Genomic DNA, 115343 nt, shown 5'->3' with positions numbered 1-115343 from the left:
TACTTTGATAAAGTCACCACGATTATCCAGGGCGGGGCTTCCTCGGTCACGGCGTTGACCGGTTCGACGGAAGAAGAGCAGTTCTGATTGCCGCCCGGTGGCGCTGCGCTTACCGGGCCTACGAAAGCGGTAGGCCGGATAAGCGAACGCGCCATCCGGCATGAGCGGATGCCGGATGGGGAAAAGCGATGACGCGTGGCCTGGAATTATTGATTGCACAAACGATTTTACAGGGCTTCGACGCGCAGTACGGGCGTTTTCTGGAAGTCACTTCAGGCGCGCAGCAGCGTTTTGAACATGCCGACTGGCATGCGGTTCAGCAGGCCATGAAGCAGCGAATTCACCTTTATGATCATCACGTCGGGCTGGTGGTGGAACAGCTGCGCTGTATTACCGAAGGCAAAAGCACCGACGTGGATTTTTTACTGCGGGTGAAAGAGCAGTACACGCACCTGCTGCCGGATTACCCTCGCTTTGAGATTGCGGAGAGCTTTTTTAATTCTGTCTATTGCCGGTTGTTTGACCACCGCTCGCTGACACCCGAGCGGCTTTTTATTTTCACTTCTCAGCCGGAACGCAGCTTTCGTTCCCTGCCACGGCCACTGGCAAAAAACTTCTTTCCCGATCGCGGCTGGGAGGTGCTGTTAAGCAAAGTTCTCACCGACTTACCCCTGCGCCTGCCGTGGCAAAACAAGGCGCGCGACATCGGCTACATTAGCGCCAGCCTGCAGGAGGCGCTGGGAAGCGAGATGTTATCCCGCTCCCACCTGCAGATCGCGAACGAACTCTTTTACCGCAATAAAGCCGCCTGGCTGGTGGGTAAACTGGTTACGCCGGTGGCAACCCTGCCGTTTTTGCTGCCACTCCATCGCAGCGAGGAGGGCGAACTGTTTATTGATACCTGTCTGACGACTCATGCCGAAGCGAGCATCGTGTTTGGCTTCGCCCGCTCCTATTTTATGGTCTACGCGCCGCTGCCCGGTGCGCTGGTTGAATGGCTGCGCGATATTCTGCCGGGTAAAACCACCGCCGAACTGTATATGGCGATTGGCTGCCAGAAGCATGCGAAGACGGAAAGCTATCGCGAATACCTGCAGTATATTGCCCGCAGCGATGAGCAGTTTATTGAGGCGCCGGGCATCCGCGGCATGGTGATGCTGGTCTTTACTCTGCCGGGATTTGACCGGGTATTTAAGGTGATCAAAGACCGCTTTGCGCCGCAAAAGGAGATGACCGCCGCCCACGTTCGCGCCTGCTATCAGCTGGTAAAAGAACATGACCGCGTCGGGAGAATGGCCGATACCCAGGAGTTTGAAAACTTCGTGCTGGAAAAACGGCAGATTGCCCCGGCGCTGATGGCGTTACTGCAGACGGAAGCCGGCGCAAAAATCACCGATCTAGGCGATCGCATTGCCATCAGCCATCTCTATATCGAACGCCGGATGGTCCCGCTGAATATCTGGCTGGAGCAGGTGAATGGCCAGGCGCTGCGCGATGCGGTGGAGGAGTATGGCAACGCGATTCGCCAGCTTGCCGCCGCCAATATTTTCCCCGGCGATATGCTGTTTAAAAATTTCGGCGTGACCCGTCATGGCCGGGTGGTGTTCTATGATTACGATGAAATTTGCTACATGACCGAAGTGAATTTCCGCGATATTCCGCCGCCGCGCTACCCGGAAGATGAGCTGGCGAGCGAACCGTGGTACAGCGTGTCGCCGGGCGATGTTTTCCCGGAAGAGTTTCGACACTGGCTGTGCGCTGACCCGCGCATCGGGCCGCTGTTTGAAGAGATGCATGCCGATCTGCTGCGGGCGGACTACTGGCGAGCGCTGCAGACGCGCATTCGTCACGGCCATGTGGAGGATGTCTATGCCTACCGTCGCCGTCAGCGTTTTTGCGTTCGCTACGCCGCGTTGCAGCAGGCGGGGTAGGCGTGCTTCTCAGGCCACCTCGATCACGGCGAACTCTTCAAAGACCAGCTCCATATCGGGCGACCAGCTGCCTTCCCGGGCAAAAAATGCCTGATGAGCCTGCTGCCAGTACGCCAGACTGAGATCGCCTTCCCCTTCCAGCGCGGCCAGTTCCGCGCTCATTTCATTAAAGCGGATGAGGCGTAGCGACAGCGTGCGTATGACGCAGACTGCTTCGCCCGCGCCGTTAAGCACAATATGTACCGCACCAGGCGTCACCGGGCGCTCCTCAGCCTGATAGCTGGCGAAAGAGCCGCAGGTGGCACGTTTTTTCCCGGCAATGACCAGAGAGGCCAGTTCATCGGCCATTTCTGGTGAATCGCCAAAAGACCAGCAGAAGGCCTGCGGGTACTTTTCCTGCCAGAACGCGAGCGGCTTGCTCATCATAGGGTCCTTTTATTGCTTTATTGCCGGAGGTTAGCGCATACCGCCGTAGGCCTGGGTTACCTCTTTCGCCGCTTTAATAACCAGCGCCCCCAGTTCGGTGACGCGATCGTCGGTCATCCGGGAAATCGGCCCGGAAATAGAGATTGCGGCAAACGGTTCGCGGTGTTCGTCATAAATACAGGAGGCGACGCAGCGTAAACCAAGGGCATGTTCTTCATCGTCAAATGAATAGCCGCGCTTGCGCGTCTGGGCTAAATCCTCTTTCAGATGGACCGGAGAGACCAGCGTGGCATGAGTATAAGCATGCAGTCCTTTGCGATGCAGCAGACCGGTGACCTGCTCTTCGCTGAGCTGTGACAGGAACGCTTTACCCGCGCCGGAGGCGTGCATCGGGAGCTTACCGCCGATCGGCGCCGACATGCGCATCAGCTGCGTACACTGCACCTGATCAATAATAATTGCCTGGTGATCGCTTTGATCGAGCACCGCCAGATTGACGGTTTCACCGGAATCTTCCATCAGCTGGCGCAGGATCGGGTGGACGATCGCCAGCAGATTGCGGCTTTGCAGAAAGCTGCTGCCGACCACAAAGGCATGTGCGCCCACGGACCAGTGGCCCAGCTCACCAACCTGGCGGACAAAGCCCAGCTGCTGCATGGTCGTCAGCAGACGATGGGTGGTGGAGTTCGGCAGTCCGGCCTGCTGGGCCAGTTCGGTCAGTGCCACGCTGCTGTGAGACTCAGCAATCCATTCAAGCAATTTTAATCCACGGGTGAGCGACTGAACCTGGCCGCCAGCCTGAGGGGCGGCGGGCGTCGCGGGTTTTCTGCCGCGCTTAGCGGGAACGGGAGTAGCCATCGCAGATTCCTTTTTTCTGTATCGTGGAAATAGTTTTCATTTTATTTGCCGGATTTGCAATCACAACCGGACTGATCGGAGGAGTGAAGCTGAACATGTCTCATATTGCCCGTCGTTCTCTTTTCCGCTCTGGTGCTTTATGCCAGTATGGTCCGTTGAGTTTTTTCGGTCTGGTTGAGCGTTGTCGGGAGCGAGTGTGAGCAGCAAAGTTGAACAACTGCATCAGCAGTTAAAAAAACGTATTCTGGTTCTGGATGGGGGCATGGGCACCATGATCCAGGGCTATCGTCTGAGTGAAGAGGACTTCCGCGGCGAACGCTTTGCCGACTGGCCGTGCGATCTGAAAGGCAATAACGATCTGCTGGTGCTCAGTAAGCCGGAGGTGATAACCGCTATCCATGACGCCTACTTTGAGGCGGGGGCGGATATCATTGAAACCAACACCTTTAACTCGACGACTATCGCGATGGCGGATTACCAGATGGAATCCCTGTCGGCGGAAATCAACTTTGTCGCGGCAAAGCTGGCGCGCGCCTGCGCCGATGAGTGGACTTCCCGCACGCCGGAAAAACCGCGCTACGTCGCGGGCGTGCTCGGCCCGACCAACCGCACCGCTTCTATTTCCCCTGATGTTAACGACCCGGCCTACCGCAATATTACCTTTGATGGGCTGGTGGAGGCTTACCGCGAGTCCACCAAAGCGCTGGTGGAAGGGGGCGTTGACCTGATTCTGATCGAGACCGTGTTCGATACCCTGAACGCCAAAGCGGCAATCTTCGCCGTGAAAGAGGAGTTTGAGGCGCTGGGCGTTGAACTGCCGATCATGATCTCCGGTACCATCACCGACGCCTCCGGGCGTACGCTCTCCGGGCAAACGACCGAAGCCTTTTACAACTCGCTGCGCCACGCCGATGCGCTCACCTTCGGCCTGAACTGCGCGCTGGGGCCAGATGAGCTGCGCCAGTACGTGCAGGAGCTGTCGCGCATTGCCGAATGCTATGTCACTGCACACCCCAATGCCGGGCTGCCGAACGCCTTTGGGGAATACGATCTGGACGCTGACACCATGGCGGCGCAGATTCGCGAATGGGCGGAATCGGGCTTCCTGAACATCGTCGGCGGCTGCTGCGGCACCACGCCGGAACATATCGCCGCCATGACGCGCGCCGTTACGGGCCTCGCGCCGCGCGTGCTGCCGGAGATCCCGGTCGCCTGCCGTCTGGCCGGCCTGGAACCGCTGAATATCGGCGACGACAGCCTGTTTGTTAACGTCGGCGAGCGGACCAACGTGACCGGCTCAGCTAAATTCAAGCGCCTGATTAAAGAAGAAAAATATAACGAAGCGCTGGACGTTGCCCGTCAACAGGTGGAAAGCGGCGCGCAGATTATCGATATCAACATGGATGAGGGGATGCTCGACGCCGAAGCGGCGATGGTGCGTTTCCTTAATCTGATCGCCGGCGAGCCTGATATCGCCCGGGTACCGATTATGATCGACTCCTCGAAATGGGAGGTCATCGAAAAGGGTCTGAAATGTATTCAGGGCAAAGGTATCGTCAACTCCATCTCGATGAAAGAGGGCGTAGAGGCCTTCGTTGAGCATGCGAAGAAGGTACGTCGCTACGGCGCTGCCGTGGTGGTGATGGCCTTTGATGAAATTGGCCAGGCCGATACCCGCGCGCGGAAAATCGAAATTTGCCGCCGGGCGTACAAGATTCTGACCGAAGAGGTGGGCTTCCCGCCGGAAGATATTATTTTTGACCCCAATATCTTCGCCGTCGCCACCGGCATTGAAGAGCACAACAACTACGCGCAGGACTTTATCGGCGCCTGTGAAGACATTAAACGCGAGCTGCCTCACGCGCTGATTTCCGGCGGCGTCTCGAACGTCTCCTTCTCATTCCGCGGCAACGATCCGGTTCGCGAAGCGATTCACGCCGTCTTCCTGTACTACGCCATCCGTAACGGCATGGATATGGGGATCGTTAACGCCGGCCAGCTGGCGATTTATGACGATCTGCCGGTGGAACTGCGCGATGCCGTTGAAGACGTGATCCTCAACCGTCATGCTGACGGCACCGAGCGTCTGCTGGAGCTGGCGGAAAAATACCGCGGTAGCAAAACGGACGACTCCGCCAACGCCCAGCAGGCGGAATGGCGTAGCTGGGACGTGAAAAAACGGCTTGAATACTCGCTGGTAAAAGGCATTACCGAGTTTATCGAGCTGGATACCGAAGAGGCGCGCCAGCAGGCCGCTCGTCCGATAGAAGTGATTGAAGGCCCGCTGATGGACGGCATGAACGTGGTCGGCGATCTGTTCGGCGAAGGCAAAATGTTCCTGCCGCAGGTGGTAAAGTCGGCCCGCGTGATGAAACAGGCGGTCGCCTATCTGGAACCGTATATTGAAGCCAGCAAGGAAAAGGGCTCCAGCAACGGCAAGATGGTCATTGCGACCGTGAAAGGCGACGTCCACGACATCGGTAAAAATATCGTTGGCGTGGTGCTGCAGTGCAATAACTACGAAATTATCGATCTTGGCGTGATGGTGCCGGCGGACAAAATCCTCAAAACCGCCCGCGAAGTGAATGCCGACCTGATTGGCCTCTCCGGGCTGATTACCCCGTCGCTGGACGAAATGGTCAATGTGGCGAAAGAGATGGAACGCCAGGGCTTTACGATTCCTCTGCTGATTGGCGGAGCCACGACGTCGAAGGCCCATACGGCGGTCAAAATCGAGCAGAACTACAGCGGCCCGACGGTCTACGTTCAGAATGCCTCGCGCACCGTGGGCGTGGTCTCGGCTCTGCTCTCCGACACGCAGCACGATGATTTTGTTGCGCGCACGCGTCGCGAGTACGAAACCGTGCGTATCCAGCACGCTCGCAAGAAACCGCGCACGCCGCCGGTGACCCTGGCTGCCGCTCGTGATAACGATCTGGCCTTTGACTGGGCCAGCTACACGCCGCCGGTTGCCCATCGTCTGGGCGTGCAGAGCGTGGAAGCGAGCATCGAAACCCTGCGTAACTACATCGACTGGACGCCATTCTTTATGACCTGGTCGCTGGCCGGCAAATACCCGCGTATCCTCGAAGACGAGGTGGTGGGCGAAGAAGCGAAGCGGTTGTTCCACGATGCGAACGAGATGCTGGATAAACTGAGCGCAGAGAAGACGCTGAATCCGCGCGGCGTGGTGGGGTTATTCCCGGCCAACCGGGTGGGGGATGATATTGAAATCTACCGCGATGAAACCCGCACCCATGTGCTGACGGTCAGCCACCATCTGCGTCAGCAGACGGAGAAAGTCGGCTTTGCCAACTACTGCCTTGCCGATTTTGTGGCGCCGAAGCTCAGCGGCAAAGCTGACTACCTCGGCGCGTTTGCGGTGACCGGCGGGCTGGAAGAGGACGCGCTGGCGGAAGCGTTTGATGCGCAGCACGATGATTACAACAAGATCATGGTCAAAGCCATCGCCGACCGTCTGGCGGAAGCGTTTGCCGAATACCTGCATGAACGTGTGCGTAAGGTCTACTGGGGCTACGCGGCGAATGAGAACCTCAGTAACGAGGAGCTGATCCGCGAAAACTACCAGGGAATTCGCCCTGCGCCGGGCTACCCGGCCTGTCCGGAGCACACCGAAAAAGCGGTGATCTGGGAACTGCTGGATGTCGAGGCGCATACCGGCATGAAGCTGACCGAGTCGTTCGCCATGTGGCCGGGCGCATCGGTTTCCGGCTGGTACTTCAGCCATCCTGACAGTAAGTATTACGCGGTGGCGCAAATTCAGCGCGATCAGGTGGAAGATTATGCCCGGCGTAAAGGGATGACGCCTGCGGAAGTTGAACGCTGGCTGGCGCCAAACCTGGGATATGACGCGGACTAGAAGGCGAGCAGTCACCAACCCGTCATCTTAGCTGACAACTTAGCTGACAACTTAGCTGACAATTTAGCTTACAACTTACAGGGCGCCATTATGGCGCCCTGTCTCTTTATTGTGGTTAAACCCTTATACTGGTGTATTGATCCACAACGGCCGGCATCGACTGATATCGCCCCGGACGATATCTCCCGGATAAGCCCGGTGCGTTCAGGACGGGTTATCGGTATCTGTCCGTCGGGTAATAAGGAGAATAAGAATCCGTGTTAACTCTGCTGCATCTGCTGTCTGCTGTTGCCCTGCTGGTCTGGGGCACCCACATTGTTCGTACCGGCGTGATGCGCGTATTTGGCGCGCGCCTGCGTTCTGTCCTCAGTAGTAGCGTTGAGAAAAAACCGCTCGCCTTCTGCGCGGGGATTGGCGTCACGGCTCTGGTCCAGAGCAGCAATGCCACCACCATGTTGGTGACCTCATTCGTCGCTCAGGATCTGGTCGCGCTGACGCCTGCGCTGGTGATTGTGCTGGGGGCCGATGTGGGGACCGCATTGATGGCGAGGGTGCTGACCTTCGATCTGTCGTGGCTGTCGCCGCTGCTGATTTTTATCGGCGTGATTTTTTTCCTCGGGCGCAAACAAACGCGTGCCGGCCAGCTCGGACGGGTGGGGATCGGCCTGGGGCTGATTCTGTTAGCGCTGGAACTGATTGTGCAGGCGGTTCATCCCATCACCCAGGCAAATGGCGTGCAGGTGATTTTCGCCTCGCTGACCGGCGACATTATGCTCGACGCGCTGATTGGTGCCATGTTTGCCATTATCAGCTACTCCAGCCTGGCGGCCGTGCTGCTAACGGCAACGCTGACTTCAACCGGGGTGATTTCATTTCCGGTTGCGCTGTGCCTGGTGATTGGCGCCAACCTCGGCTCGGGGATTCTGGCGATGATCAACAACAGCGCCGCCAACGCTTCTGCGCGCCGCGTGGCGCTCGGCAGTCTGTTGTTCAAGCTGGTGGGCAGCCTGATTATTCTGCCGTTTGTGCATGTGCTGGCCGATGCGATGCATCGTATGCTGCTGCCGGAATCGGAACTGGTTATCTACTTCCACGTCTTCTACAACCTGATTCGCTGCGTGGCGATGGTGCCCTTTGCCGAGCCCATGGCCAGACTCTGCAAACGGATGATTCATGAAGATCCCGAGCAGGACCTCCATCTCAAACCAAAACATCTGGATACTACGGCGCTGGATACGCCGGCGCTGGCGTTGGCCAATGCCGCGCGCGAAACGTTGCGCATTGGCGACGCGATGGAGCAGATGCTCGAGGGGCTACACAAGGTGATGCACGGCGAGCCGCGGGAGGAGAAAGAGCTGCGCAGGCTGGCGGACGATATCAACGTGCTCTACACCGCGATCAAGCTCTATCTGGCCCGCATGCCGAAAGACGAGCTGGCCGAAGAAGAGTCCCGCCGCTGGGCGGAGATCATCGAAATGGCGCTCAATCTCGAGCAGGCTTCCGATATCGTTGAGAGAATGGGCAGCGAAATCGCCGATAAATCGCTGGCGGCGCGCCGCGCCTTTTCAGTGGAAGGGCTGAAGGAGCTGGACGGGCTGTACGAGCAGCTGCTCAGCAACCTACAGCTGGCGATGTCGGTCTTTTTCTCCAGCGATGTCCCGAGCGCCCGACGCCTGCGCCGCAACAAGCATCGTTTCCGCATCCTGAACCGCCGCTACTCGCACGCGCACGTCGACCGTCTGCACCAGCAGAACGTGCAGAGTATCGAGACCAGCTCGCTGCATCTGGGGTTACTGGGGGATATGAAACGCCTGAACTCGTTGTTCTGCTCGGTGGCTTATAGCGTGATGGAGCAGCCGGATGAAGATGACGATCGGGATGAATACTAAGTCGTTTCCCCCGTCGGCGGATTAACTGGTCACGGGGGCGATATCCCGGCGGCGACGCTGACGCCGCAAGCCGGGAACCGTCATTTTAAAAGCGGTGACCGGCCTGCAGAGGCAGCGCTTCCTCACCGGTTTTAAACAGCAGCGTCGGATTCGGGCCGCCGAGGGTGGCCTGCCCCTGTGTCACCTGAATCCAGTTGCCCTCCGGCAGGCCGATGATCGTCAGCTCCGGGGCCACGACCAGCAGTTCGCGAATACGTTGCTCACGGGTTTCGCCCTGATGTCCTGCCGGCAGCGCGTTGGTAAAGTGCGGGTTAATCTGCAGCGGGAACAGCCCCAGCGCGTCAAACCCCTGCGGATCGACAATCGGCATATCGTTGGTGGTGCGGATGGTCGGGCAGGCGAGGTTTGCGCCCGCGCTCCAGCCAATGTACAACGCGCCACGCTGCACAACGTCCACAATGGGCGCCAGAAGCCCGCGTCCGCGGCACTCTTTCAGCAGCTGAAAAGTATTGCCGCCGCCGACAATCACCACTTCAGCGGCTGCAATCGCCGCCACGGGGTCGGCGACGCTGTGAATACCGGTGACGGAAACGCCGAGCGGGGCGAGCACCGCGGCGGCTTTGGCCGTGTAGTCATCCCAGGTTTGCGTCACTCCGGCAAAGGGGATAAACACCGCGGAACGGCGTCCGTTTAGCTGTCCGGCAATTAGCGGCAGCGCATGTTCCAGCCATGCTTTGCCAGGCAGCGACGAGTTACTCAATAACAGCAGTTCCATCTTTTCTCCATTTAGCCAGGTTACAGAGTCGCAGAGGATCCTACCACCGCTTGCCCGCAGGCTCACTGATATGGCTCACGATGTTGCAAGGTGGCGGCGCGTCATCGGGCCTCTTGCTGCGGTGACGCGTGAGAAGAGGGGGACGGTTAACGGAAGGCAAAGCGTATGGAACCGGAGTAGGACACCGGGGAAAGAGCGCCCTCCCTGGCGCTCAGGCTTACCCCGCCCGCGCAAATGCCGCCGCCTCGTTGACGAGAGCGGCATCCGGACGGACGCCGGTATAAAGCACGAATTGTTCCACCGCCTGCAGCGCAATCACCTCTGCGCCGCTGATAATCTGCTTATCCAGCTTCTGCGCCAGACGAATCAGCGGTGTTTCCGACGGCAGCGCCACCACGTCGAACACCACTTGAGCCTGCCCAACCATCGACTGGCTGAACGCCAGAGTGTCGCTATGCGTACCGCCGGCCATGCCGAGCGGCGTGACGTTGACCAGAATATCGACCCTGATCCCTTCAGGCTGCGGCTGCCACTGAAAACCGTACTGTTTCGCCAGCGCCAGGCCGCTATCGCGATTGCGGGCGGCGATAACCACATCGCGGAAGCCGGCGTCGCGAAAGGCGGCGATAACCGCTTTCCCCATGCCGCCGCTGCCCTGAATCATCACGCTGGCACGGGTATCCAGCTGGTGGCTGTCGATCAGGCTCTTCACCGCGATATAGTCGGTGTTGAGCCCGGTCAATCTGCCGTTGTCGTTCACGATGGTATTGACGGAATCAATCACCCTGGCCGAAGGGTCGATGGCGTCAAGGAAAGGCATACAGCTCTCTTTAAACGGCATCGAGACCGCGCAACCGCGAATCCCCAGCGCCCGTACTCCTCCCACCGCCGCGGCGATATCCTGCGTGGTAAAGGCTTTATAGATAAAATTTAGCCCCAGCTTCTCATACAGATAGTTATGAAAGCGGGTGCCGAAGTTGCCTGGCCGGCCGGCCAGCGACATGCAGAGCTGTGTTTCGCGATTAATCATGAGCAATGTCCGGTGCGTGGGCCAGCAGGTACCGTTCCGCTTCGGCGGACCAGATCCCGTGATTACGCGCCATAATGGCCGCCAGCTCAGGGTCAGCAATAGCGCCAAGAGGGGTCAGGGGAAGCGATTTTTCGGTATACACCAGCTTTTTACCACCGCCGACGGCCGGCAAATCGAGGGTTGTTTCACCCGCCGCATTCAGTCCGAGAATATGGGTCACCACTTTCGCCGCCTGGACTTTTTTCGCCTGCATCAGCGCCACGGCGGCCCGCATATCGTCAGTATTGCCGCCGGAAGTCCCGACGTAATGCGTAAAGGCATAATGCACGTCGTAAAAGTTTATCGGGGCGCTGAACTGCTTATCCTGCGGACCGGCAAAGAAGTTCAGGCAGCCGTCCGGGGCCAGCAGCGAAGACGCCATGGTAATCAGCTGCTCATTCGGCACGAACACAAAAATATCATCGAAGCCGTGGCCGCCGGTCAGCGCCATCAGCGTTTCGCGTCCGGCATCGTGGCCGTCGAGGTAATGGATCAACGTTTGCGGCTCTGACGGATAATGCTGGCGGGCGTAGCTCAGCTTCGGCTTATTGGTGTCGGTCACGACCAGCAGGGCAGGGTTCACCGGTCCATGCAGCGCATAGTCGATCGCCAGCAGCCCCATTGGGCCGGTACCGCCGAGGATCAGCGTGCGGCCCTGAGGCCGGATGCCCATCACATGGTTATAGCTCCCTTCCTGCAGATGATAGTTGGCGTTGAATGCACCGATCACGCAGGAGAGCGGTTCGACCAGCGAGCCTTCAAACCAGGTATCGCCTTCCCAGGTGAGCAGACAATCTTGCGTCATGACCTCATCCGGGATCACCACGTGAGTCGCTTCGCCACCGATCCATGGGAAGGAGTAGCCGGGGCAATCGGGGCGATCCGGCAGCTGCAGGTTGGCCTGAATCACATAGCGCTGGCCGGCCTGGAATTTATGCTGCCACTTTTTCCCGACCGCGAGGATTTCGCCACAGAATTCATGGCCGATGATAATCGGATTCACCGCCACGTCGTCCGGCACCTTTTTATGGTTTTCCCCCTGGTTGGCCTCCTTCCAGGAAGAGAGGCACAGGCTGTCGGTGACCACGCGGGCGAGGATCTCGTCCTCCTGCATTTCCGGGAGTGCAAAGGTTTCCAGACGCAGGTCGCGTTTACCGTAAAGGCGTAGAGCTGTCGTTTTCATGTTTACCACCTCATCCCCTTTTACTACGGGGTTAGCTTATTGAAGTGGCCCCGGCGCGACCGGGGCCGAATAATCAGGACAAGAAGCCCAGTGCGTTACCGATAATCCCCAGACCAAACAGGGCAAAGATCAGCCATACCGGGTTAACTTTTTTATTGAGCAGGCGCACCATCAACAGCGTCAGGCCCAGCGCCAGCAGGCCGGGACAAAGCTGGTCGAGGATGTTTTGTACGGTCATGGTGACGGTGGTGCCGTCGGCCCCTGGCGTTTGCGACACTACCAACGGCACGTGGATGGAGGTCCACTTGGTGACCAGCACGCCCATCACGAACAGACCTAAAATAGAGGCCCCTTCGGTCAGTTTTTGCAGCAGGTTACCGCCCATATCGCTGACGATATTGACCCCCTTACGGAAACCAAGCTGCAGGCCGTACCATTTCATTGCCAGGCGTACTGCATTGAAAATAAAGAAAAAGAGTAATGGGCCTAGTATGTTTCCCGAGAGTGCCAGCGACGCGCCGAGTGCCGCGGTAATCGGGCGTAACGTGCCCCAGACCAGCGGATCGCCGACCCCGGCCAGCGGCCCCATCAGGCCAACTTTGATGCCGTTGATCGCCCCATCGTCGATGGCCGCGCCGTTGGCGCGCGCTTCTTCCATCGCCGCGGTGACGCCCAGCACCGGGCCGCAGACGGCGGGAGTGGTGTTGAAGAACACCAGATGGCGTTTTAGCGCCGCCACCTGATCCTCTTTTAGCGGATAGAGACGCTTGATCGCCGGGATCATGTCGTAGCAAAAGCCGAGGCCATGAATGCGTTCAAAGTTGAAGGAGGCCTGCTGCAGGTTGGAGCGCAGAAAGATGTTAACCAGGTCGCCTTGGGTGAGTTTTTTCGGTTCCATAACGGGCTCCATCAGTCGTCAAGTTGGTCAAGGGCGGCGGAAGAGGCGGAGGCCTGCGGGGCCTCAGCCTTACGCCATTGCGGGTTCAGCTGGATATAAATCAGCGCGATAATGACGCCCACGCCGCCGAAGGCCAGCAGGCTGAAATCGAGATAGCCTCCCGCCAGAAAACCGAGGAAAAAGAACGGCATCAGGTATTTGACGCCCATCATGCGCAGCACCATGGCGTAGCCCACCACCACAATAAAACCACCGGCGATTTGCAGGCCGCGGGTAACAAATTCCGGAATGGCGTTCAGCATGTTGCTGACCATGTCGGCGCTGACAAACAGCGAGACCACCAGTGCCGGAATCGCGACGCGGAGCGCCTGTACGCCCAGCGCCGAGATATGCAGCATGTCAATAGTGCGAAAACGCGCGTCCTCCGCCGCCTTGTCCGCTGCGTGTTGAAAGACCACCGTGATGGTGCGGGCGAAAACGGTGAGCACCTGGCCTGCTGCGGCCACCGGCAGCGCGATGGCGATCCCGGTGGCGATACTTTGATGGCCGACGATAACCAGAATCGCGGAGATAATGCTGGCCAGCGCCGAATCCGGCGATTGCGCGGCGCCGACGTTCATCCAGCCGAGTGCGATCAGTTCCAGCGTGCCGCCGAGCATAATCCCGGTTTTTAAATCACCGAGAATTAAGCCAATGACCGTGCAGGCAATTAACGGGCGATGCGTCTGAAATTCATCCAGTACGCTGCCCATTCCGGCAATACAGGAAAAAAGAAATATGGCGATTATTTGTAGGGTACTGATTTCCATAATATGTCACCTTGAGGGTATGCAAATCCCTGCCTGTTACGGCATTAACACGGTATTACTCTGACGGTCACGGTATGGCTTTTATATTTTTAAACCTGTCACCAAAGATTGTGCTAAGTCTATTTCCAGGGTGTGCCATGCAGAATAACGATGTGCAAAATACAGGCGCTGTTTTATTCTGTGGCAGTGTGCTCGGCTATTTTGTCGAGGATATTAATGGACGGATCTGATGCCACCACACGCAAATCCAGTTTTACGCCCAGTTTATCCAGTTGACGAAATGCATGAATATCCTCGTCGTCTAAAGAGACTGCCTTGGTTAATTGTTTTTTACCCGGTCGCCAGGCCATTCCGCCAATATTTAAGGTGGCAATATTGACCCCCTGTTTGATCATCGTTAAAACATCCTGAGGGTTGGTAAATAAATAAAAAACGGTCTCGTTCTGATATTGCGGGTTGTGATAAACGGCGACTGCTTTTTCGAGGTTAACGACATTGACCTTCATGCCCGGAGGCGCGGCCTGGCGGAGTAAGGTCCGACGTACCTCATCGTTATAGACCTCGTCGTTGCAGATAATAATGCGCCGGGCGTTGGCGACTTTTGACCACACGGTGGTCACCTGGCCATGGATCAGGCGGTCATCAATACGGGCAAGCGTAATGTTCATCAAAAATCCTCCTCAATGGTTTCCGGCTGTCGCCAGACCACGCAGCACTGGCTGGCAATGGTCGTCAGATGTGCACACAGGGCGTCTGCGGTCAGGGTCTGCTGGTTATCCACCAGTTCCAGCGCCAGCGGTAATGAGAGGCCGCTGATGACCCGCAGCCGCGGGTTTTTCATCGCCAGCCCGGCAGCGGCATTCCACGGGCTGCCGCACTGTAAATCGACGGCGATCAGCCACTCACTGTCATTGTGAGTGCTTACTAACTCATCCAGCCTGGTGGCGATGTCGCTGGCGTTTTCGCCGGGCATAAATGCCACGGCGCTGGCCTGCACGTCACCATAGACCATGCGCACCGAATCCAGCATGGCGCAGGCCAGCTGACCGTGGGCGCAGAAAATCACATTCACCATATCGACTCCTTATCCGCGGGTTTTTCCGCCGGCGATGTTAGTGGTTACTCCGGTTATATAGCTTGCCCGCTCTGACAGCAGGTAGCAGACATAGTCGGCTACTTCGCTCAGACGACCGGAGCGACCAATCGGTATCGCGTTTTTGCTATAGCCCGCGCGCAGCTGCTCGACGGTGATATTGCGCGTCCAGGCCAGCGCTTCTTCGTATTCCGGCGTGCGCAACCCGGTTTTTTCGAGGATGCCAGGCGCCACGCCCACAACGCGGATACCGTGTTTCCCCAGCTCTTTGGACCATGAACGCGTGAAGCTATTCAGCGCGGCTTTGGTCGCGGCATAGCAGCTCTGACCTTCAGAGCCTTCCAGCCCGCTTTCTGACGAGACGTTAACAATGACGCCTGCGTGCTGTTTCACCATCTGCCGGGCCACCGCCTGCGACATCAGAAAGACCCCTTTTTGGTTGATGTTCACCATCTTTTCAAAGGCGGCCTCATTGAGTTCATAGCGTCCTGCCGGGGCTTTCTCATCGACGAGGAGACGCGGAAAATTCACTCCGGCATTATTCACCAGACCATCGATACGACCGTATTGTTGAATAATCTGTTCGACGGTGTGATTCACCTCGCTGGCGCTGGAAATATCCGTAGGCCAGAACCTGTAATGGTCATGGTGGTGATGCTTGTCACCGCCGTGAATATCGATCATCTGGACATTTGCACCGAGACTTAATAACTCGTCAACAATTGCCAGACCAATTCCCGACGCGCCGCCGGTAACAATAATTGTTTTATCTTGCAGATTTAGCCATGTTTGCATAATCGTCATCTCATTTTCAGGTAAAGGGATCCCACGCAGCGCGAGCTGCGTCAAAAGAAAACGTCTTTTATTTCAGTAACCGTTCTGCGGTCTCTCGATTCGTCACCAGACAGTTAATATAACCCCCGCGCAATGCGCCAATAATTCCGGTATATTTTTCTTCGCCGATGGCGATACCCACGGAATAACGCACCTGTTTTAATCTGGCAATATCGATGGAGAGCGTTTTTTCATTCATATTGGTTTCAACGGCGATACCGTTGATATCATAAAAGCGTGAACAAATATCGCCGGCGACGTGTCGCGCGTTAAGATCATCGCTCTCTTCGCTACCATAAAACGCATGCCAGTTGGCGCCATCGCGAATCGCCGGGGAACCGATACCCACCAGCGCCACATCGAGATTCTCCCAGTAGGATGAAATCGTTTTAAAATGCTGAGACTGCATAATACCGTTGCGAATCAATGTGTTTTCCAGCAGCGCCGGGAAGTCGGCAAGATGCGATTCGGCTTTCAGCCTGGCGGCGGCGCCGTAGGTCAGCGTGTTCACATGATACCGGCTCTCCAGCTTGCCCGAGGGGCCGCCGATAATCGGTACGCAAATCACCTGCCGCGACTGACTGGCCTGCGGTAGCGTTTCGACCAGCGCACGAACCGCCCGCCCCCAGGAAAAGCCGATAATATCGCCAGGTTCAAGCAGGCGGTCGACCAGCTGAGCGCCATGCTGCCCGATGGTGCTCAGCTGGTCCTCTTCCTGTGATGACTCGCAGGAGGCGACCACCGCCTCTTTGAGAGCGAACTTTTGCTTCAGCTGCTGTTCCAGCCACAGATTTTCGTTGTAGTCGTAGTTGATGGCGATGGTGACAATACCCTGCTCACGACCGCGTTTTAGCAGGCGGCTGATCGTGGTGCGGTAAATACCCAGCTCACGGGCAATCTGCGCCTGGGTCATCTCCTGCTCATAATAGAGCTGGGCAACTTTAACGATTAAGCGGATATCATCGCTATTTTCGATCGCCATCTTTGGGCTCCTGCACATTTGTGCAAACGGTATTCTTGCTCTCTTGATCTGATATAACCCCAACTATCGCCGGCGACAAAGCAATTTTCCGCTATATCATCACCATAAGGTGGCGGTTTGTTTTGCACATTTGATTGCTGACCTGCCTGGAGATGGCACGTTTGTGCGTGATGAGCTAATGGTTTGATTCTGCTTATTTTCGCCGGGCAGAATTGCACGGCACGGGGTGGAACACTTTTGTGTAGAAAGGTGTGACGGATCACATTTAGCGGCGAGTCGTGGAGACGCGATTATTTTTGATTGTCCGCGGCCTGAGGTATATTTCGCTTTTACAGGAGAATTTATGCTGCCCGACTCATCAACCCGACTCAATAAATACATCAGTGAAAGCGGAATTTGCTCGCGTCGCGAAGCCGATCGCTACATTGAACAAGGCAATGTTTTTATCAATGGCAAGCGTGCGACCATTGGCGATCAGGTTAATCCTGGCGATGTCGTGAAGGTCAACGGTCAATTGATCGAGCCGCGCGAGGCCGAAGATCTGGTCTTCATCGCCCTGAATAAACCGGTCGGTATTGTCAGCACAACGGAAGACAGCGAGCGCGATAACATTGTGGACTTTGTTAACCACAGCAAGCGTGTCTTCCCGATTGGTCGACTGGACAAAGACTCTCAGGGGCTGATCTTTCTGACCAACCACGGCGATCTGGTGAATAAGATCCTGCGTGCCGGCAACGATCACGAGAAAGAGTATCTGGTGACGGTGGACAAGCCGGTGACCGACGAGTTTATTCGCGGTATGGGCGCTGGCGTCCCGATTCTTGGCACGGTGACGAAGAAGTGTAAAGTCAGGAAGGAAGCGCCGTTCGTGTTTCGTATTACCCTGGTTCAGGGCCTGAACCGGCAGATTCGCCGGATGTGCGAGCACTTTGGCTATGAGGTCACGAAGCTGGAACGGACGCGGATCATGAACGTCGGGCTGTCGGGACTGCCGCTTGGTGAGTGGCGCGACCTGACGGATGATGAGCTGGTGGCGCTGTTTAAGCTGATTGAGAATTCATCCTCTGAGGCCAAACCGAAGGCGAAAGCCAAACCGAAAACCGCCGGGATCAAACGTCCGGTGGTGAAGATTGAAAAGAGCAGTGAGAAAAACGAGAAAGGGCGCCCGGCGTCTAACGGAAAACGTTTTACTCAGCCGGGGCGTAAAAAGAAAGGGCGTTAACGCCTGCCGCGCGTTGGCGTGCTCGCCGACCACGAAAATGATGCTTCGCTATCGGGTTTGTAGGCCTGCTTTTTCTTTAACTGGCGGGCCTTTTTCGCTTCGGCTTCTCGCAGCACCATCAGCTTGTCGATGTACTCTTTCTTGACGGCGTTGGTCTCCGCGTTGGTCAGCGGACGGCCGTGCGCAATTCGGGCCCGGTCAAGCAGCGTTTTGAGTTCGCGTTGCTCGCGCTCTGTCATCTCTTTTTGCGTAATGCGGGGAAGTGCCATAGTGGTGCCCTCAGTCTGCCGGATAACCCAGTGTACGGTAATCGCGGGCCGACGGACAGCGCGTTAGTCCCGTTGAGGAACGCGTAAACGGGGAAATTACCCGGGCCGTTGGCCCGGGTGAGTGAATATTAGCGTTTGTTCACGTTTTTGGCGGTAGGTTTCCCGGACCAGTAGCCCGCCAGCAGCGAACCGGACAGGTTGTGCCAGACTGAAAACAGCGCACCGGGCAGCGCGGCGAGCGGGCCGAAGTAGATTTTCCCCAGCGCGGCAGCCAGACCAGAGTTTTGCATCCCTACTTCAATCGCCAGCGTCCGGCAGGTTGACTCGTCAAAGCCAAACAGCCGTCCGCCCCAGTAGCCGCCGAGCAGACCGATGGCGTTATGCAGGATCACCGCGACAATCACCACCAGGCCCACCGAAGCGATATGGGAGGCGGAGCCGGCGACGACGGCGCTGATAATCGCCAGGATGCAGATCATCGAGAAGGCAGGCAGAAAAGGTTCAACCGCTTTCACCACTTTGGGCAGCGTATGGTGAATCACCAGGCCCAGCGCAATCGGGATCACGACGATCTGCAGGATACTGAGCAGCATCCCCATTACGTCGACCTGAATGTGCGCATCCACATACAGCCGCGTCAGCAGCGGCGTGGCAACCACGCCGACCAGCGTAGAAACAGATGAGATGGTGACAGACAGCGCCACATCGCCTTTCGCGAGATAGATCATCACGTTCGATGCTGTCCCGCTGGCGACGCTCCCGACCAGTACCATGCCGGCTGACAGCTCAGGCGGCATATGGAACAGCAGCGCCAGCGCCCAGGCGGCGAGAGGCATCACCAGATAGTGAAGAAAAATACCTGCAGCAACCGGCGCCGGGCGCGACAGCACGCGCTTAAAGTCATCCAGTTTCAGATGCACCCCCATTCCGAACATGATGAGCATCAGCAGCGTGGTGACCCACGGCCCGACGGGCGTAAAGGTCGACGGGGTATAATAAGCCAGAACAGAGAGCAGCAGCGCCCATAACGGGAACAGCCTCGTCAGAGTAGCGAGCATGTTGTTTTCCTTGCGATTAACGCCTCATCCTTCGGGCAACGCGTGCGCAGGCGGTGTCTGTTTCCCCGGGCACGTTGTCTGCTGTGCATCAGGGATCGTCGCACCGGCCCGTCGCCCGAACGATTGAGGGGATGTTGTGTTGATATAGTTATAAAAAAGCCGGGTTCGAGCCCGGCTATAGGTAATTTTTATCGCGTGAAGAAATATTATTCAAACAAATTATGATGCAATTTCTGCACGACTTTCTCGGCATCCGCCCCAGGCACCAGGAAGCAGAGGTTATGGCTGGATGCGCCGTAGCAAATCATACGAATATTGAACGGCTCCAGGACGCCGAAAACTTCTTTGCCCACGCCACAGGCGCGCGACAACTCGTTACCGATTAACGCCACCAGCGCCAGATCCTGCTCCACTTCTACGCGGCACAGGGAGGAGAGTTCGGTCAGCAGCGCCTGCGTCAGCAGAGTATCGGTGGCGGAGGTTGAACCGGTGGTATCCATAGTCAACGCGATGCTGACTTCGGACGTGGTGATCAGATCCACGGAAATATTGTGGCGCGCGAGGATCCCGAATACTTCCGCCAGGAAGCCGCGAGAGTGCAGCATATTCAGGCTATGCAGCGTCAGCAGCGTCTGGCGGCGGCGCAGGGCCAGCGCGCGGAACAGCGGCGGATTTTCGGTTTTATTACATACCAGCGTTCCGCCGGCGGTGGGTTCTTTGCTGGAGCCCACGAACACCGGAATATCGCTACGCACGGCGGGCAGCAGGGTGGCCGGATGAAGCACTTTGGCGCCAAAGGTGGCCATTTCTGCCGCTTCGGCAAATGCGATGACATCAATGCGTTTTGCCGCCGGCGCGACGCGCGGGTCGGTGGTGTAGATACCCGGGACATCGGTCCAGATATCGACACGGCTGGCGTTCAGCGCTTCGCCCAGCAGAGCGGCGGTATAGTCGCTGCCGCCGCGGCCCAGCGTTGTGGTACGGCCTTTGGCTTCGCTGCCGATAAAGCCCTGGGTGACCACCAGACCTTCAGCCAGCCGCGGAGTCAGCTGCAGCTGCGTCAGCTCGGCGAGTGCGGCAATGTCTGGCTCGGCGCGGCCGAAGCGATCGTTGGTGCGCATAATCTTACGTACATCGAACCACTGTGACGCAATACCGCGCTCGCGGAGAATTTCGACAAACAGCAGGGTGGACATCAGTTCGCCATGGCTGACCAGCTCGTCGGTCAGCGCAGCGGAACTTGCCAGCGCAGCGGCTTCTGCCAGGGTGGTGATATTTTCCAGCAGACGCTCGATCTCTTCGCGAATCACGTTGGGATAGCGCAGACGCTCCAGGATATTGAATTGAATCTGGCGCAGCGATTCGAGCTTTTCAAAACGCTCAGCGGGTTCCAGCCCTTCAGCCAAAGCAACCAGAAGATTGGTCACACCCGCAGAGGCCGATAACACCACGACGCGCGTGTTCTCATCAAGTCGCGCAACATCAACGCTGCGATTCATGGCATCGAAATCGGCAACGCTGGTGCCGCCGAATTTGGCTACAACTAAATCTGTCATAACAACCTCGTGTCAGGGGGGGCCTGACTTATTAAAACGATTCCTGAGTGGGGCTGGGCTGGACACCAACTTACAGTAATAAAATGTCTTAATAAGCCAGGCCAAATTATTCAGCCATGGCACAAGGGAAGAGCGAAAAACAGGGTGGGCGCAGAGCAATAAACAGCTACGATGTCACCCAGAAGTGCTCCACCTTGTAGACCCGCTCCCCAACGCCTTGCGTCAGTTCCTGGGTATGAAACGCCCGACTGCGAACGTTTCTGGTGACAACCCAGGGGATTCAGCCCCTGTGGCCGGTGATGTGCGTACCAGACGCTTTATCACCTCGGCGTTGCTCCCCCTCACGTATTTTCGCCGGACTGGTTCCTCCAATACGGTTACCTGGGCAACGCACCTCTTCTGGCAATTACCGACGTCTTTCACTTTGCCTGGGGGCGCTGGTGATGATCCCCCTGCAATACCCTTTCGCTGTAGCGTGAAATGCGCGAGCAATACAAACCTGCATAAATGCAGGCAGTGCAGTTATATAAAGGCTTCGGAGTAGGTATGTCAACGTTGCGGTTATGCGGATTTTTCATGCGGGGGTGATTAACAGAAAAAAGCCTTATGATGGCTATACTAGTAGAGGCTTTTTGCCCCGAACTGACCCTATTCCTGACACGTGTCATAGGCATAACATAAAAATCATCACAATTTTTTGCCGCCGGCGCTACAATCGACCGCAGTCACAATTCTCAAATCAGAAGAGTATTGCTAATGAAAAACATCAACCCAACGCAGACCTCTGCCTGGCAGGCATTACAGAAACACTTTGATGAAATGAAAGATGTCACTATCAGCGAGCTTTTCGCGCAAGATAGCGACCGTTTTTCTAAGTTTTCCGCAACGTTCGACGATCTGATGCTGGTGGATTTCTCCAAAAACCGCATCACTGAAGAGACGCTGACCAAACTGCAGGATCTGGCGAAAGAGACCGATCTGGCAGGGGCGATCAAGTCCATGTTCTCCGGTGAGAAGATCAACCGCACTGAAGATCGCGCTGTTCTGCACGTTGCTCTGCGCAACCGTAGCAATACCCCGATTATTGTTGATGGCAAAGATGTGATGCCGGAAGTGAATGCTGTTCTCGAAAAGATGAAGCATTTCTCTGAAGCGATCATCTCCGGCAGCTGGAAAGGCTATACCGGTAAAGCGATTACCGATGTAGTGAATATCGGTATCGGTGGCTCTGATCTCGGCCCGTTCATGGTGACCGAAGCGCTGCGCCCGTATAAAAACCATCTCAATATGCACTTTGTATCTAACGTCGATGGCACCCACATCGCCGAAGTGCTGAAAACGGTGAACCCGGAAACCACCCTGTTCCTGGTTGCGTCGAAAACCTTCACCACCCAGGAAACCATGACCAACGCCCACAGCGCGCGCGACTGGTTCCTGGCGACCGCGGGCGATGAGAAGCACGTGGCGAAACACTTCGCCGCACTCTCCACCAATGGCAAAGCGGTGGGCGAGTTCGGGATTGATACTGCCAATATGTTTGAGTTCTGGGACTGGGTTGGCGGCCGTTACTCCCTGTGGTCAGCCATCGGCCTGTCCATTATCCTGTCCGTGGGCTTCGACAACTTTGTTGAGCTGCTCTCCGGCGCGCATGCGATGGACAAACACTTCTCCACCGCCGCGCCAGAAAAAAACCTGCCGGTGCTGCTGGCGCTGATCGGCATCTGGTACAACAACTTCTTCGGTGCTGAAACCGAAGCCATTCTGCCGTACGACCAGTACATGCACCGCTTCCCGGCGTATTTCCAGCAGGGCAACATGGAATCTAACGGCAAATACGTTGACCGTAACGGCAACGCCGTAGATTACCAGACCGGCCCGATCATCTGGGGTGAGCCGGGCACCAACGGTCAGCACGCGTTCTATCAGCTGATTCACCAGGGGACCAAAATGGTACCGTGCGATTTTATCGCCCCGGCCATTACCCATAACCCGCTCTCCGATCACCATCCGAAGCTGCTGTCTAACTTCTTTGCGCAGACCGAAGCGCTGGCGTTCGGTAAATCCCGTGAAGTGGTTGAGCAGGAGTATCGTGACCAGGGTAAAGATCCGGCAACCCTGGATCACGTGGTGCCGTTCAAAGTGTTCGAAGGCAACCGCCCGACCAACTCCATCCTGCTGCGTGAAATCACCCCGTTCAGCCTCGGCGCGCTGATTGCCCTGTATGAACATAAGATCTTCACCCAGGGCGCGATCCTCAACATCTTCACCTTCGACCAGTGGGGCGTTGAGTTAGGTAAACAGCTGGCAAACCGCATTCTGCCAGAGCTGAAAGATGGCGAAGAAATCAGCAGCCACGACAGCTCGACGAACGGCCTGATTAACCGTTACAAAGCCTGGCGCGCATAAGGCGCCGGTGCCTGAATACCGGTCAGGGCGATCGGTATTCAGGCTATGTGCTTTCTGCATTCACCCGGCGGCGCGTTGTTTGCGCGGGCCGACGACTGTGTTTTGTAGGCCGTGCAAGGCGTCAGCCGCCGCCCGGCAGACGTCCAGCGAACCGATCTCAATGCCGACCTTCCGGGGCGGCATTTTTGTTTATAGCCGCCGCAGCAGTTTCGCCGGGTTACCCGCCCAGATGCCTTTTTCTGTTATCGATTTCGTGACCACGCTCCCGGCGCCAATCACCGCGCCATCGCAGATGCTGACCGCCAGAATGGCCGCGCCGCTGCCGATAGAAACATCGTTGCCAAGCGTAATTCGCCCCCAGTTTTCCCGGTTGGCATTGGGACGGCCCTCGCGAAACATATCGTTGGCAAACATCACGCCGTGGCCGATAAAGCAACGCTCGCCGATCGTGACATACTCGCAGATAAAGGTATGGGACTGGATTTTACTGTCGGCACCGATGCGCGTATGGCCCTGAATTTCGACGAATGGCCCGACAAAGACGTTATCGCCAAGCGTGCAGTCATAGAGATTGGCAGGTTGATAAATCACCACGTTCTCGCCGCTGGTGACGTTGCGGATGCCGGTTTCACGAAGAGTGTGCATAGCGCCTCTCAGATAGGTTTGGCCAGAATATGTAGCGTGCTCGTCTGGGTTGCGGAGCGGAATACGCTGTCTTTCACATATTGCATACCTGAACGCTCATAAAAACGCCTGGCGCCGGGGTTGCTGGCGAGGACTTCCAGCCACAGCCAGTCGTCACCCGCCGCCTTTGCCCGCGCTTCAACGGCGCTAAAAATCTGCTCACCGTAGCCATGCCCTGTTTCAGTCGGCAGTAAATAGAGCTTATGCAGTAACGTGCCGCGCGGACCATCGGACGCTATCGGCTGATGGCAGCTGTATTTCGCGAAGCCGACAGGATGCCGGGCTTCGGCAATCAGCCAGCAGCTGCGCTCATCGGCGAGGCTGCGGTGAAGGGCGGGCAGGGAGTACTCCTGCTGGAGGAAGTGCGCCAGCTCGCTGGCGCTGTGCCAGAGGTGGGCGAAGTGGTGGCGATAGCTGGCGTTCCCCATTTCACTCAGCAGGGGAGCGTCTTCCCGGTGCGCCGTACGTATTGTCAGCATTGCTGTATCCTTTTTAACCCGCCAGTCTGGCAAGTGATTGTTACATTTGACGCAACAGACGCAAAAAGTTAACGAATAATATCGATCTGGATCACGTTTTTGCGTTATACAGATCGGCAGGAATAACGAATATAAGAGGTACGCATATGCCGTCGGTCTATCGTCCGTTGGTCAATTTTGTGGCGACCGCCATGCAGGCAGTTTTGAATCTGGCGCTGCTGTGTCTGGGGGTCATCCTGGTGGTTTTTCTGGGGAAAGAGACGTTCCATCTGGCGCATGTCCTGTTTACTCCGGAGCCGGTGAGTAAGTACAAGCTGGTCGAAGGGCTGGTGGTTTATTTTCTCTATTTCGAGTTTATCGCGCTGATTGTGAAGTACTTTGAGTCGGGCTTTCACTTTCCGCTGCGCTATTTTGTCTATATCGGCATTACGGCGATTGTGCGTCTGATTATTGTCGATCACGAATCGCCGATGGCGGTGCTTATCTATTCGGCAGCGATCCTGATTCTGGTGATTACGCTGTGGCTGTGTAACTCCAACCGCCTGAAACGCGAATAAAAAAAAGCGGCCTCCAGAGGCCGCTGACCAACAGTCACAAAACTTAATTTATGTAGGGTCCAGTTGAGGATAGCAGTGGCATTTGCCTTACTTTTTCAGCTGAGGGCGGTAGTTGCCGTACCCGGTTGGGGTTCGTGTACAGCAACTAAGTCACCGTCCCTCCTCTGAAATTTGGGGCGGGTATAACGATGAAACTTAACCTTTCACCCCGCCTGCCGTCAGGCCGTTAACCAGCCAGCGCTGGGCCAGCAGGAAGACAACCGTAATCGGAATGGCGGAGAGCACCGCCGCAGCGGCAAAGTCACCCCACAGGTAGTTCTGCGGGTTGAGATACTGTTGCATACCTACGGCCAGGGTATAGCTGTTCACATCGCGCAGCAGCAGCGAGGCTACCGGGACTTCGGTAATCGCAGCAATGAACGACAGAATAAATACGACGGCCAGAATCGGTACCGACAGCGGCAACAGGACCAGACGGAAGGCCTGCCACGGCGTCGCGCCATCCAGCGCCGCCGCTTCTTCCAGCGAGCCGTCGATGGTTTCGAAGTAGCCCTTAATCGTCCAGACGTGCAGCGCGATGCCGCCCATATAGGCGAAGATGACGCCGCCGTGGGTGTTCAGGCCGACGAACGGTAAATACTGGCCGAGGCGGTCAAACAAGGCGTATAGCGCCACCAGCGACAGCACCGCCGGGAACATCTGGAAAATCAGCATCCCTTTCAGCAGGGTCGCTTTGCCCGGGAAGCGCATACGGGCAAAGGCGTAGGCGCAGGTCGTGGACAGCGCCACGATACCGATGGCGGTGATCCCGGCCACTTTCACCGAGTTCCACAACCATAGCAGAACCGGGAAAGGTGGCGGGGTGACGCGGCCGTCAGCGTGTTCGACGCTGAAGCCCAGCGCCAGCCGCCAGTGCTCCCAGGAGATTTGGTCCGGGATCAGGCTGCCGGTGGCGAAGTTACCCTCGCGCAGAGAGATAGCAATAACCATCAGCAGCGGGAACATAATCGCCGCGATGAAAACCAGCAGCAGGAGGTGCGTGGTGAGCAGACGCAGCTTCTGAGATTTGGGTTGTACCATAGCCATAATATTTTTATTCCCCTTGATACCGCTCCAGGCTATCTCACTTGCCATTTTGAACCCGGGCAGTGCTCATCATCCTCACGTACTACGTGTACGCTCCGGTTCTTGCGCGCTGGCCGGGCCCAAACTGGCTGCGTCAATGACGCCTGGTTATTCCAGTTAGTCGAATTTCATTCGTGTGGCTTTCAGGTTAACAATCGCCAGTACGCCCACCAGCAGGAAGATCAGGGTGGCAATCGCTGCCGCCAGACCGAAGTCCTGACCGCCGCCGCCTTCGAAGGCGATACGGTAGGTGTAGCTGACCAGCAGGTCGGTATAACCGGCCGGCGTGGTGGTGCCGAGACGGTCCGGACCACCGTTGGTTAACAGCTGAATCAACACGAAGTTGTTAAAGTTAAAGGCGAAGCTGGCGATCATCAGCGGCGTCAGCGGCTTAATCAGCAGCGGCAGCGTAATCTTAAAGAAGTTCTGGAACGGACCGGCGCCGTCCATTGCCGATGCTTCGTACAGGTCGTCAGGAATCGCTTTCAGCAGGCCCATGCACAGAATCATCATGTACGGGTAGCCCAGCCAGGTGTTGACGATGACGATCATCGAACGCGCGGTGGTCGGGTCGCTGAACCAGGCCGGTTTGATGCCGAACAGCGCGCTGAGCATCATGTTGATTTCACCAAAGCTCTGGTTGAACAGCCCTTTGAAAATCAGAATCGAGATAAACGACGGTACGGCGTAAGGCAGAATCAGCAGAACACGGTAAATCGCTTTACCTTTCAAGGATTCCCACTGTACGAGGCAGGCGAGGATCATGCCCACGGCCACGGTCAGAATCACGGTCAGGACTGAGAAGACCACCGTCCAGACGAAGATAGCGAAGAACGGTTTCTGAATCCCTTCGTCGGTAAAGACGCGGGTGAAGTTATCCCAGCCGATCCCGACGGTGTAGCCCGGGCTCAGCTTCTCAGCGCCCCAGCTACCGTCGGCGTTGATGGACTGGTAGAAACCGACGTCATTGTTCGGACGATATTTTACGCCGCTCTGGTTGTTGGCCAGCGTGCCATCATTGGCCAGCGTATACAGCGGCTGGGTACCGGAGAACTGGCGCAGTGAGCTCATGATCACTTTGCTGTCGTCAGGCAGGATGGCGGTCAGCTGGTTCAGCGCGGTGCGGTTTTGGGTGATGATCCGCAGGTTTGCGCGTTCACCTTCCGGCAGCGCTTCAGCTTCTTTTAAGGCCAGTTTCTGCTCGCCGCCGAGTTTAAAGGCATCGGAGACGTAATTTTTGCCGCTGTCGCCATCGGTCAGCGCCAGTTTCCACTCATCTCCCGCCGGGAACAGCGAGAAGTTGTAGGATTTACCGGCCTGGAACGAGCGATCCATCAGCACTTCCTGAGCGCGCTCAAAGGTTAGCTGGTTGGTGCTGCTGTAGTTGGTGAAGGCGATGGCGATGGTACAGACCAGCGGGAACAGGACGAACAGCCCCATCCCGGCGAGCCCCGGGTAGACATAGCGCCAGGCATAGGCCTTGCGGTTGGTAAAGATATACAGGCCAGCTGAGCTTAAAATCAGCGTCAGGATGGCAAACAGGTACTCCCCCTGGGCGTACATCAAAACGACAAGGTAACCCACCAGCAGGCACAGCAAGCCAATCACAGACCATGTCAGCTGCGGGCTTTGCCACCAGTGTTTCTTTTTAACGACATCCATGGGGATCATCCTCTACAGCGGTGAAAACTTATTTGTCAGGCCGCGCTTATGCTCGCCTGACCTACGGCCCAGGCCGTAGTTGTAAGGCGGGTAAGCGTAAGCGCCACCCGCCATTTTCTTATTTAGTGATACGAGACTGTGCGTCTTTCAGCGCGGCATCGACGGTCTGACGACCGCTAGCTGCGTTGATAACCGCGGTACGTACGGCATACCAGAAGGCGGACATCTGCGGGATGTTCGGCATAATTTCGCCTTTCTGGGCGTTCGCCATGGTTGCAGCGATACGCGGATCTTTCTCCAGTTTTTCCTGGAAGGATTTCAGCGCAACGGCGCCCAGCGGTTTGTCCTTGTTCACTTCGTCCAGACCCTGGTCGGTCAGCAGATAGTTTTCGAGGAACTCTTTCGCCAGTTCTTTGTTCGGGCTGGCGGCGTTGATACCGGCGCTCAGTACGCCGACAAACGGTTTAGACGCTTTGCCTTTGAAGGTTGGCAGCAGCGCGACGCCATAGTTGACCTTGCTCTTATCGATATTCGACCATGCCCACGGACCGTTGATGGTCATCGCGGTTTCGCCTTTGTTGAAGGCGGCTTCAGCGATGGAGTAATCGGTATCGGCATTCATGTGTTTATTCTTGATGAGGTCAACCAGGAAGGTCAGACCGGCTTTCGCGCCAGCGCTGTCCACGCCTACGTTTTTGACGTCATACTTGCCGTTTTCAAATTTGAATGCATATCCGCCGTCAGCGGCAATCAGCGGCCAGGTGAAGTACGGTTCTTGCAGGTTGAACATCAGCGCGCTCTTACCTTTCGCTTTCAGTTCTTTATCCAGCGCCGGGATCTCTTCCCAGGTTTTCGGCGGATTCGGGACCAGGTCTTTGTTGTAAATCAGCGACAGCGCTTCAACCGCGATAGGGTAGGCGATCAGTTTGCCGTTATAGCGTACGGCGTCCCAGGTAAACGGATAGAGTTTGTCCTGGAAAGCTTTGTCCGGGGAGATTTCAGCCAGCAGGCCAGATTGCGCATAGCCACCGAAACGGTCATGAGCCCAGAAGATGATGTCCGGGCCGTCGCCAGTCGCCGCGACCTGCGGGAATTTCTCTTCCAGCTTATCCGGGTGTTCGATGGAAACTTTAATGCCGGTATCTTTTTCAAACTTCTTACCCACTTCGGCGAGACCGTTATAGCCTTTGTCGCCGTTAATCCAGATAACCAGCTTACCTTCTTCAATTTTGGCGAGGGCAGAGGCGGAAAACATCATCGTGGTCAATGCAGACAACGCGAGGATGCGAGCGCCGGTTTTGATTTTCATATACCAGTCCTTTTTGGTGATGTGCTCGTGGATACACTTAGGTGGCTTAACGGTGATGAGTTTCCTTTTTTAACAACCCCTTTCCATCCTCCCTATGTCTACGCCCCACCCGTGGTTTGTGTGATCTGCATTGCAGAAATGCCCGTATTGGGGTCTGGAGCACATAAAAACGGGGCCATTTTTGCTACTTGCATCACGAAAATGGCTTTGCCACGCCATCCCCCGCAGCGAGGGGCAATCTCTCATCCTCCCGTCTCCTCCCCCATAAAAAAGGCGGGGGTGGAGGATTCACCAGGTGAATGAATGCCGCATAGTCAGCCCATCTTGAATGTGTCTTTTAGTGACAGGTTGTAACGAAGGGAGATGGGGATGGCGAGCGTACAGCTGCGAAATATAACGAAAGCCTGGGGTGACGTGGTGGTGTCGAAAGATATCAATCTCGACATCCAGGAAGGGGAGTTCGTGGTGTTTGTCGGGCCATCGGGCTGCGGCAAATCAACCCTGCTGCGTATGATTGCCGGGCTGGAAACCATAACCAGTGGTGATTTATTTATTGGTGATGCGCGAATGAACGATATCCCTCCTGCCGAACGCGGTATCGGGATGGTGTTCCAGTCGTATGCGCTTTACCCTCATCTTTCCGTTGCGGAAAACATGTCCTTCGGCCTCAAGCTGGCCGGTGCTAAAAAAGAGTTAATTAACCAGCGCGTCACCCAGGTAGCGGAAGTGCTGCAGCTGGCGCATTTGCTGGAGCGTAAGCCGAAGGCATTATCCGGTGGACAGCGTCAGCGTGTGGCGATTGGCCGTACCCTGGTTGCTGAACCCCGCGTGTTCCTGCTCGACGAACCACTTTCTAACCTCGACGCCGCGCTGCGTGTGCAGATGCGTATCGAAATCTCCCGTCTGCATAAGCGCCTTGGGCGCACGATGATCTACGTTACCCACGATCAGGTCGAAGCGATGACGCTGGCCGACAAAATTGTGGTGCTGGACGCCGGCCGCGTGGCGCAGGTCGGGAAACCGCTGGAACTGTATCACTACCCGGCCGATCGCTTTGTTGCGGGCTTTATTGGTTCGCCAAAGATGAACTTCCTGCCGGTAAAAGTCACCGCAACCGCCATTGAGCAGGTTCAGGTCGAACTGCCGAACCGCCAGCACGTCTGGCTGCCGGTGGACAGCGCCCGCGTTCAGGTTGGCGCCAACATGTCCTTAGGTATCCGTCCGGAACACCTGCTGCCCAGCGATATCGCCGACGTCACCCTTGAAGGGGTCGTTCAGGTGGTTGAGCAGCTTGGTCACGAAACACAAATTCATATCCAGATCCCCGCCATCCGTCAAAACCTGGTTTACCGCCAGAACGACGTGGTGTTGGTAGAAGAGGGAGCCACATTCGCTATCGGTTTGCCACCAGAGCGCTGCCATTTATTCCGTGAGGATGGTACGGCGTGTCGTCGGTTGCATAAAGAGCCGGGCGTGTAAGGCTTCCCATTAAAAAAAAACACGAACCCCATAGGGCGCTGCAACCAGGCATAACGACGGGCGAAGTGTTCAAAGAAAAGCAATGATCTCAGGAGATAGAATGATGATTACTCTGCGCAAACTTCCACTGGCGGTCGCCGTCGCGGCAGGCGTTATGTCTGCTCAGGCGCTGGCCGTTGATTTCCACGGTTATGCTCGTTCCGGTATCGGCTGGACCGGTAGCGGCGGTGAACAACAGTGCTTCCAGGCAACCGGTGCTCAAAGTAAATACCGTCTTGGTAACGAATGTGAAACCTATGCGGAATTAAAACTGGGCCAGGAAGTATGGAAAGAAGGTGATAAGAGCTTCTACTTCGATACTAACGTTGCCTACTCCGTATCGCAGCAAAATGACTGGGAATCCACCAGCCCGGCATTCCGTGAAGCCAACGTGCAGGGTAAAAACCTGATCGACTGGCTGCCAGGCTCCACCATCTGGGCCGGTAAGCGCTTCTACCAGCGTCATGACGTCCACATGATCGACTTCTACTACTGGGATATCTCCGGTCCTGGTGCGGGTCTTGAAAACATCGATGTTGGCTTTGGTAAACTCTCTCTGGCAGCGACCCGTTCTTCTGAATCCGGCGGCTCTGCGACCTTCGCCGATCGTGATGCGCTGGGTAACCGCGTATATGACAACATCGTTCCGAACGACGTCTTCGACGTGCGTTTAGCACAGATGGAAATCAACCCGGGCGGTACTCTGGAGCTGGGTGTTGACTACGGTCATACCAACGTTCCGGATAATTACTACCTGCAGCCAGACGCGTCTAAAGATGGCTGGATGTTCACCGCTGAGCACACCCAGAGCATCCTGAAAGGCTACAACAAGTTTGTTCTGCAGTACGCCACCGACGCGATGACCTCTAACGGTAAAGGCGTTCCGCAGGGCGGCAGCATCAACAACGACGGTTCCATGTGGCGCGTGCTTGACCACGGTGCAGTCTCTCTGGCTGACGATTGGGACATGATGTACGTGGCGATGTACCAGGATATCAACCTCGACAACAACAACGGCACCAAATGGTGGACCGTCGGCGTACGTCCTATGTACAAATGGACGCCGATTATGAGCACCCTGCTGGAAGTCGGCTACGACAACGTGAAGTCGCAGAAAACTGGCGACAGCAACAACCAGTACAAAATTACCCTGGCGCAACAGTGGCAGGCGGGCGACAGCATCTGGTCCCGTCCGGCAATTCGTCTGTTCGCAACCTACGCCAAGTGGGATGAGAAATGGGGCTACGCGAACGGTGATTCCGGTGCGGGCTACACCTCCGGCGTGGCGTACAACGACACTTCTGCGAAGACCTTCAGCCGTGGCGATAGCGACGAGTGGACCTTCGGTGCCCAGATGGAAATCTGGTGGTAATCCAACCTGACGTGTGATGACCAAAAGAGGGGCGCAAGCCCCTCTATCTTCGGCTCAGCGGGCTATTGCCTGGCTACCGCTTGGCCATCGGAATTGAGGTGATAACAATGAAAATGAAGAAAAGTCTCGTTGCCCTCTGCCTGTCCGCCGGCCTGCTGGCCAGCGTACCCGCAGTCAGTTTTGCTGATGTGAATTTTGTGCCGCAGAATACCTCTGCCGCACCGACCATCCCTGCTTCCGCGTTACAACAGCTAACCTGGACGCCGGTCGACCAATCGAAAACGCAAACCACGAAGTTAGCGACGGCAGGCCAGTCGCTGAACATCCCCGGCATCGTCGGCCCCGTGGCGGCCTACAGCGTCCCGGCAAATATCGGTGAGCTGACCCTGACTCTGACCAGTGAAGTCAATAAGCAAACTAGCGTTTATGCGCCAAATGTGCTGATTCTTGACCAGAATATGACGCCATCGGCGTTTTTCCCAAGCAGCTACTTCACCTATCTGGAGCCGGGCGTGATGAGCTCGGATCGCCTGGAAGGGGTGATGCGCCTGACGCCGGCTTTAGGTCAGCAAAAAATCTATGTGCTGGTCTTTACTACCCCGCAGGATTTGCAGCAGACCACCAAATTAATCGATCCGGCGAAGGCCTACGCCAAAGGTACCGGTAATGCGGTGCCGGATATTCCGGATCCGATCGCCAAACATACCACCGAAGGTACCCTGGGTCTGAAGGTGAAAACCTCTTCCGGTTCCAGCGTGCTGGTTGGGCCGCTGTTTGGCTCCTCCGGTCCAGGGACAGTGACCGTCGGCAATACGGCGGCACCGGTCTACAACGCGCCAGCCGCCGCGCCGGTTGTTGCTCCAGTTGCGGCGCCAGCGCCGGCTGCGAAGAGCGAACCGATGCTTGACGATACGGAAACCTACTTTAACAACGGCATCAAACAGGCGGTTGCGAAAGGTGATATCGATAAAGCCCTCAAATTGATGAACGAAGCCGAACGCCTCGGTTCGAAATCTGCTCGTTCCACCTTTATCAGCAGTGTAAAAGGCAAGGGGTGATCGTCTCCCCACAATGCTGATGTTTAGGCACAGCCTTTAGGTGCGTCCGCCTGGACGCACCTTTTTTTATCGCGTGGCGGCTGCTGTTGCATGGCTGTTACGCCGATGATCGTATCTTGACGCTTTGCCCGCCCTGACTGGCTTATTCTGCGATACAATGCTGCTACGTTATGTAACGGAGAACCAGGCATGTCACATCCTGCGCTTACGCAACTGCGTGCGCTGCGCTATTTTGCCGCGATACCCCCGCTGGAACCGCACCTGCGCGACTGGCTGTTGCTGGAAGACTCAATGACTCAACGCTTTGAGCAACAAGGGAAAAAGGTCAGTGTTAATCGAGTCAACGAAGGTTTCGTCGGCCGGGAAGCGCTGGTGGGTGAAGAGGCGTTGCTGCCGGATGAAGCGCGTTACTGGCTGCGGGAAATCATCCTTTGCGCCAATGGTGAACCCTGGCTCGCTGGCCGAACGGTGGTGCCTGAGTCGACGCTGTGCGGCCCGGAGCTGGCTCTGCAGCAGCTGGGGCAGACGCCGCTGGGGCGTTATTTGTTCACGTCATCCACATTAACCCGCGATTTTATTGAAATTGGGCGCACGGCAGAGCTGTGGGGGCGTCGTTCTCGCCTTCGGCTGAGCGGCAAACCGCTGCTGCTGACAGAACTTTTTCTGCCTGCGTCGCCGCTGTATTAAGAGGAAAAGAAAATGGAGAGGAGTCTGGCGCAGAATAAGCTGTTGGCGTTTCATCGCCTGATGCGTACTGACAAACCCATTGGCGCGCTGCTGCTGCTGTGGCCGACGCTGTGGGCACTGTGGGTGGCGACGCCGGGGATTCCACCGCTGTGGATTCTGGCCGTTTTTGTCGCCGGTGTCTGGCTGATGCGCGCCGCCGGCTGCGTGGTGAATGATTACGCCGACCGAAAGTTTGACGGCCATGTCAAACGCACCGCCCGCCGTCCGTTACCCAGCGGCGATGTCTCGGAGAAAGAGGCCCGGATTCTGTTTGCCGTGCTGGTTTTGCTTTCGTTCCTGCTGGTGCTGACCTTAAACACCATGACTATCCTGCTTTCGGTTGCCGGGCTGGCGCTGGCGTGGGTGTATCCGTTTATGAAGCGCTACACTCATCTGCCGCAGGTGGTGCTGGGCGCAGCGTTCGGCTGGTCGATTCCGATGGCCTTCTCGGCGGTGAGCGAAGCGTTGCCGCTGAGCTGCTGGCTGATGTTCCTCGCCAATATTCTGTGGGCGGTGGCTTACGATACCCAGTACGCGATGGTCGACAGGGACGATGACGTCAAAATTGGGATTAAATCAACGGCGATCTTGTTCGGCGAACATGACCGTACCATTATCGGTATGTTGCAGATTGGGGTGCTGATACTATTGGCTGCCATCGGCTGGCTGAACGGGCTGCACTGGGAATATTACTGGTCGCTGTTTATCGCCGCAGGGCTGTTTTTCTGGCAGCAGAAGCTGATTTTCCGGCGCGAACGGGACGACTGCTTTAAAGCGTTTTTAAATAATAACTACGTCGGACTGGTGGTGTTTCTCGGTCTGGCAATGAGCTATCTGCAGTAGTCTCTTCCTTCCCCCGGCGTGCGGCGCGAACGCCATGGCCGGGGGAGAGGAAGGCCCGCCTCAGCCGTTACGCTTCATCCTGCGTGACGCTTTCAATCGTCAAGCGCACATCCGACGTAATCAGATCGGCCAGCATCTGGTAGACCTTCAGCGTCTCTGCCGGCTCAGCATCGCCGGTATCGCTGATATAGCCCTCATCGCGCAGCGTCAGCACTAACGTACTGAATACCGCTTTATCGAAGAACTCCGGCGCGTTGATACCGTGCAGCACCGACAGACGCTGCGCCACCGTGCGGCTCTCTTTCTCCAGCGAACTGCGGTTGATAGACGGGTTCGCGCTCAGCAGCCAGAAGGTAATGGCGTAGCGCTGGAGCGTTTCACGCGCGCCTGCGGCCAGCAGTTGCAAGGAACGGGAGTGGGACGGATTGATGCTGATGGCATCATCGCTCAGGACAATCAGTCCCTGACGCTGCATTTCCGCCGCCAGGGCATCGATGACGCCAGCCAGCTCTGCTTTTTCCCAGCGCAGGAACAGCTCGGCCTTCAGCAGCGGATAGAACATCTCAACGTGACGCAGCACTTCCGCGCGGGTGATACGACGATGCTGGGTAATGATCGCCGCCAGCAGCGACGGCAGCATCAACATATGGGCGATGTTGTTGCGATAGTAGGTCATCAGCACCGCCTGCTCGCGCGGCAGAATGATGATATCGCCGATGGTATCTTTCTCGACCTCGAACTTATTCATCTTCAGCGCGTGGTCAATCAGCTCGCTGGCCGAGGCCGCCGGCGTGGTCGCATCCGGGGAGTATGGTACGTTGCGCAGCAGATCGAGGTAGCACTCCAGCTGTTGCGTCAGCTGTTCGCGGGTCAACGAGCGTTGACGAGAGGCCAGCAGCGCGGTGCAGCACAGGTTCATGGCGTTGGCCGCGCCGGCGTTGTTGATGCGCACCATCAGATCGGAAGCAATGTTGTTGACCGTCGGTGTCAGCCACGATGGGCGCACCGCTTCGATCGGATCGATTGACTCACGCCATTCCGGAACATGCTGGTTCAGGTAAGTCATCAGCGGCAGTGGTTCGCCAAAGTTAACATAGCCCTGACCGAGGTTACGCAGCTTGCTCAGGCCGCGCAGCATCTGCGGCAGACTCTCTTTTTCTTTCGTCGCACCGCGCAGCTCTTTGGCGTAGGTGCCCACTTCCATCACGTGCTCGTAACCGATGTAGATAGGCACCAGCGTGATCGGTCGGGTCCCGCCGCGCAGCATGGCCTGGATGGTCATCGACAGGGTGCCGGTTTTCGGATCCAGCAGACGGCCGGTACGCGAGCGGCCCCCTTCAACGAAGTACTCCACGGAGTAACCCCGGCTGAACAACTCGCCGAGATATTCGCGGAACACCGTGGAATAGAGCTTATTGCCCTTAAAGGTACGGCGAATAAAGAATGCGCCACCGCGGCGGAAAATGGGGCCTGCTGGCCAGAAGTTCAGGTTGATACCGGCGGCAATATGCGGCGGCACCAGCCCTTGGTGATACAGCACGTAGGAGAGCAGCAGATAGTCCATATGGCTACGATGGCACGGTACGTACACAATCTCGTGCCCTTCATGGGCCAGCTGACGTACGCGCTCGGCGTTGTGGACGTTGATCCCCTGATAGAGACGGTTCCAGGTAAAACCGAGAACGCGGTCGGTCAGGCGAATCATCTCATAAGAGAAATTCGCGGCGATCTCTTCCATCAGCGCGATGGCGTTTTGCTGCGCCTTCTCATGGGAAATTTTCTTGCTGCGCGCTTCATCTTCCACCGCGCGGGCGATGGCTTTGGAGGCCAGCAGCTTATTGAACAGATCCTGACGTGCCGGCAGACGTGGGCCGACGGCGGCCAGACGTTGGCGGGCGAAGTGCATACGCGCGACGCGGGCCAGCTTCTGGGCGATAATTTTATCGGTGCCGTGTTCGGTGGCCATTCTGCGCAGAGAAACCGGCGGCGAGAAACGGACAAAGCTGTCGCGGCCCAGCCACAGAACGGCGAAGAACTTCTGAATGCCATTCAGCATGCGCAGCGGCGGGTTTACTTCGCCTTTTTCGCGCCCTGGCGCACGACCAAACATCACCGAGACTGGCACCATTTGCACGTCCAGGTCAGGATGGTTGCGGTGCAGATCCAGGTAGTCGTGGAACAGCTTAATCGACTCTTCTTTCGGCGCGTAGTAGGTAAAGACGCGCGGGCCACCGTGGATAAATACGTAGCGCGGCAGCAGCGCGCCATCGATTTCCAGCGGTTCAAGCGGATCGGGTAAATCGTGCTCCAGGCACTGGGCGCGCAGGGTCAGCAGGTCCGCCTTGGAATTATAAGGCAGGACGTACATGATCGGACGCGAGGTATCCAGCCCTAATTCCTGAGCAGGTTCTGCGGGAATAGACTTGCTTTTTACCAGCACCCGTAATGGTAAATTCAGTAATTTATAGTAAATTCGTTGCCAGCCGGACATAAACGATGTGAAGCCTCTGGTTAATCATGCAAATGCGCGGCAAGAATAACAGAAAGCGCGCAAAATTTCCGTTGCCACGCGGCAAACGCGTACACTCATTGACGTCATTTACATAAAAAGGTTCTTTTGATGGCCAATAATACCACTGGGTTAACCCGAATCATTAAAGCGGCAGGTTATTCCTGGAAAGGGTTCCGTGCGGCATGGATAAATGAGGCCGCATTTCGTCAAGAAGGCATCGCCGCCATTGTTGCTGTCGCGATCGCCTGCTGGCTGGACGTTGACGCCATCACGCGTGTGCTGCTGATAGGCTCGGTCCTGATAGTGATGATAGTCGAAATTCTTAATAGCGCGATTGAGGCGGTGGTGGACCGTATTGGCCCGGAACATCATGAGCTGTCCGGTCGGGCGAAAGATATGGGTTCTGCGGCGGTGCTGCTGGCCATTGTGATCGCGCTGATCACCTGGGGCCTCTTGCTGTGGGCCCGCTATCACTGAGCGACCACTTTGTGAGATGCCCCCGCCTGGCGATGTCCTCCCGGCGATCGGCCGACCCCCGATGGGTTTTGCCCGGCTGGCGACAATCACCCCTGGCGCAATGGGCTATCGGGGACGCAAAATGGAAAGAATCTCCTGATTTTTGTGTGAAATTTGATTCCAAAATCACCGTTAGCTGTATATACTCACAGCATAACTGTATATACACCCAGGGGGCGGGATGAAAGCGTTAACGACCAGGCAGCAAGAGGTGTTTGATCTCATTCGGGATCACATCAGCCAGACGGGCATGCCGCCGACGCGTGCGGAAATTGCTCAGCGCTTGGGGTTCCGTTCCCCAAACGCGGCGGAAGAACACCTGAAAGCGCTGGCGCGTAAGGGCGCGATCGAGATTATCTCCGGCGCCTCCCGGGGGATTCGCCTGCTTACGGAAGAAGAACCGGGTTTACCGTTGATTGGCCGCGTGGCGGCCGGTGAGCCGCTGCTGGCTCAGCAGCATATCGAAGGCCACTTCCAGGTCGATCCGGCGATGTTCAAGCCGAACGCCGACTTTTTGCTGCGGGTAAGCGGCATGTCAATGAAAGATATCGGTATTCTCGATGGCGATCTGCTGGCGGTCCATAAAACGCAGGATGTACGCAACGGCCAGGTTGTCGTGGCGCGTATTGACGAAGAGGTCACCGTTAAGCGTCTTAAAAAACAGGGCAATATCGTCGAACTTCTGCCAGAAAACAGCGAGTTTTCCCCTATCGTGGTGAATCTACGCGAACAAAATTTCACTATCGAAGGGCTGGCCGTTGGCGTGATTCGCAACGGCGAGTGGCTGTAACACCTTCCCCACGCAGCATCGTCTGATGCATGATGCTGCGCTGTCTCCTCCCGGTCAGGCTCTTTCTCATGTTCTTTAACGCCGCTGATAAGGCCCTGTGGCGCCTGGCGCTACCCATGATTTTCTCCAATATCACCGTTCCGCTGCTGGGACTGGTGGATACCGCCGTGATTGGCCATCTCGACAGCCCGGTTTACCTCGGCGGTGTCGCGGTCGGCGCGACGGCCACCAGTTTTCTCTTCATGCTGCTGCTTTTCCTGCGGATGAGCACCACCGGACTGACGGCGCAGGCCTTTGGCGCCAAAGATCCTCTCCGCCTGGCGCGGGCACTGGTGCAGCCGCTGGGGCTGGCAACAGGCGCCGGCCTGCTGATTGTGATTTTCCGAACCCCGCTTATCGATCTGGCGTTGCATATTGTTGGCGGCAATGACGCGGTGCTGGAGCAGGCGCGGCGCTTTCTCGACATCCGCTGGCTGAGTGCGCCGGCATCGCTGGCAAACCTGGTGCTGCTCGGTTGGCTGTTGGGCGTACAGTACGCCCGGGCGCCGGTGATTTTGCTGATCGTCGGCAACCTGCTGAATATTGTGCTCGATCTGTGGCTGGTGATGGGCCTGCACCTGAACGTGCAGGGGGCCGCGCTGGCGACGGTCACCGCCGAATATGTCACCTTTATCATCGGGCTGCTGATGGCAAGGCGCGTGCTGGCGCTACGCGGTGTGTCATTTGCCCTGCTCAAGCGCGCGTGGCGCGGAGATGTGCGCCGCTTGCTGGCGCTCAATCGCGATATCATGCTGCGCTCTCTGCTGCTTCAGTTGTGCTTTGGTGCGGTGACCGTTTTCGGCGCTCGTCTTGGCGGTGAGATCGTTGCCGTCAACGCGCTCCTGATGACCATGTTGACCTTCACCGCCTATGCCCTGGATGGTTTTGCTTATGCCGTGGAAGCGCACTCCGGGCAGGCGTACGGCGCGCGTGACGGTAGCCAGTTGCTTGATGTCTGGCGGGCGGCCTGCCGCCAGTCGGGAATGGTGGCGCTGGCCTTTGCGGCAACCTATGCCGTAGCCGGGCAGCAGATTATCGCCCTGTTGACTTCGCTACCCTCGCTTCAGCTGCTTGCCGATCGCTATCTGATCTGGCAGATCGTTTTGCCGGTGATTGGCGTGTGGTGTTATTTGCTGGATGGCATGTTCATCGGCGCGACGCGCGGGGCTGAGATGCGCAACAGCATGGCGGTGGCGGCGGCGGGGTTTGCCCTGACGCTGCTGACGCTGCCGGTCCTTGGCAACCACGCGCTATGGCTGGCGCTGGCGGTCTTCCTCGCGCTGCGCGGTCTGTCGCTGGCGGTCATCTGGCGGCGACACTGGCGGCGTGGCACCTGGTTTTCGTAGCGATTTTTGATATGTAATTGGTTAAAGATTCCGAATAATAAATTCAACTCAGAATTCTTATCTATAGTTAATACTATGTCCGGCACACAGCGGGCTGTTAACTCACCGAACGATGAGGATTGAATTATGAACAAAGACGAAATCGGCGGTAACTGGAAACAGTTGAAAGGTAAAGCGAAAGAAAAATGGGGCAAGCTGACCGATGACGATATGACCGTCATTGAAGGTAAGCGTGACCAGCTGGTCGGGAAAATCCAGGAGCGTTATGGATACGCTAAAGATCAGGCGGAGAAAGAAGTGTCTGACTGGGAACGAAAAAACGATCACCGCTGGTAGCGGTGAGTGTTAACGAATTAACCCTTTGTTATTGCCTGCCCGATGGTACATGGAGGTACCGGCAACCTGGATTCCCGCTGCGGCGATAGCCTCAGCGGGCTTTCTTTTTAATCTGAATGGTATGGTCGTGATGGCAGTGTCCCGGGGTGCTACAGGCTTCGACCTCGACACAACCCGCGCACAGGCCGTGTGCTTCAATCACATTGTGGCGTAGCGCAAAACCCATTCTGGCCGCCAGCGTATGCATAATGTCTTCAACGCCTTCGGCACACTCTTCTTTGACCACGCCGCAGCGGTCGCAGATAAACATGGCTGAGCTATGGGTCGGCTGATCGAAAAGATGGCACAGCACGTAGCTGTTGGTCGATTCCACCTTGTGCACGAATCCCTGTTCCAGCAGAAACTCCAGCGCCCGGTAGACCGTCGGCGGTTTCGCCTGCGGCTCTTTCTCGCGCAGCAGGTCGAGCAGGTCATACGCGCTAATCGCCCCTTGCTGGAGGCTCATCAAACGCAACACTTCCAGGCGCTGCGGAGTCAGGCGCACGCCGCGCTGTGCGCAGAGCTTTTCAGCATGCGCTAACATTTCTTGCGAAGTGGTCTTATTCATGAGCATCCTCTGGTTGCGTGAGTCTGAAGTTGTTACTTTATCACGATCCAGGCAAAACGCCGAGAACCGGCGGCTTGTGCTATACCTGATGCATCTCATTTTCGGGAGAAAACGATGAAAAGACCTGATTGCATTCGACATTGGCGCGAACTGGAAGGCCCAGATGATGCCACTTATCCCAATAACCCGGAGCGTTTTTCCATCGGCGCGCCGCTGGCGCGGGGATTAAGGCTCAACCGGCTGGGTATTCATCATGAACGTTTGCCTCCGGGCCGTCGAACCTCTTATCCCCATGCTGAAAGTGATGAGGAGGAGTTTATCTATGTGCTGGATGGCTACCCCGAAGTCTGGATTAACGGCTATCTGTGGAAGCTTGAGCCGGGCGACAGCGTCGGTTTTCCGGCCGGAACCGGAGTGTGTCACACCTTTTTGAATAATACCGACCAGGAAGTTCGCTTGTTAGTGGTGGGGGAGTCGAACAAGAAATTTAACCGCATCTACTATCCGCTGAACCCGGAATATGCCGCTACGCGTCAGGATCGCTGGGTCGATCATCCGCCGCAATTTTTCGGCCCGCACGATGGTAAACCGCGCAGGCGCTAGCCCGTCCAGCAGATGCACAGCACCCGTCGCGGTGCTATGCCTCTGTGATTTATCTTTGTGCTATAGTAGCGCCCCTTTTTACCCGGATGCCTGTTTATCGCCATGATGCCAGAATCAACATCTCACGCTTTTGCCGCCCATCGTTTTTCCATCGCGCCGATGCTCGACTGGACAGACAGGCACTGTCGCTATTTCCTGCGCCTGCTGTCGCGCCATACGCTGCTGTATACCGAAATGGTGACGACCGGGGCGATTATTCATGGCAAAGGCGACTATCTGGCCTATAGCGAAGAAGAGCATCCGCTGGCCCTGCAGCTGGGCGGCAGCGATCCTGCTGCACTCGCGCAGTGTGCGAAACTGGCGGAAGCGCGCGGCTACGATGAGATCAACCTCAACGTCGGCTGTCCGTCCGACCGCGTGCAAAACGGGATGTTCGGCGCCTGCCTGATGGGCAATGCGCAGCTGGTAGCGGACTGTATCAAAGCGATGCGCGACGTGGTGTCCATCCCGGTCACGGTAAAAACCCGTATCGGCATCGATGACCAGGATAGCTATGAATTCCTGTGTGATTTCATCAATACCGTCTCCGGAAACGGTGAGTGCGAGATGTTTATCATCCACGCCCGCAAAGCCTGGCTCTCCGGCCTGAGTCCAAAAGAGAATCGTGAAATTCCACCGCTGGATTATCCGCGCGTTTATCAGCTGAAACGCGACTTCCCGCACCTGACGATGGCGATCAACGGCGGGATTAAGTCGCTGGAAGAGGCGAAATTGCATCTGCAGCATATGGACGGCGTGATGGTGGGGCGCGAGGCCTATCAGAATCCGGGGATCCTGACCGCGGTCGACCGGGAGATCTTTGCGGTGGATGGTGCCGACAGCGACCCGGTCGCCGTGGTGCGCGCGATGTACCCGTATATCGAGCGTGAGCTGTCCAACGGCACCTATCTGGGCCATATCACGCGTCATATGCTGGGCCTGTTCCAGGGTATCCCAGGCGCACGGCAGTGGCGTCGCTACCTGAGTGAAAATGCGCACAAGGCGGGGGCGGATATTAACGTGCTGGAACATGCGCTGAAGCTGGTTGCCGATAAGCGTTAATCTTGCGCTAAAATTTAGTCAAATACGCCACGCACTGATTTAATCGTCAGGGCGTTTTCCTTTAAATTCAATGTGTTAATTTTGGCACGTTTCTTGTAATACCCGGAGAGTCATTCGGTTATTTCTTTGGGGAGAAGACGATGCTGGAACTCTTATTTGTCATTGGATTTTTTGTCATGTTGCTGGTCACCGGCGTGTCGATTCTGGGGATTCTTGCCGCGATTGTCGTTGCGACGGTGCTGATGTTTGTCGGCGGGCTGTTTGCGATGATGATTAAGCTGCTGCCGTGGCTGCTGTTAGCCATTGCGGTCGTGTGGGTGATTCGGTCGATAAATACGCCAAAAACGACAGGCTACCGTAGTAACAACCGCTGGCGTTATTAAGGGAGTGAGCGGTCTGTCACAACCTGAAGAATTTTGCATAGAACAGCGTAGGTTTTGCTTATTAAATCTGTCACTATTAGCGCGTTAACGAATTCATCGCGCTGTACCCTACATACAGCCGAACTAAAAAAAGTCAGGGCTTCCTTATGGAAGCCCTAAACTTTTCTGCTCTCCCGTCTCTCCCGTCATACTTCAGACTACAGGGGCGTTGGCTACGTTAGCTCACCCCGGTCACTTACTGGAGTAAGCTCCCGAGGATTCGCTCTCTTGCCGCCTTCCTGTCGCCCGAATTATTTAGGGAGGGCTTCCCGTCATACTTCAGACTACAGGGGCGTTGGCTACGTTAGCTCACCCCGGTCACTTACTGGAGTAAGCTCCCGAGGATTCGCTCTCTTGCCGCCTTCCTGTCGCCCGAATTATTTAGGGAGGGCTTCCCGTCATACTTCGAACTACAGAAGCGTTGGCTACGTTAGCTCACCCCGGTCACTTACTGGAGTAAGCTCCCGAGGATTCGCTCTCTTGCCGCCTTCCTGTAGCCCGAATTATTTAGGCAGAGCCTCCATAAATACGCGATTAAGAGACCGAAACGTTGGCAGCGTTAACCTTGCTCGATTTACTCGTTACGGCAGCAGCAGGCTTGAGCCTTCGGTGGCGCGGCTCTCCAGCACTTCATGCGCGCGCCGGGCATCGGTCAGGGCATATTTCTGGCTGTCCGCCACGTCAACGTTAATCGCGCCGCTGGCAATCAACGAAAACAGTTCGCTGCTGGCTTCCGCCAGCTCTTGACGGTTGGTGATATAGCCCTGCAGTGAAGGGCGGGTGACGTACAGCGATCCTTTCTGGTTGAGGATCCCCAGGTTGACGCCGGTTACCGGGCCGGAAGAGTTCCCGAAGCTGACCATCAGCCCCCGGCGCTGCAGGCAATCCAGCGATGCTTCCCAGGTATCTTTGCCCACGGAATCATAGACCACATGGACTTTTTTCCCTTCGGTTATCTCTTTCAGGCGTTCAACGATATTCTCTTCGCGATAGTTGATGACCTGCCAGGCGCCGGCCTGTTTTGCCCGCTGCGCTTTTTGCGCGCTGCCGACGGTACCGATCAGTTTAGCGCCCAGCGCCTTCGCCCACTGGCAGGCAATCAGCCCGACGCCACCGGCCGCCGCATGAAACAGGAACGGTTCACCGGGCTTGATTTCGTAGGTTTTCCGCAGCAGGTAATAGACCGTCAGCCCTTTCAGGAACGATGCGGCAGCCTGTTCAAAGGAGATACCGTCCGGCAAAAGAGCGGCCTTATCGGCAATCACGTTATGGACTGAGCTGTAGGCGCCCAGCGCTGACTGAGCGTAGACGACGCGGTCGCCAGCTTTAATGTGCTGCACGCTGCGTCCGACTTTCGTCACCACGCCCGCGGCTTCGGTACCCAGGCCGCTTGGCAGAGAGGGCGGCGGGTAGAGGCCGCTGCGGATGTAGGTGTCGATATAGTTAATGCCGATGGCCTTGTTCTCTACCTGGATCTCGTTTTCTTGCGGTTCCGCAGGGGTAAATTCTACGGCCTTGAGTACATCCGGCCCACCGTGTTGATGAAATTCTATTCGTGTTGCCATGATTATCTCCAGTTTCATTTGGGTGGGTCAAAACAGAGACCTGTGCTAATATTTCGACCCCATCTCTATCCCGGTATCTGTATTCAATATGGCAGGAAATAAACCCTTCAACAAACCGCAGACTGAACCCCGTGAGCGCGATCCGCAGGTCGCCGGGCTAAAAGTCCCGCCGCACTCGATTGAAGCGGAACAGTCGGTGTTGGGCGGTTTAATGCTGGACAACGAACGCTGGGACGACGTCGCCGAGCGCGTTGTGGCGGAAGATTTTTATACGCGTCCGCACCGCCATATCTTTGTGGAAATGGCGCGTCTGCAGGAGACGGGTAGCCCGATCGACCTGATTACGCTGGCGGAATCACTGGAGCGACAGGGGCAGCTGGACAGCGTTGGCGGATTCGCGTATCTGGCTGAGCTGTCAAAAAACACGCCAAGTGCGGCGAACATCAGCGCCTATGCGGACATCGTACGTGAACGCGCCGTTGTCCGTGAGATGATTTCGGTGGCGAATGAAATCGCCGAGGCGGGCTTCGACCCGCAGGGGCGTACCAGCGAAGACCTGCTCGACCTGGCCGAATCCCGGGTGTTCAAGATTGCGGAAAGCCGTGCCAACAAAGATGAAGGCCCGAAAAATATCGCCGACGTCCTCGATGCGACCGTTGCGCGTATCGAGCAGCTGTTCCAGCAGCCGCATGACGGCGTCACCGGGGTCAATACCGGCTATGACGATCTGAACAAAAAGACCGCCGGCCTGCAGCCGTCGGATCTGATTATTGTCGCCGCGCGTCCATCGATGGGTAAGACAACATTTGCGATGAACCTCGTCGAGAATGCGGCGATGTTGCAGGATAAGCCGGTACTTATCTTCAGCCTTGAGATGCCATCAGAACAGATTATGATGCGTTCCCTTGCATCGCTGTCACGGGTCGATCAGACCCGTATCCGTACCGGCCAGCTGGACGATGAAGACTGGGCGCGCATTTCCGGCACCATGGGTATCCTGCTGGAAAAACGCAATATCTACATCGATGACTCCTCCGGCCTGACGCCGACGGAAGTTCGTTCCCGCGCACGACGTATTGCCCGTGAACACGGCGGCATCGGTCTTATCATGATCGACTACCTGCAGCTGATGCGCGTACCGTCGCTCTCCGATAACCGTACGTTGGAAATTGCGGAAATTTCCCGTTCGTTAAAAGCGCTGGCGAAAGAGCTTCAGGTGCCGGTGGTTGCGCTGTCGCAGCTTAACCGCTCGCTGGAACAACGTGCCGATAAGCGCCCGGTGAACTCCGACTTGCGTGAATCAGGCTCCATTGAGCAGGACGCCGACTTAATCATGTTTATCTATCGTGACGAGGTCTATCACGAGAACAGTGATTTAAAAGGCATCGCGGAAATTATTATTGGTAAACAGCGTAACGGGCCCATCGGGACGGTACGTCTGACCTTTAACGGGCAGTGGTCGCGCTTTGATAATTATGCGGGACCACAGTACGACGACGAATAAATCGCCGTCATCCTTCGCGCCGCCGGTGCGTTGACAGCACCGGCTCGCTCCGGTCAGTTAGTGTACTAAGCTCCCGGAGACTCTCAGGTTTGTTGCGTGACCCGGACTGCGTCCTCGCCCCTTCGGGCCAGCGCAGGCGCTGTTCAGAAACGCCTGCGCGAACACGCATGATTTAGGCGATCTTTTTATCAAGGAATTTAAATGCAAGCGGCAACTGTTGTCATTAACCGCCGCGCTCTGCGACACAACCTGCAACGTCTGCGTGAACTGGCGCCTGCCAGTAAACTGGTTGCAGTGGTGAAAGCGAACGCTTACGGACACGGTCTTCTCGAGACCGCGCGAACGCTCCCTGATGCCGATGCCTTTGGCGTCGCCCGTCTCGAAGAAGCCCTGCGCCTGCGCGCTGGCGGTATCACGAAACCGGTCCTGCTGCTGGAAGGTTTCTTTGATGCGGCCGATCTGCCGGTTATTTCCGCGCAGCAACTGCATACGGCGGTACACAGCCCGGAGCAGCTGGAAGCGCTGGAGCAGGCTGAGCTGCCTGAGCCCGTCACCGTCTGGATGAAACTGGACACCGGGATGCATCGTCTGGGCGTCCTGCCGGAGCAGGCGGATGCCTTCTGGCAGCGTTTAAGCCAGTGTAAAAACGTGCGCCAGCCGGTCAATATCGTCAGCCACTTCGCGCGGGCGGATGAGCCCGAATGCGGCGCCACCGAACGCCAGCTGGATATTTTCACCACCTTCAGTGAAGGCAAGCCTGGCCTGCGTTCCATCGCGGCATCGGGCGGAATTTTGCTGTGGCCGCAGTCGCATTTTGACTGGGTCCGCCCGGGCATCATCCTGTACGGCGTATCGCCGCTGGATAGCCCTTCCACCGGCGCAGATTTTGGTTGTCAGCCGGTGATGTCGCTGACGTCGAGCCTGATTGCCGTACGCGAACATAAAGCGGGTGAACCGGTAGGCTATGGCGGTACCTGGGTGAGCGAACGAGATACCCGGCTAGGCGTGGTGGCGATGGGCTACGGCGACGGCTACCCGCGCGCGGCGCCCACCGGTACACCGGTGCTGGTTAACGGCCGGGAAGTGCCGATTGTTGGTCGTGTGGCGATGGATATGATTTGCGTCGATCTTGGGCCTGAGGCGCAGGATAGGTCCGGCGACCCGGTGGTGCTCTGGGGGGAAGGCCTGCCCGTCGAGCGTATTGCCGCACTGACGAATGTGAGTGCTTACGAACTTATTACCCGCCTGACTTCCAGAGTCTCGATGAAGTACGTGGATTAAGCGTACGTCGGGTCGATACATCGCGGTTGTGACATCTCCGGCAGCGCTGCGCTGACCGGGGGTGTCGTCAGGAACCGACGCAGGCTTTACGCTGCGAGTCGGGAGATTCCCCTGAGGGCGAGCGAGATGCGTGCGATCTTCGCCGACTTTCCGCCAACTATCCGCCAACATCCTCTCGATCTTCTTCTGCTTCCGGTTTATTGTGTTATGACCTGCCTCTCGTAAACCCGGAGAAACATCACGTGTTTCAAAAAGTTGACGCCTACGCTGGCGATCCCATTCTCTCCTTGATGGAGCGTTTCAAAGAAGATCCGCGTAGTGACAAAGTAAACCTTAGCATCGGCCTCTATTACAACGAAGACGGGATTATCCCGCAGCTACAGGCGGTTGCTGAAGCGGAAGCGCGTCTTAACGCTCAGCCGCACGGCGCCTCGTTGTATCTACCGATGGAAGGGCTGAACGCTTATCGCAACGCGATTGCCCCGCTGTTGTTCGGTGCAGAACACCCGGTGCTGGTGCAAAAGCGCGTCGCCTCTATTCAGACGCTGGGCGGTTCCGGCGCATTGAAAGTGGGTGCCGATTTTCTAAAACGCTACTTCCCGGGTTCTCGCGTTTGGGTCAGCGACCCGACCTGGGAGAACCATATCGCCATATTCGAAGGGGCTGGCTTCGAAGTAAGCACTTACCCTTGGTTTGATAACGAGACCAACGGCGTGCGTTTTGATGCGCTGCTGGCGAAACTGCAGACCCTGCCTGAGCGTGATATTGTGCTGCTACATCCGTGCTGCCATAACCCGACGGGCGCCGATCTGAATCATGCCCAGTGGGATCAAATCGCCGAGGTGCTGAAAGCGCGCAACCTGATTCCTTTCCTCGATATCGCCTATCAGGGCTTTGGGGCGGGAATGGATGATGATGCTTACGCGATTCGCGCGATCGCCCACGCCGGCATACCGATGCTGGTCAGCAACTCCTTCTCGAAAATTTTCTCGCTGTACGGTGAGCGCGTGGGCGGCCTGTCGATCGTTTGCGAAGACACAGAAACCGCAAACCGCGTGCTGGGGCAACTGAAGGCGACCGTCCGTCGCAATTACTCCAGCCCGCCGAACTTTGGCGCTCAGGTTGTCGCGACCGTATTGAATGATGCGGAGCTGAAAGCCTGCTGGCTGGCGGAAGTCGAAGAGATGCGTTCGCGTATTCTGGCGATGCGTCAGGAGCTGGTGAATGTCCTGAAAGAAGCGCTACCGGGCGTCAATTTTGACTACCTGCTCAAACAACGTGGGATGTTCAGCTACACCGGCCTGAGTGCGGCACAGGTTGATCGTCTGCGTGAAGAGTTTGGCGTGTATCTGATTTCCAGCGGCCGGATGTGCGTGGCGGGTCTCAATTCACGTAACGTCCAGCGCGTCGCGCAGGCATTTTCCGCCGTTATCTAATTTTCCGCGAATATCATGTCCTTTCCCGTCTGCGGGAAAGGACTACTCCCTTCCGAAGTGTGATCATTCTCTTTTTCTATGACATCTGAGCAGAAAATTCTTTTCATCGGCGAAGGCCGGGGTTAAGGTCAGGGTCCAGTAATAAGCAGCCACATTATTGAAAATTATAACGATTCGACGACTCATACGCACCGTCATCCGCGCTGTATCGCGACGGCTGCCTCAGGCGCCTTGCGGCCAGCAAAGCGGCAGTTGGCAGGATGACGCTTAAAAGGGATAACTATGCGCAAGATAACTTTGGCCTTTAGCGCCTTCTGTTTACTTTTCACGTTAAATCACTCGGCAATCGCCCTGGAGTCTTCTCCGTCACAATTAAATCCAGGTACCAACGTCGCCAGACTGGCTGAGCAGGCGCCTGTTCACTGGGTTTCCGTCGCACAGATTGAAAACAGCCTGTTGGGTCGTCAGCCGTTTGCCGTGGGTTTTGATATCGATGACACCGTTCTGTTTTCCAGCCCAGGTTTCTGGCGCGGCCAAAAAACTTTCTCTCCCGGCAGCGATGCTTACCTGAAAAACCCGGAATTCTGGGAAAAAATGAATAACGGCTGGGATGAATTCAGCATGCCAAAAGAGGTGGCGCGCCATCTGATTGCGATGCATGTGAAGCGCGGCGATAGCATTTATTTCGTTACCGGGCGCAGTCAGACCAAAACTGAAACGGTCTCGAAAACGCTGCAGGATGATTTCCTGATCCCGGCGGCAAACATGAATCCGGTTATTTTTGCCGGTGACAAGCCGGGGCAGAATACGAAAGTCCAATGGCTGAAAGAGAAGAATATTAAGGTCTTCTACGGGGATTCCGATAACGACATCTCTGCCGCGCGTGATGCCGGGGCTCGCGGCATTCGCGTACTGCGCGCGTCAAACTCGTCATATAAACCTCTGCCGATGGCCGGAGCGCAGGGTGAAGAAGTGATCGTCAATTCAGAATACTAATTTCACCTTCTGCGCAAATGTGTCAGAAGCGAAAGCGGCAGCCTCCGGGCTGCCGCTTTTTTGTACGAAAAAGCGCGTGGGGAGGTTTTACCTTTTCGCTTATTGCTGCACACTTAGAGAGATTCATTCGCAACAGGGGTCGTTTATGTGGCATCAACAAACTTTGACGTTAGGTGCAAAATCTCGCGGTTTTCATCTGGTAACTGACGAGATCCTCGGCCAGCTCCACGCGCTGTCGCGCGTCAAAGTCGGTATGTTGCATCTGCTGCTCCAGCACACTTCCGCTTCCCTGACGCTTAACGAAAACTGCGATCCGACCGTCCGCTACGACATGGAGCAGTATTTTCTCAACGCGGTGCCGGATAATGCGCCGTACGAACATGATTATGAAGGTCCTGATGATATGCCGTCGCATATCAAGTCGTCGATGCTTGGCGTCTCCCTGTTGCTGCCGGTGCAGGACGGGCGCGTCAGTCTGGGGACCTGGCAAGGGATCTGGTTAGGGGAACATCGTATTCACGGCGGTTCGCGGCATATCGTTGCGACGCTCACGGGGGAATAACAGATGACAATTTCGGAGTTATTGCTGTACTGCATGGCAAAACCGGGCGCAGAGCAAAGCGTGCACAGCGACTGGAAGGCCACGCAGATTAAAGTGTCGGACGTGCTCTTTGCATTAGTGAAAGAAGTGGAAGATAAGCGGCCAGCCGTGTCGCTGAAAGCCAGTCCGGAGCTTGCCGAACTGCTGCGGGAACAGCATGTGGATATCCGCCCCAGCAGACATCTGAATAAAGCCCACTGGAGTACGGTCTTTCTTGATGGGTCTTTGCCGGATTCGCAGATTTACTACCTGGTGGATGCCTCCTACCAGCAGGCGGTACGGCTGCTGTCGGAACCAACCCGACAGCAGCTTTCACGGTGATTAGCTCAGCAAGGGTTTGAGGAAGCGCGCGGTGTGCGAGGCTTCGCACTCTGCAACGGTCTCTGGCGTACCGGAGACGAGGATTTCACCGCCGCCGCTGCCGCCTTCCGGCCCAAGATCAACGATCCAGTCCGCCGTTTTGATGACATCCAGGTTGTGCTCAATGACCACGATGGTGTTGCCCTGATCGCGCAGCTGGTGCAGAACGTCCAGCAGCTGCTGGATATCGGCAAAGTGCAGCCCCGTCGTCGGCTCATCGAGAATATACAGCGTCTGGCCGGTACCGCGTTTTGACAGCTCGCGCGCCAGCTTCACGCGCTGGGCCTCGCCGCCGGACAGCGTCGTAGCGGACTGGCCGAGACGAATATAGGTCAGGCCGACGTCCATCAGCGTTTGCAGCTTACGCGCCAGCGCCGGAACGGCATCAAAGAACTCACGCGCTTCTTCAATGGTCATATCCAGCACTTCATGAATGGTCTTGCCTTTGTACTTAATCTCCAGCGTTTCGCGGTTATAGCGCTTGCCTTTGCACTGGTCACACGGCACATAAATATCCGGCAGGAAGTGCATTTCGACTTTAATCACGCCATCACCCTGGCAGGCTTCACAGCGCCCGCCGCGGACGTTAAAACTGAAGCGCCCAGGCGTATAGCCGCGTGAGCGCGATTCCGGCACGCCGGCAAACAGTTCACGTACCGGCGTGAAGACGCCGGTATAGGTTGCCGGGTTTGAGCGCGGCGTACGGCCGATCGGGCTCTGGTCGATATCGATGACCTTATCGAAGTGTTCCAGCCCCTGCACATCGCGATATGGCGCAGGTTCGACGATGGTGGCGCCGTTGAGCTGACGCTGGGCAATCGGGAACAGCGTATCGTTAATCAGCGTTGATTTACCTGAACCGGAGACCCCGGTGATACAGGTAAACAGGCCGACCGGCAGCGTCAGCGTCACATCCTTCAGGTTGTTACCGCGCGCACCGGTGAGCCTGAGCACTTTTTCCGCGTCGGCAGGCACGCGCTGCTTCGGTACTTCAATCTTGCGTTTGCCGCTCATGTACTGCCCGGTCAGGGATTCAGGCACCGCCATGATCGCGTCCAGCGTTCCTTCAGCCACGACCTGGCCGCCGTGTACCCCGGCCCCTGGGCCGATATCGATGACGTGGTCGGCGGCGCGGATGGCGTCTTCATCATGCTCGACGACAATCACCGTATTGCCCAGATTACGCAGATGAACCAGCGTGCCGAGCAGACGTTCGTTATCGCGCTGATGCAGGCCGATGGACGGCTCATCCAGCACATACATCACGCCGACCAGGCCGGCGCCAATCTGGCTTGCCAGGCGAATACGCTGGGCTTCACCGCCGGAGAGCGTTTCTGCCGAACGGGAGAGCGTCAGGTAGTTCAGGCCGACGTTGACGAGGAATTTCAGGCGATCGCCAATCTCTTTCAGCACTTTCTCCGCAATTTGCGCCCGCTGGCCGGACAGCTTCAGATTGGTGAAGAAATCCATCGCGTGGCCAATGCTCATGTCAGAGATGGTGGGCAGCGGCGTATTTTCGACAAAGACGTGGCGAGCTTCGCGGCGCAGACGGGTACCGTCACAGCTGGCGCACGGGCGATTGCTGATAAATTTCGCCAGCTCTTCGCGCACCGCGCTGGATTCCGTCTCTTTGTAGCGGCGTTCCATATTATGCAGCACGCCTTCGAACGGGTGACGGCGTACTGAAGTATCGCCACGGTCGTTCATGTATTTGAATTCAATATTCTCTTTGCCTGAACCGTACAAAATGACCTTCTGTACGTCGGCGTTCAGGGTGCCCCACGGCGCCTCGATATCGAACTGATAATGCTCTGCCAGCGACTTCAGCATCTGGAAGTAGTAGAAGTTACGGCGATCCCAGCCGCGAATGGCGCCGCCCGCCAGCGACAGCTCCGCATTCTGGATAACCCTGTCGGGATCGAAGTACTGCTGAACGCCCAGACCATCACAGGTCGGGCAGGCGCCTGCCGGGTTGTTGAACGAAAACAGACGAGGTTCCAGTTCACGCATGCTGTAGCCGCAAATCGGGCAGGCAAAATTGGCGGAGAACAGCAGCTCTTCCGCTTTTTCATCGTCCATATTGGCGACAACGGCGGTACCACCGGAAAGATCCAGAGCGGTTTCAAAGGATTCGGCCAGACGCTGGGACAGATCGTCACGCACTTTGAAGCGATCGATCACCACCTCAATGGTGTGTTTCTTTTGCAGTTCCAGCTTCGGCGGATCGGAAAGATCGCAGACCTCGCCGTCGATCCTCGCGCGGATATAGCCCTGGCTGGCCAGGTTCTCCAGCGTTTTGGTGTGCTCGCCTTTACGTTCTTTAATGATTGGCGCCAGCAGCATCAGGCGCTGGCCTTCCGGTTGCGAGAGCACGTTGTCGACCATCTGGCTGACGGTCTGTGCGGCCAGAGGAACATCATGGTCCGGGCAGCGCGGCTCGCCGACGCGCGCGTACAGCAGGCGCAGATAGTCGTGAATTTCGGTAATGGTCCCCACCGTAGAGCGAGGGTTATGGGACGTTGATTTCTGTTCAATGGAAATCGCCGGCGACAGCCCTTCGATATGATCGACGTCCGGCTTCTCCATTAGCGACAGGAACTGGCGCGCATAGGCAGAGAGTGATTCAACGTAGCGACGTTGCCCTTCGGCATACAGTGTGTCGAAAGCCAATGAGGATTTGCCTGACCCTGACAGCCCGGTGACGACAATCAGTTTGTCGCGTGGGATGACGAGGTTGATGTTTTTGAGATTATGGGTGCGGGCGCCCCGAACTTCGATCTTATCCATTCACCTTTCCCGGTAGATACGCGGATTGCCTGGTTTGTTAGAAGGACAAACGGCAGAAACGGCTAATTATGACACAATTTAACCTGTTTGAATATACAGTATCGGAATGCATTTTCCTGCGGGGTGTGCAAAAATGTCTTACCGCGAGAGTTATCTGGAACATACTTCCCAGCTATCAACATAGCGCCTGGAAATGGTACACTCGCGCGTTTACACTATTAAGAAACGCATTCAGGAGACACAAACATGGCCAGCAGAGGCGTAAACAAGGTGATTCTCGTCGGTAATCTGGGCCAGGACCCGGAAGTACGCTACATGCCGAGTGGTGGCGCAGTTGCCAACATTACGCTGGCTACTTCCGAATCCTGGCGTGATAAAGCGACCGGTGAGATGAAAGAGCAGACTGAATGGCACCGCGTTGTGCTGTTCGGCAAACTGGCGGAAGTGGCCGGCGAGTATCTGCGTAAAGGTTCTCAGGTCTATATTGAAGGCCAGCTGCGTACCCGTAAATGGACTGACCAATCTGGTCAGGAAAAATACACCACCGAGATCGTGGTTAACGTTGGCGGCACGATGCAAATGCTCGGCGGTCGTCAGCAGGGCGCAGGCGCTCCGGCAGGCGGCGGTCAGCAGCAGGGCGGTTGGGGTCAGCCTCAGCAGCCGCAGGGCGGCAACCAGTTTAGCGGCGGCGCACAGTCTCGTCCGCAGCAGCAGGCACCGGCAGCACCTTCTAACGAACCCCCGATGGATTTCGATGACGATATCCCGTTCTAAGACCATCCTTAGACACTGCCGTTAAAGCATAAGAAAAAGCCCCGTTTTGGGGCTTTTTTATGTCTGCTCTCTCCGCGTTTCCAGCGATGCGACCGCCTCACGGCGTGGCGGGAGCGCTCTGTTCCGCGGCGGGCGCTGCCGCGCCGCTGGAGTGGGCCGTGGCTTTTTGCTTCCGCGCCATCTCATCGACGATCAGCCGATAGGCAATGTAGTACTTATAGATATTGCTGACGTAAGTGACGGTCTCGGAACCGATCTTCTCCGCGGCCAGATATTCCACATTGCCAAACCAGATATCAGGGTTAAAACCGCGCTTGCTGGTTTCTGTCCGCAGGCGGGCGATACGGGCTGGCCCGGCGTTATAGGATGCGAATGAAAAGAGCGCTTTGTCGAGTCGGGTCATCGGCTCGTCGCCATAGTAATGGTCGATCATCCAGCGCATATATTTCACCCCGGCATGGATATTCGGATCCAGCTTGCTGATATCTCCGACCTTCAGCTCTTTGCCGGTCCGCGGCATCACCTGCATAACGCCGATGGCGCCCACGTGGCTACGAACCGACTGATTGAGGCGCGATTCCTGATAACCCTGGGCCGCCATTAACAGCCAGTCAACGTCATATCGATCGCCGTATTTACGGAAGATATCCACCATCGCCAGAAATTTCTGCCGTTCCTTCTGCGCGGCGGCATTTTTGACATATTTCGCGTTCTTCAGATAGCGCAACAGGATGGTATTTCCCAGCTTGCTGCCCTGACCGTTAGCCTTCACAAAGTGGTTTAGCGAGGCGAGAAGCTGCGGGCTGTTTTTACGTACCGCCCAGCCGATGCTGGCATCTTTACGCAGGACAATGTCCTGATGCACCTCAATTTTGGGAAAAACTTGTTTCCAGAACAGAGCCTTATGACGATCGACGACCGTCAACGGAATAAGGCCAGCGCTGAGCATTTCTATCAGGTCCTCATCTTCGAGCGATTCCGGAGCGGCTGCGATAATAACCGGCGGACGAGATTCTTTCGCAAAGTGGGCATTCAGGGCGACCAGGCTTTGGTAATAGCTTGATGACTGACGAACAAATACCTCTTTGCCAGAAAGTTGTTCCAGGTTGGCGACTTCCGGTGAACCTGGCCCGGAGAGCAGGAGCTCCTGAACATTGGAATAGAGCGGTATCGTGAAGTCAGCCTGCTGCTGCCGCTCCTCGGTAACCGTAAGATTTGCGGCGACGATATCTCCTTTGCCGGCAACGAGTGCGCTGAAAAGCTGGTCGCGGGCCACCGGGACGAAAATGATCCGTACCTTGAGATGGCGATGTTTGAGCTTTTTCTCCTTCATCAACTGTTGATTAAGGCTGCGTTCGTACTCAATAAAGATGTCATGCGTTGCCCCGCGCTGGGTGCCTTTGTCGATAAAGAAAAAGGTTTTGCTGTAAGTGGTTAACACTCTGATGACGCGTCTGTCGAGCATACCGGGGAGATCGCCTTGCCAGGGCTTCTGCATCTCTTGCGTATTGAGTTCCAGCGCCTCTCGTTTTTCCTGAGGCGGTGGTTTCTTTTCCCCAACTGCCGCATAAACGGAACCGGCAAACAGCAGGGCAATAAGGCAGGCAAAGCTGGCGATAGCGGGTCGTTGAAATGAGAGGATGTTCATGGAGAGAGGCTCCGCAGGTGCATCCCTTTATTTTAGTCAACTCTGGGGGGGTTAGCCTGTTCGTTTTCCCGACCGCGCGGGGAGACATCGCCGGTTGTGTCAGAGGCGAGCGCGACTTTTGTGCTGCAAAAAGAGAGACTCTTTGCCTCGATTCTGGCAGGCATATTGCTGGGCGGGCTATGCTCTCTGTTGTGGGGTATTCATTTTATTTTTATAAAGGGATCAGCAGCCATAAATGATTATGGAGATAATATGATTGAATAATGTTTTTTTTATGTTGTTGTAAGTGTTGTTATTAATTATTTGAGTGTCTTGAGAATATTGTTTGTAATTTATCCTGTTGTTTTATTTGTTATATTTTAATCTGTTTCCGCTGTTTTACATTATCAACTTGATAATGAATCTCATTTCTAATAACGTGATAACGCACAATAATCATCTCTAAGGCTGATCGAAAGACGCTATCTAAGAATAGTGCAGGCGCGTATTTTTCATTTTTGACAGGGTGAGATTTTATATTTTGGCCACAGGCTAGTTATATCCCGTTCATTCTCCGGGAGGGCCTTGCTATGCCAAAACCAGGCATGAAGTTGTTCGCATGAAAATGATTGCCGCTGTTTATCTCAGGATGAAGGAGGCGCGCCCCGACAGCAAAAAAAGAAAACAGGGCATACTCCATGAAACGAAACTCACACTACTCGCTGGCCGTGCTAATTCATCTGGCTATCTGGGGCGCGGCGCTACCCGCGCAGGCCGCCGATAGCAGCATACCGGAAGAGGCAAAGGACGCCGACAGCGCTGCGGCCAAAAACGAAGAGACGATGGTCGTGACCGCTGCCAGACAGACCTTACAGGCGCCGGGCGTTTCAACGCTCACGGCTGACGAAATACGCAAACACCCGCCGGCACGCGATATCTCCGAACTGATTCGTACTCAGCCGGGGGTGAACCTCACCGGCAACTCGACCAGCGGCCAGCGCGGGAATAACCGGCAGATCGATATCCGCGGTATGGGACCAGAGAATACGCTGATCCTGATCGATGGTAAGCCGGTGACCAGTCGCAATTCGGTACGCTATGGCTGGCGCGGCGATCGCGATACGCGTGGCGACACCGGTTGGGTTCCCGCGGAGATGATCGACCACATTGATGTGATTCGCGGCCCTGCGGCGGCGCGCTATGGCAACGGCGCAATGGGTGGCGTCGTGAATATCATCACTAAGCCTGTGAATAACGAATGGCATGGCTCCTGGAATACCTACATGAATGCGCCTCAGCACCGAAAAGAGGGGGCGACGAAGCGGACGAACTTCAGCCTTGAGGGGCCGATGTCGGACAGCGTGAGTTTTAATTTATGGGGCAATCTGAGTAAAACCCAGGCTGATGCCCAGGATATTAACGCCGGCCATGAGGCGGAGCGGACCGGCAGCTATGCCGGATCTTATCCTGCCGGGCGTGAAGGGGTGGTGAACAAAGATATCCACGGTAAGCTGCGCTGGGAATTTGCCCCCATGCAGGCGCTGGAGTTTGAAACCGGCTATAGCCGCCAGGGCAACCTCTACGCGGGCGATACGCAGAACACCAATACCAGTACGCTAGTGAAAAGCATGTACGGTAAAGAGACCAACCGAATTTACCGTCAGACCTACGGCCTTACCTGGACCGGAGGCTGGGACAACGGCGTTACCAGCAACAGCTATGCGCAGTATGAACATACCCGTAACTCCCGTATGAATGAAGGTCTGGCGGGCGGGACCGAGGGCATCTTCTCCAGCAGCGAATTCTCGGATATCGATCTGGCGGACGTTCTGCTGCACAGCGAGGTCAATATTCCGTTTACCCTGGGCGTTGAGCAGAACCTGACGCTGGGCACCGAGTGGAATCAGCAGCGTATGAAAGATGGCGTGTCGACCACCCAGGCGCTCTCTTACGGCGCCATCGACGGTATTTCGACCTCCGGCCGCACTCCTTACAGCAGCGCCGAAATTTTCTCGCTGTTTACGGAAGATAATATCGCGCTAACCGAGAGTACGATGCTGACGCCGGCTCTGCGTTTTGACCATCACAGCCTCGTCGGTAATAACTGGAGCCCGTCGCTTAATCTGTCGCAGGGACTGAGCGACGACTGGACCCTGAAGCTCGGCATTGCCCGCGCCTATAAAGCGCCGAACCTCTATCAGCTTAACCCCAACTATATTCTCTATAGTAACGGCCAGGGGTGCTACGCCAGCAGTTCGGCTTGTTATCTGATGGGAAATAGCGATCTGAAGGCGGAAACCAGCGTTAACAAAGAGATTGGTCTGGAATACAAGCACGAAGGCTATCAGGCGGGGATAACCTGGTTCCGTAACGACTACCACAATAAAATTGAGTCCGGGTATTCAGCCGTCGGTACGGCGAGCAATGGAACAACGAATATTTATCAGTGGGAGAACGTACCCAAAGCGCTGGTGGAGGGGCTGGAAGGTTCGCTTAACCTGCCGGTGAGTGAAACGGTCAACTGGAGTAATAACCTGACCTGGATGTTGCAAAGTAAGAACAAGACGACCGGCGATCGCCTGTCGGTGATTCCGCAGTTTACCCTTAACTCTACGCTCGGCTGGCAGGTCCGCGACGATCTCTCGTTGCAAAGCACTTTTACCTGGTACGGGCGGCAGAAACCTAAGCGTTTCAATTACAAAGGTGAGGCGGTATCCGGTAGTGAGCTGAACGAAGTGAGTCCGTACAGCATCGTCGGGCTGAGCGCGACCTGGGATGTGAACAAAAATCTGAGCCTGACCAGCGGCGTGGATAACCTCTTTGATATACGCCACTATCGTGCCGGGAATGCACAAACGACCGGGAACGCGACCACCGGCGCCTATTTATACGGTGCCGGGGCGGAGACCTATAATGAGTCAGGGCGGACCTTCTATGTCAGTGTAAATACACATTTCTGATCCTGTTCTGCCTGGCCGGGAACATTGCGCTGTTCCCGGCCTTTTATTTTTATCGCCAGGAAACATTATCCAGATTGTTCATTGATGCGCCGGCGAAACTGCGTGGGAGTGACCGAATAATACCTCTTAAATGTCCGGTTAAATGCGCTGATGTCTTCATATCCGGCCATAATACAAATATCGACGATACGGAAAGCCGGCTGCACCTGTAATAAATCACGGCATAGCGACATGCGCTGTTGCCTGATATATTCCATCGGCGACATATTAAAATGATGGCGGAACAAACGAAAGAGGTGCCACTCGGAATACCCGGAAAACGCGCTGAGTGCATTGACCGTGAGTTTTTTCTCGAGGTTGTTTTTTATCCAGCGCACCAGTTCGTTGAGAACGGACTGCTGGATCTCATTTCTACGCATGATTCATGCTCATTCCAGGACCGGGCCCCTCCATCACGTGGCGGGAGGGCTGCAGGCGGCCAGGTAAATGCCTCACCCTCCATGGTAAGGCGCCACTACTTTACTTTTTTGATATAACGCTTGATGTGCTTTGATGTTCCCATAAGCCTCTCATACTCTATTCTGCTATTTTGAGGAAAATATGAAGAATGCATACAAATTGACACCCGCAACCCTTGCGGGTACTACGGAGCGTTACTGCATAATTTATTCAATATCTCTTCATTTTAAGTTCGGTATTTCAGGGTAAATTTCCGGTGTTCCTGGTTTATCCCAGAGAGCATCATTCCTGACAAGATCATTCCCCCTTTCACCCCATTAGAAAGGGGGCTTTTTGTTTTATACCTTACAGTCATTGTGCGCTCTCATTCGGTTATCAGGTTGCTGCTCAGACTAATTTATTCGAACGAAGTTCCGTTAAGTTTTATTTTTTTCTCCAGCCAATAACATCCATTTTTTCTCCATTGTTTCGCCATAATGAAGTGTAATTCTGCGCGTTGCTTACGCAAATCCCAGCAGAATTCTGCTATCGCCAAATATCTCTTAGACGAAAACGTCCATGCTAAAGAAAATAAATATCATTGCCGGGTTATTAATGTCTCCCTTAACACTTTATGCATCAACAACGTACACAATTGATGATATTCGTTTTGAAGGGTTGCAGCGCGTGACGGTAGGGGCCGCGCTATTAAGCATGCCCATCCATGCCGGAGAACCGGTATCTAATGATGATATTAGCGAGTCACTACGCGCTTTATATGCCAGCGGTAATTTTGAAAATGTCCAGATCCTGCGCGATGGCACGACGCTGGTGGTACAACTTAAAGAGCGTCCGACGATCGCCAAATTAAGTTTTTCGGGGAATAAAGCGGTGAAGGATGATGCCCTGAAGGACAATCTGGCAGCCAGCGGCGTCGAAGAAGGAAGTGCATTAGATCGTAATGCTCTCAGTGAAATAGAAAAAGGATTACAGGATTTCTATTATAGCGTCGGGAAATACAGCGCGCAGGTTCATGCTGTGGTCACGCCGCTGCCGCGAAACCGCGTCGATTTAAAGTTTTTTTTTCAGGAAGGTATCGCCGCGACGATTGCCCAGATTAATATTATCGGCAATAAAGCCTTCCGCGAGGAAACGCTACTGGACCAGCTGCAGCTGCGTGATCATGTTCCGTGGTGGAACGTGATTGGCGACAAGAAATATCAGAAACAAAAAATGGAAGCAGACCTGGAAACCCTGCGTAGTTATTATCTCGATCGTGGCTATGCGCGCTTTGCTATTAACTCCAGTCAGGTCAGCATCACACCGGATAAAAAGTCGCTGTATCTTACGGTCAATCTCTCTGAAGGCGAGCGCTATAAAGTCACCAGTACGCGGGTGAGCGGCGAGATGGCCGGGCACACGCAAGAGACAGAAGCGCTGGCGCAGCCTCTGTCAGGCAAATGGTACAGTGGAGCCGACATTACCGCCGTTGAAAACAGCATCAAAAAGCGCTTTGGTAAATATGGCTATGCCTGGCCCCAGGTGAATACCCGTACGGAAATTGATGAGGCCAACAAAAGTGTGACTCTACATATCAATGTTGATGCCGGACGTCGTTATTCCGTGCGCCAGATCCGTTTTGCCGGCAATGATACTTCGCGTGACGCCGTCTTGCGTCGTGAAATGCGGCAAATGGAGGGGGCGTGGCTCAACGACGAAAAAGTACAGCAAGGGAAAGAGCGGCTGGATCGTACGGGCTTTTTTGAAACGGTGGGTAAAGAAATCACCCCGGTTGCCGGGAGCCAGGATCAGGTCGACGTGATCTATAAAGTGAAAGAACGTAACACCGGTTCGTTTAACGTGGGCCTGGGATTTGGGACAGACAGCGGCATCAGCTATCAGCTTGGCGTCACTCAGGATAACTGGTTAGGCACCGGCAACAGCGTGAGTTTTAACGGCACGCGTAACAGCTACCAGTCCTATGTTGAACTGGGTGCAACCGATCCCTATTTTACCGTTGATGGCGTCAGCCTGGGCGGGAAAATTTTCTACAACAGCTACGATGCCGCCGATGCAGATGCCGGGAGCTATAACCAGCAAAGTTACGGGCTGGGGAGTAATCTTGGCTTCCCGATTAGCGAGAATAACTCGCTGAATGTGGGTATTGATTACGTCCATAACTACCTGACGAACATGGATCCGGAGCTGACGACGTGGAATTACCTTAATTCGCGAGGTATTTATCCGAACGTGGTCACCAAAGATGGTGACAGCGGGGCGAAGTATAGCGCCAACGACATTTTTGCCAGTCTGGGCTGGAGCTACAACAATCTCGACCGCGGTTTTTTCCCTCGTTCCGGCAATAAAAGTAGTCTGAGCGGTAAAGTGACCGTGCCGGGATCAGACAACAGCTACTACAAACTCACCCTCGATACCACGCAGTATCTCCCTCTGAATGAAGGGAAAAGCTGGGTCTGGATGGAGCATCTGAAAGCAGGTTATGCCGGTGGTCTGAACGGGAGTTCGGTTCCGTTTTACGATAACTTCTATGCCGGAGGGTCGTCGTCAGTGCGGGGGTTCTCTTCCAATACGATTGGTCCAAAAGCAGCCTACTATCGCTGTAACGGGACTGAAAGCAGCTACAGTCACTGCCCGGTTGAAAGCTCTTCGGATGCGGTGGGCGGAAATGCCATGGCGGTTGTGAATAGCGAATTTATTATTCCGACGCCGTTTATTAATGATAAATATGCCGACAGTTTACGTACCTCGCTGTTCGTCGATGCGGGGACGGTATGGAGTACGTCATGGCAAAATACCGCTCAGACGCAGGCTGCCGGGATCCCTGACTACGGCGACCCGCTGCATATTCGTATGTCGGCAGGGATTGCCGTGCAATGGATGTCGCCGCTGGGGCCGCTGGTCTTTTCCTGGGCCGAACCATTTAAAAAATATGATGGCGATAAAGCGGAGCAGTTTCAGTTTAATATCGGGAAAACCTGGTAAATATCCACAAATAATGCGATGGGTTGATGACAACCCGTCGCGTCCTTTTTAACTGTAGCCGGCACATCGCTCATCCGCGTATTGTAAATTTATACCCGGCGCAATGTAGAATTATGTATTTATATTCTTAATGCCTACGTATTTTATATTAGTTCTCCGCTGACTATTTATCTGTTCATTGACAGCTCATCGTGATTTTACATCATAATGTTGCCGGGAGGGCTTGCGGATAATTATAATCTTTGCTATGACTATCTACGTGGCTATTTCCCGGAAAGCACAAGGACGCGACATGAAATGGACAATTCAGAATACAATTATCTGCCCACATTCTGGTGTGGCATTTTCAAGCATCTCGAGATTGCGCTTTTTAAAATTTATCATATGGTATGAAGCCGATATTCTGTTGCTTCCCGGGGAATCCATGAAACTGTATTCCTCGAAAGTATTAGTTAATGGAAAATATCATTATATTAAGGTCTATAATATTTCAACCTACAGCCATGCACAATGGGAAGCCTTAAGGGAAAGGCCATCCTGCCCCTATGATTTCGGGGCTACCACGATAGAGGGTTGCTGTTATCAGCCGCATTGTGCGATTAAACGTTGCCCTGGCAGTTTCAAGCACCACGCGTTGTGCTAACGAAACCCATGCTAACTATTTGTATTTTCACAAATAAAATAAGGGGTGTTTGTTGACATAAAGACCCATGAGTCATGTTTTATCTTTAATATTTTGATAATGAACCGATCTTCTTTTCTGATCTCCGTAAAGAACGGCGGTAGAATCTCATCGAATTTTTCAGGAAGCGCAGTGGCATTCGAGCGAATATTCGTGTCGCTACTTCTGAAAATATAAATGTTATTTTTATTTTTTACATAGGTTATATATTTTCTGATGCTGATATTATCCATTGAATTTCCTGAGCTACCGGTGAATGTAATTAATCCATCACCATCGCTGGCAAAGAAAGTGACAGAGAAAGCAAATTCTTTACCATCATTAACTATTGAAAAAGCGGACGTGCAGTTAATGCTTTCACCGTCATCAGATGAGCTGATGTAATAAAAAGCAAGGCTTATTGTGATAATAATGACTGTATATGCAAGAGCTTTATTTATCTTTCGTGTTTTCATGTTGTGTTATTTTAAGTAATAAAATGAGGTACAGAATGATTTTTTATTAGATTTTATTGGATATCGACAGGAGATCAGTGATGTCCTGCTCGATGGGTAATGATTCGTTATATAAATAGTCCGTCCATTTGAGCAGCTGATATTATGCTCTTTGAGAAAATTAATATAGTACTCATCAAATCTTAGGTCATCGTTTCTGAAAATCTTGCAGCTATTGATTGTCGTGATCAGTGTATACGACGCGAAAGGTGAATCGGTTGTTGCTGACTGATTAATGAAGATATGCAACAGAATAATCAACAAACTTGTAATACCGGCGACAAGACATCCTGTCTTTCTTTTTCTCACGGCCCCGATGATTGTCCTCGACAGGACGTCACCTTTGTCTTGCGCCGTCGGTGGGTCGGCGTGAAGTTGCTGGCTCCCTTCATCATGAGCGCCATGTCCTTCCGTCACCGCTCTGTTTATCTGATTTATTTCTGCAGCGGCGATATCATTAGCCTTCTCCGCAGGGGTCCCGGGAGCCTCAATCCGGATATTCGCTTCATCCGCAATCATGAAACCCCGTTTAGGGATTGTTTGAATAAGTGTGCCATTCACATTGAAGCGATTTAAAGATTTACGCAGCAAAGAGATGTTTTGATATAGAGTATTTGGCGTAACACTCATCCCTCTTTCTCCCCACGCATTTTGCAGCAGCTCTGCCTGGGTGACAATTCGTCCCTGATTTCTTATTAACAAATCAAAGCAAAGGCTTGCGGGTATTGCCAGGGCCATGCGTTCATTACTTTTTATGGAATGGAGAGTATGCGCTTCTGAGTTAAATCGCAGCGTGTTCTCGATAACGTAAATAGTAGCCATATATGATTTCTTATTGTGAGAATAGTTACCACTGTGTCATTTATCTGGGGTTTGATGCCGCGATACTAGCACCAAAGAGTAAACCTGACATTCACTCATAACTAAGAATAATCTTAATCCCCGGGTGAGAGTTTTTCTGAATTGCTTTTTATTTGTTAAATTTACTAACTATTCTGATATTTATCAATGGCTTGAGTTTTAACAAATGCTCAACAGATGTGATTTTTTTGCCCTTCATAACTTTATGAGTAATAAATTTTGCTTATTAAGCTTACTATTTGTGTATGAAATGTGGCGGTGCTACCGTAACAAAAATAATAGTGATGTTTTGTCACCTTTCATAAAAGAAAAGTAAAAAAGCAGGGGCCAACGTCATCATGGATGTTGGCGTCTGCCGACGGATGGGGTCAACAGGCTCAATGGAATGGAGGTTCTGTTATCATGGCTGTATTGATCGTAACAGATAATTATTTCTATATGCAGGGTCTGGTCAGCATGGCTGACGATGAGTGCAACATCACCTGGGTCGATAACATTGATAATGAGTATGCGCACCAGCAGTGCCAGGCACTGAGCGCCGATGATTACGTCATTATCCATTTTGCACAGATAGATAAAATGCTTTGCTCGTATCAGTATTATTTGATGAACAGTCCGGCGAAAGTGATTGTGGCTCCAGATGCCAAATTTGTCACTGATGTTTCTGACATCAACAATATCTGCTTTCTGTCTGCTGATGCGAGCGTTAAAACGGTTGAAAGCATCCTTAAGCTGAAGAAGTTTAAAGTCAGAAAAAGAAACCTCACGGTTCGTGAAGAGAAGATTATGTCATTGCTGATTATTGGTAACTTAATTAATGACATTTCTAAAACACTTGGTCTGAGTATCAAGACAGTGAGTTTACATAAAAGTAATACCAGCAATAAGGTCGGCTTGTTGAATAACAACAACATTACCATGCTTGCCTTAATGCGTTTTATCTTGCCGGCATCAGGGACCGACATGATTCTTATTTAATGTTGTATTACTGCAGTGTTATTGCGTTTTATTTTCACGGAAATCTATTAAGTTTTATCGATTGTATTCAATTTTTGCATTTAAGAACATCCTGTTCTTAAGGGTAATGGCTCCATAAATAACTATGGAACAGCACGGGCGATATAAAGCCTTTTATTTTTCTCAGGTGATGAATATGAAATTGAAAATGTTAGCAGCAGCTCTTGTGACGACTTTCTGTGTGGGCGCTGTTCAGGCAGCAGACGTTACGGCTCAGGCCGTCGCAACCTGGTCGGCAACGGCAAAAAAAGACACCACCAGCAAACTGGTTGTGACACCTCTGGGTAGCCTGGCTTTCCAGTATGCAGAAGGAATTAAAGGCTTTAACACCCAGAAAGGTCTGTTCGATGTTGCGATTGAAGGGGATGCGACTGCGACAGCATTTAAACTGACCTCCCGTCTGATTACCAACACCCTGACTCAGCTGGATACCTCCGGTTCGACGCTGAATGTCGGTGTGGATTATAACGGCGTTGCTGTCGAAAAAGCGGCTGATACCGTCATGATCGATACGGCGAATGGCGTTCTGGGCGGCAACCTTAGCGCGCTGTCTAACGGTTACAACCAGGCTGGCCGCGCTACTGCACAGGATGGTTTCAACTTCTCAATCATCAGCGGCACCGCCGATGGTACGAATGCAGTCAACGATTACAGCACGCTGCCGGAAGGGATCTGGAGCGGTGACGTCAGCGTCCAGTTCGACGCGACCTGGACCAGCTGATTTCTCTGTAGCACGAGCAGGGGGGATTCCCCCTGCTTTCTTCCACGGACCGAATTCATATGAAAAACCGCATTCTGGCTATCAGCCTGTATTTTTGCGCCATCATGCCGGCCCTGGCACTGGATGTTGGCGATATTTCTTCATTTATGAACAGCGACGCCAGCGTGCTCAGTAAAGAGATTAAAAATACCACCGAGAGTGGACGTTTAATCAATATCCATGTTGAACGTCTTTCCTCACCGCTTGAAGGCGGCAGCGTGATTCCGATGGACACTCAGGATGAAGTGCTGCTGACACCCGCCAGCCTGCTACTGCCCGCGAAGAGTCGTGATGTCATTCGCTTTTTCTACAAAGGCCCGGCGGATAGTAAAGAGCGCTACTACCGCATCGTCTGGTTCGATCAGGCGTTGAGCGATGCGCAGCGCGATAGTGCCAGGCGCAGTGCGGTTGCTACCGCATCGGCCCGTATCGGCACCATCCTGGTCGTTGCCCCACGCAAGGCGGATTACCGCTATCAGTATGCCAACGGAACGCTGGTGAATACCGGCAATGCCACGCTACGTATCCTGGCTTACGGCCCCTGCCTGAAGCCCGCAGATGGCAAAGAATGCAAAGAAAACTATTACCTCATGCCCGGCAAAGAGCGCCGTTTCACCCGCGTGAATGTTGCCGATAAAAAAGGGCGGGTCGCACTCTGGCAAGGCGAGCAGTTTGTTCCCGTAAAATAACAATTGTGCTGACGGAATCAGGTTATGCCTTTACGACGGATTTCACCTGAGCTGAAAACGCTCATTGCCTGTGGTATGGCCATTTTTACTCTTCCGCTTAGTGTGAATGCTGCTCCGCAGCAGGTGCAGCAAATTGGCGGCGTGGTGATTCCCCAGGCATTCAGCCAGGCGCTACAGGATGGAATGAGTATTCCACTGTTTCTTCACCTGGAAGGCAGTGCGGGGACGCAGGACGACCAGCGGCTTGGCAGTGCGTTTATCTGGCTGGATGCCGGCACGCTTCGCGTCCGTCATATTCAGCTGGAAGAGCGCGGTGACAACGCCAGCGTGAGCGAACAAACCCGAAAAACGCTGACTGAACTGGCGAATGAACCCTTCAACAGCGATTTACACATCGCGCTCACCCGCGATGCGCAGCTGCAGCTCAGCCTGCGGCAACTGCTGCTGCAACTGGTCGTGAAACGAGAAGCGCTGGGAACCGTCCTGCGCTCGCGCAGTGAAGATATCGGCCAGTCCAGCGTTAACAGCATCAGCAGCAGTCTGAACTATAACCTCGGCGTCTATAACAACCAGATGCGTAACGCGGGCAACAGTACGTCCAGCTATCTGTCGTTAAACAGCGTCAGCTCCCTGCGCGAGCACCATATTGTGTTGGACGGGTCGCTCTACGGCACCGGAACCAGCAATCAGGATAGCGAAATTTATAAGGCCATGTATGAGCGTGATTTCGCCGGGCATCGCTTTGCCGGCGGGATGCTGGATACGTGGAATTTACAGTCGCTTGGACCGATGACCGCCATTTCTGCCGGGAAAATCTACGGCGCATCCTGGGGAAACCAGGCCAGCTCAACGGTGTTTGATAATTCACAATCGGTCACGCCGATCGTGGCTTTCTTGCCTGCCGCGGGTGAAGTGCATTTGTCGCGCGACGGGCGTCTGCTGAGCGTACAGAACTTCGTGATGGGTAACCACGAAGTGGACACCCGGGGCCTGCCATACGGCATTTATGATGTGGACGTTGAGGTGATCGTCAATGGCCGGGTGGTCAGCAAGCGTACTCAGCGGGTGAATAAACTCTTCAGTCGCGGGCGCGGAGCGGGCGCACCTCTGGCCTGGCAGGTGTGGGGCGGCAGCTTCCATATGGATCGCTGGTCAGAGAGCGGCAAGAAGAGCAAACCGGCAAAAGAGAGCTGGCTGGCAGGGGCGTCGACATCCGGCTCCGTGGGCACGCTCAGCTGGGCGGCAACCGGCTACGGTTATGATAGCAATGCCGTCGCCGAGACGCGTCTGACCGTACCACTGACGGAGTCTGTCAACGTTAACCTGCAAAATATGCTGGCCAGCGATAGCTCCTGGAGCAGCATTGGCAGCATCAGCGCCGCGTTGCCCGGCGGTTTTAGCACCGTCTGGGTTAACCAGGAAAAAACCATTATTGGCGACAGGTTGCGGCGCAGCGATGCCGACAACCGGGCGATTGGCGGAACCCTTAACCTGAACCCGCTGTGGTCAAAGCTGGGGACCTTTAGCATTAGCTACAACGATGACCGTCGCTACAACAGCCATTACTACACGGCGGATTATTATCAGACTCTCTTTAGCGGGGCCTTCGGTTCGCTGGGCCTGCGTGCCGGTATTCAGCGCTTCAATAATGGCGGCGGCGGTAGCAGTAGCAGTACCGGGAAATATATCGCGCTCGACTTCTCACTCCCCCTGGGGAACTGGTTCAGCGCCGGTATGACCCACCAGAACGGCTATACGATGGCAAACCTTTCCGCCCGTAAACAGTTTGATGAGGGCGTGGTACGTACCCTTGGAGCCAATATTTCGCGGGCGATCTCCGGTGATACCGGCGATGACAAAACGCTGAGCGGCGGCGGCTATGCCCAGTTCGATACCCGCTATGCCAATGGCACCCTCAATATTAACAGCGGCGCTGACGGCTATGTGAATACCAACCTGACCGCCAGCGGTAGCGTCGGCTGGCAGGGGCGAAATATTGCCGCCAGCGGACGCACCGATGGCAACGCCGGCGTGATTTTTAACACCGATCTCGATGATGACGGCAAGCTGAGCGCCAGGGTCAACGGACGGGTCATCCAGCTGACCGGCAAACGCAATTATCTGCCGCTTTCGCCGTACAGCCGTTACGAAGTCGAGCTGCAAAACAGTAAGAACTCAATCGACAGCTACGACATTGTCAGCAACCGCAAGAGCAGTCTGACGCTCTACCCGGGCAACGTGGCGGTGATCGAGCCGGAAGTGAAACAGATGGTGACCGTTTCCGGGCGCATCCGCGCCGAAGATGGAACGCTGCTGGCCAATGCACACATCAATAACCATATTGGCCGGACCCGTACCGATAACACCGGAGGATTCGTTATGGACGTGGATAAAAAATACCCCACCATCGATTTCACCTACGGCAATAACCAAAGCTGTGAAGTCGGGCTTGAGATAAGTCAGGCGCGCGGGGCGGTGTGGGTCGGCGATGTCGTCTGCACGGGTCTGAAAACTTACGCCAGCGCGCAGCAGGCAGGAGAAGGTCATGAAAGCTAAGTGGTTCCCGTTGGTAAGCCTGTTTATCGTCGCGCTGTGCGCGGTGCGGGCAGAGGCGGCGGTAACGAAAACAACCTGGGCAGACGCGGCAGCGGTGCAGTTTGTTTTTGTGGAAAACAACTCCGATGATAACTTTTTCGCCACGCCGGGCGGCGTGCTGGATCCGCGCATGACCGGCGCCAGTCGTTGGACCGGGCTGAAATATACCGGTAGCGGCACTATCTACCAGCAGAGTCTGGGCTATATCGATAACGGCTATAACACCGGGCTGAATGCCAACTGGAAGTTTGACATGTGGCTGGAAAACTCGCCGGTGTCGAATCCCCTGAGCGGGCTGCGCTGCATCAACTGGTACGCCGGTTGCGATATGGCGACCAGTCTGATTTTGCCTCAGGTCACCGATGCGAACGGCTTTTACGGTGTGACGGTGACCTCCGGTGGACAAAAATGGATGCACGGCATGATGTCGGACGCTTTCTACCAGTATCTGCAGCAGATGCCGGTAGGCGGCAGCATGTCGATGACGATCAACGCCTGCCAGACTTCCGTCTCCTACGATGCAAGCAGCGGAGCGCGCTGCAAAGATCAGGCCTCCGGCGCCTGGTACGTGCGTAAAGTGACCCATACTAAAGCGGCAAACTTAAAGCTGATTAACACCCATTCTCTGACCGAAGTCTTTATCAATAGCGATGGGATCCCGACGCTGGGCGAGGGCAGCTCGAACTGTCGCGCGCAGACGATTGGTACCCGTAGCGGTCTGAGCTGCAAGATGGTCAACTATGCGTTACAGCATAATGGGCTGAGCAACACTTCGATTCATATTTTCCCGGCGATTAACAACACGTCGCTGACCTCGGCGGTGAATATCTATGATATGCAGTTCAGCCTCGATGGTAACAGCTGGAAACCGGTCAGCAGCAATGCCTACTACTATACGTTTAACGAGATGAAATCCTCGGATTCGGTCTACATCTTCTTTTCCAGCAACTTCTTTAAGCAGATGGTGGCGCTGGGTATCAGTGATATTAATACCAAGGATCTGTTTAATTTCCGCTTCCAGAACACCACTTCGCCGGAGTCCGGCTGGTATGAGTTTTCTACCTCCAACTCGCTGATTATCAAACCGCGTGATTTCAGCATCAGCATTATTTCCGATGAGTACAGCAGTTCGCCGTCGCGCGAAGGGTATGTCGGGGCGGGGCAGCCGTCACTGGATTTTGGTTATATCGTCACCACCAGCGGAAAAACCGCCGCCGATGAAGTCCTGATCAAAGTGACCGGCCCGTCGCAGTCGATCGCCGGGCGTTCATATTGCCTGTTCAGTTCTGCGGACGGGGTGACAAAGGTGCCTTTCCCCGGGCTGCTGACGTTTACCACCCAGACCGGAACGACCAAAAATTATGATGCCGGCTGTGATGACAGCTGGCGCGATATGACGGATGCGCTGTGGCTGACGACGCCGTGGACAGATGCTTCCGGCGATATTGGCGTGATGAACAAGACGACGGTGAAATTTTCCATCCCGATGAACGACAGTATTTCGTTGAGAACGGTAGATGACGATGGCTGGTTTGGTGAAGTGAGTGCTTCAGGAGAGATTCATGTTCAGGCGACATGGCGCAATATTAATTAACCTGCTCCAGACCGTCGCGTGGTTGCTGCTCCTGGGCCTACCAACGGCGGGCCTGGCGATTTCCGTCGGTAATTTAACCTTTTCGCTGGGCGCAGAGGAGAGCTTTGTCGCCAAACGGGTACTGAATAACAACCCGAGCGCGCGGCTCTATCAGATTTCCGTCGTCGGGATAGACCGGCCGGGAGGTAATGAGGTTCGCTCTCGTCCGGCAGATGGCGAACTGCTCTTTGCCCCGCGTCAGCTCACTTTGCAGGCCGGGCAAGGGGAATATTTTAAATTTTATTATCATGGCCCGCAGGATAATCGTGAACGTTATTACCGGGTTTCGTTTCGCGAAATTCCCACCCGAAACCGCATTGGCCGTACTGCGGCCGGTGGATCGGTAGGTATTGATCCGGTGGTGGTGATGGAAACTATTATGGTGGTACGCCCGCGGCAGGTGCAGTTCAAATGGGCCTTCGATCGGCAGGCGGGAAGCGTCAGCAACAGCGGCAATACCTGGTTTAAACTGCTGATCAAGCCGGGATGCGATGCAACCGAAGAAGAGGGTGAGGCCTGGTACTTACGGCCAGGAGATGTGGTTCGCCAGGCGGCGCTGCGCCAGCCTGGGAATAAATACATTATCTATAATGATAAATTTATTAAAATATCAAAGGATTGCGAGTAGGCTTTGCCGATAAATAAAAAAGCCTCCCGCAGGAAGCTTTTTATTATCAGGTCATGACCATCGGCCATTGGGGGGGCGTCTGACTCATGACTTCGATCATGACGTCTTTGATATTGCCCCAGATTTTCGCGATATCCAGCAGCGTGATCCCCAACAAGCCGGTGGCGAACCAGCAGGCCGCCACCAGGCCGATGCAGCTACAAATAACGGCTAAACCGGCATAGTCACTTTTGCGTAGCTGAATGTTCATCGAGCTGGCCAAAAACATCAGAACCGCGCTCACCAGCGGCCAGCGCAAAAGTATGACACTGGTAGTTATGGAAGCCATCAACCTCATCCTCAAAGAAAATCGGCTGCCTTTGACAACCTGGCGAGACTGACGATGACGTGGCGCTCTGGCTATCTACGGGCAATCAGGAGAATAATGAAACATTGTTCTTGTTTCATCAAGTTGTGTGAACTATATCACATTTGCTGTTTTATTCACCAGCCCAAAATGCGCGTTTTTGGTGGTTTTTAAAGCCGTGCTTTTATTGTGGATAATGAGGGTGGGGGCATTTTACCGCGACCTCAAACAGGCAACCTGATTTTCGCGGCGTCCGGTTTCTTTTTTTGTGCTCGTTATCTACGGCTTTTATTACATATTCTTGCCGATCGGACGGATAAACCGAATCAGCGAACGACACTGTTTTTATAATGCCGAGAGTGTTTCTCGATTCTCTGCGAAATTAGTATTATTCATCATTATTGAGGGTGGGGTTTTTACATCAAACGACTGGTTGCTGAAAATAGTCTCTGTTGTATAACAACGAGTGTGATCTTTTACCGTGATAAGGCATATCGTATGGATAAAAAACGGAAATGAATCGTCGCACATTGCACAACGTGTTGAGAATATTGGGAGTGACGCTGGTGGTTCTGCTCCCCGTCGTGCTGGCGCTGTGGTTTGCGCAAATCAGAGCCAAAGCCGAAACCTCCGACCGGCTTCATGCATTTTCACAACTGGCGCTACAGAAAACGGAAATGGTTGTTTATGAAGCCGATCGCGCGCGTGAAAAAGCCTTGCAGTTTAAGGGGACAATATGCTCTTTCGCACATCAGCAATATATGTTGTCGGTTGTTCGCAGCCTGCTTTATGTCGATGATTTAATTTATGCCGACGGTACGCGTTTGTTTTGCTCGACTGCTGTCCGCCCCGATACCGCATGGCGTATTCCGCCGGCGAATTATACAAAAAAGCCGGATATCGCTATCTACTACTATCGCGATACGCCTTTCTATCCCGGTTTTGCGATGAACTATATGCAGCGAGGGCACTACATTGCGGTTATTAATCCGCTCTCCTACAGTTCGTTAATATCGAGTGATAAAGATTTATCCTACGGTTTGTACGATACAAAAACGAATCAGTTTTTTTCCACCAGTAAAAATGCCGACCCCGCGGTACTGCATGGTCTGATTCGTCAGGAAGATGCCTTTTTTCGGCACGGTAACCGGGTGTACACCGTGGCTCATTCCGCCATCCGCCCGATCGCCGTGATTATGTCTACCTCATACGCCAGTTATTACCAGAGCTTTTATGATCAGGTGACGCTCACCCTGCCGCTGGGGGGGATTTGCAGCATTTTGATCTTACTGGTGTGGTGGCGCACCCGGCAGCAATACCATTCGCCGCGAAATATGCTGCAACGCGCGCTCAATCGGCGTCAGCTGTGCCTGCATTATCAGCCGATAATCGATATCGAAAACAACCGCTGCGTCGGAGCCGAAGCGCTGCTGCGCTGGCCGGGATTTGACGGGCCGGTGATGACGCCGGCGGAGTTTATCCCTTTGGCGGAAAATGAAGGGATGATTGCGCAGGTTACCGATTACGTGGTGGATGAGTTATTTTCCGAACTCGGGGAGTTTTTGGCCGGGCATCGGCATCTGTATATTGCGATTAACCTGTCGGCCACCGATTTCCACTCTTCGCGGCTCATTGCCCAAATCGGTGAAAAGGCGCGGAGCTATGCGGTGAATATCGATCAAATTAAAATTGAAGTCACCGAGCGCGGATTTATTGACGTGCAGAAAACGATGCCGGTCATCCAGGCATTCCGCGAAGCCGGGTATGAAATTGCCATTGATGACTTCGGCACCGGCTATTCCAATCTGTATAATCTCCACTCGCTTAACGTGGATATCCTGAAGATCGATAAATCGTTTATCGATACGCTCACTACCAATAGCACCAGCTACACGATCGCCGAGCATATTATTGAAATGGCCCGCAGCCTGCATTTAAAGACCGTTGCCGAAGGCGTCGAAACGGCGGACCAGGTTAACTGGCTGCGAAAACGCGGGGTCCGGTATTGTCAGGGCTGGCACTTTGCGAAAGCGATGCCGCCACAGGAGTTCAGGCAGTGGCTGGCCAACGCTCCCGGGCTGCTCAGCCCTTGCATGTGAACGCTCAGGCGGAAATTTGATGACGATAATCGCTGGGGGTACGATCGAACTCCCGACGGAATACCCGTGAGAACGTCTGCTGCGACACATAGCCCAGATCCATCGCAATATCAAAGATCGGTCGCTGGGTTGTCCGAAGCGCCTCTGCGGCCAGCAACAGCCGGCGCTGGCGGATGTAATCGCCCAGCGTTTGATGCATCACGGCGCGGAACATCCGCTGGAGGTACCATTTTGAATACCCGGATTTTCTGGCGACTACATCAATGTTAAGTGGTTGATCGATATGTTCATCAATCCATTCAATAAGCGTTTGGATAATATCCTGATGGGACATAAAGCGGCCTCTCTCAATTCTCGATTCGTCGTTTTGTCTGCGGGCGAGTATAATTCCTCAAGTTAACTTGAGGTAAAGCGCTTTTATGGAAAAGAAATCCCCCCGTATTAAAATGCTGTTGACCCCCGGCGAGGTGGCAAAGCGTACCGGTGTTGCCGTCTCCGCCCTGCATTTCTATGAAAGCAAAGGGTTAATTCACAGCCAGCGTAATGCCGGTAATCAGCGGCGCTATCGCCGCGATGTGCTGCGCGCAGTGGCAATCATCAAGATTGCCCAACGAATCGGCATTCCGCTGTCGACCATTGGTGATGCGTTCGGCGTGTTGCCGGAAGGGCATAACCTCAGCGCGAAGGAGTGGAAACAGCTCTCATCGCAGTGGCGGGAGGAGCTTGATCGGCGTATTCATACCCTGACCGCGCTGCGCGACCAGCTGGATGGCTGTATCGGCTGCGGCTGTCTGTCGCGACGCGACTGCCCGCTGCGCAACCCGGGAGATAAGCTGGGTGAAGAGGGGACCGGCGCGCGGCTGCTGGAGGATGACGTATAAAACTAAAGCGCCACAACAGGGCGCTTTAGTTGTTTTCCGGTCTTTGTCTTTAATACTATCCTGGTCGTTCGCAGGAGGGTTTCCCCCGACGTCGGCTCACCTCGGTATTGCGCAAGATGTTGATGGAGGTTCCGGATTGCGCCGACAATTTAATTGTGGCACAGCCCGGCTTTTTCACCCGTTTATTTCGGCGAAATTTTTCCGCCAATCGCCGTCAGTTCCTATAGTTAATTTGAACGAATTACGGGAGAACCTCCATGCTGACGGTACATCATCTCAATCAATCGCGATCCCAGCGCGTGCTGTGGGCGCTTGAAGAACTCCAGTTGCCTTATCGCATTGTCAGCTACCAGCGGGAAAAAAATATGCTGGCGCCGCCGGCGTTAAAGCAGATCCACCCGCTCGGAAAATCCCCGGTGGTGGAAGATAACGGCTACGTGCTGGCGGAATCGGGCGCCATCCTGGAGTACCTGCAGGAAACCTACGATAGCGACCAACGGTTCAGACCGCAGGCGATGGCGGATAAGCTGCAATACCGTTTCTGGCTGCACTATGCCGAGGGTTCACTGATGCCGCTGATGTTGATGAAACTGGTGTTTGCCAGCCTCGGTAAACCGCCCATTCCGCTCGGGATGCGCACGCTGGGCAATGCCCTGGGCAAAGGGGTACAGAAGGCCTGGCTGGACCGGCAAATCGCCACGCACGCTCGCTATATTGAGGATCATCTCTCCCGTCAGCCGTGGTTTGCCGGCGCGCAGCTCAGCATGGCCGATATCCAGATGAGCTTTCCGGTCATGGCGCTGCTGGCGCGCGGCGGCATCAAGGATCTGCCGCGGATCGGACAGTGGGTGCAGCGTATAGAGCAGCGTCCGGCCTGGCAGAAAGCGATTGAACGCGGCGGCCCGTTCACCCTGCCGGAATGAGGTAGTGATTTTTGTGATGACCGCGGTGAATTGCTATCAGCGCAATACAAAAATGTTACCGGATTGCGCATAGACGACAACGTTTGCGCATCGGCTGGTTATTTCATGAACGCCATAAGCAAAATTTAGCGAATTAACACAAACTTCAGTTGAAAAGGCCCGTCTAAAGGCTGGATAATCGTTTGCCTTTGTATTTTGCTCGCTATTTATCCCTGTTCTGGGGGGAGCAAAGACATTCTGACCACCGTTATTGTATGCGCGGAGTTAAACGTTTGCTTTTTTGCAGCCCCCCTGGCGCTGCGAGGTCGCACAAGGAGATCGCGTTTAGCTGGCAGTGGATGGTCCACCACGCATACGGACGAACGATTAAATTTTTCAGGGGAAGTTTTCTATGTCTACGCCTTCAGCGCGTACCGGCGGTTCATTAGACGCCTGGTTTAAAATTTCAGCTCGTGGCAGCTCCGTTCGTCAGGAGATTGTTGCCGGTTTAACCACCTTCCTGGCGATGGTGTACTCGGTCATTGTTGTCCCGGGCATGTTGGGTAAAGCCGGGTTTCCTCCGGCAGCCGTGTTCGTCTCCACTTGTCTGGTCGCCGGCGTAGGCTCTCTGGTGATGGGGCTGTGGGCAAACCTGCCGCTGGCCATCGGCTGTGCTATTTCGCTGACCGCGTTCACCGCCTTCAGCCTGGTGCTGGGGCAGCACATCAGTATTCCGGTTGCGCTGGGCGCCGTGTTCCTGATGGGCGTGCTGTTTACCATTATCTCCGCCACCGGTATTCGTAGCTGGATCCTGCGCAATTTACCGCAGGGCGTTGCGCACGGCACCGGGATAGGTATCGGCCTGTTTCTGCTGCTGATCGCCGCCAACGGCGTGGGCCTGGTGATTAAAAACCCGCTGGACGGTCTGCCGGTGGCGCTGGGTCACTTCAACAGCTTCCCGGTGATTATGTCGCTGGTGGGGCTGGCGGTGATTATTGGTCTCGAAAAAATGAAAGTGCCGGGCGGTATTCTGCTGACCATTATCGGCATTTCGATCGTCGGGCTGATTTTTGACCCGAGCGTTCATTTCTCCGGTATTTTCGCGATGCCGTCGCTGAGCGACGACAAAGGCAACTCGCTGATTGGCAGCCTCGATATCATCGGCGCGCTGAACCCGGTAGTTCTTCCAAGCGTTCTGGCGCTGGTGATGACGGCGGTATTTGATGCCACCGGCACTATTCGCGCCGTGGCGGGGCAGGCAAACCTGCTGGATAAAGACGGGCAGATTATCAACGGCGGTAAAGCCTTGACCACCGACTCCCTGAGCAGCGTCTTCTCCGGCGTGGTCGGGGCGGCGCCGGCGGCAGTGTATATCGAATCCGCGGCAGGTACTGCGGCGGGCGGCAAAACCGGCCTCACCGCGGTGACCGTTGGCGTGCTGTTCCTGCTGATTCTGTTCCTCTCCCCGCTCTCTTATCTGGTACCTGCGTATGCCACGGCGCCAGCGCTGATGTATGTCGGTTTGCTGATGCTGAGCAACGTGGCGAAAATCGATTTTAATGATTTCGTCGATGCGATGGCCGGGCTTATCACCGCGGTCTTTATTGTGCTGACCTGTAACATCGTAACCGGCATCATGATCGGCTTTGCCGCCCTGGTCATTGGCCGTCTGGTGTCCGGCGAGTGGCGCAAGCTGAATCTGGGAACCGTTATCATCGCGGCCGCGCTGGTGATCTTCTACGCCGGTGGGTGGGCTATTTAAGCTTTTCTTGCGAATAGCGGGCGGCTCAGGCCGCCCGTTTTATTTTTAAGCCACATCCTGTTTCCTTTTGCGTTAATCTGAGTAGCGTATTATCCAGAGACATGACGCCTCCGGTGTATACCCGTCATACTTCAAGTTGCATGAGCGTTGGCTGTCCTCGCTCACCCCAGCCACTTACTTCAGTAAGCTCCTGGGGATTCCCTGCGTCGCCGCCTGCCTGCAACTCGAATTATTGAGGGTATAAAATAAGAAAACCCAGCAAACAGGGAACACATGGAAATATTCTTCACCATACTCATTATGACCCTCGTGGTCTCTCTCTCCGGGGTGGTTACACGCGTACTGCCCTTTCAGGTTCCACTACCACTGATGCAAATCGCCATTGGCGCGCTGTTGGCGTGGCCGACGTTTGGTTTGCATGTTGAATTCGACCCCGAGCTGTTCCTGGTCCTGTTTATCCCGCCGCTGCTTTTTGCCGACGGCTGGAAGACGCCGACCCGTGAATTTATTGAGCACGGACGAGAAATCCTCGGGCTGGCGCTGGCGCTGGTGCTGGTGACGGTGGTAGGTATTGGCTTCCTCATTTACTGGATCGTGCCGGGTATTCCGCTGATTCCCGCCTTTGCCCTGGCGGCGGTGCTGTCACCGACCGATGCCGTGGCGCTGTCAGGTATCGTGGGCGAAGGGCGCATTCCGAAAAAAATTATGGGAATTTTGCAGGGCGAGGCGTTGATGAACGATGCCTCCGGCCTGGTCTCGCTGAAGTTTGCCGTCGCCGTGGCGATGGGCACGATGGTCTTTACCGTCGGCGGTGCCACGGTCGAGTTCCTCAAGGTCGCCATCGGCGGTATCCTCGCCGGGTTTGTCGTGAGCTGGCTGTATGGTCGTTCGATGCGCTTCCTCAGCCGCTGGGGCGGCGACGAGCCGGCGACGCAGATTGTTCTGCTGTTCCTGCTGCCGTTTGCCTCCTACCTGATCGCGGAACATATCGGTGTATCCGGGATCCTGGCGGCGGTGGCGGCGGGGATGACCATCACCCGTTCCGGCGTGATGCGCACCGCGCCGCTGGCCATGCGTCTGCGTGCGAACAGTACCTGGGCGATGCTGGAATTTGTCTTTAACGGCATGGTCTTCCTGCTGTTGGGTCTGCAGCTGCCGGACATTCTGTCAACGTCGCTGGTGGCGGCGGAAGCGGATCCTAATGTTGAAACCTGGATGCTGTTTACCGACATTATCCTGATCTACGCCGCGCTGATGCTGGTGCGTTTTGGCTGGCTGTGGACGATGCGCAAATTAAGCCAGCGTTTCCTGAAGAGGAAACCGATGGAATTTGGCTCGTGGACCACTCGTGAACTGCTGATCTCCTCCGTTGCCGGGGTACGCGGGGCGATAACCCTCGCCGGTGTGCTGTCGATTCCGCTGCTGCTGCCTGACGGTAACGTCTTCCCGGCCCGCTATGAGCTGATCTTTTTGGCCGCCGGGGTGATTCTGTTCTCGCTGTTTGTCGGGGTGATTGCGCTACCGATTTTGCTCCGCCACATTGAGTCGAGCGACCATGTTCAGCAGCGTAAAGAAGAGCGGCTGGCGCGCGCGGCGACGGCAGATGTGGCGATTGTCGCGATTCAGAAAATGGAGGAGCGTCTGGCGGCTGACACCAAAGAGAATATTGATAACCAGCTGCTGACCGAGGTCAGTTCGCGGGTGATTGGTAATCTGCGCCGCCGCGTCGACGGACGCAACGATGTCGAAACCTCCATCCTCGAAGAGCAGCTTGAGCGTCGGTTCCGCCTGGCGGCGCTGCGTTCAGAACGCGGAGAGCTGTATCATCTTCGTGCGACCCGGCAGATCAGCAATGAAACGCTGCAGAAGCTGCTCCACGACCTTGACCTGCTGGAAGCGCTGCTAATCGAAGATCAGTAGCAGCGTACCGCTTCCCCGGCGGCGCTACGCTGGCCGGGCGATGAATTCAGTATGACTGTTTTGTCGCCCGGCCAGGCGCAACGCGCCGCCTCCGGGCACTCACTCCAGCCAGAACGCCTTACTGCATTCCAGCCACGCCTGCGCGCTGTGCGACAGATAAACGCCTTCCCGCCAGATCATCCCCAGTTCCCAGTGCAACTCACTCTGCAGCGGTATCCAGCAAAAATTCTGCGCGTCGAGACGTTCGCAGATCGGTTGCGGCAGTATGGCCACGCCGATGCCCGCCTGCACCATGGCCGCGAGGAAGTCCCACTGTCCGCTGCGCACCGCGATGCGGGGCTTCACATCATGACAGGTAAACAGCGCCATCAGCTGCCGGCTCAGCGCGAAATCTTCGTTATAAATGACCAGGGGATGGGCGGCGAGGGCTTCCGGCGAGAGTGACTGAACGTTTTCCCACGCCTCGGTTCTCGGCGTCAGCACGCACAGCGGATGGTTGAAGAGCGGCAGCGTGCTCAGGCCGCTGTCTTCGTCTACCGGCAGCGCCGTCATGGCGAGATCCAGTTCGCCGTTGCTCACCGCCTGCTGAACCGTCAGCCCGCCGAACTCAGCAATTTTCAGCTCCACGCCCGGGTAGCGCTGGCGAAACAGGCCGATCGGTTCTGCCATCAGCATCCCGACCATCGGCGGAATCCCCAGTCTCAGGATCCCTTTGTGCAGGTGATTAATATCGCTCAGCTCCGATTCCAGCTGATGAAATTCCCCCAGAATCGCCTGCCCACGCTCAAAAACAACCCGACCGGTATCGGTCAACAGGAGCCGGCGGCCATCGCGAATCAACAGGGTGCAGTTCAGCTCATCTTCCAGATTTTTGAGCATTTTGCTGATCGTGGGCTGTGTGACGAAAAGTTTTTCCGCGGCGCGCGTAAAACTCTGCTGACGCACCACTTCGACAAAATAGCGCAGCGTTCGGATATCCATAATTATTCCCAGAGACTATACCTGTGATGATTTTAATTCATTTCTGTCCGCTCAGGCGGCTCTCTATACTGCACACCTCGCTTCTTTTTCAGGAATTTCGCTCATGGCCTTCGCGCCAGCTCGTGTGACCCCCTTCGTTGTACAGCGCCTCCAGGTCCCGGTTCAGGTGCTGATTTATGCCGGATTGTTCGTTTGCGCTGAATATTTGGTTAACTGGCTGCATCTACCGCTGCCGGCGAACCTGGTCGGTATGTTGATGCTATTGGCGCTGATTGTCTGTCGGGTTATCCCGCTAAAATGGGTGCGGGCGGGCGCGCGCTGGCTGCTGGCGGAAATGCTGCTGTTCTTTGTTCCGGCAGTGGTGGCGGTGGTCAACTATACCCAGCTGCTGATGGTCGATGGCTGGCGGATCATGCTGGTGATTGCGCTGAGTACCCTGATGGTGCTGGGGGCTACGGCATGGGTGGTGGATAAAGTGTATCGCTATGAAGTCAGCCGGATGAAGCATGAGTGATTTTCAACTGAGCGTCCTGTGCCTGGTTGTGACGCTGGCACTCTATTTCGCCAATAAGCGCCTGTATCGCCGCTTCCACAGGCTGCCGCTGATGCCGCTGGTGTTTACCCCGATACTGCTGGTGCTGATTCTGGTGTTTGGCCACATTTCCTATCAGAACTATATGGGCGAGGCCCACTGGTTGTTATGGCTGTTGGGGCCTGCAACTATCGCGTTTGCCGTCCCGGTATATGACAACCTCGCGGTCATTAAACGGCACTGGATGTCGCTGACCGCAGGGGTGACGACGGCAGTGGTGGTCGCGGTGACCAGCTCCGTGTGGCTGGCGCGACTGTTTACGCTGCCGGATGAGATTCAGCGTAGCCTGGCGGTGCGTTCGATCACGACGCCGTTTGCGCTGGCCGCGGCAAAACCGATCGGCGGTCAGCCGGAGCTGGTGGCGCTGTTTGTGGTGATCACCGGCGTGTTTGGCATGGCGGTGGGCGATGCGCTGTTTATGCGGCTCGCCATTCGTGAAGGGATGGCAAAAGGCGCTGGGTTTGGCGCCGCCTCGCACGGCGCAGGCACCGCCCGTTCATATGAGCTGGGGCCGCAGGAAGGGGTGGTGGCTAGCCTGGTGATGATGTTGTCTGGCGTGGTGATGGTACTGGCGGCACCGCTGGTGCGCCTGCTGATGTTTTAATGTTCCCCGGCCGGGCGGCCGGGGAGGGTCAGGTTAGTGCGCCTGGCCGCGTTCGATACCGATCCCGGTTTGCGAACGGATAAACTGAGCGCGGAACTGCTCGCGCTCGCGCATCCCTTCCGCCGAGTTGTCGGTGGCGGAGAAAATCCAGATACCGATAAAGGCGATAGCGATAGAGAACAGCGCCGGATACTCATACGGGAATATCGCCTTTTCGTGGCCGAGGATCTGGACCCAAATCGTCGGGCCAAGGATCATCAGAATCACGGCGGTCAGCAGCCCAAGCCAGCCGCCCACCATGGCCCCGCGAGTGGTCAGCTTCGACCAGTACATCGACAGCAGTATGATCGGGAAGTTACAGCTGGCGGCGATGGAGAAGGCCAGACCCACCATGAAGGCGATGTTCTGATTTTCAAACAAAATCCCCAGCAGAATCGCCACGACGCCCAGCACCAGAACGGTGATTTTCGAAACCCGCAGCTCATCGCGCTCGCTGGCGCCTTTGCGGAAGACGTTAGCATACAGGTCGTGAGAAACCGCCGATGCGCCCGCCAGCGTCAAGCCGGCGACCACCGCCAGAATAGTGGCGAAGGCGACCGCTGAAATAAAGCCGAGGAACAGGTTGCCGCCTACCGCATCGGCCAGGTGTACCGCCGCCATATTATTGCCGCCGATCAGCACGCCCGCGGAATCTTTGAACGCGGGATTTGCGCCCACCAGCATGATCGCGCCGAAGCCGATGATAAAGGTCAGGATATAGAAGTAGCCCATAAACCCGGTGGCGTAGAACACGCTCTTACGCGCTTCTTTCGCATCGCTCACGGTGAAGAAACGCATCAGAATGTGCGGCAGACCGGCGGTACCGAACATCAGACCGAGACCGAGCGACAGCGCCGATATCGGGTCTTTCACCAGTCCGCCTGGGCTCATAATCGCCGCCCCTTTCGGATGCACCGCCATCGCTTCACTGAACAGGTTGTTGAAGCTGAAGCCGACGTGCTTCATGACCATGAAGGCCATAAAGCTGGCGCCGCACAGCAGCAGGACGGCCTTGATAATCTGCACCCAGGTGGTGGCGAGCATGCCGCCGAAGAGGACGTAGAGCACCATCAGCACGCCGACCAGTACCACCGCGACGTGGTAGTTCAGGCCGAACAGCAGCTGAATCAGCTTGCCTGCGCCGACCATCTGAGCAATCAAATACAGCGCCACCACCACCAGCGAACCGCAGGCGGAGAGGGTACGAATCGGCCCCTGCTTAAGGCGATAGGAGGCGACGTCAGCGAAGGTGTAGCGCCCGAGGTTACGCAGGCGCTCGGCGATCAGGAACAGAATTATCGGCCAGCCGACCAGGAAACCGAGGGAGTAAATCAGCCCGTCGTAGCCGGAGGTGTAGACCAGCGCGGAAATACCGAGGAAAGAGGCGGCCGACATAAAGTCGCCGGCAATCGCCAGCCCGTTCTGAAAGCCGGTGATATTTCCGCCCGCGGTATAGTAATCGCTGCGTGAGCGAACGCGTTTTGACGCCCAGTAGGTGATATACAGCGTCAGGGCGACAAAGATCAGGAACATGACGATCGCCTGCCAGTTCGTCGGCTGGCGTTGTACCGCGCCGGTGATGGCGTCAGCGGCACTCGCGGTAAAAGGGAGCGTGGCGGCAATCGCCGTCAGGACTTTCTTCATGATGCGTGCACCTCGTTGATAACGCTTTTGGTCAGACGGTCAAAGTCTCCGTTAGCCCGCCAGACATAAATCCCGGTGAGGACAAAAGAGATAACGATAACGCCGATGCCGATCGGGATGCCTCGGGTGACGCTGGTGCCGGCATGCAGCGGCGTGCCCAGCCAGCCAGGGGCGAAAGCGATGAGTAGAATAAAGCCCACGTAGATCACCAACATAATCAGTGACAGGATGGCGGCAAACCTTTGCCGGGTTGCAACTAACTCCCTGAAATGCGCACTATCTTCTATCCGCTGACAAAGTTGCTCATTCATTACAGCGTCTCCAGAGGTACCCTTTTTGTCATCCGCGCGCTGACCGTCGGCAGCACTTATCCGCCCGGCAATGTGCTGTCGGGAAGAGAGGGTGCTTCCTGCTGTCCTGCTACGTGGAATCCTTAGGGCGTATGATTTATGTCCTCTCCCCTGACGGGGAGAGGGTGTAGGGAATGAGTCCGTTTACGACGGCATCGCAATAGCCTGCTTCTCTTCGAGCAGTTTTTCCACGACGCCCGGATCCGCCAGTGTTGACGTATCGCCGAGGTTGCTGGTATCGCCCGCGGCAATCTTGCGCAGGATACGACGCATGATCTTGCCCGAGCGGGTTTTCGGTAATGAATCGGTCCAGTGGAGCACGTCCGGCGTGGCCAGCGGGCCAATCTCTTTGCGTACCCAGTTGCGCACCTCCGCATACAGCTCCGGCGTCGGCTCTTCACCGTGATTGAGCGTGACGTAAGCGTAAATCGCCTGACCTTTGATGTTATGCGGAATACCGACCACGGCCGCTTCGGCGATTTTCGGATGCGATACCAGCGCCGATTCGATCTCTGCGGTCCCCAGACGATGGCCAGATACGTTCAGAACGTCGTCCACGCGGCCGGTGATCCAGAAGTAGCCATCTTCATCGCGACGAGCGCCGTCGCCGCTGAAATACATATTTTTGAAGGTGGAGAAGTAGGTCTGTTCAAAGCGCTCGTGGTCGCCGAACAGGGTTCGCGCCTGTCCCGGCCAGGAGTCGGCGATGGCCAGGTTACCTTCGGTCGCGCCCTCCAGCGGAGTGCCTTCATTGTCGACCAGCACCGGCTGCACGCCGAAGAACGGACGCGTGGCGGAACCCGCTTTCAGCTCAATGGCGCCCGGCAGCGGAGTAATCATGAAGCCACCGGTTTCAGTTTGCCACCAGGTATCCATCACCGGACATTTCTCGTTGCCAATCTTCTTCCAGTACCACTCCCAGGCTTCCGGGTTAATCGGCTCGCCGACCGAGCCCAGAATACGCAGAGAAGAGCGATCGGTGCCTTCGATGGCCTTATCGCCTTCCGCCATCAGCGCACGGATCGCCGTCGGCGCGGTGTAGAGAATATTGACCTTGTGCTTATCGACGACCTGACACATCCGCGCCGGCGTCGGCCAGTTCGGCACCCCTTCAAACATCAGCGTGGTGGCGCCGCAGGCCAGCGGGCCGTACAGCAGATAGCTGTGGCCGGTCACCCAGCCTACGTCGGCAGTACACCAGTAGATGTCGCCCGGATGGTAGTCGAAGACATATTTGAAGGTGGCGGCGGCATAGACCAGGTAGCCGCCGGTGGTGTGCAGCACCCCTTTGGGCTTACCGGTTGAACCGGAGGTATAGAGGATGAACAGCGGGTCTTCCGCATTCATCTCTTCCGGCTGGTGCTGGTCGCTGGCTTGCGCAATCAGGTCGCTCCACCACAGGTCGCGTCCTTCCTGCCAGTCGATTTTGCCGCCGGTGCGTTTAAGCACAACCACGTGCTCGATGCTTTTCACGTTCGGATTTTTTAACGCGTCGTCGACGTTCTTCTTCAACGGAATTGCGCGTCCGGCGCGCAGCCCTTCATCGGAAGTAATGACCAGACGCGAGTTCGAGTCAATGATACGTCCGGCAACCGCTTCGGGAGAAAAACCGCCGAAGATCACCGAGTGAATCGCGCCGATACGGGCGCAGGCCAGCATGGCGACGGCGGCTTCCGGCACCATTGGCATATAGATAGCGACGACATCGCCCTTTTTAATGCCGAGGTCGAGCAGGACGTTAGCAAAGCGGCAGACGTCGTGATGGAGCTCGCGATAAGTGATGTGTTTGCTCTGGCTGGCGTCGTCGCCTTCCCAGATAATCGCGGTCTGGTCGCCGCGTTCGGCCAGGTGGCGATCGAGGCAGTTAGCGGCAAGATTCAGCGTGCCGTCTTCATACCATTTAATAGAGACGTTGCCCGGAGCGAATGAGGTGTTCTTCACGCGCGTATAGGGCCGCATCCAGTCAAGGATTTTGCCTTGCTCACCCCAGAACGCATCCGGGTCGGTGACAGACTGGTGATACTGCGCCTTGTACTGTTCCGGGTTAATCAGGCAGCTGTCCGCAATGTTAGCGGGAATAGAGTGCTTATGTATTTGGCTCATGGCTTTTTTTCTCCTGTAGGTTGTTAAATATATGTCAAGTAAACGTTAAGAGTAGGGTCTTTCACGGCTTTGTTTGCTATTTGGGGGACAGATCACGCATTGATTCAACTGAATGAAAATCAATCAAATGAAACTTTGAAGTGAAATAATTTCAGAAATGTATTTATAGAAATGGAAGCTATGAAATTTTTTTTATAACAGATACTTATGCAACGGAAGTGGGGAAAGTTAGCGAATTTATGCAGAAACCCAGAGAAAAGCCCTGTTCTTAAACGCTTGCGTAGCATGCCGTGCAGATGATACTGATACCGCGCGTTAAAAAACCCCATAGAGCAACGCAACACAATTCATATCCCTTTCAGTGGGCATCATGACTTCCGGGAATGGTGCCTCTCATTGAGGAAGTCAGTAGTGAAGAAAAAAACAAAAGTCAGCCTGGCCTGGCAGATTTTGCTGGCCCTGGTGCTGGGTATTCTGCTGGGCAGCTATCTGCATTACCATGCCGACGGTCGTGATTGGTTAATTGCGAATTTCCTGACGCCGGCGGGTGATATCTTTATCCACCTGATCAAGATGATCGTCGTTCCGATTGTTATCTCGACGCTGGTTGTCGGGATTGCCGGCGTTGGCGACGCGAAGCAGCTGGGCCGAATCGGCGCGAAAACCATTATCTATTTTGAAGTGATCACCACCGTGGCGATCGTGCTGGGGATTACCCTGGCCAACGTCTTCCAGCCGGGTAGCGGCATTGATATGTCGCAGCTGGCCGCGGTGGATATTTCGAAATATCAAAGTACAACGGCAGAGGTGCAAAGCCACGCTCACGGCCTGATGGGAACGATACTGTCACTGGTGCCGACCAACATTGTCGCGTCGATGGCGAAAGGCGATATGCTGCCGATTATCTTCTTCTCGGTACTGTTCGGTCTGGGACTCTCTTCGCTGCCGGCGACCCATCGTGAACCGCTGGTGACCGTTTTCCGCTCCATTTCCGAAACCATGTTCAAAGTGACCCACATGGTGATGCGCTATGCGCCGGTCGGGGTGTTTGCGCTGATTTCGGTGACTGTTGCCACTTTTGGCTTCGCCTCGCTGTGGCCGCTGGCCAAACTGGTTATCCTGGTCTACTTCGCGATTCTGTTCTTCGCGCTGGTGGTGCTGGGGATCGTGGCGCGGGTATGCGGATTAAGTATCTGGATTCTGATCCGTATTCTGAAAGACGAGCTGATTCTGGCCTACTCCACCGCCAGCTCCGAGAGCGTACTACCGCGTATTATTGAGAAGATGGAAGCCTATGGCGCACCGGCTTCTATTACCAGCTTTGTCGTGCCGACCGGCTACTCGTTTAACCTCGATGGCTCAACGCTGTATCAGAGTATCGCGGCGATCTTTATTGCCCAGCTGTACGGTATTGACCTGTCGCTGTGGCAGGAAATCACCCTGGTACTGACGCTGATGGTAACTTCGAAAGGGATTGCCGGCGTGCCGGGCGTCTCCTTCGTGGTGCTGCTGGCGACGCTGGGGAGCGTAGGGATTCCGCTGGAAGGGCTGGCCTTTATTGCCGGCGTTGACCGTATCCTCGATATGGCGCGTACCGCGCTGAACGTGGTGGGCAATGCGCTGGCGGTGCTGGTGATTGCCAAGTGGGAGCACAAGTTTGACCGCAAGAAAGCGCTGGCCTATGAGCGTGAAGTGCTGGGCAAATTTGATAAAACGGCGCAATAAAATGCAAAGCCCGGCGCGACCGCGTCGGGCTCAGCGTGTTGACAAAGCGTGCTTAAATTGCCCGGCGGCGCTGCGCTTGCGCGGGCCGACAGAGCGTGTGCAAGTGTTGAGACTGCGGGTGTTGTAGGCCGGGTCAGGCGTCAGCCGCCACCCGGCAAAACGCGGGCACCGGGTTCCAACAGGTTTATCAACCGTCTCAAAGCCCGGCGCGACCGCCGGGCTTTTTCTTATCTTTTACTTATCCTGTCGAACTCTTCGCAGCCGGTATCAAACCCCTCCTGACAGCTGACATTGAGCCAGTGCAGCGCTTTCTGCTGGTTGGGTTCGATAAAGCCTTGTTCTCCCTGCAGGAACATCATCCCGGCCCAGTATTCGGCATAACCGGTACGGGACAGCGAGGAGCTGCGTTTAAAATAGTCCGTTGCCCTGGCGTCATCCTCTGTCATCTGGACGCCGCTGGCGTAAATCAGACCTAACAGCATCTGGGCGTCGACGGCGGAGTCGCTTTCCGGATCCTGGGCGGCATCCTGTAGCAGGGTGATGGCATGTGAATAGTCCGTCGGCCCGGCCTGATGGTTGACCAGCACGCGGGCCAGGATAATTTCGCCAGCCTTGCTGCCAACCTGCACCGCCTTCTCCGCCAGCTCTCTGGCCTGTTTGTAATCGGCCTGCTGCGGGTTGCGGATTTTCAGCTGGGCCAGTAGCGCCAGCGCATCCCCGTCACCGTTATCGGCCGATTTCTGCGCCCAGTATTCGGCCTGCTGATAATCACCGTAACTGACGTAGGTATCGGCAAGATAGTACTGCGCCCGCGGATCGCCGGCTTCCGCCTGGTGTTTGTACTGGCTGCCGGGATCCGTGGCACCCGCGGCAAGAGAGAACAGCATCAGAAGTAAATAGAGGTATTTCATTTTTTATTATCGGTCAGGAACACAGCGCGCAGTATAAAGGGAGGTGAAAAAGAAGAAAATGGCGGCGGCTGCCAGGTTCGATAAAAGTGGGCTGCGCCAGCTATCCCGCAACCCGGATGACGAAAATGCGCCCCCGGCCAGCATTATGTGGCCGGGGGCGCCGTCTGCCTTAACCCATTGCGCTTTCGCGCAGGCGGGCTTTCAGCCTGGTGTACTCATCAATCACATACTGCTCGGCGGCGCGCTGGTCGGCGATGCGCTCAACGTTCACGGCACAGTACTTGTACTCCGGCGTTTTGGTTATCGGGCTTAAGTTCTCCGCTACCAGCTCATTACAGGCGCCAATCCACCACTGATAGGTCATATAGACCGCCCCTTTATTCGGACGGTCGCTGACCTGCGCGCGGGTGATAATGCGGCCTTTACGTGAGTTCACCCACACCAGCGCCTCATCCTCAATACCCAGTCGCGCGGCATCGGCGGTATTGATTTGCGCATAGCCCGGTTCATCCGCCAGCGCGGCCAGCGCCGCGCAGTTGCCGGTCATGGAGCGGCACGAATAGTGGCCTACTTCCCGCACGGTGGAGAGCACCATCGGATACTCGTCGGTGAGCTTATCGATCGGCGCAACCCAGTCGCAGGTGAAGAACTGCGCCAGGCCGTTCGGGGTGTCGAACTTCTCTTTAAACAGATAAGAGGTCCCCTGGTCGGCGTCGGACTCATCGCGGCACGGCCACATCACGTAGCCCAGCTCGCCCATTTTCTCGTAGGTGGCGCCGTAAAAGTCCGGGCACAGATGCCGCAACTCGTCCCAGATCTCCTGGGTGTTGTTGTAGTGCATCGGATAGCCCATCCGGGTGGCGATTTCGCTGATGATCTGCCAGTCGGTTTTCAGGTCCCACTTCGGCTCTACCGCCTTAAAGAAGCGCTGGAAGCCGCGGTCCGCTGCGGTATAGACGCCTTCGTGCTCGCCCCACGAGGTGGACGGCAGGATAACGTCGGCCGCCGCGGCGGTTTTGGTCATGAAAATATCCTGGACAATCACCAGCTCCAGCTCTTCAAACGCTTTACGCACGGCAGAGAGCTCGGCGTCGGTCTGCAGCGGATCTTCGCCCATAATGTACGCTGCCCGTACTTCACCGTGCGCCGCGCGGTGCGGCAGCTCGCTGATGCGATAGCCGGTATGCGCCGGCAGGCTCCCGACGCCCCAGGCTCTGGCGAACTTCTCGCGGTTCTCCGGGAATTTCACGTATTGATAGCCCGGATAGGTGTCCGGCAGCGCCCCCATATCGCAGGCGCCCTGCACGTTGTTCTGGCCGCGCACCGGGTTGACGCCGGCGCTCGGCTTGCCGAGGTTGCCGGTGAGGATCGCCAGGCTGGTCAGCGAGCGCACGGTCTCCACGCCCTGATAGAACTGGGTCACGCCCATGCCCCACAGGATGGCGGCGGATTTCGCGCCGGCATACATCCGGGCACAGGCGCGGATCTCCTGCGCGCTGACGCCGGTGATGGCTTCCACCGACTCCGGCGTATAGCCTTCGACGATTTTACGATACTCCTCGAAGCCCTCAGAACGGCTGGCGACGAAGGATTTATCGTAGAGATCCTCTTCGATAATGACGTGGCCGATGGCGTTGAGCAGCGCGATGTTGGAGCCGTTTTTCAAGGCAATATGCATATCGGCAATGCGCGCGGTTTCAATCTTGCGCGGATCGCAGACGATAATCTTCGCCCCGTTGCGTTTGGCGTTAATCACGTGATTCGCCACAATAGGGTGTGAGTCGGCCGGATTGTAGCCGAAGATAAAGACGAGATCGGTGTTATCAATCTCCGTGATGGCATTACTCATGGCGCCATTACCGACCGACTGGTGCAGACCTGCAACCGAAGGGCCGTGTCAGACGCGAGCGCAGCAGTCGACGTTATTGGTACCAATAACGGCGCGCGCGAACTTTTGCATCACATAGTTGGTTTCGTTCCCCGTCCCGCGGGACGAGCCGGTGGTCTGAATGGCGTCCGGACCGTACTTCGCCTTAATGGCGCTGAGACGGGTCGCGACGTAGTCGAGCGCCTCCTCCCAGGAGACGGATTCCAGTTTTCCGCCACGCTGACGGCGGATCATAGGGGTTTTCAGGCGCGGGGTGAGGATTTGGGTATCGTTAATGAAATCCCAGCCATAATAGCCTTTCAGGCACAGGGTTCCCTGGTTGGTTTTCCCCTGTGCCGCCTCAGCCCGGACGATTTTGCCGTTATCGACCACCAGGTTGATTTTGCAACCTGATGCGCAATACGGGCAAACCGTGACGACTTTTTTCATCGGTCTTGCTCCAGTTCATCAATGGGCGCATATGCGCTATCACGCCGTCAATATGCATCTTCTATGCCATGTTTTCATTGTGGGTATTGACTGATGATACGTCGATTTTTTGGGCTAAATGCTGACGAAAAGCAGGGCGTCGTCAGTTTTGACGTGTCGAAGGGCGGTGAGATGTGACATGGATTGAAGAAACGCGATCCGGTAATGGATTTGTCGAGGGGGCTTTGCTGAATTAATCAGACAGAGATCGTTCCGTGCGGGCAGAGGCAAGTAATGAAACCGGTCATTTTGGTTGTGGATGACGACAGCGCGATTGGCGAACTGCTTAGCGATGTGCTCAGTGCGCATGTTTTTGACGTGCTGCTGTGCCAGACCGGCAGCGATGCGCTGGCGGTAGCGGCCCAGCGGACGGATATCTCGCTGGTGCTGCTGGATATGATTCTCCCCGACACCAACGGGCTGCTGGTGCTGCAACAGCTGCAGCGTAGCCGACCTGATTTACCGGTGGTGATGCTGACCGGCCTCGGCAGCGAATCCGACGTCGTAGTCGGGCTGGAAATGGGCGCCGATGATTATATTGCCAAGCCGTTCAACTCCCGGGTGGTGGTGGCGCGGGTGAAAGCGGTGCTCAGACGTAGCGGTGCGCTGGGTGCCGAAGGCGCGAGCGGCGGCACGGGATTGCTCTTTAACGGCTGGCGGCTGGATACGTTTCGCTGCGAGTTGTTTAACTCGCAACAGCAAGCGGTGCCGCTGACCCAGGGAGAGTACAGCCTGCTGCTGGCGCTGGCGCAAAACGCCCGCCGGGTGCTCAATCGCGAGCAGCTGTTGGCCCTGACCCATAGCGAAAGCACCGAAGTCTTTGACCGGACGATTGACGTGCTGATCATGCGCCTGCGGCGCAAAATCGAACCGAATCCGCATCAGCCGACGCTGATCAAAACCCTACGCGGTCTGGGCTATGTGTTCGCCGCGGATGTTATCCACGGCGACAGGGCGGCGTAGCCCCGGCAGACGCGGGGCCAGCGGGGAGACAGGACTCTTACTTCACGGTCCAGCCTTTGTAACTGCCGATATTGTTTTTATCGATCAGGGTCACCGGGATCAACACCGGTGCGGCCGGTGCCGGTTTCCCCTGCAGAATGTCATAACCGATCTCTACCGCTTTCGCCGCCATGACCTGCGGGTCCTGCGCCGGCGTCGCCACAAACAGCGAGTTTTTACGTTTCAACGCCTCTTCACCGTCCGGACTTCCGTCGACGCCAACGATAAAGAACTCATGACGCTGCGCCTGTTTTGCCGCCAGATCGGCGCCGATCGCGGTCGGATCGTTGATGGCAAAGACGCCATCGATCTTCGGATTCGCCGCCAGCAATGAGGTCATAATTTCCAGACCACCTTCACGGCTGCCTTTCGCGTTCTGGTTGTAGGAGAGCACTTTGATATCCGGGTGGCGTGCAAACTCGGCCTGGCAGCCTTCGACGCGGTTCTGCACAGCGGAAACCGGCGGCCCGTTGATAATCACGACATTCCCTTTGCCTTTCAGGCGGTCGGTGATGTATTTACAGGCCATTTCTCCCGCCTGAGTGTTATCAGAGGTGATGGTGGCATTGGCGCCTTCGGCGGCCACGTCCACCGCAACCACCACGATCCCGGCATCTTTCGCGCGTTTTACCGCAGGGCCAATCCCTTTTGAGTCGGCGGCGTTGAGGATAATCATGTCGACTTTGGCGGCAATAAAGTTATCGATCTGCGCCACCTGCTGACCCAGATCGTATCCGCTGGAGACCAGCGTCACTTTCACATTGTCTCCGGCCAGCTTACGGGCTTCCAGCTCCGCGCCTTTGGTGATTTGTACAAAGAACGGGTTGGCTAAATCCCCCACCGTGACGCCGATTGACTTCAGCTCTTTGGCCTGGGTAAAGGGCGCTGCGGCAAGCAACGCGCCGGCACAGAGTGCGGTTACTACGGGTTTCAAACGCATGCTGTTTTCCTCTGTCTGTAGGGTATTGTTGTTATGCACTTTGATGGTGTCGGGTACGGTATTTGTCGATCAGCACCGCAATGATGATCACCGCCCCTTTGATCACCAGTTGCCAGAAATAGGAGACGCCCATCAGCGTCATGCCGTTATTGAGCGTGGCGATAATCAACGCCCCCACCAGCGTGCCGGTGATAGTGCCGATGCCGCCGACGAAGCTGGTCCCGCCGAGAATAACGGCGGCGATGGCATCCAGCTCATAACCTACGCCGAGGTTGCCGTTCGCGCTGTACAGCCGCGAGGCGCTCATGACGCCGCCCAGCCCGGAGAGCAGGCCGCTCATGCCGTAAACGAACAGCAGCACCAGCCACACTTTGATCCCCGTGAGCCTTGCCGCCTGCATATTGCCGCCTACGGCGTAGATATGAACGCCAAGGGTGGTGCGGCGCAGAATGAACCAGCACACCGCTACCACCATCAGCGCGATCACCACCAGCCACGGAACCGGCCCGAGGTAATCGTTGCCGATCCATTCGAAGCTGATATCGGAGTTAATCACCGTGGTGCCGTTGGCCAGCAGATAGGCGGCCCCGCGTAGGGCTGTATAGGTCCCGAGCGTCACGATAAACGGCGGTAGCCCGGCGAAGGCCACCAGCGCGCCGTTAAACAAACCGAGCAGCAGGCCGAGCATCAGCGCCGCCGGAATGGAGAGCAGGGAGAGCTCCGGCATCAGCGACACCACCATCGCCGCCACCGCGGTGGTGCCGAGAATCGAGCCGACGGACAGATCGATCCCCCCGGTCAGAATGATGAAAGTCATCCCGGCGGCGAGCACGATGTTGATCGACGCCTGCCGGGTAATATTCAGCAGGTTGCTTTCGGTAAAGAAGTTGGGGGCGATAAAGCCAAATACCGCGACAATCAGGATTAAAATCGGCAGGATACCGACCGTTTGTACCAGATCGCCCATCAGGATTTTCTTCGCTGATACCGATTTTGCCACCGGCTGCGCGGCGGTCTCTTTCTGTGTTGTCATGGTGATACCGCCTTAAGGTGAGAGTCGTTTACGCCGGTGGCCAGCGTCATAATGCTTTCCTGGCTGATGTCGCCGGCCTGGAGTTCGCCGGCGATGCTGCCTTCGCGCATGACGTAGACCCGGTCGCTCATGCCGACCACTTCGGGAAGTTCGCTGGAGATCATCAGGATGGCCACCCCCTGGCGCGCCATCTGGGTCATGATGCGGTAAATCTCGCTTTTGGCGCCGACGTCGACGCCGCGCGTCGGTTCATCAAGCAGCAAAATGCGCGGACCGATGGCGACCCAGCGGGAGATCAGCAGCTTTTGCTGATTGCCGCCGGAAAGGCCGCCGGCCCGCACCTGTGCGTGCGGCACGCGAATATTAAGCAGGGAGATCGCATCGTCGGAGAGGGTCTGCGCCTTTTTGCGATTGAGCATACCCCAGCGGGCATCCCGTTCGAGGGTGGCCATGGTGATGTTCTCCTGCGCCGCCATTTCGAGGAACAGCCCCTGCTCCTTGCGGTTTTCGGTGAGAAAGCCGATACCCAGCTCGATGGCTGCACGCGGAGAGTGAATGACCACCGGTTCGCCGTCGATCTCGATGACGCCGCCGGTGGCCCGACGCACGCCGAAAATCAGCTGCGCCAGCTCCGAGCGGCCGGCGCCGACCAGACCGGCCAAACCGACGATTTCCCCGGCCCGTACCACCAGACTGCTGGCTTTCACTTTACCGCCGTCGGTCAAATCCTCTACCCGCAGGCGCGGCTGACCGGGCGGAATATCGCGCTCTTTATTGAACAGGTCGCTTAACGGACGGCCGACCATCATTCGCACCAGTTCGGAGGCGTTGAGCTTGTCGCGGGTCAGGCTGCCGACGTACTGGCCATCGCGCAATACGCTGACGCGGTCGGAGAGTTCATAAACCTCCGCCATGCGGTGGCTGATATAGATAATGGCCATCCCTTCATCGCGCAGGCGCAGAATCAGCTCAAACAGGCGCTGGGTCTCACGGGAGGAGAGGGCGGCGGTGGGTTCATCCATCACCAGGACCCGGCTGTTGCGATGCAGGGCGCGGGCGATCTCCACCTGCTGCTGTTCGGCAATGGTCAGGGTCATCACCCGGTCGCTGGCCTTAAACTGAGCGCCGAGACGATCTATCACCGCCTGGGCCTGATTAATCATCTCTTTGCGCTGTACCAGCCCGCCGCGCGCCAGCTCGCTGCCGAGGAAAATGTTCTCGGCGACGGTTAAATTCGGCGCCAGCTGCATCTCCTGGTAAATCAGCGTGATGCCCGCCGCAAGCGCGTCTTTTGGCCCTTTGATGGTGTGCGGTTTCCCGTCGATCAGGATCTCACCGCTGGTCGCGGTATAGGCGCCGGCGAGGATCTTCATTAGCGTGCTTTTCCCGGCGCCGTTCTCCCCCATTAAGGCGTGGATCTCACCGGGCCAGACCGTCAGATCGACGCCTTTCAGCGCATAAAACTTGCCAAAGGCTTTGGCAATATTGCGCATGGATAGTACCGGTGTCCCCTGCATGGCGGCTCTCCTGCGAGTGTGATCGAGAATCGCAGTGCACCACACGACGATAAATACAAAATGTCAGACGCCGTTCATATTTGTCATATTGATGAATAGTTAACCTGGCTCACAATTACGCGATGCGGCTCTCCCGGTCAGGGTCAGCAACCGCCAGGATAAATAAAAAGATCGTGGAGCTGACCATGCCATCCCATCGCTACCCGTTTTTCACCAGCGCTCGCGGGCGTCTGCTGTCGTTTAATTTGCTGATGGTTGCGGTCACGCTGATGGTGGCCGGCGTAGCGCTGCTGGGGTTTCGCCATGCCAGCCTGCTACAAGAACAGGTGCAGCGGCAGACGCTGGATGATATGACCGGCAGTATGAATCTGGCGCGCGACACCGCGAACGTCGCCACTGCGGCGGTTCGCCTCTCCCAGGTGGTCGGTGCGCTGGAGTATAAAAGCGAAGCTGAACGCCTGCTGGCGACCCAGCAGGCCCTGAAATATTCACTCTCGCACCTCGCCGCCGCGCCGCTGGCGCAACAGGAACTGACGCTGGTGGCCAGTATTATTCGCCGCAGCAATGAACTGCAGCAGAGCGTGGGCGGCATGCTGGAACGCGGTCAGCGTCGTCACCTGCAGCGTAATGAACTGCTCAGCTCGCTGTATCAGAACCAGAGCTATCTCCGGCATATTCAGGATCTTAACGATCGACATGGCGCAGACGCGATCGATCCCCGGCCGCTGGCCGAGATGGATCGGCTGATCGTTGCGGCCATCCATACTTCGACGCCGCGATCGATCGTCCAGCAGCTGGATAAGGTGAGAGGTTTTCTACCGACAACCAGCCGCGATCCTACGCTGGCCGCGATTCTGCAGGATTTCAACGGCGAGCTGGCCAGGCTGGAGCCGCTCTCGGCGCAGCTGGAGGAGAGCGATTTGGCCATCGGCTGGTATATGTTTCACATTAAGGCGCTGGTGGCGCTGCTCAACAGCGATATTAATCAGTACGTTGCCCGCGTGGCGCAGGCGTCTGAACTGCGGGCGGCACAGAGCCATCAGGAGCTGCGCTCTATCAGCATGTTTATTTTGCTGTCGGCGCTGCTGGCGCTGGTGATAACCGGCTTCGCCGGCTGGTATATCTACCGTAACCTTGGCTCCAGTCTGACCGCTATCTCCCGGGCGATGTCGCGCCTGGCCCACGGCGAGCAGGATGTGTCTGTCCCGGGGCTCCAGCGACGCGATGAACTGGGAGAGCTGGCGCGCGCCTTCAACGTCTTTGCCCGCAATACCGCGTCATTGGCCCATACCTCTCAGCTGCTGAAAGAAAAAAGTACCCTGCTGGAGACCACCTTTCATGCCATGCGCGACGGCTTCGCGCTGTTTGATAATCAGGGGCTGCTGGTGGTGTGGAATCCGCAGTATCCGCTGCTGTTAGGGCTGGCAGCCAATGACCTGCAGCGCGGCATTCACTATCAGCAGCTGCTGGGTCAGGCCGCCCCTCTGGCGGAACATATTCGTGACAACCTGTCCCGTCCGCTACCCAAACCCCAGGAGCTACAGCTGGCGAGCGACCGCACCATTGAGCTGCGCTTCAGCCCGGTTCCCGGGCGGGGGCTGGTGAACGTGGTTCTCGACAGGACCGAACGCAAAGGGCTGGAGCAGGCGCTGGTACACAGCCAGAAAATGAAAGCGGTCGGCCAGCTGACCGGCGGCCTGGCGCATGATTTTAATAACCTGCTGGCGGTGATTATCGGCAGCCTTGAACTGGTTCAGCCGCAGGACGCGGACGTGCCGCGGATCTCCCGGGCGCGAAAAGCCGCAGAACGCGGCGCGCTGCTTACCCAGCGGCTGCTGGCCTTCTCGCGTAAGCAGTCGCTACACCCCAATGCCGTGGCGATGAAACCGCTGCTGGAGAATCTGGGCGAACTGATGCGCCATTCTCTGCCGACGACGCTGAGTCTGGAGATTGAGGCACAGTCACCCGCGTGGCCGGCGTGGATTGACGTCGGCCAGCTGGAAAACGCCATTATCAATCTGGTGATGAACGCTCGCGATGCAATGGAAGGGCGTTCAGGGGTAATTAGGCTGCGCACCTGGAACCAGCGGGTGGCTCGCAGCGACGGGCGGCGGCAGGATATGGTGGCGCTGGAGGTGATCGATCACGGCAGCGGGATGTCGCAGGAGGTCAAAGCCCAGGTGTTCGAACCGTTCTTTACCACCAAACAAACCGGCAGCGGCAGCGGTCTGGGGCTGTCGATGGTCTATGGTTTTGTCCGCCAGTCCGGCGGGAGGGTGGCCATTGAGAGCGCGCCGGGCCAGGGGACAACGGTGCGTTTACAGCTGCCGCGCGCGGCGGTACAGGCGCCGAGCGGTGGCCCGCTGCCGGAAGTCGAGCAGACGGTGAGCGGTGAGCGGCTGGCGCTGGTGCTCGAGGATGAGGCCGATGTGCGCCAGACCCTTTGTGAACAGCTTCATCAGCTCGGCTGGTTAACCCTGGAGGCCGGGAACGGAGAGCAGGCGCTGCAGTTACTTGAGGCTTCGACGGAAATTGCGCTGCTGATTAGCGACCTGATGCTGCCGGGCCGATTGAGCGGAGCCGAGGTGATCAACGAAACCCAGCGCCGTTTCCCGACGGTGGCGGTGCTGCTGATCAGCGGCCAGGATCTGCGTCCGGCGCACAATCCTGCGCTGCCGGACGTTGAGCTGCTGCGTAAACCCTTCAGTCGGACACAGCTGATGCAGGCGCTGCGACAGGTTGTGGCAAATAGCGGCTGCGGGCCAGCGCCGCAGCCCCTTGAGCACCATTAAATGTTGAGGACGATGCGGCAAGAAACTGCACCGCCTGATAAGGCAACGGGCGGCGAATATGCGCTTTTATCATGGCGAGCAGCACCTCGCGTGGAAACCCGGACATGTCCATCACGCCACCGCCGAGGATCACCGCATCGGGGTCGAACAGGTTGATGCTGGTGGCGATGGCGCGGGCGGCGTGGTGCAGGAGGGCCTGTACAAACGGTTCCTCAGCGGCGTGTAAAAACAGTTCACCAAGCGCATAGCCGCGCGGCTGTTGTTCATACCAGCGTTTGAGCGCGATGCCGGAACAGACGGTTTCCAGACAACCGGGATTACCGCAACCGCAGATGAGCGCGTTGTCGCCCTGCGGGATATGACCCAGCTCTCCCGCCACGCCATGTGCACCTGTCCACGGCCCGCCGTTTAACCAGATGGCGAAGCCCATGCCGGTGCCGAGATAAGCGGCTAACACCTGTTGAGCCTGCAAACCATTTTCCTGCACGTCAAATGAGAGCTGGAGATTCACATCGCGGGAAAATTCGACCGGACAGGCCAGCGAATGCTCCAGCTCATCGGCTAGCGTACGCAGGGTTTCTGGCGGTAACGATAGGTTGGGGGTGGAGATAATCGTCCGTTTATCTCTGCTGACCAATGCCGGAAAGCCCATCACCAGGCCGCAGCAATGTGCCTGAAAGCGGTCAAGCTGCTGCTGAATCAACATCGTGATCCCGCTCACCAGACCGTCAGGGGCGATCGCTTCAGCGGTGCGCAGCTTCTCGCAATGCAGAGTCTCGCCCTGTGCGGTTTGCAGGCAAAAGCGGATATGGGTTGCGCCCATGTCCACTCCTGCGACGACCTTACGCTGTTTTTGCATGAGGGAATACCTCGTTTTTGGCCGCCAGAATCTGCTCTGCCATGACCTGCCACGCGTCGTGAATATTGTCGCCGTGGTTAAACAGACCGGAGGTCCCGACGATAAAGACGTCCGCGCCTGCCGCCATCAGTTTTTGATAGGTCGCTTTATTGCACGAACCGTCGATCTCAATTTCGTAGGCCAGCCCTTCACGTTCTCGCCACGCTTTTAGCTCGCCGATCTTCTCCAGCATTTCAGGAATAAAGGGTTGGCCCGCGAAACCCGGATCGACGGTCATCACCGTAATTTTGTCCGCCTTGTGGAGGTAATATTTCATCGTCTCAACCGGCGTTTCCGGATTGAGAATGAGGCCGACCTTCATGCCATGGCGACGAATCTCCTCTATCAGGCGGAAAGCCTGACCGTTAATAGTTTCCGGATGCAGGGTGATAAAGTCTGCGCCCGCCTGCGCCAGCTGGCTGATGTAATCCTGTGGCCGGGTGACCATCAGATGGCAGTCCAGTGGTTTACTGGCCAGCTTCTTCACCTGGCTGACGAAAAACGGCGATAGCGTCAGGTTAGGGACAAAATGACCGTCCATGATGTCGATGTGGAAGTAATCTGCATGCCGATCGATAAACTCGATCTGTTCTTTGAATTTCAGCAGGTCCATACACATTAAAGAGGGGGCAATTTTCATCATAAATTCCTTACTTACTGATAAGACGATCGAGGGCGACAGCCGCGATAATTAATCCACCCATCACCACCAGCTGGTAGTAGGTTTGTACCTGGAGAATATTCAGCCCGTTGTTGATGGTGCCGATGATCAGGCCGCCAATCACCACTGAAAAAATGCGTCCCTTACCACCAAAGAAGCTGGTACCGCCGATAATGGCGCTGGCGATGGCGTAGGTTTCAAAGCCCATTCCGGCCAGAGGCTCCGCGGCGCCGAGACGTGCCGTCGAGACCACTCCCGCCAGCCCGGCGCAGATGCCGGATATAATGAACACCAGCAACATATGGAACTTCACATCGATGCCAGAGTAGAAGGCGGAGTTTTTATTGCCGCCGAGGGCGTAGATATTGCGGCCCAGCCGCATCCGGGTGGTCAGGAACCAGAGAATCACGGCCACAATAAGCGAGAAGATGACCGGTACCGGGATCCCTAATACGCTGGCGGCAAAGAAATTGACGAACTCGAAAGAGAAGCCATAGACCGAGTTGGCGTCGGAGATAACCAGGGTGATGCCGCGAAAAATCGCGTTGGTACCGAGGGTAATAATGAACGGGTGCAGGCCGGTCCAGTTGACCAGGCAGCCGTTAATCGCGCCTAGCGCGCCGCCGACCAGCACGCCGCCAATCAGCGCTGCGAGGAACGGATCGACGCCTGCCAGCATAAGTTTGGCGGTCACCATGCCGGAAAGCGCCAGAATCGCCCCCACGGACAGGTCGATGCCTGCTACCAGAATAGCGAAGAACTCCCCCATTCCGATAAGCACCGTCACCGAGCTCTGAACAAATATTTGGGTGATATTATTGGTCGTCAGAAAGTATTCCGACGACAGCGAGCCGAAGATCGCGACAATAATCGCGAGGATAAAAAAGGTGCCGTATTTATCCCAGAACAGTGCGAAGTTGAACGGCTTTTTGCCATCAGACTCCCCTTTTACTCTTGCGGCAGTGCCCATACCATAATCTCCTCTTCGCTCATGTCGTCGCGATTGGTCAGAATTTGCGTCAGCCGCCCCTCGCAGAACACGGCGATGCGGTCACAGACGGCGATAATTTCAGGAAGCTCGGATGACACCATCAGAATGACTTTTCCGTCATCCGCCAACTGGCGCATCACTTTATAAATTTCGGCTTTCGCGCCGACGTCGATTCCGCGCGTCGGTTCATCGAAAATAATGACGTCGGGGTTGCAGCATAACCATTTGGATATCAGGACCTTTTGTTGGTTACCGCCGGAAAGTTCGGTGATGCTCTGATCGACAGAATGGCACTTCAGCGCCAGTAATTTGCGCTGTGCCTCCGCCGTTTTACGCTCGTTCTCTTCATGGAACAGCCCCATCGCCCCTTTATAGCCGCCGTGTTTCAGGCTCAGGCTGACAGCCATGTTTTGCGCTATAGAGAAATTGCCGAAGAAACCGTTGTCCCGGCGACTCTCCGTGATGTAGCCCATTCCTTTCTTTAAGGCATCGAGCGGCGAGCGCGGGGTAATGGCTTTACCGTTGAGGATGATTTCGCCGCTGCTCCGCTTATCAACACCAAACAGACAATCCATCAGTTCGGTACGCCCGGAGCCCACCAGGCCGGCAAAGCCGAGAATTTCACCGCGATTGACGCTAAAGGAGATATCACGGACCTTTTTCTTATCCCGGCTGGTGACATTTTTTACTTCGAATACCGTTTCGCGCGCGATATTTCCGCTGTTCTCTTTCATCGCGTTAAAGCGGTTTTGCAACTCACGGCCGACCATCAGACGTACGATATCGTCGTTATTGACCTCGCTGACCATGCCACTGCATACGCTGCTACCGTCCTTCATCACCGTGTAGCGGTCGCAGATCCGGCGTATCTCCGCCAGCTTGTGCGAGATATAGACGATGGCGGTTCCCTCTTTACGCAGCTGGTTCATGATCAGGAACAGGTAGTCCACCTCTTTGTTGGTCAGCGAAGAGGTGGGTTCATCCATGATCAGCACTTTGGCGTCGAGCATCAGTGTCTTAGCGATTTCCAGCATCTGTTTATGGCTGATCGACAGATTCGCGACTTTCTCGTCTAAATCGACCTTTAATCCGATGCGTAGCAGCATCATTGCCGCTCTGATGCGCATCTCTTTCCAGTCGATAATATTGACGCCGCAGATTTTTTTCGTCAGATGGCGGCCGATATATAAATTTTCCATTACGGTTAATTCATCAATGACGCTGAGCTCTTGATAAATAATGCCGATGCCGAGTCTGGCCGCTAATTTATGGTCGAGCTTGTCATAATTAACGTTATTAACCGTGATGGTGCCTTTGGTCGGTTCATGTATTCCCGACAAAACTTTCATTAACGTTGATTTACCCGCACCGTTTTCTCCGAGTAATGCATGTATTTCGTGCGGGTAAACGGTTAAATCGACCGATTTTAATGCGTGAACCGGGCCAAAGGATTTGCCGATCCCCGCCATTGAAATATATGGCGTGAGCATAATAACTCCTTACTTATTTTTACCCTCCTGAGTTCAGGAGGGTAAGGGGAGAGCATCGGACTCGTTGCTGGAAAATTATTTTGTGACCAGAATAGAATCCACCAGTTTGAATTCTGGTGTTTTATCCAGTGGAATCACCTTGCCGGTTTTTTCGGCATCAACCATCATCTTCAGTCCCGTCGCGCCGATATTGCCCGGATTTTGCGCAATCGTTGCGGTCATCTGACCGGCTTCCACCATTTTACGCGCTTCAGGGATACCGTCAGTGCCGACCACCAGAACCGTCTGGCTTTTACCGGCGTTGGCTACGGCCTGGGCAACGCCCATTGCCATTGTGTCATTCGCGCAGTAAAAGGCTTTCAGGTTAGGGTTCCGCTGTAGCACGTTAGTGGCAACATCAAGCGCCTTAATGCGATCCCAGTCGGCTGGTTGGCTGGCAACAAGCTTGATCTGACTGGCTTTTTTGAATGCCTCCGTTGCACCGTTACGACGGGCTTCGCCTGACGCGTTACCCGCTTTTCCTTCGATGATGGCAACGTCGCCGCCTTCAGCACCCAGTTTCTCGATAATAAAATCGGCCCCTTTTGCCCCCACCGCGACGTTGTCCGTGGTGACGAAACCTTCAACGTTACCGCCCGCTTTCTTCAGGTTATCCATATCGATTTTTTCATCGAGATTGACCAGATAAATCCCTTTCTTCCAGGCTTTCGCCACGGGCATCACCAGGTTGACCGACGAGAGAGGCGCGAAAGCGATGCCTTTATAGTTCTTATTGCTTAAGTCTTCGAATAGCTGCAGCTGTGATTGAAAATCCCCTTCCGAAGGCGAGGCAAAAATATCGACGCTGACTCCCAGCGTTTTGGCCTCATCTTCAATACCTTTTTTCATATCAACCCAGAAAGGATTTGATAGTGTTTTTAATACCACCGCGTAATCGGCCGCGGCAAAAGCGCTGGTAGATAACATTACGCCCATAGCCGCGCCGCTGAAAATTTTCAGGTATTTATTCATGACAGTATTCTCGGTGTAGGATACAGTAATATTGATCCCACCGTGGTGGGATCGGCGTTTATTATTTACTTCAGCGCTCCTGGTGAAAAGAAATCAACAATGGCGCCGGTTTTTTGCATGTTTAAAGTGGCCTGTTCAATATTTTGTTGGGCTACCGAAACGAAAAAAGCATCTAATAAGGTAAGTTGTAAAATACGCGCTGAGGCGTTCCTCCCTAATAAAGGAGTTTCTGGTGCTGGCGAGCAAATAATAAAATCAGCTAATTTAGCAATCGGTGAATGGTAGCTATGGGTAATACAGATAATTTTAGCACCGTTCTTCTTGGCCAGCTCTACTGCCGATTTAATATCGCTGGTGCGCCCGGAATGGGTGACGACCAGCACGACGTCGCCTTTTTTCAACAATGAGGCCGACATCATCATGATATGCGCATCTGGATATGTCTGGCAGCGCACGCCGATCCGTAAAAACTTATGCTGCACATCGGCGCAGATGGCATTTGATCCACCGGCTCCGTACAGATCGCGCTGGTTGGCCTGGGCGAAGAAACGCGCCGCGCGATGAATTTCATCGACATTAACGATCGACTGACCTTCCATAATGGTACGCAGAGTAATGTTAAAAACCTTATTCACCACGTCCTGAGGTGCTTCATCAAAGGAGAGCTCTGCCGGAAGGACCTGTTCAGATTGCGAAAAATACTCCACCAGGGCGCTACGCAGGTTACGAAAACCGCTAAAACCGAGCAGTTTGGAGACCTTAACGATCATCGCTTCGGAAACCGACAGCGCTTCCGCCACATCTTTAATGGCGGGAGCGTCGCTCAGATTGCCGGGTTTAAGCAACCATTCGACGATTCGGCTTTCGTTTTCGGTCATTCCTTCCTGCTTCATGCGTAGCCAGGGGGCGAGACCGATACCGTTGGGGAGCGAACTGGATTCTGACTGACTCATCGCTTTCTCTTGTCCATAAAGTGAAGACGTCACTATATCACCACAGTCAAAACAGAAAAGATACAATCAACTTCACAAAATTATAAGTTTTATAAAGTCTTGCTTTTTGTAAAGTTTAGGGGTGGTTTTGCGTCGGAGTATTTTTAATTAACTATTTATAAAACAAGGTTTTTTTAGATTTATCTGTGAAATTTAAAACGATAGTTAATATGAGTCGTCTATTTTTCTCGCTTGATTTGTGAATTTTAGAGAGGTAGAAATGGCACGTCAGGCCGGATTTGTGCCGATTTTCTGGCCGGGTTTTGCGGTTTAAATCACAACTCTATCTATGTTCGTAAAGTAAAAACAGGCGAGGTTAAGTATGAAAAGGATTGCAATTGGCTGCGATCACGTCGGGTTTATCCTTAAAAACGATATTGTAACGCATCTCCGACAGCGGGGAATCGAGGTGCTGGATAAGGGAACATGGTCACCTGAGCGTACCGATTATCCCCGTTATGCCAGCGCTGTCGCGCAGGCCATTCTGACAGGTGAAGCTGAGGGCGGGATCCTGATCTGCGGCACCGGCGTCGGGATCTCCATAACCGCCAATAAATACCCCGGCATTCGCGCGGTGGTGTGCAGTGAACCCTATTCGGCCCAGCTATCGCGGCAACATAATAATACCAATGTGCTGGCCTTCGGCGCGCGCGTGATAGGTCTTGAACTGGCAAAAATGATTGTCGATGCCTGGTTGGGGAGCGATTATGAAGGCGGACGTCATCAGACGCGAATTGATGCGATTACCGCGCTTGAACAGCCGCGGATTTGAGATTCCTCCGCTACTCGCCGCAACGACCGTTGATTAACGTAGGGCCAGCCCCCTGAAGAGACTGGCTCTATGAAACGTTACTTTACCGCTTTAATCCTCTGCACGCTGTCGCTGAGCAGCCAGCTGGCGCACGCTGACATTATTGACGACGCAATCGGTAATATTCAGCAGGCGATTAGTGATGCCTACAACCCCGGCAATAGCCGCTCTGATGATGATAACGACCGCTATGATGACGGACGTTACCAGGGCAGCCGCCAACAAAGCACCGATCGCCAGCGGCAGTATGACGATCGGCAGCGACAGATAGAGGATCGTCGCCGTCAGCTCGACGATCGCCAGCGCCAGCTGGATCAGGATCGCCGGCAGCTGGAGAACGACCAGCGGCGGCTGGATGACGATTATTAACCGCGCCGTCGTTTCTGGTCGTGGTGACATGGCGCTCACCGGAGTGACGATAGCCCTAATCGGGTTACAGATTAATCCAGCACGATCTCCATACCGTCATAGCCGGCCTCAAACCCCGGCGGCAACGGATGGTCCATCATCCAGAGATCAAACTGATGGCTGATATGGGTCAGAATGACCCGCGGGCAGGCCAGCACCTGATTGATAGCGCGTACCGTATTCAAATCGCAGTGGTTGCGCGGCGGCTGCGGGCGCGGCTCATGGCTGCAGTCGATCACGATCGCCTGCGGCTGGTTATTCAGTAAGAATTTGAGCGTCTTTTCCGGTAATCCGGCGGTATCCGACAACCAGGCGACCCGGCTGTGCGCCGACTCCAGCAGATAGCCATACGTCAGCTTCGAGTGATTCAGCGGTAGCGGCGTCACCCGCAATCCCTGTAAGTTAAACACCACAAACGGTTCAACGGTATGGCTGAAATCCAGCAGGCCGGGGTGCTTAAACAGGTCATCGCAGCCTTCAGGATCCGGCGGCCCAAACACCGGGATCGGCGCACCGACGCCCCAGCGCAGCGGGAATAATCCCTGAACATGATCCATATGATAGTGGGTAAGTAAAAACTGCTGAAACTGGCCGGCGGGCCATCGGTCCATCAGGTCGGGTAGCCCGGCATCCAGAAGTGTGACGGCGTCATTGAAGGTCACGACCGCGCTACAGGGGCGACGACGATGCGCCTCATCGCTGCGCGCACGCTGACAGGCTGCGCAGTCGCAGCCGAAGACCGGAACCAGCTGGGCGCCGCCGGTGCCGGTTAAGCGAATAGTCAGGCCCATACTTCCTCCTCACAGCGCTTTTTTAAAACGCAGATGGCTTTGCGTATACCCTTCACGGAGATAGAAACGGTGGGCGTCGGGACGGGATTTTCCGCTGGAGAGCTCCACCATTTGTGCACCGTGTCCGCGGGCTTCCTGCTCCGCCCAGGCCAGCAGCGCCTGACCGACGTGCAGACCGCGTCTCTGCGGCAGCACCACCAGTTCCTGCACTTCCCCGATCCAGGCGTTGAAATTAAGCGGGAACTGCAACTGTAGCCCAATCAACCCGACCGTCTCCCCCTCCACCTGCGCCAGCTGATAGCGCAGGGTTGGATTTTGCAGGTTCATGGCAAACCCGGCGGTGAAATGGTGGCGATCGTACGCTTTCTGCTTTAATTCGCAAATTAATGCATATACGGCATCGACATCGTCCAGGGTCGGGGCCCGGAGTTCACAGGTAGGCATGTTGATTCTCTTGTCGGGCGTAGTGGCGACGCAGCAGCGTGAGGAACTGGTCGACGGATTGCCCGAGGCTGCCGTTGTTGTTCAACGTCAGACAGTCGGAGGGGGTATAGCGCGCCGCGCGCTCCAGGCGCAGGGCGATCTCCGCTTCGCTCTCTCGCCCGCGCTGTTCCAGGCGCTGGCGCAGCACCTCCGGCGTGACCTGCAGGCAGATGGGCAGCAGGGCGTCAGCGTAGCGCGCCCGGGCCTGAGGCAGATGGGCGCGAGAGCCATTGGCCACCACGTCAAAACCGGCGTGCAGCCACAGGTCAATTTCGATGCCAATTCCGTAGTAATTGTTATTGGCATGCCAGCTCAGGGCGAACAGCTGGCGCTCGGCGCGGTTGAAAAACTCCTGCTTGCTGAGCGCAATATGATTTTCGCTGCCGGCGTTGAACGGGCGCGTAATATAGCGATGCGCCACCAGCAGCCGGGCATTTTCGCGCTGACGTAAGGCCGCCAGCAGGCTATCTTTTCCGGAGCCTGAGGCGCCCACCAGCCAAATCAATTTTCCGCTCATCAGAAGACCCTCTTTCCTTGACGCCAGACGTGGTCAATATGGACATGTTCGCCGCGACGGTGCGCCAGCACCATATCGGCACGCTTACCTTCCGCAATCACGCCGCGGTCGCCTAATCCCAGAGCCTGGGCCGGATTTTTACTGACCAGACGAATGGCCTGCGGTAGCGAGAAGGCGTTGTCGTGGTCGTCCGCGATGCGGAACGCCGCATCGAGCAGGCTGGCGGGATAGTAGTCTGACGACAGAATATCGAGCAGGTTGCTGGCCGCCAGCTGGTGGGCCGCGACGTTGCCGGAGTGCGAACCGCCGCGCACGATATTCGGCGCCCCCATCAGCACGTTCATGCCGTGCTGACGCGAGGCCTCTGCGGCGGCTAAGGTGGTAGGAAATTCGGCGATCACGCTACCAAGCTGGTGTGATTCGACGACATGTTCACGGGTGGCGTCATCGTGGCTGGCGAGGGCGATCTTACGCTCGCGGCAGATGGCGGCGATGGTCTCGCGGTTCGGCTGCGACCAGGTCGCCGCCAGCGCCATCTGCTCCTCCTCGAAGCGGTCCATCTCTTCGTTGGTCAGATGATATTTTCCCTGATAGTAATCGCGGTACTTGCTGCGATCGGCGTACTGGCGCTGTCCTGGAGAGTGGTCCATCAGGGAGACCATGCTCACCGGCTCGCGGCCAACCAGCTTCTCAAACAGCGGCAGGGTGGTGTGGTGCGGCAGCTCGCAGCGCAGATGCAGGCGGTGCTCGGCGCGGTTAACGCCGCGCTTTTGCGTCTCTTCGATGGCGTTGATCATCTTTTCCAGATTCTCCAGCCGGTCGCCGCCGTCGCGGACGTCGCCAATGGCCACCGCATCCAGCACGGTGGTGATCCCGCTGGCGATCATCAGCGCATCATGGCTGCTCATCGCCGAGTGGGCGGGCCAGTCGACTTTCGGGCGCGGAGTAAAGAATTTGTCCAGATTATCGGTATGCAGCTCAATCAGCCCGGGCAGCAGCCAGCCGCCTTCACCGTCGAGCGCCTGCGGTAGCTGGCTCTGGCTTTCGGCAAAGGCGTAAATTCTGCCTTCCTGCACTTCCAGCGACCCGTGCACCACTTCATCCTCGAGAACCAGGTTTACATTATTGATAATCATGCTGTTATTCCCATCGGGTGCAGTCGGTCGGCGACCTGATTGCGGACCGTTTCATCATGGAAAATACCGACGATAGCCGCGCCGCGCGCTTTGGCTTCGTTAATCAGTTCCACTACGGCGGCGCTGTTTGTGGCGTCCAGCGAGGCGGTTGGCTCATCAAGCAGTAAAATCGGGTAGTCCACCGCGAAACCGCGGGCGATATTGACCCGCTGCTGTTCCCCGCCGGAAAATGTGGAGGGCGCCAGATGCCATAACCGTTGCGGAACGTTCAGGCGCGTCAGCAGGCGGGCAGCCTGCGAAGCGCAGGTATCGCGCGCAATGCCGAGGTCGAGCAGCGGTTGCATCACCACTTCGAGGGCCGAGATTCGCGGGATGACGCGCAGAAACTGGCTGACCCAGCCGATGGTGCGCTTGCGGACTTCCAGCACTTTACGCGGCGAGGCGTTGACCAGGTCAACCCATTCGTCGCCGTGGCGGATATGGATATGACCGGTGTCCGGCTGGTAGTTGGCGTACAGCGAACGCAGCAGGGTGGATTTGCCGCTACCGGAATGGCCGTGCAGCACCACACATTCGCCATGGCTGACCTCCAGAGAGGCATTCTGCAGCACCGGCAGGCGCACGCCGTTTTGCTGGTGAAGTACAAAGGTCTTACTGACATTTTCAACGTGGATCATTTTAGCCTCGTGGTTTGGGTGCCGGGTGGCGGCTTCGCCTTACCCCGGCCTACGGGTGCTGTGTTCGTAGGCCTTACCCGGCCTTTGGGTGCTGCGTTCGTGGGCCTTACCTGGCCTGTGGGTGCTGTGTTCGTAGGCCGGGTAAGCGCAGCGCCACCCGGCGACAGCAACCTCAGTTCTGCAATACCGATGACACCAGCAGCTGGGTATACGGGTGATGAGGATCGTCCAGCACCCGGTCGGTTAAGCCACTTTCCACCACCTGACCCTGTTTCATGACCAGCAGACGGTTAGCCAGCAGGCGCGCCACCCCCAGGTCATGGGTGACAATTACCACGGCCAGGTTCAGCTCTACCACCAGGCCACGCAGCAGATCGAGCAGACGCGCCTGCACCGATACATCCAGACCGCCGGTCGGCTCGTCCATAAATACCAGCTTCGGCTGGGTCACAAGGTTGCGGGCGATTTGCAAACGCTGCTGCATTCCGCCGGAAAAAGTGGTGGGCAGATCGTCAATACGCGACGGTGGAATTTCGACATCGTTCAGCCACTGTTCGGCGGTCGCGCGAATATTTCCGTAGTGGCGTGCGCCGGTGGCCATCAGGCGCTCACCGATGTTGCCGCCCGCCGACACCTGACGGCGCAGACCATCCATCGGATGCTGATGTACCACGCCCCATTCGGTGCGCAGCAGACGGCGGCGATCCGCTTCGCTCATCGCATACAGCGAGCGGTTTTCATACCGCACTTCACCTTCCTGCGGCGCCAGGCGCGCCGAGAGGGCTTTCAGCAGGGTGGTTTTCCCCGATCCGGACTCACCCACGATGCCCAGCACTTCACCGGGCCACAGTTCAAAAGAGACGTCGCTGAAGCCTTTGCCCGGCGCATAAAGATGGGTCAAATGATTGACCGCGAGTAACGGATGGCTCATTTGTTCAGCGCCTCGCTCTGTTGACGGCAATAGTCGGTATCGGAGCAGACAAACATCCGTTTGCCGCTGTCATCGAGTACCACTTCATCAAGGTAGCTGTGGCGAGACCCGCAAATGGCGCAGGGTTCATCCCACTCCTGGACGGTAAAGGGGTGGTCGTCGAAATCGAGACTTTCCACCGGGGTAAACGGCGGCACGGCGTAAATGCGCTTTTCCCGTCCGGCGCCGAACAGCTGTAGCGCGGGCATCATGTGCATTTTCGGGTTGTCGAATTTAGGAATGGGCGACGGGTCCATCACATAGCGGCCGTTCACTTTTACCGGGTAGGCATAGGTGGTGGCGATATGACCGAAGCGGGCAATGTCTTCATACAGTTTCACCTGCATCACGCCGTACTCTTCCAGCGCATGCATGGTGCGGGTTTCGGTCTCGCGCGGCTCAATAAAGCGCAGCGGCTCCGGGATCGGCACCTGGAAGATGAGGATCTGATCTTCGCTGAGCGGCGTTTCCGGGATCCGGTGACGGGTCTGGATCAGCGTGGCATCGCAGGTCGCCTCGGTGGTCGCGACGCCGGTGACGCGCTTAAAAAACTGCCGTATCGACACCGCATTGGTCGTGTCATCGGCACCCTGGTCAATCACCTTCAGCACATCATGCTCACCGATGATACTGGCGGTCAGCTGAATACCGCCGGTTCCCCAGCCGTAGGGCATCGGCATCTCGCGGCCGCCGAACGGTACCTGGTAGCCGGGAATCGCCACCGCTTTGAGAATTGCCCGGCGGATCATGCGCTTGGTCTGCTCATCAAGATAAGCAAAGTTGTAGCCAGTGAGTGGGTTAGCCACGTTCGTTCTCCCGTTGCAGGCGTTTCAGCAGCGCCAGTTCGGCCTGGAAATCGACATAGTGGGGCAGCTTGAGATGCGAGACGAAACCGGCCGCCTCGACGTTATCGGCGTGGGCGAGGACAAACTCTTCATCCTGCGCCGGCCCGGCTATCTCCTCGCCGTAGTCCGGCGCCTGGAGCGCCCGGTCTACCAGCGCCATCGCCATCGCTTTGCGCTCGCTCATGCCGAAGGTCAGGCCGTAGCCGCGGGTGAAGTGCGGGGGCTCGCTTTCCGGCGCCACGAAACCGTTGACCATCTCGCATTCAGTCATTAGCAGTTCGCCGATATTGACCGCAAAACCCAGCTCTTCGGGGACGATCTCAATGGCGACGTAGCCGCTGCGAATTTCACCGGCAAAAGGGTGGTTGCGGCCATAGCCGCGCTGCGTGGAGTAGGCCAGCGCCAGCAGATAGCCTTCATCGCTGCGCACCAGCTGTTGCAGGCGTGACGAGCGTGAACAGGGATAGACCGGCGGATTGCGGGTGATGTCGTCGGGCCGGGCGTGGGACTCCTGTTCCGCTTTCGCCAGCCCCTGCTGTACCAGCAGATTGAAAACGTGCGGTGTGGCTTCCGGCGGCCGTTCGGCGGTATTCAGCGTCGGCGTTTCGCCGTTGGCCAGCAGAGTGAAATCAAGCAGGCGGTGGGTGTAATCGTAGGTCGGGCCGAGCATCTGGCCGCCGGGAATATCCTTATACACCGCCGAAATACGGCGCTCCAGGCGCATGCTGGCGGTATCGACAGGTTCGCTCACCGCCAGCCGCTGCAGGGTGGTGCGGTAGGCGCGCAGTAGAAAAATGGCTTCGACGTTGTCGCCGCTGGCCTGTTTGAGCGCCAGCGCCGCCAGTTCACGATCGGCGATGCCGCCTTCGGTCATCACCCGATCGACCGCCAGGTGTAGCTGTTGGGTAATCTGTTCAATGCTCAGTTCGGGAAGCCGTCCATCGCCTCGTCGTTTATGTTCCTGTAAGGCGTGAGCGGCTTCGATCGCCCGCTCTCCGCCTTTGACGGCAACGTACATCAGCAAACCTCCACGTGGGTGGTTCGCGGGATAGCCAGCAGGCGCTCGCCGCAGGTGAGAATCAGGTCAATACCCAGCGGGAACGGGTGCGGGCGTTCGGTCAGCTCATCAATGATGCAGTCCGGCAGCTGCGGGGCGATCATGCGCTCTTCGGCGATACCGGCCCCGGTCAGGCGCAGCATGCGCCCGCCGCTGAGGCTGGCGAGCTGGACAATCAGCGTGACGCCGGTTTCCGGCGCGGCGACGGTACCGGCGGACAGGACGTTAAGCTGTTCGCTGCTGATACGTTCATCGGTGACGGCGAAGACCGCCTGCTGCGGCAGTTCCACCAGCGGTGCGCCGGTATGAAAACGTAAGTTCTGGCCGACGAGGTCGTTATGCAGCGCCGATGAGAGCCAGACCGGCGTTTCGTGGTCCGCCAGGGTCAGCAGCAGGCTGGTGGAGGCGATATTCAACGGCTGCCAGCCGTGCTGGAGCTGCTGCAGTGCGACAATGACGCCCGGCTCGCTCATGGCTTTGAGCAGGCGACGAAAACTGTGCTGGGCATCCTGCACCGGTAGGGTAAAAGCGGTTTGTAAGGTCATGCGTTATCTCCGCGAACCAGAGTAAAGAAGTCCACCCGGCTGGCGTTGACTTCGGCGCGTCGGGCTTCAATGCGTGCGCTTCGTTGTGCTTCCAGCGGGGTAATCAGGGTTTCCATTAAGGTGTGAAAATGGTGGGGCGATTGCATCAGCGCGTCGATGGTTGCGCAGCGTTCTGCGTGCGGCCGGTCGCGGCCCAGTATCCAGCTGTAGCCGAGGGTGCCGTCGGTCAGGCGAATGGCGGCGCGGGTCAACGTCGCGTCTCCGGCGAAGAAACGATCGCCAATCCCGCCCATCCGCGCCTGGAGCTGTACCAGGCCGGTTTCCGGCGCGCGAATCAGTTCATAGTCCGGCGCCAGCTGCAGGGTCTGCATCCGTGCCAGCAGCTCCTCGGGGTCACTGTGGGCCAGCACGGACATCCAGCGCTGGCGGGTTGCGGTATCAAAGTGCATTCAGTGCTCCATGGTGAATTCAATCATGTCCGCCCGGGTCAGGCTGACGGAGTACTCCGTAGCCTGCGGTTCGCCCGCGCGGTGGTTCAGGGTTCTCACGCACAGCAGCGGCGCCATGTTGGGGATCCCAAGAATATTGCTCTCTTTGGCCTGGGCGCGACGGGCGCTGATTTTGGTGCGCGCGCGGGTCAGTTCGACATCCAGCCGTTGGCGCAGGAAATCGTGCAGTGACCCCTGGGTGAAGGTTTGCAGCGTCGGCCAGAAGCGCAGGTCGGTGAAGTAGTGGTCTATCAGGCACAGCGCGACGCCGTTGACGCGGCGCAGGGTCCGGAGATGAATGACGTTGTCGCCTTCCTCAATGCCAAAGGCTTCGGCGACGTGGCTGCTGGCCGGGCGCAGTACCGACAGCAGCTTTTCGCTGGTCGGGTGGCTGCCCTGATCGAGCAGATTCTGGCTGAAGCGCGCCTGGGCATTGAGCGGATAGTCGATTGGGCGCATCAGCACCAGCACGCCAACCCCCTGACGGCGTTGGACCCAGCCGCGTTCAACCAGCTGATCGATCGCCCGGCGCAGGGTATGGCGGTTGACTTCAAAGCGCGTGGCCAGCTGTTGTTCAGCCGGAAGGTAGTCGCCGCAGCGATAGTGATGGCGTAGTTCCTGCTCAAGTCTGGCGGCAATTTCCTGATACCGGGTCGGATAACTGGTCGGATGTCTGGATAAGTACATGTCAGTCAAGCCTCACTAAGCAGAAGAAGGGATTTCCCTCTGAGAGTGGCCCGATCCTGACGCGTTTTTGTTACATTCCGGTTAACACACAATGACCGGAGGATGAAGAGTTGGTGCCAGCTGAGTGACAGGGCGGGAGAACCCGCCCGAAGGGGGAAGTGTTAAGCTTGTTTGACGACGTTCACCATCCACGGGACGCCAAAGCGGTCGATGGTTTTGCCAAAGCCGTGGGCCCAGAAGGTTTCCTGCCAGTCCATCTCGATGTTCCCGCCGTCGGCGAGGCTATCGAACCAGCGCTTGCCCTCGGCCAGGTCCTGCGTATCGAGTACCAGCGTAAAGCCGGCGTAGCGATCGCTCTCGCCGCCCGGGCTGTCGCCGAGCATGAGCTCGCTGCCCGCGACGCGCAGACTGGCGTGAGCAATACAGTCGGCGGATAAATGCTGGCCGGAAGGGCAGCCATCCTGGGCATCCTGGGCATTCTGCGGCATTTCGCCGTAGGTGATTTGGTGGACAAGTTCGGCGCCCAGCGTTTGTCGATAGAACGCTATCGCCGCTGCGCAGTTGCCGCTAAAGGTGATGTAAGGACTTAAGGGCATAACCATTACCTCAGGTAACGAAGACCCATTAAGTGTAGAAGGTGATGAGTCATCCAGACCAGGCGGTAGAGCCGGGTCTGGATGCTGCGGCACGCGGGAAATAATCAGGCGGCGCGGCGGAAATATATCCGTTCATTTATCCCGGCGGCCGTTTCAGGCGCGGGAAAATAAATCTCCGCTGCTGAGGAAATAGAATTAGTTCTTTTTGACGAACTCAGATTTCAACTTCATCGGACCAAAACCATCAATTTTACAGTCGATGTTATGATCGCCTTCCACCAGTCGGATATTCTTCACTTTGGTGCCGATTTTCAGCATTGAAGAGCTGCCTTTTACCTTCAGATCTTTAATGACGGTCACGCTGTCGCCATCGGCGAGTAAATTGCCGTTAGCATCTTTTACCACCAGGGCGTCATTATCGTCAGCGGGCTCGGCATTGTTCCATTCATGGGCGCATTCCGGGCAGATAAACATGCCATTATCTTCATAGGTGTACTCAGACTGGCATTTCGGGCAGTGTGGGAGTTGCATGACGTTCCTCGTGATTACAGGGTAAAACAGGACGTTGGTCCATTAAATGGTGGCTGATAGCCGAAAGTGTAAGTGATTATAGCGCAATCCCGCACTTTTGTCGGGCCTTTTTTATGAGTTACCGCCGGGAAGAAAATGAATATATCACGTGAAGAGTGACGGGATTATTTCCATCAAAACCGCCAGATATTTCCGGAAATGTATTGCTAAGTTCCAATATTCATTGAACTTATTGGTTTTAGCCGACTCTGTTTAAGGGTAGGTAAATTTTTGTGAAGTTGATCCCAAATTTAAACGCTGTTAGGGTAAAAAGGCGAGATCGCAAATTCACTACACTTATTTAGCGGCACCGCATATTCATTATGGCCAGAGCAGGCGTCAACAGGTTCGGTTGTACGGACTGTCAGCAGACAGTGCAGGCAAACCTGCTACGCTTGAAATGTGGAGCACAGCAATTCGCCGCTCCCAACGCATGACGCGAATGACTTTGTCATTCGGCGGAGATTCGTGCGCTCAAGGCGAGAGCAAAAGAGGATAATTATGCTTAAAAGGAAAAAAGTAAAACCCATCACGCTTCGGGATGTGACCATCATTGATGATAGCAAACTGAAGAAAGCGATTACCGCAGCATCGCTGGGTAATGCGATGGAGTGGTTCGATTTTGGTGTGTATGGTTTTGTGGCGTATGCCTTAGGTAAAGTCTTCTTCCCCGATGCCGATCCCAGCGTGCAGATGATTGCCGCGTTAGGGACCTTCTCCGTTCCGTTCTTAATCCGTCCGCTAGGCGGCCTGTTCTTCGGCATGCTGGGCGATAAATATGGTCGG

General features: G+C 55.8%; 105 protein-coding genes and 1 riboswitch (2 of these 106 cut by a window edge). Of the genes, 48 read left to right on the top strand and 57 right to left on the bottom strand.

The window, feature by feature from the left end; all coding sequences use genetic code 11:
- Window positions 1–87: the end of an isocitrate lyase gene (gene aceA / locus OQV00_RS24945; protein WP_032718554.1), read on the top strand. The gene continues 1218 nt to the left of window position 1, outside the view; 87 of the gene's 1305 nt are visible here — the last part of the coding sequence; its start codon lies beyond the left edge, outside the window; its stop codon occupies window positions 85–87.
- 101 nt (window positions 88–188) lie between these two features.
- Window positions 189–1931 carry a bifunctional isocitrate dehydrogenase kinase/phosphatase gene (gene aceK, locus OQV00_RS24940; RefSeq protein WP_004856382.1) on the top strand — a complete coding sequence of 581 codons (1743 nt, stop codon included), beginning with the start codon at window positions 189–191 and terminating at the stop codon, window positions 1929–1931.
- 9 nt (window positions 1932–1940) lie between these two features.
- Here aceK and OQV00_RS24935 read toward each other — a convergent pair whose 3' ends face one another.
- Window positions 1941–2354 (bottom strand): ASCH domain-containing protein, encoded by a 414-nt coding sequence (locus OQV00_RS24935; RefSeq protein WP_004856384.1) that lies wholly within the window; start codon window positions 2352–2354, stop codon window positions 1941–1943.
- A gap of 33 nt (window positions 2355–2387) precedes the next feature.
- Window positions 2388–3215 carry a glyoxylate bypass operon transcriptional repressor IclR gene (gene iclR / locus OQV00_RS24930; protein ID WP_004856386.1) on the bottom strand — a complete coding sequence of 276 codons (828 nt, stop codon included), beginning with the start codon at window positions 3213–3215 and terminating at the stop codon, window positions 2388–2390.
- Window positions 3216–3411: 196 nt separating this feature from the next.
- Here iclR and metH point away from each other — a divergent pair, with 196 nt between their 5' ends.
- Both metH and OQV00_RS24920 read left to right on the top strand, forming a co-directional pair.
- Window positions 3412–7095 (top strand): methionine synthase, encoded by a 3684-nt coding sequence (gene metH / locus OQV00_RS24925; protein WP_032718530.1) that lies wholly within the window; start codon window positions 3412–3414, stop codon window positions 7093–7095.
- A gap of 257 nt (window positions 7096–7352) precedes the next feature.
- Window positions 7353–8984, top strand: coding sequence for a Na/Pi cotransporter family protein (locus OQV00_RS24920; protein WP_266279584.1), 1632 nt, complete (start codon window positions 7353–7355; stop codon window positions 8982–8984).
- Window positions 8985–9069: 85 nt separating this feature from the next.
- Here the strand turns inward: OQV00_RS24920 and pepE are convergent, their stop codons facing one another.
- From pepE to OQV00_RS24875, 9 genes are all read right to left on the bottom strand, one after another.
- Window positions 9070–9759 carry a dipeptidase PepE gene (gene pepE / locus OQV00_RS24915; RefSeq protein ID WP_266279582.1) on the bottom strand — a complete coding sequence of 230 codons (690 nt, stop codon included), beginning with the start codon at window positions 9757–9759 and terminating at the stop codon, window positions 9070–9072.
- A gap of 217 nt (window positions 9760–9976) precedes the next feature.
- Window positions 9977–10789 (bottom strand): shikimate 5-dehydrogenase, encoded by an 813-nt coding sequence (locus OQV00_RS24910; protein WP_004856397.1) that lies wholly within the window; start codon window positions 10787–10789, stop codon window positions 9977–9979.
- A complete protein-coding gene (gene sorE, locus OQV00_RS24905) occupies window positions 10782–12011 on the bottom strand; it encodes an L-sorbose 1-phosphate reductase (RefSeq protein WP_004856399.1) in 1230 nt (409 codons plus the stop codon). The genes OQV00_RS24910 and sorE overlap by 8 nt, the downstream gene beginning before the upstream one ends.
- A 73-nt stretch (window positions 12012–12084) precedes the next feature.
- Window positions 12085–12909 (bottom strand): PTS system mannose/fructose/sorbose family transporter subunit IID, encoded by an 825-nt coding sequence (locus OQV00_RS24900; protein WP_004856400.1) that lies wholly within the window; start codon window positions 12907–12909, stop codon window positions 12085–12087.
- 11 nt (window positions 12910–12920) lie between these two features.
- Window positions 12921–13718 carry a PTS mannose/fructose/sorbose transporter subunit IIC gene (locus OQV00_RS24895; protein ID WP_004856402.1) on the bottom strand — a complete coding sequence of 266 codons (798 nt, stop codon included), beginning with the start codon at window positions 13716–13718 and terminating at the stop codon, window positions 12921–12923.
- A 173-nt stretch (window positions 13719–13891) separates the two neighbouring features.
- Window positions 13892–14386 (bottom strand): mannose/fructose/sorbose PTS transporter subunit IIB, encoded by a 495-nt coding sequence (locus tag OQV00_RS24890; RefSeq protein ID WP_266279579.1) that lies wholly within the window; start codon window positions 14384–14386, stop codon window positions 13892–13894.
- Window positions 14386–14793, bottom strand: a complete 408-nt coding sequence (locus tag OQV00_RS24885; protein WP_015585374.1) for a mannose/fructose/sorbose PTS transporter subunit IIA — start codon at window positions 14791–14793, stop codon at window positions 14386–14388. The genes OQV00_RS24890 and OQV00_RS24885 overlap by 1 nt, the downstream gene beginning before the upstream one ends.
- Window positions 14794–14802: 9 nt before the next feature.
- Complete coding sequence (locus OQV00_RS24880) at window positions 14803–15606, bottom strand: SDR family oxidoreductase (protein WP_266279577.1); 804 nt, start codon at window positions 15604–15606, stop codon at window positions 14803–14805.
- Window positions 15607–15673: 67 nt separating this feature from the next.
- Window positions 15674–16627, bottom strand: a complete 954-nt coding sequence (locus OQV00_RS24875) for a sugar-binding transcriptional regulator (protein ID WP_004856410.1) — start codon at window positions 16625–16627, stop codon at window positions 15674–15676.
- 343 nt (window positions 16628–16970) lie between these two features.
- Here OQV00_RS24875 and rluF point away from each other — a divergent pair, with 343 nt between their 5' ends.
- Window positions 16971–17849, top strand: a complete 879-nt coding sequence (gene rluF / locus OQV00_RS24870) for a 23S rRNA pseudouridine(2604) synthase RluF (RefSeq protein ID WP_004856412.1) — start codon at window positions 16971–16973, stop codon at window positions 17847–17849.
- Here the strand turns inward: rluF and OQV00_RS24865 are convergent.
- From OQV00_RS24865 to lysC, 3 genes are all read right to left on the bottom strand, one after another.
- Window positions 17846–18118 carry a YjbD family protein gene (locus tag OQV00_RS24865; RefSeq protein WP_004856415.1) on the bottom strand — a complete coding sequence of 91 codons (273 nt, stop codon included), beginning with the start codon at window positions 18116–18118 and terminating at the stop codon, window positions 17846–17848. The genes rluF and OQV00_RS24865 overlap by 4 nt on opposite strands.
- A 128-nt stretch (window positions 18119–18246) precedes the next feature.
- Window positions 18247–19176, bottom strand: a complete 930-nt coding sequence (panS, locus tag OQV00_RS24860; RefSeq protein WP_004856416.1) for a ketopantoate/pantoate/pantothenate transporter PanS — start codon at window positions 19174–19176, stop codon at window positions 18247–18249.
- Window positions 19177–19382: 206 nt separating this feature from the next.
- Window positions 19383–20732, bottom strand: a complete 1350-nt coding sequence (lysC, locus tag OQV00_RS24855; RefSeq protein ID WP_004856417.1) for a lysine-sensitive aspartokinase 3 — start codon at window positions 20730–20732, stop codon at window positions 19383–19385.
- A 174-nt stretch (window positions 20733–20906) separates the two neighbouring features.
- Window positions 20907–21139, bottom strand: a riboswitch (Lysine riboswitch).
- A 349-nt stretch (window positions 21140–21488) separates the two neighbouring features.
- Between lysC and pgi the strand changes: the two genes are divergently transcribed.
- The gene (pgi, locus tag OQV00_RS24850) at window positions 21489–23138 is read left to right on the top strand and encodes a glucose-6-phosphate isomerase (protein WP_004856418.1); all 1650 of its coding nucleotides are present in this window, start codon (window positions 21489–21491) and stop codon (window positions 23136–23138) included.
- Between the two features lie 189 nt (window positions 23139–23327).
- On the opposite strand, the gene OQV00_RS24845 is transcribed toward pgi, so the two are convergent.
- Both OQV00_RS24845 and OQV00_RS24840 read right to left on the bottom strand, forming a co-directional pair.
- On the bottom strand, window positions 23328–23783 hold the full coding sequence (locus OQV00_RS24845) for an acyltransferase (RefSeq protein ID WP_266279574.1): 456 nt from the start codon (window positions 23781–23783) through the stop codon (window positions 23328–23330).
- An 8-nt stretch (window positions 23784–23791) separates the two neighbouring features.
- Entirely contained in the window at window positions 23792–24301 is a 510-nt protein-coding gene (locus tag OQV00_RS24840) for a GNAT family N-acetyltransferase (protein ID WP_015585371.1), read from the bottom strand.
- A 146-nt stretch (window positions 24302–24447) separates the two neighbouring features.
- Here OQV00_RS24840 and psiE point away from each other — a divergent pair, with 146 nt between their 5' ends.
- The gene (psiE, locus tag OQV00_RS24835; RefSeq protein WP_004856423.1) at window positions 24448–24858 is read left to right on the top strand and encodes a phosphate-starvation-inducible protein PsiE; all 411 of its coding nucleotides are present in this window, start codon (window positions 24448–24450) and stop codon (window positions 24856–24858) included.
- Window positions 24859–25053: 195 nt separating this feature from the next.
- On the opposite strand, the gene malG is transcribed toward psiE, so the two are convergent.
- The 3 genes from malG to malE all read right to left on the bottom strand — a co-directional run bounded on the left by malG (window position 25054) and on the right by malE (window position 28954).
- The gene (malG, locus tag OQV00_RS24830; RefSeq protein ID WP_015585370.1) at window positions 25054–25944 is read right to left on the bottom strand and encodes a maltose ABC transporter permease MalG; all 891 of its coding nucleotides are present in this window, start codon (window positions 25942–25944) and stop codon (window positions 25054–25056) included.
- A gap of 156 nt (window positions 25945–26100) precedes the next feature.
- Window positions 26101–27645 (bottom strand): maltose ABC transporter permease MalF, encoded by a 1545-nt coding sequence (malF, locus tag OQV00_RS24825; protein WP_004856427.1) that lies wholly within the window; start codon window positions 27643–27645, stop codon window positions 26101–26103.
- 118 nt (window positions 27646–27763) lie between these two features.
- Window positions 27764–28954: a maltose/maltodextrin ABC transporter substrate-binding protein MalE gene (malE, locus tag OQV00_RS24820; RefSeq protein ID WP_015585369.1), complete on the bottom strand. Its 1191-nt coding sequence runs from the start codon at window positions 28952–28954 to the stop codon at window positions 27764–27766.
- 369 nt (window positions 28955–29323) lie between these two features.
- Between malE and malK the strand changes: the two genes are divergently transcribed.
- From malK to ubiA, 5 genes are all read left to right on the top strand, one after another.
- The gene (gene malK, locus OQV00_RS24815; RefSeq protein WP_004856431.1) at window positions 29324–30433 is read left to right on the top strand and encodes a maltose/maltodextrin ABC transporter ATP-binding protein MalK; all 1110 of its coding nucleotides are present in this window, start codon (window positions 29324–29326) and stop codon (window positions 30431–30433) included.
- A 100-nt stretch (window positions 30434–30533) separates the two neighbouring features.
- The gene (locus OQV00_RS24810; protein ID WP_004856433.1) at window positions 30534–31844 is read left to right on the top strand and encodes a maltoporin; all 1311 of its coding nucleotides are present in this window, start codon (window positions 30534–30536) and stop codon (window positions 31842–31844) included.
- A gap of 107 nt (window positions 31845–31951) precedes the next feature.
- Window positions 31952–32902, top strand: a complete 951-nt coding sequence (gene malM, locus OQV00_RS24805; RefSeq protein WP_266279571.1) for a maltose operon protein MalM — start codon at window positions 31952–31954, stop codon at window positions 32900–32902.
- 189 nt (window positions 32903–33091) lie between these two features.
- Window positions 33092–33589: a chorismate lyase gene (gene ubiC, locus OQV00_RS24800; protein ID WP_004856438.1), complete on the top strand. Its 498-nt coding sequence runs from the start codon at window positions 33092–33094 to the stop codon at window positions 33587–33589.
- Between the two features lie 12 nt (window positions 33590–33601).
- On the top strand, window positions 33602–34471 hold the full coding sequence (gene ubiA / locus OQV00_RS24795) for a 4-hydroxybenzoate octaprenyltransferase (RefSeq protein WP_004856440.1): 870 nt from the start codon (window positions 33602–33604) through the stop codon (window positions 34469–34471).
- A 67-nt stretch (window positions 34472–34538) separates the two neighbouring features.
- Here ubiA and plsB read toward each other — a convergent pair whose 3' ends face one another.
- A complete protein-coding gene (plsB, locus tag OQV00_RS24790; RefSeq protein ID WP_004856443.1) occupies window positions 34539–36962 on the bottom strand; it encodes a glycerol-3-phosphate 1-O-acyltransferase PlsB in 2424 nt (807 codons plus the stop codon).
- A gap of 129 nt (window positions 36963–37091) precedes the next feature.
- On the opposite strand from plsB, the gene OQV00_RS24785 reads away from it, so the two are divergent.
- The 4 genes from OQV00_RS24785 to OQV00_RS24770 all read left to right on the top strand — a co-directional run bounded on the left by OQV00_RS24785 (window position 37092) and on the right by OQV00_RS24770 (window position 40010).
- Window positions 37092–37460 carry a diacylglycerol kinase gene (locus tag OQV00_RS24785; RefSeq protein ID WP_004856446.1) on the top strand — a complete coding sequence of 123 codons (369 nt, stop codon included), beginning with the start codon at window positions 37092–37094 and terminating at the stop codon, window positions 37458–37460.
- Between the two features lie 220 nt (window positions 37461–37680).
- Window positions 37681–38289, top strand: a complete 609-nt coding sequence (gene lexA, locus OQV00_RS24780; protein WP_004856448.1) for a transcriptional repressor LexA — start codon at window positions 37681–37683, stop codon at window positions 38287–38289.
- A gap of 68 nt (window positions 38290–38357) precedes the next feature.
- Window positions 38358–39674: an MATE family efflux transporter DinF gene (gene dinF, locus OQV00_RS24775; protein ID WP_004856454.1), complete on the top strand. Its 1317-nt coding sequence runs from the start codon at window positions 38358–38360 to the stop codon at window positions 39672–39674.
- Between the two features lie 126 nt (window positions 39675–39800).
- Entirely contained in the window at window positions 39801–40010 is a 210-nt protein-coding gene (locus OQV00_RS24770) for a CsbD family protein (RefSeq protein WP_004856456.1), read from the top strand.
- 91 nt (window positions 40011–40101) lie between these two features.
- On the opposite strand, the gene zur is transcribed toward OQV00_RS24770, so the two are convergent.
- Window positions 40102–40617 (bottom strand): zinc uptake transcriptional repressor Zur, encoded by a 516-nt coding sequence (zur, locus tag OQV00_RS24765; RefSeq protein WP_004856459.1) that lies wholly within the window; start codon window positions 40615–40617, stop codon window positions 40102–40104.
- A gap of 114 nt (window positions 40618–40731) precedes the next feature.
- Here zur and OQV00_RS24760 point away from each other — a divergent pair, with 114 nt between their 5' ends.
- The 3 genes from OQV00_RS24760 (at window position 40732) to pspG (ending at window position 42704) form a co-directional block, all read left to right on the top strand.
- Window positions 40732–41220, top strand: coding sequence for a cupin domain-containing protein (locus tag OQV00_RS24760; protein WP_004856461.1), 489 nt, complete (start codon window positions 40732–40734; stop codon window positions 41218–41220).
- 102 nt (window positions 41221–41322) lie between these two features.
- Window positions 41323–42321: a tRNA dihydrouridine(20/20a) synthase DusA gene (gene dusA, locus OQV00_RS24755; RefSeq protein WP_004856463.1), complete on the top strand. Its 999-nt coding sequence runs from the start codon at window positions 41323–41325 to the stop codon at window positions 42319–42321.
- Between the two features lie 140 nt (window positions 42322–42461).
- Entirely contained in the window at window positions 42462–42704 is a 243-nt protein-coding gene (gene pspG, locus OQV00_RS24750; RefSeq protein ID WP_004856466.1) for an envelope stress response protein PspG, read from the top strand.
- Window positions 42705–43324: 620 nt separating this feature from the next.
- Here the strand turns inward: pspG and OQV00_RS24745 are convergent.
- On the bottom strand, window positions 43325–44308 hold the full coding sequence (locus OQV00_RS24745) for a quinone oxidoreductase (protein WP_004856468.1): 984 nt from the start codon (window positions 44306–44308) through the stop codon (window positions 43325–43327).
- Between the two features lie 88 nt (window positions 44309–44396).
- Between OQV00_RS24745 and dnaB the strand changes: the two genes are divergently transcribed.
- From dnaB to OQV00_RS24715, 6 genes are all read left to right on the top strand, one after another.
- Entirely contained in the window at window positions 44397–45812 is a 1416-nt protein-coding gene (gene dnaB / locus OQV00_RS24740; RefSeq protein ID WP_004856470.1) for a replicative DNA helicase, read from the top strand.
- A gap of 201 nt (window positions 45813–46013) precedes the next feature.
- Window positions 46014–47093 (top strand): alanine racemase, encoded by a 1080-nt coding sequence (gene alr, locus OQV00_RS24735; protein ID WP_044350076.1) that lies wholly within the window; start codon window positions 46014–46016, stop codon window positions 47091–47093.
- Window positions 47094–47335: 242 nt separating this feature from the next.
- Window positions 47336–48529, top strand: coding sequence for an aromatic amino acid transaminase (tyrB, locus tag OQV00_RS24730; RefSeq protein ID WP_065905666.1), 1194 nt, complete (start codon window positions 47336–47338; stop codon window positions 48527–48529).
- Between the two features lie 282 nt (window positions 48530–48811).
- Window positions 48812–49525 (top strand): acid phosphatase AphA, encoded by a 714-nt coding sequence (gene aphA / locus OQV00_RS24725; protein WP_004856476.1) that lies wholly within the window; start codon window positions 48812–48814, stop codon window positions 49523–49525.
- Window positions 49526–49670: 145 nt separating this feature from the next.
- Window positions 49671–50087, top strand: coding sequence for a secondary thiamine-phosphate synthase enzyme YjbQ (locus OQV00_RS24720; protein WP_004856477.1), 417 nt, complete (start codon window positions 49671–49673; stop codon window positions 50085–50087).
- A gap of 3 nt (window positions 50088–50090) precedes the next feature.
- Window positions 50091–50447, top strand: coding sequence for an MmcQ/YjbR family DNA-binding protein (locus OQV00_RS24715; RefSeq protein ID WP_004856479.1), 357 nt, complete (start codon window positions 50091–50093; stop codon window positions 50445–50447).
- Here the strand turns inward: OQV00_RS24715 and uvrA are convergent, their stop codons facing one another.
- Window positions 50448–53273 (bottom strand): excinuclease ABC subunit UvrA, encoded by a 2826-nt coding sequence (gene uvrA / locus OQV00_RS24710; protein WP_004856481.1) that lies wholly within the window; start codon window positions 53271–53273, stop codon window positions 50448–50450.
- Window positions 53274–53519: 246 nt separating this feature from the next.
- Between uvrA and ssb1 the strand changes: the two genes are divergently transcribed.
- Complete coding sequence (gene ssb1, locus OQV00_RS24705; RefSeq protein ID WP_004856483.1) at window positions 53520–54047, top strand: single-stranded DNA-binding protein SSB1; 528 nt, start codon at window positions 53520–53522, stop codon at window positions 54045–54047.
- Window positions 54048–54144: 97 nt separating this feature from the next.
- On the opposite strand, the gene OQV00_RS24700 is transcribed toward ssb1, so the two are convergent.
- A complete protein-coding gene (locus OQV00_RS24700; protein ID WP_015585363.1) occupies window positions 54145–55695 on the bottom strand; it encodes an MltF family protein in 1551 nt (516 codons plus the stop codon).
- A 677-nt stretch (window positions 55696–56372) separates the two neighbouring features.
- On the opposite strand from OQV00_RS24700, the gene OQV00_RS24695 reads away from it, so the two are divergent.
- Window positions 56373–58634, top strand: coding sequence for a TonB-dependent siderophore receptor (locus OQV00_RS24695; RefSeq protein ID WP_015585362.1), 2262 nt, complete (start codon window positions 56373–56375; stop codon window positions 58632–58634).
- A 65-nt stretch (window positions 58635–58699) separates the two neighbouring features.
- On the opposite strand, the gene OQV00_RS24690 is transcribed toward OQV00_RS24695, so the two are convergent.
- Entirely contained in the window at window positions 58700–59053 is a 354-nt protein-coding gene (locus OQV00_RS24690) for a helix-turn-helix transcriptional regulator (protein ID WP_099144730.1), read from the bottom strand.
- 598 nt (window positions 59054–59651) lie between these two features.
- Here OQV00_RS24690 and bamA point away from each other — a divergent pair.
- Together bamA and iraM are read left to right on the top strand one after the other, a co-directional pair.
- Window positions 59652–62075 carry an outer membrane protein assembly factor BamA gene (gene bamA / locus OQV00_RS24685; protein ID WP_123629137.1) on the top strand — a complete coding sequence of 808 codons (2424 nt, stop codon included), beginning with the start codon at window positions 59652–59654 and terminating at the stop codon, window positions 62073–62075.
- 292 nt (window positions 62076–62367) lie between these two features.
- Entirely contained in the window at window positions 62368–62718 is a 351-nt protein-coding gene (gene iraM, locus OQV00_RS24680) for an anti-adapter protein IraM (protein ID WP_004856494.1), read from the top strand.
- Between the two features lie 11 nt (window positions 62719–62729).
- Here the strand turns inward: iraM and OQV00_RS24675 are convergent, their stop codons facing one another.
- Together OQV00_RS24675 and OQV00_RS24670 are read right to left on the bottom strand one after the other, a co-directional pair.
- Window positions 62730–63212, bottom strand: a complete 483-nt coding sequence (locus tag OQV00_RS24675) for a hypothetical protein (RefSeq protein WP_224050099.1) — start codon at window positions 63210–63212, stop codon at window positions 62730–62732.
- A 6-nt stretch (window positions 63213–63218) separates the two neighbouring features.
- The gene (locus OQV00_RS24670) at window positions 63219–64073 is read right to left on the bottom strand and encodes a winged helix-turn-helix domain-containing protein (RefSeq protein ID WP_015585358.1); all 855 of its coding nucleotides are present in this window, start codon (window positions 64071–64073) and stop codon (window positions 63219–63221) included.
- Between the two features lie 441 nt (window positions 64074–64514).
- Here OQV00_RS24670 and OQV00_RS24665 point away from each other — a divergent pair, with 441 nt between their 5' ends.
- The 6 genes from OQV00_RS24665 (at window position 64515) to OQV00_RS24640 (ending at window position 71434) form a co-directional block, all read left to right on the top strand.
- Window positions 64515–65090 carry a LuxR C-terminal-related transcriptional regulator gene (locus OQV00_RS24665; protein WP_004856502.1) on the top strand — a complete coding sequence of 192 codons (576 nt, stop codon included), beginning with the start codon at window positions 64515–64517 and terminating at the stop codon, window positions 65088–65090.
- A gap of 175 nt (window positions 65091–65265) precedes the next feature.
- On the top strand, window positions 65266–65850 hold the full coding sequence (gene ecpA, locus OQV00_RS24660; protein WP_004856503.1) for a common pilus major fimbrillin subunit EcpA: 585 nt from the start codon (window positions 65266–65268) through the stop codon (window positions 65848–65850).
- A 59-nt stretch (window positions 65851–65909) separates the two neighbouring features.
- The gene (locus OQV00_RS24655) at window positions 65910–66578 is read left to right on the top strand and encodes an EcpB family pilus assembly chaperone (RefSeq protein ID WP_004856504.1); all 669 of its coding nucleotides are present in this window, start codon (window positions 65910–65912) and stop codon (window positions 66576–66578) included.
- Between the two features lie 24 nt (window positions 66579–66602).
- Entirely contained in the window at window positions 66603–69134 is a 2532-nt protein-coding gene (locus OQV00_RS24650; RefSeq protein WP_004856505.1) for a fimbrial biogenesis outer membrane usher protein, read from the top strand.
- Entirely contained in the window at window positions 69124–70767 is a 1644-nt protein-coding gene (gene ecpD / locus OQV00_RS24645) for a fimbrial adhesin EcpD (protein ID WP_004856507.1), read from the top strand. Before OQV00_RS24650 ends, ecpD begins: the two co-directional genes overlap by 11 nt.
- The gene (locus tag OQV00_RS24640; RefSeq protein WP_004856509.1) at window positions 70736–71434 is read left to right on the top strand and encodes a fimbrial biogenesis chaperone; all 699 of its coding nucleotides are present in this window, start codon (window positions 70736–70738) and stop codon (window positions 71432–71434) included. Before ecpD ends, OQV00_RS24640 begins: the two co-directional genes overlap by 32 nt.
- A 46-nt stretch (window positions 71435–71480) precedes the next feature.
- Here OQV00_RS24640 and OQV00_RS24635 read toward each other — a convergent pair whose 3' ends face one another.
- The gene (locus OQV00_RS24635; protein WP_004856511.1) at window positions 71481–71762 is read right to left on the bottom strand and encodes a YjcB family protein; all 282 of its coding nucleotides are present in this window, start codon (window positions 71760–71762) and stop codon (window positions 71481–71483) included.
- 533 nt (window positions 71763–72295) lie between these two features.
- On the opposite strand from OQV00_RS24635, the gene OQV00_RS24630 reads away from it, so the two are divergent.
- A complete protein-coding gene (locus OQV00_RS24630; protein WP_266279567.1) occupies window positions 72296–73879 on the top strand; it encodes an EAL domain-containing protein in 1584 nt (527 codons plus the stop codon).
- A gap of 4 nt (window positions 73880–73883) precedes the next feature.
- Here the strand turns inward: OQV00_RS24630 and soxS are convergent, their stop codons facing one another.
- Window positions 73884–74213: a superoxide response transcriptional regulator SoxS gene (gene soxS / locus OQV00_RS24625; RefSeq protein ID WP_004856516.1), complete on the bottom strand. Its 330-nt coding sequence runs from the start codon at window positions 74211–74213 to the stop codon at window positions 73884–73886.
- 85 nt (window positions 74214–74298) lie between these two features.
- Between soxS and soxR the strand changes: the two genes are divergently transcribed.
- The 4 genes from soxR (at window position 74299) to OQV00_RS24605 (ending at window position 79344) form a co-directional block, all read left to right on the top strand.
- Entirely contained in the window at window positions 74299–74760 is a 462-nt protein-coding gene (gene soxR, locus OQV00_RS24620) for a redox-sensitive transcriptional activator SoxR (RefSeq protein ID WP_004856518.1), read from the top strand.
- A 257-nt stretch (window positions 74761–75017) separates the two neighbouring features.
- Window positions 75018–75683, top strand: coding sequence for a glutathione S-transferase family protein (locus OQV00_RS24615; RefSeq protein WP_064359436.1), 666 nt, complete (start codon window positions 75018–75020; stop codon window positions 75681–75683).
- A 391-nt stretch (window positions 75684–76074) separates the two neighbouring features.
- Window positions 76075–77424 carry an NCS2 family permease gene (locus tag OQV00_RS24610; protein ID WP_004856522.1) on the top strand — a complete coding sequence of 450 codons (1350 nt, stop codon included), beginning with the start codon at window positions 76075–76077 and terminating at the stop codon, window positions 77422–77424.
- A 273-nt stretch (window positions 77425–77697) separates the two neighbouring features.
- Window positions 77698–79344: a Na+/H+ antiporter gene (locus OQV00_RS24605; protein WP_004856523.1), complete on the top strand. Its 1647-nt coding sequence runs from the start codon at window positions 77698–77700 to the stop codon at window positions 79342–79344.
- 99 nt (window positions 79345–79443) lie between these two features.
- Here OQV00_RS24605 and OQV00_RS24600 read toward each other — a convergent pair whose 3' ends face one another.
- Window positions 79444–80325, bottom strand: coding sequence for a LysR family transcriptional regulator (locus OQV00_RS24600; protein ID WP_004856526.1), 882 nt, complete (start codon window positions 80323–80325; stop codon window positions 79444–79446).
- Window positions 80326–80428: 103 nt separating this feature from the next.
- Between OQV00_RS24600 and OQV00_RS24595 the strand changes: the two genes are divergently transcribed.
- Together OQV00_RS24595 and OQV00_RS24590 are read left to right on the top strand one after the other, a co-directional pair.
- Entirely contained in the window at window positions 80429–80839 is a 411-nt protein-coding gene (locus OQV00_RS24595; RefSeq protein ID WP_004856528.1) for a CidA/LrgA family protein, read from the top strand.
- Window positions 80832–81521, top strand: a complete 690-nt coding sequence (locus tag OQV00_RS24590) for an LrgB family protein (RefSeq protein WP_004856530.1) — start codon at window positions 80832–80834, stop codon at window positions 81519–81521. The genes OQV00_RS24595 and OQV00_RS24590 overlap by 8 nt, the downstream gene beginning before the upstream one ends.
- 33 nt (window positions 81522–81554) lie before the next feature.
- Here OQV00_RS24590 and actP read toward each other — a convergent pair whose 3' ends face one another.
- The 3 genes from actP to acs all read right to left on the bottom strand — a co-directional run bounded on the left by actP (window position 81555) and on the right by acs (window position 85657).
- Window positions 81555–83204, bottom strand: coding sequence for a cation/acetate symporter ActP (gene actP, locus OQV00_RS24585; protein ID WP_004856532.1), 1650 nt, complete (start codon window positions 83202–83204; stop codon window positions 81555–81557).
- Window positions 83201–83515, bottom strand: a complete 315-nt coding sequence (locus OQV00_RS24580) for a DUF485 domain-containing protein (RefSeq protein WP_004856533.1) — start codon at window positions 83513–83515, stop codon at window positions 83201–83203. The genes actP and OQV00_RS24580 overlap by 4 nt, the downstream gene beginning before the upstream one ends.
- 183 nt (window positions 83516–83698) lie before the next feature.
- Complete coding sequence (acs, locus tag OQV00_RS24575; RefSeq protein ID WP_064357656.1) at window positions 83699–85657, bottom strand: acetate--CoA ligase; 1959 nt, start codon at window positions 85655–85657, stop codon at window positions 83699–83701.
- A gap of 411 nt (window positions 85658–86068) precedes the next feature.
- Here acs and gltP point away from each other — a divergent pair, with 411 nt between their 5' ends.
- The gene (gene gltP, locus OQV00_RS24570; RefSeq protein ID WP_004856537.1) at window positions 86069–87382 is read left to right on the top strand and encodes a glutamate/aspartate:proton symporter GltP; all 1314 of its coding nucleotides are present in this window, start codon (window positions 86069–86071) and stop codon (window positions 87380–87382) included.
- Window positions 87383–87609: 227 nt separating this feature from the next.
- On the opposite strand, the gene OQV00_RS24565 is transcribed toward gltP, so the two are convergent.
- Together OQV00_RS24565 and fdhF are read right to left on the bottom strand one after the other, a co-directional pair.
- A complete protein-coding gene (locus OQV00_RS24565) occupies window positions 87610–88293 on the bottom strand; it encodes a tetratricopeptide repeat protein (RefSeq protein ID WP_004856540.1) in 684 nt (227 codons plus the stop codon).
- Between the two features lie 169 nt (window positions 88294–88462).
- A complete protein-coding gene (fdhF, locus tag OQV00_RS24560; RefSeq protein WP_080636366.1) occupies window positions 88463–90610 on the bottom strand; it encodes a formate dehydrogenase subunit alpha in 2148 nt (715 codons plus the stop codon).
- A 273-nt stretch (window positions 90611–90883) separates the two neighbouring features.
- Here fdhF and OQV00_RS24555 point away from each other — a divergent pair, with 273 nt between their 5' ends.
- Window positions 90884–91612 carry a response regulator gene (locus tag OQV00_RS24555; RefSeq protein ID WP_015585352.1) on the top strand — a complete coding sequence of 243 codons (729 nt, stop codon included), beginning with the start codon at window positions 90884–90886 and terminating at the stop codon, window positions 91610–91612.
- A gap of 37 nt (window positions 91613–91649) precedes the next feature.
- Here OQV00_RS24555 and OQV00_RS24550 read toward each other — a convergent pair whose 3' ends face one another.
- From OQV00_RS24550 to OQV00_RS24540, 3 genes are read right to left on the bottom strand one after another with little or no spacing between them, the layout of a single operon-like run.
- Window positions 91650–92591 carry an ABC transporter substrate-binding protein gene (locus tag OQV00_RS24550; protein ID WP_004856547.1) on the bottom strand — a complete coding sequence of 314 codons (942 nt, stop codon included), beginning with the start codon at window positions 92589–92591 and terminating at the stop codon, window positions 91650–91652.
- Between the two features lie 31 nt (window positions 92592–92622).
- Window positions 92623–93624, bottom strand: coding sequence for an ABC transporter permease subunit (locus OQV00_RS24545; RefSeq protein ID WP_004856549.1), 1002 nt, complete (start codon window positions 93622–93624; stop codon window positions 92623–92625).
- The gene (locus OQV00_RS24540; protein WP_152292908.1) at window positions 93621–95141 is read right to left on the bottom strand and encodes a sugar ABC transporter ATP-binding protein; all 1521 of its coding nucleotides are present in this window, start codon (window positions 95139–95141) and stop codon (window positions 93621–93623) included. The genes OQV00_RS24545 and OQV00_RS24540 overlap by 4 nt, the downstream gene beginning before the upstream one ends.
- Before the next feature lie 185 nt (window positions 95142–95326).
- Between OQV00_RS24540 and OQV00_RS24535 the strand changes: the two genes are divergently transcribed.
- Entirely contained in the window at window positions 95327–97933 is a 2607-nt protein-coding gene (locus OQV00_RS24535; RefSeq protein ID WP_004856552.1) for an ATP-binding protein, read from the top strand.
- Here OQV00_RS24535 and alsK read toward each other — a convergent pair.
- The 6 genes from alsK to OQV00_RS24505 form a co-directional block, all read right to left on the bottom strand.
- A complete protein-coding gene (gene alsK / locus OQV00_RS24530) occupies window positions 97845–98792 on the bottom strand; it encodes an allose kinase (protein ID WP_266279561.1) in 948 nt (315 codons plus the stop codon). The two genes, OQV00_RS24535 and alsK, sit on opposite strands and share 89 nt — an antisense overlap.
- A complete protein-coding gene (gene alsE / locus OQV00_RS24525) occupies window positions 98776–99471 on the bottom strand; it encodes a D-allulose 6-phosphate 3-epimerase (protein WP_004856557.1) in 696 nt (231 codons plus the stop codon). The genes alsK and alsE overlap by 17 nt, the downstream gene beginning before the upstream one ends.
- A gap of 10 nt (window positions 99472–99481) precedes the next feature.
- Complete coding sequence (gene alsC / locus OQV00_RS24520) at window positions 99482–100462, bottom strand: D-allose ABC transporter permease (protein WP_004856559.1); 981 nt, start codon at window positions 100460–100462, stop codon at window positions 99482–99484.
- Complete coding sequence (gene alsA / locus OQV00_RS24515) at window positions 100441–101973, bottom strand: D-allose ABC transporter ATP-binding protein AlsA (protein WP_004856562.1); 1533 nt, start codon at window positions 101971–101973, stop codon at window positions 100441–100443. Before alsA ends, alsC begins: the two co-directional genes overlap by 22 nt.
- A gap of 75 nt (window positions 101974–102048) precedes the next feature.
- A complete protein-coding gene (gene alsB / locus OQV00_RS24510; RefSeq protein WP_004856564.1) occupies window positions 102049–102984 on the bottom strand; it encodes a D-allose transporter substrate-binding protein in 936 nt (311 codons plus the stop codon).
- A gap of 65 nt (window positions 102985–103049) precedes the next feature.
- A complete protein-coding gene (locus OQV00_RS24505) occupies window positions 103050–103937 on the bottom strand; it encodes a MurR/RpiR family transcriptional regulator (protein ID WP_004856567.1) in 888 nt (295 codons plus the stop codon).
- Window positions 103938–104298: 361 nt separating this feature from the next.
- On the opposite strand from OQV00_RS24505, the gene rpiB reads away from it, so the two are divergent.
- Together rpiB and yjdP are read left to right on the top strand one after the other, a co-directional pair.
- A complete protein-coding gene (gene rpiB, locus OQV00_RS24500) occupies window positions 104299–104748 on the top strand; it encodes a bifunctional allose-6-phosphate isomerase/ribose-5-phosphate isomerase RpiB (protein WP_004856568.1) in 450 nt (149 codons plus the stop codon).
- A 69-nt stretch (window positions 104749–104817) separates the two neighbouring features.
- Complete coding sequence (gene yjdP, locus OQV00_RS24495) at window positions 104818–105156, top strand: DDRRRQL repeat protein YjdP (protein ID WP_048025186.1); 339 nt, start codon at window positions 104818–104820, stop codon at window positions 105154–105156.
- A 71-nt stretch (window positions 105157–105227) separates the two neighbouring features.
- Here yjdP and phnP read toward each other — a convergent pair whose 3' ends face one another.
- The 13 genes from phnP to OQV00_RS24430 all read right to left on the bottom strand — a co-directional run bounded on the left by phnP (window position 105228) and on the right by OQV00_RS24430 (window position 114518).
- A complete protein-coding gene (gene phnP, locus OQV00_RS24490; protein WP_015585348.1) occupies window positions 105228–105986 on the bottom strand; it encodes a phosphonate metabolism protein PhnP in 759 nt (252 codons plus the stop codon).
- A 9-nt stretch (window positions 105987–105995) separates the two neighbouring features.
- Complete coding sequence (gene phnO, locus OQV00_RS24485) at window positions 105996–106430, bottom strand: aminoalkylphosphonate N-acetyltransferase (RefSeq protein WP_266279558.1); 435 nt, start codon at window positions 106428–106430, stop codon at window positions 105996–105998.
- Entirely contained in the window at window positions 106417–106986 is a 570-nt protein-coding gene (gene phnN, locus OQV00_RS24480; protein WP_004856577.1) for a ribose 1,5-bisphosphokinase, read from the bottom strand. The genes phnO and phnN overlap by 14 nt, the downstream gene beginning before the upstream one ends.
- Window positions 106986–108122 carry an alpha-D-ribose 1-methylphosphonate 5-triphosphate diphosphatase gene (phnM, locus tag OQV00_RS24475; protein ID WP_004856579.1) on the bottom strand — a complete coding sequence of 379 codons (1137 nt, stop codon included), beginning with the start codon at window positions 108120–108122 and terminating at the stop codon, window positions 106986–106988. Before phnM ends, phnN begins: the two co-directional genes overlap by 1 nt.
- Window positions 108119–108799: a phosphonate C-P lyase system protein PhnL gene (gene phnL, locus OQV00_RS24470; RefSeq protein WP_004856582.1), complete on the bottom strand. Its 681-nt coding sequence runs from the start codon at window positions 108797–108799 to the stop codon at window positions 108119–108121. Before phnL ends, phnM begins: the two co-directional genes overlap by 4 nt.
- 172 nt (window positions 108800–108971) lie before the next feature.
- Window positions 108972–109730, bottom strand: a complete 759-nt coding sequence (gene phnK, locus OQV00_RS24465) for a phosphonate C-P lyase system protein PhnK (protein WP_004856583.1) — start codon at window positions 109728–109730, stop codon at window positions 108972–108974.
- Window positions 109727–110575 carry an alpha-D-ribose 1-methylphosphonate 5-phosphate C-P-lyase PhnJ gene (locus OQV00_RS24460; protein ID WP_004856584.1) on the bottom strand — a complete coding sequence of 283 codons (849 nt, stop codon included), beginning with the start codon at window positions 110573–110575 and terminating at the stop codon, window positions 109727–109729. The genes phnK and OQV00_RS24460 overlap by 4 nt, the downstream gene beginning before the upstream one ends.
- Window positions 110568–111632, bottom strand: coding sequence for a carbon-phosphorus lyase complex subunit (locus OQV00_RS24455; RefSeq protein ID WP_004856587.1), 1065 nt, complete (start codon window positions 111630–111632; stop codon window positions 110568–110570). Before OQV00_RS24455 ends, OQV00_RS24460 begins: the two co-directional genes overlap by 8 nt.
- Window positions 111632–112216 carry a phosphonate C-P lyase system protein PhnH gene (phnH, locus tag OQV00_RS24450; protein ID WP_004856589.1) on the bottom strand — a complete coding sequence of 195 codons (585 nt, stop codon included), beginning with the start codon at window positions 112214–112216 and terminating at the stop codon, window positions 111632–111634. Before phnH ends, OQV00_RS24455 begins: the two co-directional genes overlap by 1 nt.
- Window positions 112213–112665 carry a phosphonate C-P lyase system protein PhnG gene (phnG, locus tag OQV00_RS24445; protein ID WP_004856591.1) on the bottom strand — a complete coding sequence of 151 codons (453 nt, stop codon included), beginning with the start codon at window positions 112663–112665 and terminating at the stop codon, window positions 112213–112215. Before phnG ends, phnH begins: the two co-directional genes overlap by 4 nt.
- The gene (gene phnF, locus OQV00_RS24440; RefSeq protein WP_032718558.1) at window positions 112666–113391 is read right to left on the bottom strand and encodes a phosphonate metabolism transcriptional regulator PhnF; all 726 of its coding nucleotides are present in this window, start codon (window positions 113389–113391) and stop codon (window positions 112666–112668) included.
- Between the two features lie 161 nt (window positions 113392–113552).
- A complete protein-coding gene (gene yjdN, locus OQV00_RS24435) occupies window positions 113553–113987 on the bottom strand; it encodes a VOC family metalloprotein YjdN (protein WP_004856595.1) in 435 nt (144 codons plus the stop codon).
- 195 nt (window positions 113988–114182) lie between these two features.
- Window positions 114183–114518, bottom strand: coding sequence for a zinc ribbon domain-containing protein YjdM (locus OQV00_RS24430; protein WP_004856597.1), 336 nt, complete (start codon window positions 114516–114518; stop codon window positions 114183–114185).
- Between the two features lie 540 nt (window positions 114519–115058).
- Between OQV00_RS24430 and proP the strand changes: the two genes are divergently transcribed.
- A protein-coding gene (proP, locus tag OQV00_RS24425; protein WP_004856599.1) for a glycine betaine/L-proline transporter ProP crosses the window boundary here: on the top strand, window positions 115059–115343 show its beginning. Its footprint extends 1218 nt past the window's final position; the window shows 285 of its 1503 coding nt (coding positions 1–285); it begins with the start codon at window positions 115059–115061; the stop codon falls past the right edge of the window.

The sequence above is a fragment of the Klebsiella sp. DY2415 genome (assembly GCF_026314315.1).
GTDB lineage: Bacteria > Pseudomonadota > Gammaproteobacteria > Enterobacterales > Enterobacteriaceae > Klebsiella > Klebsiella ornithinolytica.
This window is presented reverse-complemented; position numbering and strand designations above follow the sequence as displayed.

Excerpts from the sequence above, each read along its gene's own strand:
- aceK (WP_004856382.1), top strand. The coding sequence starts at position 189 with ATGACGCGTGGCCTGGAATTATTGATTGCACAAACGATTTTACAGGGC.
- OQV00_RS24935 (WP_004856384.1), bottom strand. The coding sequence starts at position 2,354 with ATGAGCAAGCCGCTCGCGTTCTGGCAGGAAAAGTACCCGCAGGCCTTC.
- iclR (WP_004856386.1), bottom strand. The coding sequence starts at position 3,215 with ATGGCTACTCCCGTTCCCGCTAAGCGCGGCAGAAAACCCGCGACGCCC.
- pepE (WP_266279582.1), bottom strand. The coding sequence starts at position 9,759 with ATGGAACTGCTGTTATTGAGTAACTCGTCGCTGCCTGGCAAAGCATGG.
- OQV00_RS24910 (WP_004856397.1), bottom strand. The coding sequence starts at position 10,789 with ATGATTAATCGCGAAACACAGCTCTGCATGTCGCTGGCCGGCCGGCCA.
- sorE (WP_004856399.1), bottom strand. The coding sequence starts at position 12,011 with ATGAAAACGACAGCTCTACGCCTTTACGGTAAACGCGACCTGCGTCTG.
- OQV00_RS24900 (WP_004856400.1), bottom strand. The coding sequence starts at position 12,909 with ATGGAACCGAAAAAACTCACCCAAGGCGACCTGGTTAACATCTTTCTG.
- OQV00_RS24895 (WP_004856402.1), bottom strand. The coding sequence starts at position 13,718 with ATGGAAATCAGTACCCTACAAATAATCGCCATATTTCTTTTTTCCTGT.
- OQV00_RS24890 (WP_266279579.1), bottom strand. The coding sequence starts at position 14,386 with ATGAACATTACGCTTGCCCGTATTGATGACCGCCTGATCCATGGCCAG.
- OQV00_RS24885 (WP_015585374.1), bottom strand. The coding sequence starts at position 14,793 with ATGGTGAATGTGATTTTCTGCGCCCACGGTCAGCTGGCCTGCGCCATG.
- OQV00_RS24880 (WP_266279577.1), bottom strand. The coding sequence starts at position 15,606 with ATGCAAACATGGCTAAATCTGCAAGATAAAACAATTATTGTTACCGGC.
- OQV00_RS24875 (WP_004856410.1), bottom strand. The coding sequence starts at position 16,627 with ATGGCGATCGAAAATAGCGATGATATCCGCTTAATCGTTAAAGTTGCC.
- rluF (WP_004856412.1), top strand. The coding sequence starts at position 16,971 with ATGCTGCCCGACTCATCAACCCGACTCAATAAATACATCAGTGAAAGC.
- OQV00_RS24865 (WP_004856415.1), bottom strand. The coding sequence starts at position 18,118 with ATGGCACTTCCCCGCATTACGCAAAAAGAGATGACAGAGCGCGAGCAA.
- panS (WP_004856416.1), bottom strand. The coding sequence starts at position 19,176 with ATGCTCGCTACTCTGACGAGGCTGTTCCCGTTATGGGCGCTGCTGCTC.
- lysC (WP_004856417.1), bottom strand. The coding sequence starts at position 20,732 with ATGACAGATTTAGTTGTAGCCAAATTCGGCGGCACCAGCGTTGCCGAT.
- pgi (WP_004856418.1), top strand. The coding sequence starts at position 21,489 with ATGAAAAACATCAACCCAACGCAGACCTCTGCCTGGCAGGCATTACAG.
- OQV00_RS24845 (WP_266279574.1), bottom strand. The coding sequence starts at position 23,783 with ATGCACACTCTTCGTGAAACCGGCATCCGCAACGTCACCAGCGGCGAG.
- OQV00_RS24840 (WP_015585371.1), bottom strand. The coding sequence starts at position 24,301 with ATGCTGACAATACGTACGGCGCACCGGGAAGACGCTCCCCTGCTGAGT.
- psiE (WP_004856423.1), top strand. The coding sequence starts at position 24,448 with ATGCCGTCGGTCTATCGTCCGTTGGTCAATTTTGTGGCGACCGCCATG.
- malG (WP_015585370.1), bottom strand. The coding sequence starts at position 25,944 with ATGGCTATGGTACAACCCAAATCTCAGAAGCTGCGTCTGCTCACCACG.
- malF (WP_004856427.1), bottom strand. The coding sequence starts at position 27,645 with ATGGATGTCGTTAAAAAGAAACACTGGTGGCAAAGCCCGCAGCTGACA.
- malE (WP_015585369.1), bottom strand. The coding sequence starts at position 28,954 with ATGAAAATCAAAACCGGCGCTCGCATCCTCGCGTTGTCTGCATTGACC.
- malK (WP_004856431.1), top strand. The coding sequence starts at position 29,324 with ATGGCGAGCGTACAGCTGCGAAATATAACGAAAGCCTGGGGTGACGTG.
- OQV00_RS24810 (WP_004856433.1), top strand. The coding sequence starts at position 30,534 with ATGATGATTACTCTGCGCAAACTTCCACTGGCGGTCGCCGTCGCGGCA.
- malM (WP_266279571.1), top strand. The coding sequence starts at position 31,952 with ATGAAAATGAAGAAAAGTCTCGTTGCCCTCTGCCTGTCCGCCGGCCTG.
- ubiC (WP_004856438.1), top strand. The coding sequence starts at position 33,092 with ATGTCACATCCTGCGCTTACGCAACTGCGTGCGCTGCGCTATTTTGCC.
- ubiA (WP_004856440.1), top strand. The coding sequence starts at position 33,602 with ATGGAGAGGAGTCTGGCGCAGAATAAGCTGTTGGCGTTTCATCGCCTG.
- plsB (WP_004856443.1), bottom strand. The coding sequence starts at position 36,962 with ATGTCCGGCTGGCAACGAATTTACTATAAATTACTGAATTTACCATTA.
- OQV00_RS24785 (WP_004856446.1), top strand. The coding sequence starts at position 37,092 with ATGGCCAATAATACCACTGGGTTAACCCGAATCATTAAAGCGGCAGGT.
- lexA (WP_004856448.1), top strand. The coding sequence starts at position 37,681 with ATGAAAGCGTTAACGACCAGGCAGCAAGAGGTGTTTGATCTCATTCGG.
- dinF (WP_004856454.1), top strand. The coding sequence starts at position 38,358 with ATGTTCTTTAACGCCGCTGATAAGGCCCTGTGGCGCCTGGCGCTACCC.
- OQV00_RS24770 (WP_004856456.1), top strand. The coding sequence starts at position 39,801 with ATGAACAAAGACGAAATCGGCGGTAACTGGAAACAGTTGAAAGGTAAA.
- zur (WP_004856459.1), bottom strand. The coding sequence starts at position 40,617 with ATGAATAAGACCACTTCGCAAGAAATGTTAGCGCATGCTGAAAAGCTC.
- OQV00_RS24760 (WP_004856461.1), top strand. The coding sequence starts at position 40,732 with ATGAAAAGACCTGATTGCATTCGACATTGGCGCGAACTGGAAGGCCCA.
- dusA (WP_004856463.1), top strand. The coding sequence starts at position 41,323 with ATGATGCCAGAATCAACATCTCACGCTTTTGCCGCCCATCGTTTTTCC.
- pspG (WP_004856466.1), top strand. The coding sequence starts at position 42,462 with ATGCTGGAACTCTTATTTGTCATTGGATTTTTTGTCATGTTGCTGGTC.
- OQV00_RS24745 (WP_004856468.1), bottom strand. The coding sequence starts at position 44,308 with ATGGCAACACGAATAGAATTTCATCAACACGGTGGGCCGGATGTACTC.
- dnaB (WP_004856470.1), top strand. The coding sequence starts at position 44,397 with ATGGCAGGAAATAAACCCTTCAACAAACCGCAGACTGAACCCCGTGAG.
- alr (WP_044350076.1), top strand. The coding sequence starts at position 46,014 with ATGCAAGCGGCAACTGTTGTCATTAACCGCCGCGCTCTGCGACACAAC.
- aphA (WP_004856476.1), top strand. The coding sequence starts at position 48,812 with ATGCGCAAGATAACTTTGGCCTTTAGCGCCTTCTGTTTACTTTTCACG.
- OQV00_RS24720 (WP_004856477.1), top strand. The coding sequence starts at position 49,671 with ATGTGGCATCAACAAACTTTGACGTTAGGTGCAAAATCTCGCGGTTTT.
- OQV00_RS24715 (WP_004856479.1), top strand. The coding sequence starts at position 50,091 with ATGACAATTTCGGAGTTATTGCTGTACTGCATGGCAAAACCGGGCGCA.
- uvrA (WP_004856481.1), bottom strand. The coding sequence starts at position 53,273 with ATGGATAAGATCGAAGTTCGGGGCGCCCGCACCCATAATCTCAAAAAC.
- ssb1 (WP_004856483.1), top strand. The coding sequence starts at position 53,520 with ATGGCCAGCAGAGGCGTAAACAAGGTGATTCTCGTCGGTAATCTGGGC.
- OQV00_RS24700 (WP_015585363.1), bottom strand. The coding sequence starts at position 55,695 with ATGAACATCCTCTCATTTCAACGACCCGCTATCGCCAGCTTTGCCTGC.
- OQV00_RS24695 (WP_015585362.1), top strand. The coding sequence starts at position 56,373 with ATGAAACGAAACTCACACTACTCGCTGGCCGTGCTAATTCATCTGGCT.
- OQV00_RS24690 (WP_099144730.1), bottom strand. The coding sequence starts at position 59,053 with ATGCGTAGAAATGAGATCCAGCAGTCCGTTCTCAACGAACTGGTGCGC.
- bamA (WP_123629137.1), top strand. The coding sequence starts at position 59,652 with ATGCTAAAGAAAATAAATATCATTGCCGGGTTATTAATGTCTCCCTTA.
- iraM (WP_004856494.1), top strand. The coding sequence starts at position 62,368 with ATGAAATGGACAATTCAGAATACAATTATCTGCCCACATTCTGGTGTG.
- OQV00_RS24675 (WP_224050099.1), bottom strand. The coding sequence starts at position 63,212 with ATGAAAACACGAAAGATAAATAAAGCTCTTGCATATACAGTCATTATT.
- OQV00_RS24670 (WP_015585358.1), bottom strand. The coding sequence starts at position 64,073 with ATGGCTACTATTTACGTTATCGAGAACACGCTGCGATTTAACTCAGAA.
- OQV00_RS24665 (WP_004856502.1), top strand. The coding sequence starts at position 64,515 with ATGGCTGTATTGATCGTAACAGATAATTATTTCTATATGCAGGGTCTG.
- ecpA (WP_004856503.1), top strand. The coding sequence starts at position 65,266 with ATGAAATTGAAAATGTTAGCAGCAGCTCTTGTGACGACTTTCTGTGTG.
- OQV00_RS24655 (WP_004856504.1), top strand. The coding sequence starts at position 65,910 with ATGAAAAACCGCATTCTGGCTATCAGCCTGTATTTTTGCGCCATCATG.
- OQV00_RS24650 (WP_004856505.1), top strand. The coding sequence starts at position 66,603 with ATGCCTTTACGACGGATTTCACCTGAGCTGAAAACGCTCATTGCCTGT.
- ecpD (WP_004856507.1), top strand. The coding sequence starts at position 69,124 with ATGAAAGCTAAGTGGTTCCCGTTGGTAAGCCTGTTTATCGTCGCGCTG.
- OQV00_RS24640 (WP_004856509.1), top strand. The coding sequence starts at position 70,736 with ATGTTCAGGCGACATGGCGCAATATTAATTAACCTGCTCCAGACCGTC.
- OQV00_RS24635 (WP_004856511.1), bottom strand. The coding sequence starts at position 71,762 with ATGGCTTCCATAACTACCAGTGTCATACTTTTGCGCTGGCCGCTGGTG.
- OQV00_RS24630 (WP_266279567.1), top strand. The coding sequence starts at position 72,296 with ATGAATCGTCGCACATTGCACAACGTGTTGAGAATATTGGGAGTGACG.
- soxS (WP_004856516.1), bottom strand. The coding sequence starts at position 74,213 with ATGTCCCATCAGGATATTATCCAAACGCTTATTGAATGGATTGATGAA.
- soxR (WP_004856518.1), top strand. The coding sequence starts at position 74,299 with ATGGAAAAGAAATCCCCCCGTATTAAAATGCTGTTGACCCCCGGCGAG.
- OQV00_RS24615 (WP_064359436.1), top strand. The coding sequence starts at position 75,018 with ATGCTGACGGTACATCATCTCAATCAATCGCGATCCCAGCGCGTGCTG.
- OQV00_RS24610 (WP_004856522.1), top strand. The coding sequence starts at position 76,075 with ATGTCTACGCCTTCAGCGCGTACCGGCGGTTCATTAGACGCCTGGTTT.
- OQV00_RS24605 (WP_004856523.1), top strand. The coding sequence starts at position 77,698 with ATGGAAATATTCTTCACCATACTCATTATGACCCTCGTGGTCTCTCTC.
- OQV00_RS24600 (WP_004856526.1), bottom strand. The coding sequence starts at position 80,325 with ATGGATATCCGAACGCTGCGCTATTTTGTCGAAGTGGTGCGTCAGCAG.
- OQV00_RS24595 (WP_004856528.1), top strand. The coding sequence starts at position 80,429 with ATGGCCTTCGCGCCAGCTCGTGTGACCCCCTTCGTTGTACAGCGCCTC.
- OQV00_RS24590 (WP_004856530.1), top strand. The coding sequence starts at position 80,832 with ATGAGTGATTTTCAACTGAGCGTCCTGTGCCTGGTTGTGACGCTGGCA.
- actP (WP_004856532.1), bottom strand. The coding sequence starts at position 83,204 with ATGAAGAAAGTCCTGACGGCGATTGCCGCCACGCTCCCTTTTACCGCG.
- OQV00_RS24580 (WP_004856533.1), bottom strand. The coding sequence starts at position 83,515 with ATGAATGAGCAACTTTGTCAGCGGATAGAAGATAGTGCGCATTTCAGG.
- acs (WP_064357656.1), bottom strand. The coding sequence starts at position 85,657 with ATGAGCCAAATACATAAGCACTCTATTCCCGCTAACATTGCGGACAGC.
- OQV00_RS24565 (WP_004856540.1), bottom strand. The coding sequence starts at position 88,293 with ATGAAATACCTCTATTTACTTCTGATGCTGTTCTCTCTTGCCGCGGGT.
- OQV00_RS24555 (WP_015585352.1), top strand. The coding sequence starts at position 90,884 with ATGAAACCGGTCATTTTGGTTGTGGATGACGACAGCGCGATTGGCGAA.
- OQV00_RS24550 (WP_004856547.1), bottom strand. The coding sequence starts at position 92,591 with ATGCGTTTGAAACCCGTAGTAACCGCACTCTGTGCCGGCGCGTTGCTT.
- OQV00_RS24545 (WP_004856549.1), bottom strand. The coding sequence starts at position 93,624 with ATGACAACACAGAAAGAGACCGCCGCGCAGCCGGTGGCAAAATCGGTA.
- OQV00_RS24540 (WP_152292908.1), bottom strand. The coding sequence starts at position 95,141 with ATGCAGGGGACACCGGTACTATCCATGCGCAATATTGCCAAAGCCTTT.
- OQV00_RS24535 (WP_004856552.1), top strand. The coding sequence starts at position 95,327 with ATGCCATCCCATCGCTACCCGTTTTTCACCAGCGCTCGCGGGCGTCTG.
- alsK (WP_266279561.1), bottom strand. The coding sequence starts at position 98,792 with ATGCAAAAACAGCGTAAGGTCGTCGCAGGAGTGGACATGGGCGCAACC.
- alsE (WP_004856557.1), bottom strand. The coding sequence starts at position 99,471 with ATGAAAATTGCCCCCTCTTTAATGTGTATGGACCTGCTGAAATTCAAA.
- alsC (WP_004856559.1), bottom strand. The coding sequence starts at position 100,462 with ATGGGCACTGCCGCAAGAGTAAAAGGGGAGTCTGATGGCAAAAAGCCG.
- alsA (WP_004856562.1), bottom strand. The coding sequence starts at position 101,973 with ATGCTCACGCCATATATTTCAATGGCGGGGATCGGCAAATCCTTTGGC.
- alsB (WP_004856564.1), bottom strand. The coding sequence starts at position 102,984 with ATGAATAAATACCTGAAAATTTTCAGCGGCGCGGCTATGGGCGTAATG.
- OQV00_RS24505 (WP_004856567.1), bottom strand. The coding sequence starts at position 103,937 with ATGAGTCAGTCAGAATCCAGTTCGCTCCCCAACGGTATCGGTCTCGCC.
- rpiB (WP_004856568.1), top strand. The coding sequence starts at position 104,299 with ATGAAAAGGATTGCAATTGGCTGCGATCACGTCGGGTTTATCCTTAAA.
- yjdP (WP_048025186.1), top strand. The coding sequence starts at position 104,818 with ATGAAACGTTACTTTACCGCTTTAATCCTCTGCACGCTGTCGCTGAGC.
- phnP (WP_015585348.1), bottom strand. The coding sequence starts at position 105,986 with ATGGGCCTGACTATTCGCTTAACCGGCACCGGCGGCGCCCAGCTGGTT.
- phnO (WP_266279558.1), bottom strand. The coding sequence starts at position 106,430 with ATGCCTACCTGTGAACTCCGGGCCCCGACCCTGGACGATGTCGATGCC.
- phnN (WP_004856577.1), bottom strand. The coding sequence starts at position 106,986 with ATGAGCGGAAAATTGATTTGGCTGGTGGGCGCCTCAGGCTCCGGAAAA.
- phnM (WP_004856579.1), bottom strand. The coding sequence starts at position 108,122 with ATGATTATCAATAATGTAAACCTGGTTCTCGAGGATGAAGTGGTGCAC.
- phnL (WP_004856582.1), bottom strand. The coding sequence starts at position 108,799 with ATGATCCACGTTGAAAATGTCAGTAAGACCTTTGTACTTCACCAGCAA.
- phnK (WP_004856583.1), bottom strand. The coding sequence starts at position 109,730 with ATGAGCCATCCGTTACTCGCGGTCAATCATTTGACCCATCTTTATGCG.
- OQV00_RS24455 (WP_004856587.1), bottom strand. The coding sequence starts at position 111,632 with ATGTACGTTGCCGTCAAAGGCGGAGAGCGGGCGATCGAAGCCGCTCAC.
- phnH (WP_004856589.1), bottom strand. The coding sequence starts at position 112,216 with ATGACCTTACAAACCGCTTTTACCCTACCGGTGCAGGATGCCCAGCAC.
- phnG (WP_004856591.1), bottom strand. The coding sequence starts at position 112,665 with ATGCACTTTGATACCGCAACCCGCCAGCGCTGGATGTCCGTGCTGGCC.
- phnF (WP_032718558.1), bottom strand. The coding sequence starts at position 113,391 with ATGTACTTATCCAGACATCCGACCAGTTATCCGACCCGGTATCAGGAA.
- yjdN (WP_004856595.1), bottom strand. The coding sequence starts at position 113,987 with ATGCCCTTAAGTCCTTACATCACCTTTAGCGGCAACTGCGCAGCGGCG.
- OQV00_RS24430 (WP_004856597.1), bottom strand. The coding sequence starts at position 114,518 with ATGCAACTCCCACACTGCCCGAAATGCCAGTCTGAGTACACCTATGAA.